Raw genomic sequence first — 90,538 nt, forward strand, 5'->3', positions numbered from 1 at the left:
ATCTTTGGTACTTATCTTTTGTTCAATGCAGGGATTACAGTTTTCCTTCAAATCTTAAAGAAAAATAAAAAATACTATTACCAACCAAATAATCTCATCTCAGTGTCCAACTTGATTTTCCGTATGAAGAAAAATGCGGTTGGACTAGCAACTATCGCAATTTTGTCAACAATGGTTTTAGTAACCATGTCAGCAGCAACAAGCATTTTCAATGCCTCAGAAAGCTTTAAAAAAGTGATGAATCCGCATGACTTTGGGATTACTGGACAAAATGTTAAAAAAGAAGACTTGGACAAACTCTTGAGCCAGTTTGCAAGTGACAAAGGTTATAGTGTTAAAGAGAAAGAAGTTCTTCGTTACAGTAACTTTGGTGTTGCAAATCAAGAAGGAACCAAGTTAACCATTTTTGAAAAAGGACAAAACCGTGTCCAACCAAAAACAGTTTTCATGGTATTTGACCAAAAAGATTATGAAAATATGACTGGTCAAAAACTTTCTCTATCAGGCAATGAGGTCGGACTCTTTGCTAAGAATGATGGACTAAAAGGACAGAAAAACCTAACTTTAAATGACCATCAATTTTCTGTAAAAGAAGAATTTACTAGAGATTTCATTGTTAACCATGTCCCAAATCAGTTTAATATTTTTACTGCTGATTACAATTATCTTGTTGTTCCAGATTTACAAGCCTTTTTGGACCAATTCTCAGATTCGGCTATCTATAATCAGCTTTACGGTGGTATGAATGTAAATATCAGTGAAGAAGAACAAATCAAGGTCGCTGAAGAATATGAAAAATACTTACAAAAGTTTAATGCTCAATTAAACACTGAAGGTAGCTATGTGTATGGTAGCAATCTAGCAGATGCTAGTGCTCAAATGAGTGCCCTCTTTGGCGGTGTCTTCTTTATTGGTATTTTCCTATCCATTATCTTTATGGTCGGAACCGTTCTGGTCATCTACTATAAACAAATTTCTGAAGGATATGAAGACCGTGAGCGATTTGTTATCCTGCAAAAAGTTGGCTTAGACCAAAAACAAATCAAGCAAACTATTAACAAGCAAGTTTTGACTGTCTTCTTCCTACCGCTAATCTTCGCCTTCCTTCACTTGGCATTTGCTTATCATATGCTGAGCCTGATCCTCAAGGTTATCGGCGTTGTCGATACAGCTATGATGTTGACCGTAACATTATCTATCTGTGGCGTCTTTGCTTTAGTCTATGTACTAATCTTTATAATTACTTCAAGAAGTTATCGTAGAATTGTTCAAATGTAAAAACAGAAACATCAAAAAAGAGAGTGAGACAGAAATCGTTAATTCGGTAGAATTCGATTTCGTCGTCCCACCTCCGCACAGTTGAGTAGGGCTGTAAAAGCTGATGAAATCAGCGTAGTAGAGCCCACTCAACCACTGCGTCTTTCTCGACAATCCAAAGACAATTGAGAGGCTAGGACTTTTGTCCCGGCCTCTTTTTTAGTAGCTAGGATTTTGTCCTAGGTTTTATCTCTTATTTCTCAACACGAGATTTGTTGGCGATATCAGCTAGGATTACCGCTACAAACTCATCATATTTAAACATTAAAACGGTATTCACTTTCAGAGGAGATATCGTTTTTCTTCTTCGGATAAGGATACAAAAATTTCTTCCTTTCTCTATCTTTTATATTAATTGATTTCTTCAGAGAAAGGCTGTAAAATTTTTGATATAATATCAAGGATGGACTGATGGATATTTAAAAGATAATGTTCAAAAGAATGACAGATGAGAATTAAGAATATGTCAGTTTGGACAGAAGTCTCTCTACCATCATCCATGCAGCAACAAGATTATATGAAATAAAAGGAGTAACCAATGTCCGGAAACTATTCAACACGTGAATTCCGCGAGAAACTATATGATGACCTTCATGTTCGATTAAGAGATACAGTGATTTTGATGTGTGCGATTTTTATTGCCTCTATAGGTCTAAATATGAATTCAACAGCTGTCATTATTGGAGCCATGCTGATTTCCCCTCTTATGACATCGATTGTTGGACTCGGATTTGGTTTAGCTATTTTTGATACGCGTTTAATCAAGCAATCTCTAGAGGTTTTATTTACTCAAGTATTGGTCAGCTTGCTTGTCTCGACTCTATATTTCTGGATTTCTCCCTTATCTTATGCAAGTAGCGAGTTGATTGCACGAACCTCTCCAACCATTTGGGATGTTCTCATTGCTATTGCGGGTGGGATAGCAGGTTTCATTGGTTCAAGGAAAAAAGAAGCAAACAATATCGTACCAGGAGTAGCCATCGCAACAGCTCTGATGCCACCTATCTGCACTGCAGGATATGGTTTAGCTAATGGAAATGTACGATTTTTATTTGGGGCTCTTTATCTTTTCTTGATCAACTGTGTCTTTATCATGCTAATCAACATTGTTGGAACAAGAATTATGATGAGAAAATCTCCCTTAAGTTCATTTAAAGAGCTAAACATTAAAATGAGAATTGGGTTGATCTCCTTGATTGTATTATTGGTTCTTCCAGCCAGCTATTCAGCAGTCACTCTGACGATGGATCAAGCACGAAAAGAAGGGATTAAACAGTTTGTAGGCAAAGAGTTCGCCAATCATACGATCATTAATCAAGTCTACAAATCAAGTAATAATGAATTGGTCTTGACAGTTGTTGGAGATCCGATTTCAGAAGAAGAATTAGAAACCATTCGTCAAAAGCAGGCCTCTTACGGTATTCAATCTGTTCAATTGAAAGTCAATCAAGTTCATAATTCGACAAAATTAGATAGTGAGACGACTAAGGAATTTTACGAAATCATTAACCAGTATATCGATCAAAAACTCTCTGAAAAAGATTCACAAAAAGACCTCGTAAAAGAAAAAGAAGCAGACAAGGACTGAGGATAGTCAACTTATCTAACTCATGGAAGCAAATCTTGGGAGGATATCCTATATCCAAAAGTTAATAGATAGAAAGGATTGTTGATGAGGATACTATTTGTGGTGGTTTGATCAATCACTACTAACTCAGGTTAAACAAAATATAAAAAAGCAACAACTATTTCAGTTGTTGCTTTTTCTTACTGAAAAATGTTTCTCAGACTGTGATCGTCTTATTTCTCAACGCGTGATTTGTTAGCAATATCAGTTAGGATAGCTTGCACAAAGTCATCAACTGAGACAGTTTGTGTTTCTTTTTGTCCATAGCGACGAACGTTGACAGTTCCGTCTTCCATTTCCTTATCCCCAACGATCAATTGGTAAGGGATCTTGCTGGTTTGAGAAGCGCGGATCTTGAATTGCATTTTTTCATTGCGCTCATCTACGTCTGCACGAACCCCACGGTCACGGAGTTTCTTCGCCACTTCCCAAGCGTAGTCAACGTGTTTCTCGTTATATACTGGGATGAGGGTTACTTGATGTGGTGCAAGCCATGTTGGGAAGGCACCCTTGTAGTTCTCAATCAAGATAGCTGTGAAGCGTTCCATAGTTGAGATAACCCCACGGTGAATCATAACTGGACGGTGTTCTTCACCATCAGCTCCGATGTATTTGAGGTCGAAGCGTTCTGGAAGCAAGAAGTCAAGTTGGATAGTCGAAAGGGTTTCTTCTTTACCAAGGGCTGTCTTAACCTGGATATCCAATTTTGGACCATAGAAGGCTGCTTCACCTTCAGCTTCAAAGTAGTCCACACCCATTTCATCAAGGGCAGCACGAAGCATGGTTTGGGCATTTTCCCACATCTCATCGTTGTCAAAGTACTTGTGAGTATCTTGAGGGTCACGAAGAGAGAGGCGGAAGCGGTATTCAGTCAAGTTGAAGTCTTCATAAACATCGATAATCAACTGAAGGGCACGTTGGAATTCTTCTTGGATTTGTTCTGGGGTAACGAAGAGGTGGCCGTCGTTGAGAGACATTTCACGTACACGTTGAAGACCTGTGAGGGCCCCTGATTTTTCGTAGCGGTGCATCATCCCGATTTCAGCGATACGGATTGGCAATTCACGGTATGAGTGAACATGGTGTTTAAAGACTTGAATGTGGTGTGGGCAGTTCATTGGACGAAGGACAAATTCTTCACCGTCTCCCATATCCATAGTAGGGAACATGTCTTCTTGGTAATGATCCCAGTGACCAGAAGTCTTGTAAAGTTCTACAGAAGCAAGCGGTGGAGTGTAAACGTGTTGGTAGCCAGAAGCCAACTCCTTGTCGACAATGTAGCGTTCTAATTCACGACGGATAGTCGCCCCATTTGGCAACCAGAATGGAAGTCCTTGTCCAACCTCTTGAGAAATCATGAAGAGATCAAGCTCTTTACCAAGTTTACGGTGGTCACGCTCTTTAGCTTCTTCACGCATTTGAAGGTAGTTCTTCAAGTCTTTCTTGTCAAACCAAGCTGTACCGTAAATACGTTGCATCATAGCATTGTCGCTATTTCCACGCCAGTAGGCACCAGCTACATGGAGAAGGTGGAAGATTTGGATACGGCCTGTTGATGGGACATGAGGACCACGGCAAAGGTCTACATACTCACCTTGACGGTAGATGGTCAAGCCACCCTCGTCTTCTGAGTGTTCTTCAATTAATTCAAGCTTGTAAGGATCATTTTTGAAGATTTCACGGGCTTCATCTTTGGTTACTTCTTCACGAATAGATGGGAAGTTTTCTTTAACGATTTTTTGCATTTCTTCTTCGATACGAGGAAGGTCTTCGTTAGAGATTTGACCAGCTGTGTTGTCAGTATCGTAGTAGAAACCATCTTCGATAGCTGGACCAACACCCAAGTGAATGTCTGGGAAAAGACGACGAGCGGCTTGTGCAAACAAGTGAGCAGCTGAGTGACGCAGGATGTCAAGAGCGTCTTCGTGATCAGGTGTCACGATTTCAATGCTTCCATCTTCAGTGATCGCTCGAGTAGTGTCGATGAGTTTGCCGTTAAATTTACCAGCAAGAGCTTTTTTAGCTAGAGAATTGCTGATGGATTGAGCAATTTCAAAAGTTGTAACGCCAGATTCGAATTCACGAACAGCGCCATCTGGGAAAGTAATTTTAATCATGGTTTTCTCCTTATATTAGTTATTCATTATTTCTAAAGCAGAAGTGTGTCCTTATTTTTTAGTCTTAAATCAAGAAAAACAAAAAGCGACATCCTAAAAAGGACGTCGCAACGTGGTTCCACCTTCATTTATGTTCCTCAAAAAAGAGGGACACCTCTGATTGGCTCTAACGTGGCCACCGTTTTATGTTTGCATAAAAGTCAGTAGAGTAGTATCAGTATAGTCTTCCTATGCGTTCTCAGCAACCACGCACTCTCTAAAAGAAAGATTCTAAGTGACTTGTCTCTATGCATTATTATAGCATGATTGCGAGATTTTTCAAGGATTTTGTGAAAGTTTTTTGTTTTTCAGTTTTTGAACTAGATTTTTAATAGCCGCACCGACAGCCATACCTACTATGGCAAAGATTTCATAGGCTAAAAAGTAAAACCAGATAAATTCCTTAAAAGTTATGACGGTAAAGCAATAGAGTAATCCAATCCCCAGTAACCACCAAAGTGAGAAACGGAAACGGTAGCTATAGAGTAGCGATACGATAAAGATTACTAAAGGTGTATAGAAGAGAATATTGTTTACATAGAGTGCCTTGAGTGTAAGGGAGTCAGAAACGACTCGAAAGACCAACTCGTAAAATGGCCAATAAAAGAAAAATATGACCAAATAGTAGGGGAGACATTGCGAGAATTTACGCATGGTAATCACCTCTCTTTTCAAGATGTCAACTTAGATATTCTTCCTATAACTATTATAGCACTTTTGTGGTAAGAATAGTAAATCAGTTGACAAAGAACTTAGTTATTGGTAGAATAAGAAATGTCGTAAAGACAAATAACTTCTTCTTGGTTACAGGCATGCCAACCTGTCACTCGGATGAAGCCAAATAAAAAGGAGAAACATCATGGCAATCTCAAAAGAGAAAAAAAATGAAATCATTGCACAATATGCACGTCACGAAGGTGATACAGGTTCAGTAGAGGTTCAAGTTGCTGTCCTTACTTGGGAAATCAACCACCTTAATGAACACATCAAACAACACAAAAAAGACCACGCTACTTACCGTGGATTGATGAAGAAAATCGGTCGCCGTCGTAACTTGCTTGCATACTTGCGTAAAAATGACGTTAACCGTTACCGTGAGTTGATCAACTCTCTTGGACTTCGTCGTTAATCTTGCGTCTAAAACGTTTCTATACTTCGTTGGCTTCGCCTCGATGTACCATCAGTACAATCTTCGGCTTGCCGCCTAGTCTACAAACGTTTTATCCAGCAAGAATCAAGCTCTCTGACTTCAGAGGGCTTTTTGTTTTTTTCAAGTGCTTAGGCCGTGTTAAATTGTGCACATCTTTAAAATAAGGCTACTATAGTTGAGTAGCTTTTTATTTTTGTCACTTTACCTCGATATACTTAAGTATTATCTTCGATTATGGTTCCTAGCACTGTAAGGTAAAATAAACCAGATCATCTCCCTTAGCGAAAATTTTTTTGTTTCACTAGGATTTTATCCCGAGTTCAAATGAACTCTCTGACTTCAGTGAGCTTTTTATTTTTGCCACCTTACCTTAATTGGTCTAAATGACAATGTTACAGTAATGGATGAAAATATGGTATAATCATAAGATAGATAGAATCGAGGAAATTATGTCATTTACACAATTTAAATTTAAAAAATATATAGAAGAAGCATTGGAGGAGTTGAAGTTTACGACTGCTACCGAGGTGCAGGAAAAGTTGATTCCGATTGTTTTAGCAGGTCGTGACTTGGTTGGTGAATCCAAAACAGGTTCAGGGAAGACTCACACTTTCCTGTTGCCGATTTTCCAACAATTGGATGAAAAAAGCGATAGTGTACAGGCAGTTATCACAGCTCCGAGTCGTGAATTGGCAACGCAGATTTACCAAGCGGCTCGTCAGATTGCTGCCCACTCAGAAGTTGAAATTCGTGTCGTTAACTACGTTGGTGGTACGGATAAGGCTCGTCAGATTGATAAGCTCGCGAGCAATCAGCCCCATATTGTTATCGGAACGCCAGGTCGGATTTATGACTTGCTCAAATCTGGTGATTTGGCTATTCACAAGGCCAAGACCTTCGTTGTCGATGAAGCCGATATGACCTTGGATATGGGATTCTTAGAAACAGTTGATAAGATAGCAGGAAGCCTTCCTAAGGACCTGCAATTCATGGTCTTTTCAGCGACTATCCCACAAAAGTTGCAACCATTCTTGAAAAAATACTTGTCCAATCCTGTCATGGAGAAAATCAAGACCAAAACGGTTATCTCAGACACCATTGATAACTGGTTGATTTCGACTAAGGGTCGTGATAAGAATGCTCAGATTTATGAGTTGACTCAAGTCATGCAGCCATATCTAGCCATGATTTTTGTCAATACTAAGACTCGTGCAGATGAATTACATACATACCTAACAGCTCAAGGCTTGAAGGTGGCTAAGATTCATGGAGATATTGCACCTCGTGAGCGTAAACGTATCATGAATCAGGTCAAAAATCTTGATTTTGAGTATATCGTAGCAACTGACCTAGCTGCGCGTGGGATTGATATTGAGGGTGTCAGCCACGTTATCAATGATGCCATTCCTCAAGACTTGTCCTTCTTTGTCCATCGTGTTGGACGAACTGGGCGTAACGGTCTACCCGGTACAGCTATTACCCTTTACCAGCCTAGTGATGACTCTGATATTCGTGAGTTAGAGAAATTAGGAATCAAGTTTGTACCTAAGGTGGTTAAAGACGGAGAATTCCAAGATACTTATGATCGTGATCGTCGTGCCAATCGTGAGAAGAAACAGGATAAGCTTGATATTGAAATGATTGGCTTGGTTAAAAAGAAAAAGAAGAAAATCAAGCCAGGCTATAAGAAGAAGATTCAATGGGCCGTTGATGAAAAACGTCGGAAGACTAAGCGAGCAGAAAGTCGTGCCCGTGGACGTGCAGAACGTAAAGCTAAACGCCAAACATTTTAAAGACAAAAATGGAGCTGAATGGCTCTTTTGCTAAATTTCAAGTTCAAGTTAGCCAGCAAGCAGTCTTTTCTGGGTGACTTGTAGTCCAAGCATTTTTTAGGATAGTTATTAATCCAATTTTCGATGAAGGCGACCTCCTTAGGAGTCGTTTTCTTAGTTCCTTTAGGTAACCATCTACGAATGAGCCTATTGTGATTCTCATTAGTTCCCCTTTCCCAAGAGGCATAGGGGTGTGCATAGTAGATATGCTCCTTAGAAAACACATCAGACAGGCGGTTGAATTCCGTTCCATTATCTGCCGTGATGGAAAGAATCCTGTGTTGTCTTAAGATGAGTTTTAGAACCCGATTGACAGACTCAGCGCTTTTATTGGGAATTAATCGAATAATTTGGTGTCTGCTCCTTCTATCCGTCAAGACCAGCAAGCAGCAGTTTTTCGCTATTGTCAGTAGGACCGTATCAATCTCATAATGCCCATTCTCCAATCGAAGATTGATAGCTTTAGGATGCTGTTCAATGGATTGACCAGCAGGTTTAAAGTTGGGGCTAGCTTGTTTCTTGACAGTTTTTCCTTTTCTAGGATAAAGGAGGTTCTGTTTGGTTAGTCCCAATTTCCCATGATGAATCCAGTAGTAGCTAGACATTGTAGGACTGTACCACGCTTGATTTCATTGTGGATGGTCTGAGGAGCTTTTCCAAGGAGAGAGGCGATTTCTCTATTTGATTTTCCTTCATTTTTCCATCGTTCGATTAAACGACGGCTATGGATTGTCAAGTGTTTAGCTTCTGTAGTATAATTGTTTTGCATCTCTGTGCCTTTCTTGTGTTTGTGGCGAACAACAAGTATAACACAGAGGTGGTTTCTTATGCCTATAACTAGATTTCATTTGACAACAGGTTCCCTTGAAGATGTTCGGTCAGCTAAACTAAGGCTAGACTTAGCCTTGGCTAGCGAGCCTAATATCTCCAAGCCTATTATCAAATGAAATCAGGAGCTAACTATAAGCTAGTTAAATCATTACATTTTTAGGAAAGTTGGGTGGCTAACTTCATTATAGAATTTTTATCCATCTTCTTTTTTTCATTTTTATCTTTTTTCTCTTGCTATCTACTAGCTTTTCTAGTATAATAGTTAATTGTGAGCAAACCTCACTTACCCCTTGCAAAGTCTTGGGGTCATTAGACCAAAAGGAGGAACATATCAATGGCTAAATACGAAATTCTTTATATCATTCGTCCAAACATTGAAGAAGAAGCGAAAAACGCTTTGGTAGCACGTTTTGACTCTATCTTGACTGACAACGGTGCAACTGTTGTTGAATCAAAATCATGGGAAAAACGTCGTCTTGCATACGAAATCCAAGATTTCCGTGAAGGACTTTACCACATCGTTAACGTTGAAGCAAACGATGACGCAGCTCTTAAAGAGTTTGATCGTCTTTCAAAAATCAACGCTGACATTCTTCGTCACATGATCGTCAAACTTGACGCGTAAGAAGGTAAACTATGATTAACAATGTTGTACTTGTAGGGCGTATGACACGTGACGCTGAGTTGCGTTATACCCCATCAAATGTAGCAGTTGCGACTTTTACTCTTGCAGTAAACCGTACATTCAAGAGTCAAAATGGCGAACGTGAGGCTGATTTCATCAATGTCGTTATGTGGCGCCAACAGGCTGAAAATCTTGCTAACTGGGCTAAAAAAGGCTCTCTTGTTGGGATTACAGGCCGTATTCAGACTCGTAGTTACGATAACCAGCAAGGACAACGTGTCTACGTAACAGAAGTCGTGGCTGACAATTTCCAAATGTTGGAAAGCCGTAGCGTGCGTGAAGGACATACAGGTGGGGCTTATTCTGCATCAACTGCTAGTTATACAGCACCTACACAATCAGTACCTGACTTTTCACGTGATGAAAATCCATTTGGAGCAACAAATCCATTGGATATTTCAGATGATGATTTACCATTCTAATGGACAATTAAAACTATAAAGGAGAAAAAACATGGCTCAACAACGTCGTGGCGGATTCAAACGCCGTAAAAAAGTTGATTACATCGCAGCAAACAAAATTGAATATGTTGATTACAAAGATACTGAGCTTCTTAGCCGTTTCGTTTCAGAACGTGGGAAAATCCTTCCACGTCGTGTAACTGGAACTTCAGCGAAGAACCAACGTAAAGTAACAACAGCTATCAAACGCGCTCGCGTAATGGCTTTGATGCCTTTCGTAAACGAAGATTAAAAAAAGGGGTCCAGCGGACCTCTTTTTCAGACCCCAACGGGTCTTTTTTCTTTCTATAAACGTGCTATAATGATAGTAGGAATTTTTAAAGGAGCATCTTATGAAGGGAAATGCTATTATTAGAAAAATGATTGAATCGGATATCCAACACCTGTCCCAAGGTTTTATCAATCAAGGTTGGCCAAGTAGAGAGGAGATTTTAACTCAATATTTTAAGGAGCAGGAAAGTGGAGAGAGAGGAATCTTAGTTGCAGAGATTGTTGGTGCTGTAGCGGGCTACATTACCATTTTACCAACTGCTAAGCAGGGTCCCTTTGCTGGAATGGCTCCAGAACTTTCAGATTTCAATGTCTTTGAATCCTTTCAAAATCAAGGTATTGGCAATCTCTTGATAGAAGAAGCAGAAAATCGAGTAAAGCTTATATTCGATAAGGTGACGCTTGGTGTTGGACTCCATTCAGGGTATGGAGCTGCCCAGAGATTGTACATCAAAAGAGGCTATATTCCAGATGGTTCAGGCGTTTGGTATCGAAACCAACCTTTGGAAATGAATGCCACTATTCAAAATAATGATGATTTAGTTCTTTACTTATCCAAGGAATTAGAATAAGAGATAGCGAATTTCTTTGAAGATAGGGGATTTCTCTACTTTATGGTATAATGGAAAGAGTGATGGAAAAGAGGTAGAGAGATGGATGCAAAATTAAAATACAAGGCAAAGAAGATTAAAATCGTCTTTTTTGATATCGATGATACCTTGCGTACGTCAAATACGGGCTTTATTCCGGCGACAATTCCCACTGTCTTTAAACAGTTGCGGGAGAAAGGGATTTTAACAGGTATTGCCTCTGGGCGCGGTATTTTCGGTGTTGTTCCAGAAATTCGAGAGCTCGAACCGGACTTTTTTGTAACCTTAAATGGTGCCTATATTGAAGATAAAAAAGGTCAAATCATTTATCAGCATCAGATTGCTAAAGAAGATGTGGAAGAATACATCGCTTGGACAAAACAAGAGGGGATTGAATATGGTTTAGTTGGCAGTCATGACGCCAAACTCTCCACTCGAACAGAACTGATCAGTGAGGCAATTGATCCGATTTATCCAAACTTGGATGTGGATCCAGATTTTCATGAAAAAGTAGAGATTTATCAGATGTGGACCTTTGAGGAAAAAGGAGATAACTTGCACTTGCCAGATTCTTTGTCGGATAAACTTCGCATGGTGCGTTGGCATGTACATTCATCTGATATCGTGCCTATTTCAGGTTCAAAAGCCACAGGTGTAGCCAAGGTGGTGGAGCATTTAGGCTTGAAACCAGAGAATGTCATGGTCTTTGGGGACGGTCTTAATGACTTGGAACTCTTTGAATATGCAGGCATTAGCATCGCTATGGGAGTTTCCCATGAAAAAATCAAAGAAAAAGCAGATTATATTACAAAAACAGTAGAAGAAGATGGCATTTTTGATGCCTTAGAAGGATTTGGTATGGTAGAAAAAGAATTGCATTTCCCACAAGTAGACATTGAAACAGTAGAAGGTCCGTTTGCGACTATTAAGACAAATCACGGAGACTTGCGTATCAAGCTTTTCCCTGAGCAGGCTCCCAAAACAGTAGCAAACTTTGTTTCGCTTTCAAAAGACGGTTACTATGATGGTGTGATTTTCCACCGAATTATCAAGGACTTTATGATCCAAGGTGGAGACCCCACTGGTACTGGTATGGGTGGTGAGTCGATTTATGGCCAAGCTTTTGAAGATGAATTTTCTGAAGAACTCTATAATATCCGTGGCGCTCTTTCTATGGCCAATGCAGGTCCAAATACCAATGGAAGTCAGTTCTTTATCGTGCAAAACCAACACTTGCCATACTCTAAGAAAGAGATTGCGCGTGGTGGTTGGCCAGAACCAATCGCTGAGATTTATGCAGAGCAAGGCGGAACACCTCACCTTGACCGTCGCCATACTGTTTTTGGGCAATTGGTAGACGCAGAATCTTTTGCGGTCTTGGATGCCATTGCAGCTGTTGAGACTGGTGCAATGGATAAGCCAGTTGAAGATGTGGTTATTAAAACGATTGAAATTGAGGACTAGGATGAAAATTGGTGATAAGCTAAAGGGGCGTATTACAGGAATCCAGCCCTATGGTGCCTTTGTCGAATTAGAGACAGGGGTGACAGGGCTGATTCACATCTCGGAAATCCGTACGGGATTTATTGAGAATATCTATGATATTTTAAAAATTGGTGATGAAGTCCAGGTACAGGTGGTCGATTTTGATGAATATACAGGGAAGGCTAGCCTTTCTATTCGTACTTTGGAAGAAGAAAAACATCAACTGCCTAGATGTAGACGTTTTTCAAATGATCGTATTAAGCATGGTTTTGCACCGCTTGGTCGCATGATGCCTGTTTGGACAAGGGAAGCCTTGGAGCATTTGAAGAAAAATAGTCAGTGATGTCCTCTAAACAGTTTATGATGTTATTATATTTTTCTATAATAGAAGTATGAAAGAAGAACAATTATTAAAATCAGGAGAGCGAATCAACCAGCTCTTTTCGACAGATATCAAAATCATTCAAAATAGAGAAGTGTTTAGCTATTCGGTGGATAGTGTTCTCTTGTCGCGCTTTCCTCGCTTTCCTAAAAATGGCTTAATAGTGGATTTTTGTGCTGGAAATGGTGCAGTGGGACTTTTTGCAAGTAGTCGTACCAAGGCAAAAATTCTCTCTGTAGAAATTCAGGAGCGCTTGGCAGATATGGCAGAGCGTTCGGTTCGGTTGAATGGATTGGAAGAGCAGATGCGGGTCATCTGCGATGATTTGAAAAATATGCCTGCCCACATTCAGGGAAGTAAGGTGGATATGATTTTGTGTAATCCGCCTTATTTCAAGGTAGATCCGCATTCCAATCTCAATGAGAGTGAGCATTATCTTTTAGCTCGGCATGAAATCACAACCAACCTTAAGGAAATCTGTCGTAGTGCTCAGAGTATTCTCAAATCAAATGGACGTTTGGCCATGGTTCATCGTCCGGATCGATTATTAGATATTCTAGATACGCTCCAACAGCATAATCTGGCTCCAAAACGCCTGCAATTTGTCTATCCTAAACGAGAAAAGGAAGCCAATATGCTTTTGATTGAGGCTATAAAGGATGGCTCTACTAGTGGCTTTAAGGTTCTACCGCCACTCATTGTTCATAATAGTGATGGCACTTATACACCAGAAATTCAAGAGATTTACTATGGATCATAAGGCTTATATGTATGTGGTAGAGTGCCGTGATGGTTCCTACTATACAGGTTATACAACAGATGTGAAGAAACGGATTTCTGTTCACAATAGCGGTAAAGGAGCCAAGTATACACGAGCTCGCTTGCCAGTAAAACTCATCTTTGCAGAAGGTTTTGACAGCAAGGAAGAGGCCATGTCTGCTGAAGCTCTTTTCAAACGCAAGACACGTATAGAAAAAGTCGGCTATCTAAATGATAATCAAGTTAAGAATTTAGCCAATATTTTCGAGATCTAGTGAGGCTGGGACAAAAGTCCTAGTCTCTCAATTGTCTTTGGATTGTCGAGCAAGACGCAGTAGTTGAGTGAACTCTACTAGGCTGATTTCATCAGCTTTTACAGCCCTACTCAACTGTGCAGAGGTGGGACGACGAAATCGAATTCCAACGAATGACCGATTTCTGTCCCACTCTCTTACTTTTGTCAAAATAGGAAAAAAGTGCTAAAATAAGATGAATAAATTAAACGAGGTATTATCATGTCTAAGATTCTAGTATTTGGTCACCAAAATCCAGACTCAGATGCCATCGGGTCATCTGTAGCCTTTGCTTATCTTGCAAAAGAAGCATACGGCTTGGATACAGAAGCAGTGGCTCTTGGGACTCCAAATGAAGAAACAGTCTATGTATTGAACTATTTTGGTGTTGAAGCACCGCGCGTGATCACTTCTGCTAAAGCAGAAGGGGCAGAACAAGTTATCTTAACAGACCATAATGAATTCCAACAATCTGTTTCAGATATCGCTGAAGTTGAAGTTTATGGTGTGGTGGATCATCACCGTGTGGCTAACTTTGAAACTGCCAGCCCACTTTACATGCGTTTGGAGCCAGTTGGATCAGCATCATCTATCGTTTACCGCATGTTCAAAGAACACGGTGTAGCTGTTCCAAAAGAAATCGCAGGTTTGATGCTATCAGGTTTGATTTCAGATACTCTTCTTTTGAAATCTCCAACCACTCACCCATCAGATAAAGTCATTGCTCTTGAATTGGCTGAATTGGCTGGTGTGAACTTGGAAGAATACGGTCTTGCCATGCTCAAGGCTGGTACAAACTTGGCAAGCAAGTCAGCAGAAGAATTGATTGATATCGATGCGAAGACATTTGAACTTAATGGAAACAATGTCCGTGTGGCTCAAGTGAATACAGTTGATATTGCTGAAGTATTGGAACGCCAAGCTGAAATCGAAGCAGCCATCCAAGCCGCAAATGCAGCTAACGGATACTCTGACTTTGTCTTGATGATTACAGACATCGTCAACTCAAACTCAGAAATTTTGGCTCTTGGATCAAATATGGACAAGGTGGAAGCAGCCTTTAATTTCAAACTGGAAAACAACCATGCTTTCCTTCCAGGTGCTGTTTCACGTAAGAAACAAGTGGTACCTCAATTAACTGAAAGCTTTAATGGATAATCATAGATGGGGAAGCCCATTGATAAAAAGGAGTTTCGGCTCCTTTTTTGCTAGGAGGAAACCATGTTAGAATCTGGCGATTTGATTTTTGTGAGTGAAAATACGGAAATGGGGCAGGCCATCCAGGCATCAACTGGGAACTATAGCCATGTGGCCATCTTTTTGAACGGGAAGGTCTATCATGCCACGGTGGAAGGTGGCGTTCTGACTCAGTCGCTTGAAGATTTCTTTGAAGCTGAAAAAGGATATGACCTTTACCGCTATGCAGAGATTGATGACAATGAAGTCAAAAAGCGAGCAGAAAACCTTTTAGGTGCTCCCTACAATGCTTCCTTTTACCCAAATGGAGATGGTTTCTATTGTTCCCAGTTCATCGCTGAACTCCTTCCTATCTTTGAGACCATTCCCATGAAGTTTGGAGATGATAATCAGGAAATTAGTGATTTCTGGAGAGACTACTATAGAGAACTAGGATTAGCTGTACCTCTAAATCAGCCGGGTACTAATCCCAGTCAATTAGCAACATCTCATCTTTTAGTTTGTAAAGAAAGGAATCTTCATGATTCAGATTTTTAATCCATCACGTTTGACACGACAAGCATTTTTTAAAAACTTGGTTGACTATCTTGACCAGCATGATGAAGTTATATTGCGAGAGATTAAGGCTCGGTTTCCAGAGGTGGCAGTAGATAAGTTTTTGGAAGAGTATATAAAGGCAGGCTTGGTATTGCGGGAAAATAAACGTTACTACCTCAATCTTCCCTTTCTTGAGTCTACAGATTCTCTTGAACTAGACCAGGAAGTTTTTGTAAGAGACGATAGCCCAAGCTATCAAGAAATTCTTGAGAAACATTTTCAGACTGAATTGCGTAATCAAACCAATGCAGCTATCTTAGAAGAGCATACGGATTTTGCAAGGGAAAAGATGACCTTGTCTAATTATTTTTACAAGGTCAAGTACCAATATCCGCTGACAAAAGAACAGCAGAGACTGTATGAAATTTTAGGGGATGTCAATCCTGAGTATGCCCTCAAGTATATGACAACTTTCTTGCTAAAATTTCTCAAAAAAGATCAGCTCATGCAGAAACGACGGGATATCTTTGTTGATAGTTTAGTTTTATTAGGCTACATCGTTCAAAATGAAGATGAGAAATATGAGTTGGCTGTAGAATTTGATAAAGAAAGATTCATCTTTAGAAAAAAATAGAAGAAGGCTAGGAATTTTCCTAGCCTTCTTTAAATATACTATAGATAACGTTCTGCGACGACGGCATCACCTGGATAGGCTTCTTTTTTACCTTGAATGATTTGGTAGCAGTCAGCACCTTTACCGGCGATAATGACAGCATCCAGTTCTTGACTTGTAACAGACATAGCAGCCTTGATGGCTTGCTCACGGTCTGCAATCTTTTCAACAGGATGGCTGATATAGCTACTGATTTCATCTGCAATCACCATAGGATCTTCATAGTTGGGGTCATCAGCTGTGAGAAAGACTTGAATCTCAGGATGTTGATTGAGGAGGAGACCAAAGTCCTTGCGACGACTCTCCCCCTTGTTTCCAGTCGAACCGAGAACCAGAGCGATTTTTCCAGTTTGATGAGTTTCAACTACATTGATGAGTTTTTTCAGACTGTCGCCATTATGGGCGTAGTCGATGAAAATTTTTGCGCCATTTTTCTGAGTGAGAACTTCCATACGACCAGGCACACGAGTTGCCGCAATTCCTTTTTTGATGTCTTCTAGACTAGCACCTAAACGAAGGCAGGCAAGTCCTGCAGCGACAGCATTTTCTTGGTTGAAGTATCCAATTAACTGGATATCATAATCTCCAGCTAATTTACCAGTAGCTGAGAAGCTAAAGGCTTTGGAGTTCTCGATCTGATTATCAGATTGGCTACCATAGAAGTCGTGTTCTTGATGCTCAACTTGTTCTTTTAAAACAGAGAAGTGGTCCATATCACTATTAATGACAACTGCTCGGCTATTTTTCATCAAGAGACGCTTGTGGTAGAAATAATCTTCAAAGGTCGGATGTTCGATAGGTCCAATGTGGTCAGGACTGATATTGAGGAACACTCCTACATCGAAAGTTAGACCGTAGACGCGCTTCACCAAATAGGCTTGACTGGAAACTTCCATAATAAGGTGGGTTCTTCCATTCTTAACAGCCTGGGCCATCATATCAAAGAGATCGATGCTTTCAGGTGTTGTTAGGGCAGACTTAAAGAAAGTCTTACCGTCCAAGGTCGTATTCATGGTTGATAACATAGCTGGACGATGTTGCTGATTTAAGATGTTGTAGGCGAAGTAAGCCGCTGTTGTTTTTCCTTTAGTACCAGTGAAAGCAAGGAGTTTCAGTTTTTCCTGTGGATTGCCATAAAATTCCATGGCAATCAAACTCATGGCCTTCTTAATATCACTAACAACGATAACGGGAATCCCTACTTCATAGTCCCGCTCCGCTACATACCAACCGAGCCCTTGTTCTATTGCTGAAAGAAGAAAGTCCTTCTTGAAAGTAGCTCCTTTAACAAAAAAGAGACTATTTTTTTGTGCTTTTCGGCTATCGTAGCAGATGCTATCGAAAATGACATCACTGAAATGATAGTGGTAATGTCCTTGGTTGATAATCTCGCGGAAGAGACCATCTTTCTTTAAAATATCTAATACGGTTTCAATCTTTATCATACTTTCTATTGTAAACCGAAAGTCTGAATTTTACAAGTAACAAGGAAAAGTTTATAATGGAAGATAAGGAACATTTCCTAGTGATTAAAATTGAATGAGGAAGTTATGTCTAACGAAAATAATCATCAGCAGGCCCAGATGTTACGAGGGACTGCTTGGCTTACAGCTAGTAACTTTATCAGTCGCCTGCTCGGGGCTATTTACATTATCCCTTGGTATATTTGGATGGGGACTTATGCCGCAACGGCTAATGGTCTCTTTACTATGGGATATAATATCTACGCCTGGTTCTTGTTGATTTCGACAGCAGGTATACCTGTTGCGGTTGCAAAGCAAGTTGCCAAGTATAATACCATGCAAGAAGAAGAGCATAGTTTTGCCCTGATTCGAAGTTTCCTAGGCTTTATGACTGGTCTCGGTCTTGTCTTTGCTTTGATCTTATACCTCTTTGCACCTTGGTTGGCAGATCTTTCAGGTGTTGGTAAGGACTTGATTCCCATTATGCAAAGTTTAGCTTGGGCTGTCTTGATTTTCCCGTCTATGAGTGTTATCCGTGGATTTTTCCAAGGAATGAATAATCTCAAACCTTATGCTATGAGTCAAATTGCTGAACAGGTTATCCGAGTCATTTGGATGCTCTTAGCGACTTTTATCATCATGAAGCTCGGTTCGAAAGATTATCTAGCAGCAGTTACCCAGTCTACCTTTGCAGCCTTTGTGGGAATGGTAGCTAGCTTTGCTGTCTTGCTTTATTTCCTCTATAAAGAAGGAATGCTGCAAAAGGTTTTTGAAACCCGAGATAAGATTGATAGTAAAGGTCTCTTGGTAGATACGATTAAGGAAGCTATTCCTTTTATCATAACAGGTTCAGCTATTCAACTCTTCCAAATCTTAGACCAGATGACCTTTATCAATAGCATGAAGTGGTTTACCAACTACAGTAATGAAGACTTAGTTGTCATGTTTTCTTATTTCTCTGCCAATCCAAATAAAATCACCATGATTCTCATATCGGTTGGAGTTTCGATTGGTAGTGTTGGTTTACCTCTCTTGACGGAGAACTATGTCAAGGGTGATTTGCCAGCAGCTTCTCGCTTGGTACAAGATAGTATCACGATGCTCTTCTTATTCCTGATACCTGTAACAGTTGGAGTGGTCATGGTAGGTGAACCTCTCTATACAGTCTTTTACGGTAAGCCAGACACCTTGGCTATGGGCTTGTTTGTCTTTGCAGTCTTGCAGTCAACAATTTTAGGTTTGTACATGGTATTGTCACCAATGCTTCAGGCGATGTTCCGTAACCGCAAGGCAGTCTTGTATTTTGTTTATGGTTCAATTGCTAAGATTGTTTTGCAATTGCCATCGATAGCGATTTTTCACAGTTATGGACCATTAATTTCAACGACCATCGGTCTCATCATACCAATTATTTTAATGTATCGTGAAATCTGTCAGATTACAGGTGCTCGTCGTAAGGTTATCTTGAAGAGAACAATTCTGGTGGCTATTTTGACACTAGTGATGTTTATCCTAGTAGGCTTCTTACAATGGATTCTTGGATTTGTCTTCCAGCCAACTGGTCGTTTCTGGAGTTTCCTCTATGTCGCCTTAATCGGTACAATCGGTGGAGGCCTCTATGGCTTCATGACTCTCTATACGCGACTTTTGGATAAGGTTATTGGACAGGAAAAAGCAAATCAGTTACGAGCACGATTAAAATTATCATAATAGTTTATAAATAAAACGAACAATTTGAACTTTTTACGTAAAAAAGTCTAAATTGTTCTTTTTTTCTTTAAAAAATACAAAAAAATATAAAAAATGTAGAAAAATATAAATTTTAGAGCATAATCACTTGACTAAAAAAAACAATAGCTGTATAATGATACAAATATTTAAATTTGGAGGTTCTGTTTATGAAAAAGTCTAAGGCAAAATATCTGACGCTAGCAGGCGTTGCCCTAAGTGCAGGTCTGCTATTGGCGGCTTGTAGCAACTCAGCTAGCTCTACAAAGACATACAACTATGTCTATTCTAGCGATCCGTCTAGTTTAAACTATCTTGCAGAAAACCGTGCAACAACCAATGACATCGTTACCAATTTGGTAGATGGGTTGATGGAAAATGACCAATACGGTAACTATGTTCCATCTTTGGCAGAGGACTGGACTGTTTCCAAGGACGGTTTGACATACACTTATAAACTTCGTAAAGATGCCAAGTGGTATACATACGAAGGTGAAGAATATGCTCCAGTAACTGCTCAAGATTTTGTAACTGGTTTGAAATATGCGGCTGATAAAAAATCCGAAGCTTTGTACCTAGTTCAAGATTCTGTAGCAGGTTTGGATGACTATATCAACGGGAAAACAACAGACTTTTCAACTGTCGGTGTTAAGGCGATTGACGACCAAACAGTTCAGTACACTTTGACTCGACCAGAACCCTACTGGAATTCAAAAACTACGTCCACTATTCTCTTCCCTGTCAATGCCGATTTCTTAAAATCAAAAGGGGATGATTTTGGTAAGGTAGATCCTTCTAACATTTTGTACAATGGTCCCTTCTTGATGAAGTCCTTTGTTTCAAAATCCGTCATCGAATACAAGAAAAATCCGAATTACTGGGATGCTAAAAATGTCTTTGTGGACGATGTGAAATTGACCTACTATGATGGAAGTGACCAAGATGCCCTAGCACGTAACTTTACAGAAGGAGTATACAGCTACGCACGTCTCTATCCAAATAGCTCAAGTTTTGAAGGGATTAAAGAGAAGAACAAGGACAATATCATCTACAGCATGCAAAATGCGACGACATTTTTCTTGAACTTTAATCTAGATAGAAAATCTTATAATTTCACTTCTAAAACGACTGACATCGAAAAGAAATCTACCCAAGAAGCAGTTCTTAACAAAAACTTCCGCCAAGCCATCAATTTTGCCTACAACCGTACGGCTTATGGGGCTCAAACTCAAGGGGAAGAGGGGGCAACGAAGATTATTCGTAACCTAGTTGTACCTCCTACATTTGTAACGATTAACGGAAAAGACTTTGGTGACGTTGTCTCATCTAAGATGGTCAACTATGGTCAAGAATGGCAAGACATCAACTTTGCTGATGCTCAGGATCCTTACTACAATCCAGAAAAGGCTAAGGCTAAATTTGCAGAAGCTAAGAAAGAACTAGAAGCCAAGGGTGTTCAGTTCCCAATTCACTTGGATAAGACTGTAGAAATGACCAATAAGTCAGAAATTCAAGCGATTAGTTCAATGAAACAATCCATCGAATCTGTTCTAGGAACTGATAATATAGTCATCGATATCCAACAATTGTCAACAGATGACTTTAGTAACTCTGGCTATCTCGCTCAAACTGCAGCTCAGAAGGACTATGACCTCTATAATGGTGGTTGGAGCCCAGATTATCAAGACCCATCAACTTATCTCGATATCTTTAGCGTGAAGAGTGGTGGAATGTTGCAAAACTTTGGTCTAGAACCAGGTGAAGTCAATGACAAGGCCAAGGCAGTTGGTCTGGATACTTACACTCAAATGTTGGAAGAAGCTAACAAGGAGCAAGATCCAGCAAAACGTTATGAGAAATATGCTGAAATTCAAGCTTGGCTCGTTGATAGCGCCCTTGCAATTCCAAACGTTTCCCTTGGTGGAACACCTAGCTTGAGAAAGACAGTTCCATTCTCAGCACCATTCTCACAAGCTGGAAATAAGGGTGTAGAGTCATACAAGTATCTCAAGTTGCAAGATAAGACGGTGACAACTGCTGAGTACGAAAAGGCTAAAGAAAAATGGCTGAAAGAAAAAGAAGAATCTAATAAAAAAGCCCAAGAAGAATTGGCAAAACACGTTAAATAACCAGTCTATTCAACAGGAAAAACGATAGTTTCTAAAGGAACTATCGTTTTTATATAGTTTGAAACTATAACTAGCTCTTGAAAACAAGAAAATGAGTTAGTGAAAATAAGTGGTACAATAGTTACTATAGATTTGGAGGTATTGTATGAGCAAAGAACTACACATCAACACAATTTTGGCCCAGGCTGGGATCAAGTCAGATGAGGCTACAGGTGCCTTGGTAACACCGCTTCATTTTTCAACCACTTATCAGCATCCAGAGTTCGGTCAGTCTACGGGATTTGACTATACTCGTACCAAAAACCCAACTCGCAGTAAGGCGGAGGAAGTCTTGGCGGCAATCGAATCAGCTGATTATGCCTTAGCGACAAGCTCAGGTATGGCTGCGATTGTACTGGCCTTTAGTGTCTTTCCAGTAGGAAGTAAGGTTTTGGCTGTCCGTGACCTTTACGGTGGTTCTTTCCGCTGGTTCAATCAAGTCGAGCAGGAAGGTCGTTTCCATTTTACCTATGCCAATACAGAAGAAGAGCTGGTTGCTGAGTTAGAGAGAGATGTGGATGTTCTCTATATTGAAACACCAACCAATCCGTTGATGTTGGAATTTGATATTAAAAAATTGTCAAAATTAGCTCATGCTAAAGGGGCGACAGTTGTCGTGGACAACACCTTCTACAGTCCGATTTACCAACGCCCAATTGAAGATGGAGCAGATATTGTTCTTCATTCAGCAACAAAATACCTTGCGGGACATAATGATGTGCTAGCTGGGGTAGTTGTGACTAATAGTTTAGAACTATATGAACAACTGTTCTACAATCTTAATACGACAGGTGCTGTCTTGTCGCCGTTTGATAGTTATCAATTGATTCGTGGTCTGAAGACCTTGTCACTGCGCATGGAGCGTTCGACTACTAATGCCCAAGAAATTGTAGCCTTTTTAGAGCAATCACCTGCTGTCAAAGAAGTTTTGTATACAGGACGCGGGGGAATGATTTCCTTTAAGGTGGCAGATGAGAAGCGTATTCCTCATATCTTAAATACTTTGAAAGTATTCTCATTTGCTGAAAGTTTAGGTGGTGTAGAAAGTCTGATTACCTATCCAACCACTCAAACCCATGCAGACATTCCTGCAGATGTTCGTCATTCTTATGGACTGACAGATGATCTTTTGCGCTTGTCTATTGGGATTGAGGATGCTAGAGATTTGATTGAAGACTTGCGTCAAGCCTTGGAAGGATAAAATTATGGGAAAATATGATTTTACGACCTTGCCCAATCGTTTTGGACATCATACCTATAAATGGAAAGAAGCAGAGACTGACCGAGACGTATTGCCAGCCTGGATTGCTGACATGGATTTTGAGGTTTTACCAGAGATTCGTCAGACAGTTCATGATTATGCAGAGCAATTAGTCTATGGCTATACCTATGCTAGTGATGGATTGATTGAAGCAGTTCAAGACTGGGAAGAAAAACACCATGGTTATCGCTTTGACAAGGATTCCCTAGTCTTTATCGAAGGAGTAGTACCAGCCATTTCAACAGCCATTCAAGCCTTTACTAAAGAAGGTGAAGCAGTGCTCATTAACACACCAGTCTATCCTCCTTTTGCTCGGAGTATTAAGCTCAACAATCGTAGATTGATCACCAATTCTCTAGTGGAAAAAGATGGACTCTTTGAGATTGACTTTGATCAATTAGAGAAAGAATTTGTCGAAGAGGATGTGAAACTTTATGTTCTTTGTAATCCTCATAATCCTGGTGGACGGGTTTGGGAGAAAGAAGTCTTGGAAAAGATTGGACAACTGTGCCAAAAACATGGCGTTTTGCTAGTATCTGATGAGATTCACCAAGATTTAGCCTTGTTTGGACATAAACACCAGTCATTCAATACGGTAAATGACGATTTTAAAGAATTTTCACTGATTTTAAGCAGTGCTACCAAAACCTTTAACATTGCCGGAACGAAAAATTCCTACGCTATCATCGAGAATCCAAAGTTGAGACTTGCTTTCCAAAAACGTCAGCTAGCCAATAATCAACATGAAATCTCAGGGTTGGGATATTTGGCAACAGAAACTGCCTATCGCTATGGAGAGGATTGGTTGACAGAACTCAAAGAACTGATTGAGAAGCATATCAATTATGTAGTGGATTTGTTTGGTAAAGAAACTAAAATAAAGGTTATGAAACCTCAAGGAACTTATCTCATTTGGCTTGATTTTTCAGACTATGATATTAACGATGACGAGTTAAAAAGGCTTTTAAGAGATGAGGCCAAGGTTATCCTGAACAGAGGTTTGGACTTTGGTGAAGAAGGAGCCCTCCACGCTCGCTTAAATGTGGCCATGCCGACATCTGTCTTGGAAGAAGTTTGCCAACGAATGCTTGCCACTTTTTCAAATAAATAAAAACTAGCCTTTTAGGAGAAAAGTCTTCCTAGAAGGCTATTTTCATAGGTAGAAATATGGTATAATTAAGAGATAAAGTAAAGGGGAAACTATGGCTAAATTGATTCCAGGGAAACTTCGAATGGAGGGAGTAGAACTCTTCGAAACTGGTAAGATTGAAATCGTTAAAGAACAAGATCATCATATCTATGCGCGTGTAGCTGAAGAAGAAATTCGCTATAGTTTGGATGATGATTTAATTTTTTGTGCATGTGATTTTTTCAAAAAAAGAGGTTACTGTGTTCATTTGGCAGCACTGGAAACTTACTTTAAAAATGACCAGCTAGGACAGAAAATCTTGCTTAACTTGGAGGCTAATCAGGAAGAGAAAGAGACTGTTGAGTCACAGGTAACTATTGGAGGGAATTTTTTAGAATCAATCCAACTTCCAAGTCAGACTGACAAATATCAGCTTTCTGCTCAAGGACAGGTGGAAGCAGGGACCAATCGCATTGTCTGGACTTTAAGGGTTGGTCTTTCTCAGCAAGAAAAGTTTTATGTGATTAGAGATATCCCTCTTTTCTTAAAAGTTATAGAGGCTAACAAACCTTACATGATAGGAAAAAGTTACGAGTCTTCTTTAAGATTTGAGCACTTTGATAAAGGCAGCCAGGAAGTCTTAAATTTCTTACTAGGTTTGGTTGAAGAGAAGGTTGAGTATACTATTTTTTTCCCAAATCAAGGACGACACCTCTATTTCCCTAAGGCTCTTTTTGAGCAAGGAGTTAGTCTCTTGATGGGCTTAGATGTGTTTCAATTTGATCATCAGATTTCAAATTATCATGAACTCCTCTTCCAAGATTTTGATGGTCAAGCAGGTCTGTTTTCTTTTAGGATTGAAGAAAAATCAAACTATTATGAGATGGAAATTTTTGAACGGGCAGGAATCAATTTCTTTTATAGAGGACAAGTACTATTTTCAAAAGGGACTTTTTATCTCTTGTCAAAAGAACAGGCCAGCTTGTTAGATACATTAAGAAAAGTGCCTTTGGACAGTAGCGGCAAAAAGATTTTACAATTTGACACCAGTGATCGAGATCTCCTAGCTTCGACTTTATCTCAATTTAAAAACGTAGGAAAGGTTGAGGCTCCTGAGTCGCTTCAAATTCAGTCTTTTCGTCCGTCTTTCTATATGGAACGAGAAGAAGATGGTTCTATTCGTTTGGATATGCAATTTCAGTATGAAACTTGCTTAGTTAAGAACCGTAATGAACTGGAGAACCTCCCTTTTGCTAGTGATATTCAACTAGAGAAACAGATTTTTCAATTGGCTCTATCAGCAGGATTTGAAGCGGAATTTCAATCATGGCGTCAAAGTCTAAAAGCAGAAGGTGTCCATGCTTTCTTTCAGGAAGTTTTACCAGCCTTTGCAGCCCTTGGAGAATTAGAGATTTCTGAGAGCCTACAAGATCTTTATCGGGTTCAAAAACCTCAAGTTCAGATATCATCCAAGGGAAGTCTCTTAGAAGTTCAATTTGATTTTCAAGATATAGATCAAGAAGAAATCAATCGAGCGATGAAAGCCTTAGTTGCAAAGCAAGATTATTATATTAGCTCTTCTAATCAGGTCTATTATTTCGATGAACAGACCAAGCGTATTCGTCAGGATTTAGAGGACTTAGGAATTGAAGAGATAGAGAGTGATTCTTTCCATGCTCGCAAATCTTTAGCTTATACTCTTTCCTATCTATTTAAGGACCAAGACCAAGTTACATTTACTGAAGAATTCCGACATTTGGCCCGTGATTTGACGCATCCAGAGGATTTTCCAAAGAAACCTCTGAATATCAAAGCAGAACTCAGAGACTATCAGAAAAAGGGAATTCAATGGTTTCAAATGCTTCACCATTATGGATTTGGTGGAATTTTAGCAGATGATATGGGGCTTGGCAAGACCTTGCAAGCCATTGCTTTTCTAAGTAGCCAGCTTCAAGACGATAGCCGTGTCTTAATTCTTGCTCCATCTGGTTTGATTTATAACTGGGCCGATGAATTTAAAAAATTTGCATCTCATTTAGATGTAGCTGTTGTACATGGATTGAAACCTTATCGTGAGACTGTTTTAGCAGAAAATCATCAGATTTATCTGACGAGTTATGCTACTTTCCGTCAGGATAGTGACGTATACAATCGGATGTCTTTCGACTTTCTATTTTTAGATGAAGCCCAAGTGATGAAAAATTCCCAAACCAAAATTGCTAAGATTTTGAGAAAATTTGTGGTTCCATCAGTTTTTGCTCTATCTGGAACACCGATTGAAAATAATTTAGGGGAATTATGGTCTATCTTTCAAATTGTCTTGCCAGGACTTCTACCAGCAAAAAAAGACTTTATGATATTACCAGCCGATAGAGTTGCTCAGTTTATTAAACCATTTGTGATGCGTCGGAAAAAAGGGGATGTCCTTACTGAACTACCTGATTTGATTGAAGTGGTTTATAAGAATGAACTAGAGGATCAGCAAAAAGCCATTTATCTAGCTCAACTGCAACAGATGCAAGAACGCTTGGGGCAAGTAACTGAGTCAGAATTTCAACGAAATCGTGTCGAAATTTTAACGGGTCTCATGCGTCTTCGTCAGATTTGTGATACTCCGGCCTTATTCATGGAGGATTATAAGGGGGATAGCGGGAAGCTTGATAGTTTACGTGGTTTACTGAGCCAAATTGCTGAAGGAAATCATCGTGTACTCATCTTCTCGCAATTTAGAGGAATGCTAGACCGAATCGAAGAGGAGTTGCCTCAACTTGGCTTAACCTCCTTTAAGATTACAGGGTCTACTCCATCACAGCAACGACAAGAAATGACCAAAGCTTTTAACCAAGGTGAGCGCGATGTATTCTTAATCTCTCTCAAGGCTGGAGGAGTTGGTCTCAATCTTACTGGTGCAGATACCGTTATTCTGGTAGACTTATGGTGGAATCCGGCAGTTGAATCACAGGCTATTGGCCGGGCCCACCGTATGGGACAAGACCAAGCTGTTGAGGTTTATCGTCTGGTAACTAGAGGCACAATCGAGGAGAAGATTCAAGAGTTGCAGGAACAGAAAAAAAATCTGGTTTCAGAAGTATTGGATGGAACAGAGTCTCGTGGAAGTCTCACACTTACTGAAATTCAAGAAATATTAGGAATTCCTGAAGCCAAGACTTGAAAAATCAAGACTTTACGCTATAATGGAGTATTGAAAGGGAATAAAAATGAAACAAGTACGATTTCCAATAGTGTCAGATGATGAGATCATGCTGACAGAGATGCCATTTATGGATTTATATGATGAGTCGGATTTGATTAGTAATATCAAGGGAGACTACCAGGACAAAAACTACTTGGAATGGTCACCAATTACAACAGAAAAAAAATCGCCGATTCAAGCATCAGATAAACGGATTGAAAAAAAGGAAAAATCCTACGCTGAACTGGCTCGTGAGGAAGCAAGAGCTGATTTGAAACGGAAACGTTCAGCAAAGTATTTGACTAAAGATGTTAGTTTTACGAAACGTTATAAACCTTCAAATAATGTTGTAAGACAGGCAAATCAACCAACAGCTCCTTTCCAAAAGGAAAATCCTGGTGAGCTTACCAAATATAGTGAAAAACTAACTCAAAGCCATTATATTTTGGCTGAAACTGCTCCTCAGATGCAACAAGCGACGAAAGAAGAGCAACTTGGACCTAAGAAAAATAATTATGATTTTTTAAAGAAAAGCCAAATTTATAACAAAAAAGAAAATCAATCAGAAAAAGAACGTAAAATTGCTCAAGAGTTAAACTTGACAAATATGACAGAGTAAAGGGGAAAAAGATGGCAAAAACCTATCATTTTATCGGAATTAAAGGATCAGGAATGAGTGCCTTGGCCTTGATGTTGCACCAAATGGGGCATAAGGTGCAAGGATCTGACGTAGAGAAATACTACTTTACACAACGAGGCTTGGAGCAAGCAGGGATTGAGATTTTGCCTTTTGATGAGAAAAATCTTCAAGGGGATATGGAAATCATTGCTGGGAACGCCTTTCGTCCAGATAACAATGTTGAAATTGCTTATGCAGACAAGAATGGACTAAGCTATAAACGTTATCATGAGTTTCTTGGTAGCTTTATGCGTGACTTTATTAGCATGGGTGTTGCTGGAGCACACGGTAAGACTTCAACAACAGGTATGCTTTCTCACGTTTTGTCACATATCACGGATACTAGCTATTTGATTGGAGATGGTACAGGACGTGGTTCTGAAAATGCCAAATATTTTGTCTTTGAATCAGATGAGTATGAGCGTCATTTTATGCCATACCATCCAGAATACTCTATCATCACAAATATTGATTTTGACCATCCTGACTATTTCACAAGTTTAGAGGATGTCTTCAACGCCTTCAATGATTATGCCAAACAAATTACCAAAGGTTTGTTTGTATACGGTGAAGATGCTGAATTGCGTAAAATTACGGCAAATGCACCAATCTACTATTATGGTTTTGAAGCTGAAGGAAATGACTTTGTAGCTAGCGATTTGCTTCGTTCAACAACTGGTTCAACCTTTACAGTTCATTTCCGTGGACAAGAGCTAGGTCAATTCCACATTCCAACCTTCGGTCGTCACAACATCATGAATGCAACAGCGGTAATTGGTTTGCTTTATACCGCTGGCTTTGACTTGAATTTGGTGCGTGAACACTTGAATACTTTTGGAGGGGTTAAACGTCGCTTTACCGAAAAGGTTGTCAATGATACTGTCATTATCGATGATTTTGCTCACCATCCAACAGAAATCATCGCTACTCTAGATGCTGCACGTCAAAAATACCCAAGCAAGGAAATCGTTGCTATTTTCCAACCGCATACCTTTACTCGTACAATTGCCTTATTGGATGATTTTGCACAAGCTTTAAATCAGGCTGATGCGGTTTACTTAGCACAGATATATGGTTCTGCTCGCGAAGTTGACCACGGTGATGTTAAGGTTGAGGATTTAGCAACCAAGATTCATAAAAAACATCAAGTCATCACTGTTGAAAATGTATCTCCTCTCCTAGACCATGACAATGCTGTTTACGTATTTATGGGAGCGGGTGATATTCAATCATATGAATACTCATTCGAACGTCTCTTGTCTAATTTGACAAGCAATGTTCAATAAGGAAGATTATGGAATTTCCAATTAAAATTCGGGAAGCTCAGCAATCAGATATTGATCTGATTTGCTTGATACAAGAAAGTAATTCAAACTTCCTAGAAAACATGAATAGAGAAGTAATAGAAGAACGTATCCGCAACCATGCGGATACGTTTCTATTAGCTTGTCTTGATGATCAGGTGGTTGCCTATATTTTAGGGACAGAGTTTGCTAATTCCTCACTAAGTAGATGGATAAAAGAGATGGCAAATGGAGAAACTATCAGTGGTAGAATTTTTGTGATTGATGGTTTATCTGTTCATCCGGAGTATCAGGGACAAGGGTTTGGAACCTTGTTGCTGGCAGCCTTGAAACAAGTTGCTCTACAACAAAATTGTCCTGGTATTTATCTTTTCTGAAAGGATGAATTGCTGTCTTATTTTGAGATGAATGACTTTATGGAACAAGGAGTAGTAGATGTGGGTGCCAGTAATGAAGTTGATTTTCTCATGTGGTGGAAGAATCCCTTTTATAAGGAGGAGCTATGATAATTCGACAAGCTAGACTGAGTGATTTAGACCGTATTTTAGAGATTGAATTAGAAAATTTTTCAATAGAAGAAGCCATTCCTCGTTCTGTTTTTGAAGCTCACTTAAAAGAGATTAAGACTAGTTTTTTAGTGGCTGAAAAAGAAGGGGAGATACTGGGTTATATTGAAGGACCAGTAGTCCCTCACCGTTATTTGCAAGATCAGTCTTTCACTGAGGAAATAAAAGACCACAGTCATAAGGAAGGTGGTTATATTTCTGTAACTTGTCTGTCTATAGCTAAAGAAGCTCAATCTCTAGGGCTAGGAAGAAAACTACTGACTGCTCTTAAAGAAGTGGCTCTTAAGCATGAACGAGAGGGAATCAATCTAACTTGCCATGACTACCTGATTGAATACTATGAGAAGCATGGTTTTGTCAATGAAGGAAAGTCTAAATCCCAATTTGCGGGCGAAGAATGGTATGATATGGTCTGGGAAAACAAGAATTAGTGAGTGGAAAGGCTTCTAAGGTTGCTTTTCTCAAGTTTTTAAGATATAATATTAAGGATTATCAACAAGGAGGTAAATACCTTTGAGCGAAAATTCAAATGAAGAAAAGTTGAGTTTTAAAGAGCAAATTTTGCGAGACTTAGAACGATTAAAGAAAGAGGAAAGTTTAATAGAACAAACAGATGACCTCTTTTCAAATTTGATGAACTCTTCTGATACAAAAACAGAAGAGCGAGTAGTAACTCCAGAAGAAGAGCTGATTGCTAATTCTGTTTCAACCGTTGAACAATTGATTGAGAATGCACCTGCTGTTCCACCTCGTCCATATCTTAAAGAGAAAGTTACAGAGGAAGTTGCAAAAGATGAATCAGTTGAGTTGCCTCAATCAATCTTAGATAAAGATGAAATGAATTCAACACCAACTAAGGTTTCAGTTTCCTACCGCACTCATGAAAAATCACTTGAAGATAAAGAAGCTGTAAGTCTAGCTACTAACCAGGAAGAATTAACAACTGGAAATGCTGTTCAGGAGAATACTGAGGCAGATGAACTTCCTAAAAGAAGTCGGAGAGAGTCTGCAAAACCAGCCAAGAAAAAGAAGAAATCCCGCTTGAAAGGATTTTTAGTCACAGTATTAGTATTACTGATTCTATTTGGTGCAGGTGGTTTCTTTGGTCTTCGCTATGCTGAATCAGCTTTGCAACCAGTGGACCCAAATTCTAAACAATATATGACTGTTCAGATCCCAGACGGGTCTAATGTTCAAGAAATTGGTTCAGCTTTGGAAAAATCAGGTGTCATTAAAAACGGTTTGGTCTTTACACTTTATGTCAAGTATAAAAACTATAATGAATTAAAATCTGGTTATTATAATCTACAAAAGAGTATGAGTGTTGAGGATATTATTAAAGAGTTGCAAAAAGGTGGGACACCTGAACCTCAAGAGGTTACACTTGCAAACTTGACTATTCCAGAGGGATATACTTTAGAGCAAATAGCTCAATCTGTTGGCCAACTTCAAGGGGACTTTAAAGAATCTTTAACAGCGGAAGCATTCTTGGCAAAAGTTCAAGATGAGACCTTTATTGCTCAAGAGGTTGCCAAATATCCAAACCTCCTTGAAAGCTTACCTACAAAAGACAGTGGTGTTCGTTATCGCTTAGAAGGATATCTTTTCCCAGCAACTTATACGATTAAAGAAAATACAACTGTTGAAAGTATAATTGATGAAATGCTAGCTGCTATGAATAAAAACCTATCTAGTCACTATGCTACAATTAAAGAAAAGAACCTAACCGTAAATGAGCTCTTGACAATTGCTTCTCTTGTTGAGAAAGAAGGAGCTAAGACAGAGGATCGTAAGCTGATTGCTGGTGTATTCTATAATCGTTTGAACCTGGGTATGCCACTTCAAAGTAATATTGCTATCCTTTATGCAGAAGGTAAACTTGGTCAAAATATCAGTCTTGCTGATGATGCAAATATTGATACATCTATTGATTCACCATACAATGATTATACAAAAGTAGGTCTAATGCCTGGACCAGTTGATAGCCCAAGCTTGGATGCGATCGAATCAAGTATCAATCAGACAAAGAGTGACTATCTCTACTTTGTGGCCAATGTTCAAGATGGTAAAGTTTACTATGCAACAACACTGGAAGAGCATGAACGTAATGTTCAAGAACATATCAATAGTAAACTAAACCAATCAAATAGCATAAACTAAAATTATGTGGTTTTCCACATAATTTTGCTTTAAAGCATATATTTATTAATTCAATCAAAAGAAAGTTGAGAAAAATGGTAGAAAAAACATATCCAATGACATTGGAAGAAAAGGAAAAACTCGAAAAAGAATTAGAAGAATTGAAGTTAGTACGTCGTCCAGAAGTTGTAGAACGTATCAAAATTGCTCGTTCATACGGTGACCTGTCAGAAAACAGTGAGTATGAAGCAGCAAAAGACGAACAAGCTTTCGTTGAGGGACAAATCTCAAGTCTGGAAACAAAAATTCGTTATGCAGAAATCGTGAACAGCGATGCAGTTGCAAAAAATGAAGTTGCCATCGGAAAAACTGTAACAATCCAAGAAGTTGGAGAAGACGAAAAGGAAGTATATATCATCGTTGGTTCAGCTGGTGCGGATGCCTTTGCGGGTAAAGTATCAAATGAAAGTCCAATTGGTCAAGCATTGATTGGTAAGAAAAAAGGAGATGTTGTTACAATCGAAACACCTGCTGGAAGCTATGATGTTAAAATCTTAAAGGTTGAAAAAACCGTTTAATAGTCTAAAAAGAAGGAGTTGATTTAGAGAAAGCGTTTCCTATCACTCCTTTTCTTAATGTTAAAAATTTAAGGAGACAAGATGAATTCAGAAGAAAAGCACAAAAAGAAGAGTAAAATGGAGCGAGGCCTAACCAATCGCCATGTTCAGGTTATGGCCATCGCCGGTACAATCGGAACAGGATTATTTCTCGGGGCAGGTCGCTCGATTAGTTTAACAGGGCCTTCGATTGTTTTAGTTTATATGATTACTGGTGGTTTTATGTATCTTATGATGCGGGCTATCGGTGAGATGTTGTACCAAGACCCAGAACAACACACCTTTATCAATTTTATTACTCGCCATCTTGGAAAAGGCTGGGGCTATTTCTCAGTTTGGTCCTATTGGTTATCAGTGGTCTTTATCGGAATGGCCGAAATTACTGCAATTGCTCACTATGTTCAATTTTGGTTTCCATCTTGGCCATCTTGGTTGATTCAGGTTGTCTTTTTAACCATTTTAGGATTGGTCAATCTGATTGCGGTTAAAATATTTGGTGAAGTGGAATTTTGGTTTGCCATGATTAAAATTGTGGCAATTCTCGCCATGATTGCAACAGGTGTCTTTCTAGTCTTGACAGGATTTGAAACACCATACGGATCAGCAAGTCTTGCTAATATCAGCGACCACTTCTCCCTTTTTCCAAATGGTGGTATGAACTTTGTCATGGCCTTCCAGATGGTTTTCTTTGCATACTTAATGATTGAGTTTATCGGTGTTACCACATCTGAAACCAAGGATCCCAGAAAAGTATTGCCCAAAGCAGTTAAGGAAATTCCCTTGCGGATTATCTTTTTCTACGGTGGGGCTCTCTTAGCTATCATGTCTATAATTCCTTGGCGTGAGCTTTCTGCAGCGGATTCACCATTTGTTACGGTATTTGAACTTGTTGGTCTTAAGTGGGCGGCAGCCTTGATTAACTTTGTTGTCTTGACTTCCGCTGCGTCAGCCTTGAATTCAACTCTTTACTCAACAGGTCGTCACTTGTACCAAATTGCCCATGATTCACCAAATCGTTTCTTGAAAGCTATTAAGGCAGATACACTTTCACGCCACAATGTTCCTCAGAATGCTATCATTGCTTCTGCGGTATTGATTGGTCTTGCTGCCTTTATCAATGTACTTCCTGGTGTATCAGATGCCTTTGCTTTGATTACGGCTTCTTCATCAGGTGTTTATATCGCCATCTACATCTTAATCATGGTGGCCCATCTTAAGTATCGTAAGTCAAAAGACTTTATGGCAAATGGCTATCTCATGCCCCAATATCGCTTGCTAAATCCTCTGACTATGCTCTTCTTTATCTTTGTATTTGGAACACTCTTTTTACAAGAATCAACCTTTGTAGGAGCAATCGGATCAGCTATCTGGATTATCGCTTTTGGTATTTATAGCCAGTGGAAATTTAGAAAATAAGTCAGAAGCTCATCAACTCAAGTTGGTGAGTTTTTCTAGTTTGACAGTCCTTGGAAATAGGACTATAATCAAGCTATAAAGTAGAGTCGAGGAGATTTAGATGCAAATTAGATTGGAAAATATAGAATCTCAGAAATCGCAAATAATAGGAGATTTGATTCGCTCCTATAATCGTTCCAAAAGAGAAACCGCTGAAAGTGAGCCGCTAAACCTTTATGCCGAAGATGATAGCGGTGAACTCATGGCTGGTTTAGTAGCAGAGACTTTTGGAAATTGGTTAGAAATAGAGTATTTGTTTGTGAAAGAAGACTTACGAGGACAAGGAATTGGCTCCCAACTATTGCAGCAAGCAGAAAGTGAAGCTAAAAAGCGAAACTGTCGCTACGTTTTTGTCAATACTTATCAGTTCCAAGCGCCAGCCTTTTATCAAAAGCAGGGCTATAAGGAAGTCTTTACCTTAAAAGATTATCCCTACACTGGACAAAGGCACTATTATCAAAAAGATTTGTAAACATAGAACTCTCTATCATATAAGTGGTAGAGAGTTTTTTGTTAAAAAAATCGCACAAAATGTAATATATATATTGCATAATGTAAAATATATGATATAATAAAGTTGAAAAAAGAAGCGCGACTTTTTAAAATTTTAGAGGAGGTAACAAGTGGCTAAGAATTTAAAATTAAAGTTAGCTCGAGTGGAGCTTGATATGACACAAGGTGATTTGGCAGAAGCTGTGGGTGTCACTAGGCAGACTATCGGCTTGATAGAAGCTGGAAAGTACAATCCTTCGCTTTCACTTTGCCAATCCATTTGCAGATGCTTGGGCAAAACTTTAGATCAATTATTTTGGGAGGAAGAAGATGAAAAATAGATTTTTTTATTATCAATTATTAGACGAAAGAGAAGAACAACTGATGAATAAAGCGGGGGCTGAAAGTTTCTATATCTCTATAGCTTTCTTGCTTTTATCTTATATGATTGCAGTATTAGCACCAAGTCTTTTTAATACGAGAATGATTCTCATCATTATCATTATTGGAACTTCTTACTTTTTCGGCCGTGCTCGAGATTTGGGTGTGAACTACTATAGTCGTTTTCATTTTACAATTTTAGGATGCCTGTTATTAACTCTAGTGATTACAGCTACCTTGATGCTACAAAACTACCAGTTTAATATCGAAATTTATCAGCACAACCCTCTACATATTAAGTACATTTATGCATGGGTATTTACTTATATCTTTTATCTTCCTTGGGTCTTTATTGGAAACTTAGGCTTGAAAAGTTATGGTGAATGGGCTCAGAAAAAGTTTGAGCAAGATATGGATGAACTTGATAGTATGGAATAGCTTGTTAACTTTTTATCCATCTTGGTAAAATGTGTTATAATAGTACTAATTTATCGGATGGTGTGAAAGTGGTAGAATACGTTCATACCTTTGTAAAGAAGGAAGAAGGAAAACAGATGTATCCAGATGATAGTTTGACATTGCACACGGACTTGTACCAGATTAACATGATGCAAGTTTACTTTGACCAAGGAATTCACAATAAAAAGGCAGTTTTTGAAGTTTATTTCCGCCAACAACCGTTTAAAAACGGCTACGCTGTTTTTGCAGGTTTGGAACGAATTGTGAACTACTTAGAAAACCTGCGCTTTTCTGATAGCGATATTGCTTATTTAGAATCACTGGGTTACCATGGAGAGTTTTTAGAATATCTGCGTAATCTCAAGCTAGAGTTGACTGTACGTTCTGCTCAAGAAGGGGACTTGGTATTTGCCAATGAACCGATTGTTCAAGTGGAAGGCCCTTTGGCGCAGTGCCAATTGGTTGAAACAGCCCTCTTAAATATCGTCAACTTTCAAACCTTGATTGCGACCAAGGCTGCTCGTATTCGTTCGGTCATTGAAGATGAGCCTTTGATGGAGTTCGGTACACGTCGTGCGCAAGAAATGGATGCGGCTATCTGGGGAACTCGTGCCGCTGTTATTGGTGGTGCTGATGGAACTAGTAATGTGCGTGCGGGTAAGCTCTTTGGCATTCCGGTTTTAGGTACTCACGCCCATGCCTTGGTTCAAGTTTATGGGAATGACTATAAGGCTTTCAAGGCGTATGCCTCAACTCACAAAAACTGTGTTTTCCTAGTGGATACCTACGATACTCTTCGTATCGGTGTTCCAGCAGCGATTCAGGTTGCGCGTGAACTTGGTGACAAGATCAATTTCCTTGGTGTCCGCATTGACTCTGGAGATATCGCCTATATTTCTAAAAAAGTTCGTCAACAACTGGATGAGGCTGGATTTACAGATGCTAAGATCTATGCATCTAATGACCTTGATGAAAATACCATTCTTAACCTCAAGATGCAAAAAGCTAAGATTGATGTCTGGGGGGTAGGGACTAAGCTCATTACAGCCTATGATCAACCAGCACTTGGAGCAGTTTACAAGGTTGTTGCCATCGAAGATGAGAGCGGTCATATGCGCAATACCATCAAACTTTCAAACAATGCTGAGAAGGTTTCGACACCAGGTAAGAAGCAAGTTTGGCGCATTACCAGTCGTGAAAAAGGGAAGTCAGAAGGTGACTACATTACCTATGATGGTGTAGATGTTGCTAGTATGACAGAAATCAAGATGTTCCATCCAACCTATACTTACATCAAGAAAACTGTCCGTAATTTTGATGCTGTTCCTCTCTTGGTGGACATCTTTAAGGACGGTAAGCTGGTCTATGATTTACCGAGTCTACCTGAGATTCAGGCCTATGCTCGTAAAGAATTTGATAAACTTTGGGACGAATACAAACGTGTTCTCAATCCTCAACATTATCCTGTAGACTTGGCTCGTGATGTATGGCAAGACAAGATGGACTTGATTGATAAGATGCGTAAGGAAGCTCTAGGCGAAGGAGAAGAAGAATGAGTTTGCAAGAGACCATTATCCAACAACTAGGCGTTAAACCAGTTATTGATGCCCAGGAAGAAATTCGTCGTTCCATTGACTTTTTGAAAAAATACCTTAAAAAACATCCTTTCCTTAAAAGTTTTGTATTAGGAATTTCTGGTGGTCAAGACTCGACTTTAGCTGGTCGCCTTGCCCAACTAGCTATGGAAGAAATGCGAGCTGAAACTGGAGATGATTCTTATAAATTTATCGCTGTTCGCCTACCTTATGGGATTCAAGCTGATGAGGATGATGCTCAAAAAGCACTTGCTTTTATTCAGCCAGATGTCAGTTTAGTAGTGAATATTAAAGAGTCTGTCGATGCAATGGCAGCGGCAGTAGAGGCTACTGGAAGTTCAATGACAGATTTTAATAAAGGAAATATCAAGGCTCGTAGCCGCATGATTGCTCAATATGCGCTTGCAGGAGCCTATAGTGGAGCTGTCATCGGAACAGACCATGCTGCCGAGAATGTCACAGGTTTCTTTACTAAGTTTGGTGACGGTGGTGCAGATATTCTCCCGCTTTATCGCCTCAATAAACGCCAAGGGAAACAACTCTTGAAGGAACTTGGAGCTGATTCATCCCTTTATGAGAAAGTACCAATTGCAGATTTGGAAGAAGAAAAACCAGGCTTGGTAGATGAAGTTGCACTTGGGGTCACTTATGCAGAGATTGATGACTACCTAGAAGGCAAAACAATAAGCCCAGAAGCTCAAGCAAGGATCGAAAACTGGTGGCATAAAGGCCAACACAAACGCCACTTACCAATCACCGTCTTTGATGACTTTTGGGAGTAAAAACCTCCAGTGGAGGTTTTTAGCCTCTCACCTTGAAATAAAAAAGTGAGAGTTAGTCCGGGGGACTTTTTTACCCCGAGTCTTGAAACAGGAGAACGAGGTAAGTCCGGTGGACCTTTTTACCCCGAGTCTTGATACGGGAAAACGAGGAAGGTCCGGTAACTCGAAGAGTTCGATTTCGTTGTCTCACCCCCGCAAGGCTGACTAGGTTTGAAAAAGCTTGATAAAGCGTATTTCAAGCCAGACAGCTACTGCGTCTAAGTCTTAATATTAGAAAAGGACGAGATTTTATATCTCGTCCTTTTTGTATTGTATTTGTATTGTATATCGTTCAGTTTAATCAAAATAAAGCAAATCTTTGCTGGTACTTGTAAAGAGATCAAAGCCATCCTTAGTGACAACACCGCAGTCTTCAATACGAACACCGACTTTACCAGGAATGTAGATACCAGGCTCAACTGAGAAGCACATGCCTTCTTCGATGACCATGTCATTTCCTTCCATGATAGATGGGAATTCATGGACATCCATACCGATACCATGACCAAGACGGTGGTTGAAGTATTCGCCGTAACCAGCTTTTTCGATCACTTCACGTGCTGCGCGGTCAACTTCATGGGCTGTGACACCAGGTTTGATGAAGTCAAGGGCAGCTTGCTGTGCCTCAAGGGTTAGATTGTAGATGTCTTTTTTGAATTGGTCAGGTTTGCCAACAGCGACCGTACGAGTCATATCTGAGGCGTAGCCATTAACCATAACACCTAGGTCAAAGAGGAGAAGGGCGTCCTTTTCAACCTTGTTAGCTGCTGGAATGCCGTGTGGATTTGCAGCGTTATCGCCAGTCAAGACCATGGTATCAAAGCTCATTTCATAGCCTTCACCTTTCATAGCAAAGTCAATTTGGGCAATGATATCTGTTTCAGTCTTATCAAGAGAAATGTTATCAAAACCAACTTTGACAGCTTTATCAGCATAGAGCCCTGCAACCATCATTTTTTGGACTTCATCAGCTGATTTGATGAGGCGCATGCGTTGGATGCGAGGAGTGAGATTTTCAAACTCAGCAGTTTCAAAAACTGTTTTCAAACCATGGTATTTGGTCAAGATGAGATTGTCAAACTCAACAGCGACACGTTTGAAATCAAGCTGGGGAAGAGCATTTTGGATTTTCTTCCATGGGTTTTCAGAGTCCACATAGCCCACAACTGGGAAGGAAACAGTGCTAGTTGCACGCTCAACCTCAAGTGCTGGAACAAAGAGTAGTGGTTCTTGGTCAGCAAGGACAAAAAGGAACATTTGGCGTTCGTGTGGATCACTGTAAAAGCCGGTGAGATAATTGATAGTGACGGGGTCAGATACGACAGCGACGTCTAGTTTTTCTGATTCAAGATATGTTAGGATTTGTTGTAATTTAGACATATGCTACCTTCTTTCTACCCCTCTATTTTTGCAAAAAATAATAGAAAATGCAAGGGAGAAGGAGAAAAGGATACAAAAAAATTCCAAGAAAGCTAGGCTCCTTGGAATTAGGTTTTTAAGTAAAGTCAGCCTTGCTCTTAACATCGCTATATTCTTCAGCGACTTCTTGGCTAAGAATGTCCTCGTAAGTTGGTAGATCGATGTCTTGACCGTATTTTTTCTTAAGAGCAGTAGTGACCAAGCGATAGGCTAGATTTGCATTGCGGGATAAAATAGGTCCGTGGAAATAAGAACCGAATACGTTTTTATAATGAACACCTTCTCCGATTTTTTCTTCGTTATTTCCATTTCCGTAAACAACATGGCCCAGTGGTTTTTGGTCATCTGAGAGGAAGGTACGGCCTTGGTGATTTTCAAAGCCATAGTAGGTTTCATCGAATTCTTCATTATGGATCTTGATGTCACCGATAAAGCGGTTATTGGTCTGGTTGAGGGTGTAGTGGCCCATGACCCCTAGCCCTTCGATACGTTTTCCTGAGGCTTCAACATAATATTGCCCCAATAGTTGGAAACCACCACAGATGGCTAGAACCACACCGTTGTTTTGGATGTAGTTGTCAATGCTCTCTTTTTTAGCAGGAAGGTCTCCAGCGATAATACTTTGTTCAAAATCTTGACCCCCACCGAAAAAGGCGATGTCGTAGTGGTTTTCATCAAAGTCATCATGGAGAGAAACGATGTCAACCGTCACATGAGCCCCCAGCTTTTCAGCCACATACTTGAGCATAAGGATGTTTCCATTGTCCCCATAGGTATTCATGAGGTTTCCATAGAGGTGTGCGATATTCAACTGGTATGGATAATTGCCGTCTTTTGAGGAAAGTGAAGTATAAACCATTAGTTCATCTCCTTTCTAACAATCTGACGATTAGCTAGTAATTCTCGGAATTCCAGCATAGCTGTATAGGTCGCAAGGATATAGGCATGCTTGCAGTCTTGGTTCTCAATGGTCTTAAGAACTTGCTCTAGATTACTTGTTTCAGTGATTTTATCAGCTGGGTAGCCAGTCACCCGTAGACGACGTGCGATTTCAGAATGACGAACACCGCCTGCGTTGATTTCAGGAATGTCCATGTCAGTGATTTGTTCAAAGTCCGCATCCCAGATCCAGCTAGTGTCAATTCCATCTGCATAGTTAGCATTGAGGAGAACAGATAGACTAAATGGATAAGGTGCTAGTTTGATCATTTCGATGGCCTGGGTAGCACCAACAGGATTTTTAATAAGAACCAGTGTACATTCCTTGTCACCAATATGGAAGGTTTCTTGGCGTCCGAAAACAGCACGACTCTTGTCAAAACCTTGCTTGATGAGTTTCGAATCAGCACCTAGGTAACGGGCGATAGCAACCGCAGCAAGGGCATTATAGATATTGTAGAGACCACCGATTTGAATACCATATTCCTGACCGTCAATGACAAAGCAAGAACGATTGTTAGTCAACTCAACCAATTCTGTCAGACGGTAATCCAAATTAGGACGCTTGCATCCACAATTTTCACAGATATAAGCTCCCAAGTTGGCATAGGTATTGAGCTCATATTTTAGAATACTTTGACATTCAGGGCAGAGAATGCCTTCAGTATTGTAGTGAGCAAGTTGCGCTGGACCTTTTTCTAGATCAAAACCAAAATACTGAACAGGATTTGAAATTGCTGGCTTGTAGAAAAGCGGACTGTCACCATTGAGGAGAACAGTAGCCGTAGGCACCTTACGAATGGCATCCAAAATCATGTTATAAGTTGTGTAAATCTCACCATAGCGGTCCATCTGGTCACGGAAAATATTAGTAATGACAAAAAGGCTAGGATGGATGTAGTCACAGATACGAGATAGACTGGCTTCGTCGATTTCTAGGACGGCAATATTTTTCCCAGTTTTAGAGGATTTGGCCGTCAAGAAGGTTGTTGTAATCCCTGTGATCATGTTGGCGCCACTAGGATTGGTCAGAACTTGACCATAAACCTCTTTTAAAATGCCGACAGTGAGGGCGGTTGTCAGGGTTTTTCCATTGGTTCCAGTCACCACGACAATCTCGTAGTTCTTAGCTAAATTTTGTAAAATATCTTTATCAAATTGAAGGGCAAGTTTTCCAGGGAGCGTACTTCCACGTCCAAGACGACTCAAAATAAAATGAGAAGAACGCCCAGCAAGAAGGCCCAAAGTAGTTTTTAATTTCATGTTTCTATTATATCATAAATGCTGAAAAAGACAGATTTGAGATTTTGGATAAAAAAACAACCCTAAGGAGGTTGTTTTTTCATAAGTGTATCTTAGGTTAAATCGCAAATAAGTCATTCAAGTTCTCAGCTAAGGTTGGGTGAGTGAAGATTTGTTTTGTGAAGTAAGTGTATGGGATTTTGTTGTCCATAGCTACAGTAATGATGTTGATGATTTCTTGAGATCCTTCTGAAAAGATAGTTGCACCGAGAATCTCTTTAGTTTCAGTGTTGACAACAGCTTTGAAGGCTCCACGAAGGTCACCATTTACATGACCACGAGGCATTGCAGCAACAGGGATTTCCTTCACAGCGTATGGAAGTTTCAAATCAGCTGCTTGGCTTTCAGTCAAACCAATTTGTGAAAGTGGTGGTGTGATAAACATAGTATTTGGTACATTGCGACGGTCTTCAAGTGTGTAGCTGCCATCTCCAGCAAGGTAGCTGTAGACGACACGGAAATCATCAAGTGAAATGTAAGTAAATTGAAGCCCACCGTTGACATCTCCGACCGCAAAGACACCGGGAACATTTGTTTGACAGTGTTTATCGACCTTGATTGCACCACGTTCAGTTAGTTCAATATCTGTATTTTCAAGTTGAAGAGGTTCCACATTTGGTTTACGTCCAGTTGCGTAGAGAAGGGCATCGAAACGGTAGGTTTCCTTTTCAGTTACGACAAGCACTTGGTCACCGTCGTTTTTGATTTCAGTAGTACGGATGTTTTGAAGCAATTCAATGCCGTCTTCTTCCATGTATTGTTTAGCAAGAGCTGCGATGGAAGGTTCTGCACGAGGTAGGAAAGTATCCAAGGCATCTAGGACTGTAACCTTGCTGCCAAGTTTGTTGTAAAGACCTGCAAATTCAAGACCAATGTTTCCACCACCAAGGACTCCAAGTTTTTCAGGCAATTTGTCCAAGTTTTGGATACCTGTTGAGTCAAAGACGTTTTTGCTTGTAGCAAGTCCAGGGATAGGTAAGACGTTAGAAACTGCCCCAGTGTTGATGACGATTGTTTCAGCAGTCAGTTCTTTCTTTTCATCGCCAGCTTGGATTTCGATGACTTTGTTTGAAAGGAAGTGAGCTTCCGCATCAAAGATATCCACGCCTGTACCAGCAACAGTAGCATAGTTTTTGCCGTTGAGGCGACTAGTGATGGTATTTTTGGTAGCAATGACTTCTTCAAAAGACAAGTCTTTCTCAGCAGCAACTAGCAAAGTCTTAGTTGGGATACAACCAATGTTGATACAAGTTCCACCGTACATAGCTTTGCTACGTTCAATCAGGGCAACTTTTTTGCCAGCTGAAGCCAATTTACCAGCTAGTGTCTTCCCAGCTTTACCAAATCCAATAACGATTAAATCATAAGTTAACATTTTTATATCCTCCTATTTGGTTTCATTCTAGCACAAGAAAAAAACTTTTGCACAATTCTGCTACGGGAAAAAATATTGGTCTAAAATAGTCTCATGAAAGCTTTTGGGAAATAAGTTTAAAAAATAGAAAAATCGTTTACATGATTTAATCAGGTGGTTAGACTATCTTTTGACCTTCTCTTGTGTTATACTAGATAAGTTGCAAAAAAGCAGTACTTTTCTTTAGTGGAAAAGAAGCAACACGGTCTTTCATAAAAGCTATGAAAGTACGTCATGACAAGAAAAGTATAAACTAAGCGCTATAGGGTGGCTTCGCACCATCTTTAGAAAGAAGAAAAACGTGAAATTTAATGAATTTAACTTGTCTGCTGATTTGCTAGCAGAGATTGAAAAAGCAGGATTTGTAGAAGCAAGTCCCATCCAAGAGCAAACTATTCCTTTAGCTCTTGAAGGGAAAGATGTTATCGGACAAGCTCAAACCGGTACAGGGAAAACTGCAGCTTTTGGCCTGCCAACCCTTGAAAAAATTCGTACAGAAGAAGCAACTATCCAAGCTTTGGTCATTGCACCAACTCGTGAACTCGCTGTTCAAAGTCAAGAAGAACTTTTCCGCTTTGGTCGTAGTAAGGGTGTGAAAGTCCGTTCAGTATACGGTGGTTCAAGTATTGAAAAACAAATCAAGGCTCTTAAATCGGGTGCCCATATCGTTGTAGGAACACCAGGTCGTCTCCTTGACTTGATCAAACGCAAGGCCTTGAAATTACATGATATTGAAACCTTGATTTTAGACGAAGCAGATGAAATGCTGAACATGGGATTCCTTGAAGATATTGAAGATATCATCTCTCGTGTACCGGAGAATCGTCAAACCTTGCTCTTTTCAGCGACTATGCCTGATGCCATCAAACGTATTGGTGTTCAGTTCATGAAAGAACCTGAGCATGTCAAGATTGCTGCTAAAGAATTAACAACAGAATTAGTAGACCAGTACTATATCCGTGTTAAAGAACAAGAAAAATTCGACACCATGACTAGACTCATGGATGTGGAGCGGCCAGAACTTGCAATTGTATTTGGTCGTACCAAACGTCGTGTGGATGAGTTGACTCGTGGTCTGAAGATCCGTGGTTTCCGAGCAGAAGGGATTCATGGAGATTTGGACCAAAACAAACGTCTTCGTGTCCTCCGTGATTTCAAAAACGGTAACCTCGATGTTCTCGTTGCAACAGACGTTGCAGCTCGAGGTTTAGATATTTCTGGTGTGACTCATGTCTACAACTATGATATTCCACAAGATCCTGAAAGTTATGTTCACCGTATTGGTCGTACAGGACGTGCAGGTAAGTCAGGTCAATCCATTACTTTCGTAGCACCAAATGAGATGGGCTATCTCCAAATCATCGAGAACTTGACTAAGAAACGCATGAAAGGTCTCAAGCCTGCGACAGCAGAAGAAGCCTTCCAAGCCAAAAAACAAATCGCTCTCAAGAAGATTGAACGTGATTTTGCTGATGAAGCCATTCGTGGAAACTTCGAGAAATTCGCAAAAGACGCTCGTAAACTTGCTGCAGAATTCAGCCCAGAAGAATTAGCTATGTATATCCTTAGCTTGACGGTTCAGGATCCAGATAGTCTTCCAGAAGTTGAAATTGCGCGTGAAAAACCACTGCCATTTAAACCATCTGGTGGTGGATTTGGTGGAAAAGGCAAGTCTGGTCGTGGTGGCCGTCGAGGGGATGACCGTCGAGATCGTGATCGCCGTGGCAATGGTCGTCATGATGATTTCAAAAAAGGCAGTCGCAAAAACGACCGCTTTGATAAAGAGAAGCGTTACCGTAAGGACAATAAAAAACCACGCAATACTTCAAGCGAGAAGAAAACAGGCTTTGTTATTCGTAACAAAGGAGATAAATAACAAAAAAAGCGGTTCACTGAGGTGGATCGCTTTTATATATAAGGAGACCGAGAGTCATATAAAGATTCATACGAGTATTTAGATTTATAAATTTGTTATCTTGTAATATTATCTTATCAAAAAATTAAAAAGCTGTCAATAAGAAAAATAAAAAAATTTGCAAAATTTTTCCAATAGTCATGAATTGCAATTCAATAAACAATTTTCAGATAATTGTTGAAGTAGTCAGAATTTTATGATATAATGAAAGCGATTATATGCGAGGTAAAAAATGGCACATTTATTAGAAAAAACAAGAAAAATCACATCAATGTTAAAACGTTCGGAGGAGCAATTACAAGATGAGCTTCCTTATAATGCCATTACACGTCAATTAGCAGATATTATTGACTGTAACGCTTGTATTGTGAATAGTAAGGGTCGTTTGTTGGGCTACTTTATGCGCTACAAAACTAATAATGACCGAGTAGAGCAATTCTTCCAATCAAAGACTTTCCCAGAAGATTATGTGCAAGGTGCGAACATGATCTACGATACGGAGGCCAATCTTCCAGTAGAGCATGATTTGACAATTTTCCCAACTGAGAGTCGTTCTGATTTCCCAGATGGTTTGACAACGATTGCTCCAATTCATGTCTCTGGTATTCGTTTGGGTTCTTTGATTATTTGGCGTAATGATAAAAAGTTTGAAGAAGATGATTTGATTCTTATTGAGATTGCCAGCACTGTAGTAGGGATTCAACTCTTGAATTTCCAACGCGAGGAAGATGAGAAAAATATTCGTCGTCGCACCGCAGTGACTATGGCAGTCAACACGCTTTCTTACTCTGAACTTAGAGCTGTATCAGCTATTTTAGCTGAATTAAATGGTAATGAGGGTCAATTAACAGCTTCAGTCATTGCAGATCGTATCGGTATCACTCGTTCTGTAATTGTGAATGCCCTTCGTAAACTCGAATCGGCAGGGATTATTGAGAGTCGTTCTCTTGGTATGAAAGGAACTTATCTCAAAGTTCTCATTCCAGATATTTTTGAAGAAGTGAAAAAGAGGGACTATTAATGGCTAAGGCTTTAATTTCTATTGACTATACAGAAGATTTTGTAGCGGATCATGGGAAACTGACTGCAGGCGCTCCAGCTCAAGCAATATCTGATGATATATATGGGGTGACCCAAAAGGCTTTTGAACGTGGAGATTATATATTTTTTACCATCGATGCACATGAAGAAAATGATGTTTTTCATCCTGAAAGTAAACTATTCCCGCCCCATAATATTATTGGGACTAGTGGCCGAAATTTATTTGGCAAGTTAGCCGAGTTCTATCAGGAACATGCTGATGATAGTCGTGTTTTCTGGATGGACAAACGTCACTATTCGGCTTTTTCTGGAACAGATTTGGATATCCGTCTTAGAGAGCGTGGTGTGGACACTGTAATCCTAACAGGAGTTCTTACTGATATCTGTGTCTTGCATACGGCGATTGATGCCTACAATCTTGGTTATCAGATTGAAGTCGTCAAACCAGCTGTAGCATCTATTTGGCCTGAAAATCATGCCTTTGCACTTGGACATTTTAAGAATACACTTGGTGCAAAATTGGTTGATGAAAATTTGCTTGAAATTACAGAATAATACATTCCAAGATGAAAAAATCTGAAAAAAGTCTTGACAATTTTTTTCAAAGTTGATATACTAGTAAAGTAATCAACGCGGGGATGGCGGAATTGGCAGACGCGCAGGACTAAGGATCCTGTGACCGCTTTAGGTCGTGAGGGTTCAAGTCCCTCTCTCCGCATAATAGTGAGCTAGCTTTGGCTAGCTTTTTATTTTTCATCAAAAAGAGCAAAAATATTTTTGCTCTTTTTTTGTGATTTCATAAACATTTCATATTTGAATATTATAATGGTTTTACAAATATGGAGGTGCTATATGAATCCCACTCAAAGAGCTTGGGCTTACGTCAGCAGAAAACGACTGAGAAGTCTCATTTTATTCTTTATTCTATTTGTCTTATTGGCTGGAATATCTGCTTGTCTGACGCTCATGAAGTCCAACAAAACAGTAGAGAATAATCTCTACCGCTCCTTGAATACATCTTTTTCTATTAGAAGAATGGAGCCGGATCAAGCTTTTCAATTGTCTCAACTAGATGACCTTAAAAAAATACAGGGGCTTGAGGAGATTTTCCCAGAGCTTGAAACAATAGCTAAGTTGACTGACAAAGAAGTAGTTACTGGAGAACAAAGTATCCAAAGGGATGATCTGACAGAAGCTGAAAAAAATCTTATCGGTTTAATTGCTTTGAAAGATTCATCCAAGGATGTTTCCTTTACAAGCTCTGCTTTTACCCTTAAAGAAGGAAGACATATCGAAAAAGGGGATAAGCAGAAAATATTGGTCCACGAGGAATTGGCTAAGAAGAATAAGCTAAAACTTGGGGATAAGATTAGTCTAAATCCTGGTCAAGTAGAAGGAAATAGTGGACAAGGTCTAGACTATGAAATCGTCGGTATATTCTCAGGTAAAAAACAAGAGAAATTTACTGGTCTTAGCTCAGACTTTAGTGAAAATACAGTCTATACAGATTATGAAAGTAGTCAAACTCTTCTTGGAAATAAGGAAGCTCAAGTCACTGCCGCTCGTTTCTATCTAGAAAATCCAAAAGAAATGGATAGCATCATTCAAGAGGTTGAAAAGTTATCTCTGCAAACGAAAGGATATCAAGTCGAAAAGGAAAATAAGGCTTTTGAACAAATCAAGGATTCAGTTTCGACCTTCCAAACCTTCTTACAAATTTTCCTCTATGGCATTATGATTGCTGGTGTAGGAGCGCTGGTCTTGGTCTTGTCCCTTTGGTTACGAGAGCGAGTTTACGAAGTTGGTATTTTATTAGCGCTAGGTAAGGGAAAAGGAGCAATCTTTAGCCAATTCTGCCTGGAAGTCGCCCTGGTTTCGTTGGCATCTATTCTGCCTGCATTTGTGGCTGGGAATGCCATTACTTCCTATCTCTTGAAGACTGTGCTAGCAAGTGGCGACCAAGCTGCACTACAAGATACTCTAGCAAAAGCAACAAATCTTTCAACAAGTCTACTATCATTTGGAGAATCTTATATCTTCCTACTGATTATTAGTTGCTTGTCAGTTGCACTTTGTTTCCTATTTTTATTTAGAAAATCACCGAAAGAAATTTTATCATCTATTAGTTAATGAAGGAGAAATCATGACTTTACTACAATTACAAGATCTTACTTATCGTTACAAAAACACTGCAGAAGCAGTATTATATAAAATCAATTACGATTTTGAACCGGGCAAGTTTTATAGTATTATCGGAGAATCAGGAGCTGGGAAGTCAACACTCTTATCTCTATTAGCAGGACTTGATAGCCCAGTCGAAGGTGCAATCCTATTCGAAGGCAAGGATATTCGTGAACAAGGTTATTCTTATCACCGAATGCACCATATCTCTTTGGTTTTCCAAAACTATAACTTGATTGATTATCTTTCTCCTTTGGAAAATATCCGCTTGGTTAATAAAAAAGCTAGCAAGGATACCCTTCTTGAACTTGGTTTAGATGAAAGTCAAATCAAGCGGAATGTTCTCCAATTATCAGGTGGGCAGCAACAACGTGTTGCCATTGCTCGTAGCCTTGTATCTGAAGCACCAGTGATTTTAGCAGATGAACCAACAGGGAACCTAGATCCTAAGACTGCGGGGGATATCATCGATTTGCTCAAATCTCTTGCTGAGAAAACTGGCAAGTGTGTCATAGTTGTGACCCACAGTAAGGAAGTGGCACAGGCGTCAGATATTACACTTGAATTGAAGGATAAGAAACTGACTGAAACAAGAACAAATCGTAACTAAAACTTTTAAACTTATTAAAAACGGAAGTAAATCTAGAAAGGAATCTTATGTTACACAACGCATTTGCCTATGTCACAAGAAAATTTTTCAAGTCTATTGTGATCTTTCTTATCATTCTCTTGATGGCTAGTTTGAGTTTAGTCGGCTTGTCTATCAAGGGAGCGACAGCTAAGGCTTCTCAAGAAACCTTTAAAAATATCACCAATAGTTTCTCTATGCAAATCAACCGTAGGGTCAATCAAGGAACTCCACGTGGTGCGGGGAATATCAAGGGTGAAGATATCAAAAAAATTACCGAGAATAAGGCCATTGAATCCTATATCAAACGGATTAATGCTATCGGTGATTTGACAGGCTATGAATTGATTGAAACGCCTGAAACCAAGAAAAATCTAACTGCAGATAGAGCTCAACGTTTTGGAAGCAGCTTGATGATAACAGGTGTCAATGACTCTTCTAAAGAAGACAAGTTTGTGTCAGGCTCTTACAAACTGGTCGAAGGAGAACATTTAACAAACGATGACAAACACCAGATTCTCATGCACAAAGACTTGGCTGCTAAACATGGTTGGAAGGTAGGGGACAAGGTCAAACTGAACTCCAATATCTACGATGCAGATAATGAAAAAGGAGCCAAGGAAACAGTAGAAGTAACGATCAAAGGACTTTTTGATGGACATAACAAATCTGCTGTAACCTACTCACAAGAACTCTATGAGAATACAGCTATCTCAGATATTCACACAGCAGCCCAACTCTATGGTTATACAGAAGATACAGCTATTTATGGAGATGCTACCTTCTTTGTAGCTGGAGATAAGAACTTAGATAGTGTCATGCAAGAATTAGGTTCTATCAATGGTATCAACTGGAAGATGTATAGCTTGATTAAGAGTTCATCTAACTATCCTGCCCTCGAACAATCTATCTCAGGCATGTACAAGATGGCTAATCTTCTCTTCTGGGGTAGCTTGAGCTTCTCAGTTCTTCTACTTGCTCTCTTGCTTACACTATGGATTAACGCCCGTCGTAAAGAAGTTGGAATTCTCCTTTCAATTGGTTTAAAACAAGCAAGTATTCTAGGACAATTTATCACAGAAGCAGTTATGATTGCAATTCCAGCACTAATTTCAGCTTACTTCTTAGCTAACTATGCTGCTCGTGCCATTGGAAATACAGTGCTTGCAAATGTCACATCAGATGTGGCTAAGCAAGCTAGTAAGGCAGCCCAAGCCTCTAATCTTGGTGGTGGTGCAGAAGTTGACGGCTTTAGCAAGACACTTTCAAGTCTGGATATATCCATTCAACCTTCTGACTTTGCCATCATCTTCGTACTTGGCTTAGTTCTAGTGGTACTAGTTATGGCACTTGCTTCGAGCAATCTCCTCTTTAAACAACCAAAAGAACTCTTGTTGGATAGTGAATAAAAAACATGCTACCTATTCTCACTCAAATGAGATATAATATAGGTAGCATTTTTGATAGAAAAGGATTTATATGAAAATTCTAATTGTAGAAGATGAAGACATGATTCGCGAGGGAATTAGTGACTATTTGACGGATTGTGGCTATGAAACCATTCAGGCAAGAGATGGAGAAGAAGCTCTAGAGCAATTTTCCAATCATCAAGTAGACTTGGTTCTCTTGGACATTCAAATGCCTAAACTCAATGGTTTAGAGGTTTTGTCAGAAATCCGTAAAAGCAGTCAAGTTCCGGTTTTGATGTTGACAGCCTTTCAGGACGAAGAATATAAGATGAGTGCCTTTGCTGCATTGGCAGATGGTTATTTGGAAAAACCTTTTTCCCTATCCTTGTTAAAGGTACGAGTGGATGCCATCTTCAAACGTCATTATGACACTGGTCGTATGTTTATCTATAGGGACACCGAGGTAGACTTTGACAGTTACAGCGCTAAAGTAGCTGGTCAAGAAGTTGCTGTCAATGCAAAAGAACTGGAAATTTTAGACTATCTGGTTAAAAATGAAGGGCGAGCCTTAACGCGGTCGCAGATTATCGATGCTGTATGGAAGATGACAGATGAGGTTCCTTTTGACAGAGTGATCGATGTCTATATCAAGGAACTACGGAAAAAATTGGATTTAGACTGTATTCTTACCGTTCGCAATGTTGGTTATAAATTGGAGAGAAAATGAGACGTTCAGGTTTATTTAAAAAAATTTTTATCTATACCTTCTCGGTATTTTCTACCTTGGTCATTTGTTTGCATTTGGCCATCTATTTTCTCTTTCCTTCGACCTATCTCAGTCATCGTCAGGAAAGTGTTGGGCAGAAGGCTACAGAAATTGCGCAATCCTTCCAAGGAAAAGATAGTAAAGCTATTCAGGAAGTACTTGAACTTTATTCTAAAAGCAGTGATATTAAGGGAGCTGTTAAGGGAGAGATGACTCAGGATAAGTTGGAAGTCAATGATAATCTTCCCATTGATAAACAAAGACAAACGGCCTCCTTGGTTATTGAGGAAAGAGAAGTTCAAACCAAGGATGGTCAGACTATGACCTTGCAGTTTTTAGCTTCTATGGATTTGCAAAAAGAAGCAGAAGAAATCAGTCTTCAATTTTTGCCTTATACTTTATTTGCGTCGTTCATCATTTCGCTCCTCATCGCCTTTATCTATGCTAGAACCATTGTTGCTCCTATTTTGGAAATCAAACGAGTGACTAGACGTATGATGGATTTGGATGCAGAAGTGAGGTTGCGCGTGGATTCTAAGGATGAAATTGGCGATCTCAAAGAACAAATTAATAGCCTTTATCAGCATCTCTTGACGGTCATTGCAGATTTGCATGAGAAGAACGAGGCCATCCTCCAGCTAGAAAAGATGAAGGTTGAGTTTTTGCGAGGTGCTTCCCACGAACTGAAAACACCTCTAGCTAGTCTAAAGATTCTTCTGGAGAATATGAAAGCCAATATTGGACGTTACAAAGATAGAGACCATTATCTGGGAGTTTCTCTAGGTATTGTGGATGATTTGAGTCACCACGTTCTGCAAATCCTATCCCTTTCTTCAGTGCAGGAATTGCGAGATAAGAAGGAAAAAATCAACCTTCTTGAAATGACAGATTTTCTCTTAAAGGATTATGATTTATTAGCCAAAGAGAGGGAAATCTCAGTAGTGAACCAACTGACTGACCAACAAACTTATCTAAATCCTTCGGTACTCAAGCTAATTCTTTCCAATCTTATCAGTAATGCGGTGAAACATTCTGTCCAAGGTGGTTTGCTAAAAATTGGTGTAAAAGATGATTGGATGTTTATAGAGAACACTTGTACACATGAGGAACAGGATAAATTCGAACAATCCTTTACATCATCTAGTCGACAAAGCAAGGGAGCTGGTTTGGGACTCTTCGTAGTCAAAAGTTTATTAGAAAACGAAGAAATTGATTATCGATTTGAAAGAAACGAAGATCACTTAGTATTTTATATGAATCTACTTCAAAATCTGGAATAAAGGGATTTAGAGAGTGTTTACATATTTTAAGATAGAAGAAATTCAATTTAAAGTATGGGAAAAACTAGCTTTTTTTGTTAAAAAGTGATAAAATGAACAATGTAAATGGGATGTCCCAAAAAATATATAGGAGGCCTGACAAATGGCAATCGTTTCAGCAGAAAAATTTGTCCAAGCAGCTCGTGACAACGGTTATGCAGTTGGTGGATTTAACACAAACAACCTTGAGTGGACTCAAGCTATCTTGCGTGCAGCAGAAGCTAAAAAAGCTCCAGTTTTGATCCAAACTTCAATGGGTGCTGCTAAATACATGGGTGGTTATAAAGTTGCTCGCAACTTGATCGCTAACCTTGTTGAGTCAATGGGTATCACTGTACCAGTAGCTATCCACCTTGACCACGGTCACTACGAAGATGCACTTGAGTGTATCGAAGTTGGTTACACTTCAATCATGTTTGACGGTTCACACCTTCCAGTTGAAGAAAACCTTAAATTGGCTAAAGACGTTGTTGAAAAAGCACACGCTAAAGGTATCTCAGTAGAAGCTGAAGTTGGTACTATCGGTGGTGAAGAAGACGGTATCATCGGTAAAGGTGAATTGGCTCCAATCGAAGACGCTAAAGCAATGGTTGCAACTGGTATCGACTTCTTGGCGGCTGGTATCGGTAACATCCACGGTCCTTACCCAGCAAACTGGGAAGGTCTTGACCTTGACCACTTGCAAAAATTGACTGAAGCTCTTCCAGGCTTCCCAATCGTATTGCACGGTGGATCAGGTATCCCTGATGACCAAATCCAAGCAGCTATCAAACTTGGTGTTGCGAAAGTTAACGTTAACACTGAATGCCAAATCGCATTCGCTAACGCAACTCGTAAATTTGCTCGTGACTACGAAGCAAACGAAGCAGAATACGACAAGAAAAAACTCTTCGACCCACGTAAATTCTTGGCTGACGGTGTAAAAGCTATCCAAGCATCAGTTGAAGAACGTATCGACGTATTCGGTTCAGAAGGTAAAGCTTAATCTAGCTGAACAATACAGAAAGAACCTGCCCATTGGGTGGGTTTTTTGGTGTCTGGATATATAGCGAATATACTGTAGAAGAACCAATCTTAAGTTGCTAAAAGGACCTATTTTTTGTACAATAATGCTATGAAAAAACTAAAACAATGTAGTCTTTGCTTTCTTAGTTTCATTCTTTTATTTTTACTCGCTACATTTATCTTTCACCGTATCAGTCTAGAAAAGGAACAAGCTTCACTAACACCTATGGGACAACAAGTTCTCGTCAATGGACATCAAATAAATATTTACGTTGAAGGGGATGGTCCTGAGACTATAGTAGTTCTCTCAGGTGCTGGTATTGCTTCTCCTATATTGGACTTTAAAGAAGTATCGGAATTCTTATCGAAACGGTATAAGGTAGTCATCGTGGAGCGAGCAGGGTATGGTTATAGTGATGATAGCAATCATTCAAGAGATGTGATGGAGATTTTGTCTGAGACTCACCAAGCTCTTTCGCAAGCAAATATCACAGGGCCGTTTATCATTCTGTCTCATTCCATGGCTAGTCTAGAGAGTCTGGCTTGGCAGGAGAAGTTTCCTGATGAAGTGAAAGCTTTGATTGGTTTAGATTGGGCACTGCCATCAAGTTATGAAGATTTAAAGGAGAATCAGACCTTGCTCACTGTGGCATATTGGAGCAGCAAGATTGGCTTATTACGCTACTTCCCTGAGTCCTTTTATATAAAAAATCAAACTCTGACCGAAAATGAACGAAAACAATATAAACTTCTAGCTTATAAGCAGTTGATGTCACAAGCCATGTTTCATGAATCCCAAACGGTAAAGGAAAATGCCAAGAAAGTTCCCTCAAACATTAATCCGAAAATTCCAGCCTTACTAATGGTTTCTAATGGTGAAGGAACTAGTTTTAGCCAATCAGAATGGCAGCATTTTACAAAGAAATTTGTAAGTGACCAGTCTAATGTTCAAGTTGTGTATGTTGATGCGCCTCATGACCTCTATCATTATCAAAGCGATGCTATTGTTTCTCGCATTAAAGAATTTTTAGAGAATAATTGAGGGCTTAGAAATCCATTGAGACTGATGATAATAATTGAAAGGTAATGACTTATGAATAATTCTTATATTTTACTTAGACATGCTCATTCAAAATTTTCAAGTGATGATTTTAATAGAACTTTGTCAGAAAAAGGATTTTCATCTCTTGACCAGTTAGAGTTTTTGAATTCTTTTAATATCGATTATTATTTTTCTAGTCCTTATAAACGAGCATTTGAAACGATTAATAGCTCGCCAATTCAATTTGATAAAATAGTTCTTGATAATCGGTTACGAGAGCGAAAATTATCTTCAACCTTTATAAAAGATTCTGAGTTTGAAGACAGTATTAAATATTTATGGCAAAATCCCAGTGAATCTCTTTTAGAAGGGGAATCAAATCAAGATGCACTAGCTAGAGTACTAAATTTCTTAATGGAATTGGAAGAGAGATACTCAGAAAAAACGATTTTACTTAGTTCACACGGGAATTTGATAGGAATACTACTTCATCACTTTGATTTCAGTTTTGATTATGAAAAATGGGAGCAGATGACCTTTCCAGATTGTTTTCTAATTGATAGAAATGGGACTGTGAAAAGAATTATGAAAGATTAGTACTTTGATTAAATAGTGAATCATATTAATCAAAATCGTTTGCTTTTTATAATTCGTAGCCTGCCCTTTTTGGCAGGTTTTTTTGATGTCTTAAGGAAACTATTAAATCAGAATTTTTGATTTAAAAGTATTATTTTAGGAGAGAAATTTCTAATTTCATAATCTACAGGCAAACGCTTGCATTCTGTTTTTTATTGGACTATAATAGGTTGGTATAAGGCCTTCTGTAGTAATAAAATGTAGAAGGCGTAGAAAGTAAGGATTTAGAATGTTTGTAGTCAAAAACACAATGTTGCTATTCCTTACGCTAGGGAGATAGATATGGCAATGATAGAAGTAGAACATCTTCAGAAAAATTTTGTAAAAACAGTGAAGGAACCAGGATTGAAAGGGGCTTTACGTTCCTTTATTCACCCTGAAAAGCAGACTTTTGAAGCGGTCAAGGATTTAACCTTTGAGGTTCCAAAAGGGCAGATTTTAGGCTTTATCGGGGCCAATGGTGCTGGGAAGTCAACAACTATCAAAATGCTGACAGGAATTTTAAAGCCGACATCTGGTTTTTGTCGTATTAACGGCAAAATTCCGCAGGATAATCGCCAAGACTATGTCAAAGATATTGGAGTGGTCTTCGGACAACGAACCCAGTTATGGTGGGATTTGGCCCTGCAAGAGACCTATACTGTCTTGAAGGAGATTTACGATGTACCAGACTCGCTTTTCCATAAGCGCATGGATTTTTTGAATGAAGTCTTGGATTTGAAGGAATTTATCAAAGATCCCGTGCGGACTCTTTCGCTGGGTCAACGAATGCGTGCGGACATTGCGGCTTCCTTGCTCCACAATCCCAAGGTTCTCTTTTTAGATGAGCCGACCATTGGTTTGGATGTTTCGGTCAAGGATAACATTCGCCGGGCCATCACCCAGATTAATCAGGAAGAAGAAACAACCATTCTCTTGACCACTCATGACTTGAGTGATATTGAGCAACTTTGTGATCGGATTTTTATGATTGACAAGGGGCAGGAGATTTTTGATGGAACGGTTAGCCAGCTCAAGGAAACATTTGGCAAGATGAAGACTCTTTCTTTTGAACTGGTGCCAGGTCAAAGTCATCTCGTCTCTTACTATGAAGGCTTGCCTGATATGACCATTGATAGACAAGGAAATAGCCTCAATATTGAATTTGATAGTTCCCGCTACCAGTCAGCTGATATTATCAAGCAAACCTTGTCTGATTTTGAGATTCGCGATTTGAAGATGATGGATACGGATATTGAGGATATTATCCGTCGCTTCTACCGAAAGGAGCTCTAAGATGGTCAAATTGTGGAGACGTTATAAACCCTTTATCAATGCGGGCATTCAGGAGTTGATTACCTATCGAGTCAACTTTATTCTCTATCGGATTGGCGATGTAATGGGGGCTTTTGTGGCCTTTTATCTCTGGAAGGCAGTCTTTGATTCGTCGCAAGAGTCTTTAATTCAGGGATTCAGTATGGCAGATATCACCCTCTACATCATCATGAGTTTTGTGACTAATCTTTTGACCAGGTCAGATAGCTCCTTTATGATCGGGGAGGAGGTCAAGGATGGATCGATCATTATGCGCTTACTGAGACCGGTGCATTTTGCGGCTTCTTACCTCTTTACCGAGCTTGGTTCTAAGTGGTTGATTTTTATCTCTGTTGGACTGCCATTTTTAAGTGTCATTGTCTTGATGAAAATCTTATCTGGGCAAGGTATTGTAGAAGTGCTGGGACTAACTACCCTTTATCTATTTAGCTTGACGCTCGCCTACCTGATTAACTTTTTCTTTAATATCTGCTTTGGATTTTCAGCCTTTGTGTTTAAAAATCTATGGGGTTCCAATCTACTCAAGACTTCCATAGTGGCCTTTATGTCTGGAAGTTTGATTCCCTTGGCTTTCTTTCCCAAGGTTGTTTCAGATATTCTGTCCTTCTTGCCTTTTTCATCCTTGATTTACACTCCGGTCATGATTATCGTTGGGAAATACGATGCTAGTCAGATTCTTCAGGCGCTTTTGCTACAGTTCTTCTGGCTCTTAGTGATGGTGGGCCTGTCTCAGCTGATTTGGAAACGGGTCCAGTCATTTATCACCATTCAAGGAGGTTAGTATGAAAAAATATCAACGCATGCATCTGATTTTTATCAGACAATACATCAAGCAAATCATGGAATACAAGGTGGATTTTGTGGTTGGTGTTTTGGGAGTGTTTCTGACCCAAGGTTTGAACCTCTTGTTTCTAAACGTACTCTTTCAACATATTCCATCCCTGGAAGGCTGGACCTTTCAAGAGATTGCTTTTATTTATGGCTTTTCCTTGATTCCCAAGGGATTGGACCATCTCTTTTTTGACAATCTCTGGGCACTGGGGCAACGCTTGGTGAGAAAGGGAGAGTTTGACAAATATCTGACTCGTCCCATCAATCCTCTCTTCCACATCCTAGTCGAGACCTTTCAGATTGATGCCTTGGGTGAACTTTTGGTCGGAGGCCTTCTGCTAGCGACAACGGTGAGCAGCATTGCTTGGACTCTTCCCAAATTCCTGCTTTTCCTAGTTTGTATTCCCTTTGCGACCTTGATTTATACTTCCTTGAAAATCGCGACAGCCAGTATCGCTTTTTGGACCAAGCAGTCAGGAGCCATGATTTACATTTTTTATATGTTTAATGACTTTGCCAAGTACCCGATTTCTATTTACAATTCGCTTCTTCGTTGGTTGATTAGCTTTATCGTGCCTTTCGCTTTTACGGCCTACTATCCTGCCAGCTATTTCTTGCAGGACAAGGATGGACTCTTTAATATTGGTGGTTTGATTCTGATTTCCCTTGTTTTCTTTGTTATTTCTTTGAAACTTTGGGACAGGGGCTTAGATGCCTACGAAAGTGCGGGTTCGTAAATAATAGAACATCAAAGCCTTGTCTTAGGACAGGCTTTTTTATTGTGATGAAAATTTCTTGACATCCCTCCTTATAGTGCTATACTATAAGGGTAAATACCGATTTAGCTCAGTTGGTAGAGCAAGGCACTCGTAAAGCCTAGGTCACAGGTTCGATCCCTGCAATTGGCATTGTGGAAGAAGTCCAATCGGACTTCTTTTTTCTTTCTATCCGTTTTCTGACCACATAGTCTTCCAAGTTTACCACATAGGCAAAACCTATTGTTTGTGTTTTTTATTTCTGTTATAGTAGTAATTGTCAAAGGGAGATAAAGCTTCCTAACAAATTAGAAAATGAGGTAGAATCATGAAAAAAGTATTAGGTATCGGATTTTTGGTAGTTGCTGCTGCAGTCTTGTATTTTGGAATTGTTGGATGGCCAAGTTTGGATGTCAACATCTGGGCACTCTTTCCCATAGGTTTATTTCTATTTTTTACCCTTGAGAATTTTGTGAAAAAAGATTACAAGGCAAGTCTTATATGCTTGATTATTGCTTTTATTATTGGAAATGCCATTCTAGACCTCTTGCCACTTTCTAGTGGTTTGGTAATCGGTGCTGGAGTTCTAGCATGTGTAGGAATTGGTTTTCTCTTTCCAGAAACTAACAAGAAAGAATCATAATACAAAAAGTCTCGAGATTTCTCGAGACTTTTTTTACTTACCTGCGTAATATTTTTGAATTCCCTTGACAATACCTGCCACCAATCTATTTTGGTAAGCATCGCTCCGAATTTGTTGGTTTTCATTGAAATTATCAATATAACCGAGCTCCAATAGAACTGCTGGTTTATCAGTTTCTCGAAGGACAGCAAAGCTACTTCGTAGACGACCTGCATCCTTAGCTCCAGTTTCAGCTAATAGTGAAGAGTGGATATCAGCAGCAAGACGATTGCTTTCGCTGATACGGTCAGGATGGTTATGCCAGTATGGATTGATTTTAGAAGGATAACTAGAATCTGCTTCATAAGAATAAGTCTGAATTCCAGCCGTATTTGAAGCAGGGCTACCACTAGCATTGAAGTGGATACTAATGAAGATGTCTGAGTTCGTATTATTCACCATTTTTGAACGTTCAGTGACAAAGTCAACATAGACATCACTATCTCTCGAAGAAAGAACGGTATAACCAAGTCCTTCGAGTTCCTTGCGAAGTTTCTTGTAAACTTGCATAGTGAGGTCTTTTTCCTGAGTGTTATAATAAACAGCACCTGGATCTTTACCACCATGTCCTGGATCTAAGAAAACAGTTTTTGTGTATTTTCCTTTTTCAAATCCACGACTGATAGGCACTTCACCAATCCATTTTCCATTACTTTGGAACTGATGTGCTTTTCCATCAATTTTACGAGTTCCTGTGACATAGATACCACTTTCTTCTAGGTAATACCAAGCATTATAGTAGTTATCAAAGATCCATTCATTCTTAGCCATGTAACCACCTGACTTAAGGTAGTAGGAGCCAATCCATTCACGTGCAGCGTATGCGCCACCTGATTTTAAATAGAACCAACTATTGTAGTTATTATCGAAAATCCATTCTCTTTCAGCCATGGCACCGCTAGCTTTTAGGTAGTAACTACCTTGCCATTGGTTACTTGCCATAGTGGCATCTTCATTAAAGTAGTACCAAGTACCACCAATTTTATCCCACTTATTTTTACTTAATTTACCAGAAGTTAGAGCATAATACCATTTACCATCTTGTTTGACCCAAGTGCTCTCAGCCATAGCTCCACTATTAGTAAAGATATAATCGTCAAAAATGGTGTTGCTGAGCATGATACCGTCTTTATCAAAATAGTACCATACACCACCAACTTTTTTCCAATCATTTTTAACAATTCTTCCAGATGGATTAGCATAATACCATTTATCTTTGATTTTACCCCAGCCGCTATCAACCATAGCACCGCTACTAGTCAGGATGTACCCATCATAGATCGTATCGCTGAGCATGATTCCATCTTTGTCGAAATAGTACCATTTTCCATGGATTTTTTTCCAATTTAGAGCAGCTTTATTAGCTTCATAGAAGCGCCAGATATTTTCTTCAAATACCCAACCCTCTTTTTTGACTTCTGGAGTTTTGGTCTCTTCTTTCTTGTCAGAACTTGTACTTGGATTTGTAGTAGTAGATGTTGTAGGAAGGCTTGAACTTGTTTCAGTAGAAGGAGCAGTTTCCTTGGTAGAAGGGGTGTTCTTTTCTGCTTTTTCTGTAGTTGTAGTTTCTTGTGTTGTTTCTACTGAAGTAGTCTCTAGGTTCGTTTCATCAGCTAAAGCTGAGTTTGTTGCGAATCCTAGAAAAGAAAGTGTGATGGCACTTGCCAAGAGCGTTTTTTTCACTTGTTTTATCTCCTATTTTTTTAATAATCTCTTTTTTTAATATCATTAGAAAAGCACCTCATGTGGAAAAACTTGTCGCCAACTATTGAGGTGCTGGCATGCTTTGTTTTTATTTCATCATAAAGATTTGAACAATCATGATGATGTAGATGAGCAATGTAAGTAGAAATCCAGCTCTCCAAAAGAATTTAAGGAATTTTGGATAATAAAAGCTACGTTTTTTGCTCAGGAAGAAAAAGGCTAGAATAATGGCCAGTAAAGATAGGGCTGCTCCCAAAATGGGAAGTTGATTATGGGTAAAAACTTTAGCACTGATTAAATAATATTCAAAAATTAGAAAAGGAAAAGCCAAATCGGCAAAGTTAATCCCCTTTTTCTTTAACTTAAAAAATCTACTAAAGATAATAGCCAAAGCCAAGGTTAATACCAAAAGCAAGATGGAAGCGAGTTTCATTAAAATCATAACAATATTGTATCATAAAATCTGAATAAAAGAAAAGCATATTCCTTGATTTATCAATGTTTTTTCCAAAAATAATTGTTTGGAAAGTGATTTTTTATACTATATCAAACTTCAATAAAATTCACTCTGTAAAATGGAGTAGTTTGAACGATTATTATAAATCTTTTTTATGGTGACAATAAAAAATATATATTAGTCAGGATAGAAGAATCGTAGTAGAATGATTAGCAAATAATACTCTTCGAAAATCTCTTCAAACCATGTCAGCTTCCATCTGCAACCTCAAAATAGTATTTTGAGCTGCCTTCGTCAGTTACATCTACAACCTCAAAACATTGTTTTGAGCAATCTGCGGCTGGCTTCCTAGTTTGCTCTTTGGTTTTCATTGAGTATAAAACAAAGGAGTATCTTATGAAATTAGTTAATTTATGGTCAAAACTCTCACTTGGCATCCAATTATTGGTGGTTTTGGTCTTAGGTGTTATCGCTGCGGTCATCTGGCCACAATTTGCAGGCTTTTATCAATTTTTAGGTCAGGCCTTTATTAAATTGATCAATATGGTTATCATTCCACTAATCTTCCCAACTATCGTTGTTGCTGTTGCTGGAGTTATTGGAAAAAAATCATTTGGGAAAATCTTGACCAAGAGTTTGGTTTACTTTTTTGCCGTAACAACTGCCATTACTCTTTTGTTTGTATTTGCTAGTTACTATTTAGGATTTGGTCAAGGAGTGAATATTGGTCAAACTGGTGGAAACCTTGATGGGATTGCCAACAATGTAAAATTTAGCGAATTTCTACTTGGTTTTATTCCATCAAATATCGTCAAGTCTCTTTCAGAAGGTGCCCTTTTACCAATTATCGTTTTTGCTATCTTTCTTGGTTATGGTATCGGGAATCTTAAGACTGATAAATCTCAGAAAATTATCGAAGGTTTCCAAATTTGGATTGAAGCCATCTATAAGATTGTAGCAGTGATTGTTAAACTATCACCAATTGGAATTTTTGGATTTATCGCAAAAGATGTTGCAACTACTGGTGTCGACAAGTTGATTGGGCTTGGTCAGTTTGTAATTGGAACTTATTTGGCTTATGCTGTTTTGGTTCTCCTTATTTTCCCTTTGATTGCTGTATTCTTTAAAGTTCCGTATTTATCAGCCTTTCGTGAAAATTGGAGTCTCTTGACTCTAGCTTTTATTACTGGTAGTTCTAGTGTCGTCTTGCCATCACTACTGAAAGATTTGAAAAAACAGGGGCATGATAAGCATACGATTGATTTAGTTGTTCCTTTAGGATATACTTTTAACTTAGAAGGAGCCGCAGTTTATTTCTCAGTTGCGACGATCTTTATCGCCCACGCCTACGGCATTCAACTATCATTATCAAGTCTCTTGTTTACTGTCTTATTGTTGACTTTGATTGGAAAAACTGCAGCAACTGTGCCATCAGGAGCTATCGTAGTTCTGCTAGCTGCAGCACCTCAATTGGGCTTGCCAGTTGAAGGAGTGGCCTTGATTTTTGCAGTTGATTTCTTTGTCAATGCCGGCCGTACCATGATCAACGTTTTGGGTCAAATCTTAACAGTTAGCGTTATCGAAAAAACAGAAGGATATATTTTAGAAGAAGAAAAGGAAAGCCAATTATCAGTCAGCTTTTCTTAAGGAGATATGAAAAATGAGTGAAGCAAAAGTTTATGTGATTCATGAGAATATAGAATGGACCCAGCATTTGGTCAAATGGTTGGAAGAATTAGAAGTCCCTTATGAACTATGGGATTTGTCTAGTGGGATTTTAGATTTGCAAAGCCCACCGCCGCAAGGTATCTTTTACAATCGCATGTCTGCATCTTCTCATACCAGAGGTCATCGCTATGCACCAGAATTTACAGAGCAGGTGATTACTTGGCTAGAAGCACACGGACGCAAAGTTGTGAATGGTACCGGTGCTATCAACCTTGAAATTAGTAAAGTCAAACAATATTTGAAGTTAAACGAATCTGGTATCGAGACCCCTGCAACAGTTGCAGTTTTGGGTCAAGAAAATATCATTGAGGCAGCAAGAAAGTTAAATATCTATCCTTTGATTACCAAGCATAATCGAGCAGGAAAAGGCTTAGGAGTTCAACTCTTCCAAAATGAAGAGGAATTGGAAGCTTATGTCAATAGTCCCCTCTTTGAACCTTCAGTGGACGGGATTACCTTGTTACAAGCCTACATCAAACCAAGTGATGGACGTATCCGTCGTTCAGAGTTTATCAATCAAAAATTCCTCTATACTGTTTCGATTGATTCTTCAGATGGTTTCCAACTCTGTCCAGCAGATGGTTGTCAAATCGGCAAGAGACCAGAACAACTGGAAACGTCTGAGAAATTCCAGATTACAGAACCTCTACCAGATTCTCGAAGAGAGGCTTATGAGAATTTCCTGAAAAATGCTCAGATTGAAGTTGCTGCTATTGAATGGGTTCAGTCAGAGACTGGTGACATTTATGTTTATGATGTAAATACTAACACCAACTACAATCCTACTGCAGAAAAGAATGCCAATATTTTTGCGCATCAACACTTGGCTCAGTATCTAAAAACAGAATTGCAAGCCCTCACTAGTGGACAATAAAGTAGGAAATTCAAAAATCCCCCAGTATTAAATGACTGGGGGATTGATTTGTTTATACTCTTCAAAAATCTCTTCAAACCATATCAGCTTCCATCTGCAACCTCAAAATAGTATTTTGAGCTGACTTCGTCAGTTCTATCCACAACCTCAAAACAATGTTTTGAGCAATCTGCGGCTGGCTTCCTAATTTGCTCTTTGGTTTTCATTGAGTATTAATCGATAAAAAATTATTGAATTGCTTTAAAGTCTGGATTCTTCAAACTTTGAACACTAGCATTGATGACGGCACCGATGATCAATATCTTGGCAATGATAATGAACCAGAACATCATCACAACAACGACAATAGAACTGAAAAAACGGACGTCAACGAGATAGTTGACATAATTGTTGAAATAGGCTGCAAAGATGTTTAATAAAGCAATAGTGGTAACTAGCACAAATAGACTTCCAGGTACGACGTATCGAATCCGACTGACTTTAACATTTGGTAGGAAATAATAGAGCATCATCACGGTAGCGAAAAGAAAGGCATAAATCAGCGGTCCTGTAAAATCCTGTAGATAAGAAAATAGAGTACTTTCGGATTTCCAGTAGTTTTTTAGTAAGTCCAATAGCATATGGCCAAACATACTTAGGAATAAGGAAAGGGCAAAGAGAATTTGAAGGCCAAAGCTGACCAAGAGGCTCATCAGCTGGTGTGAGATAATTCCCCTATTCTTTGCAATTCCATAGGCTTTATTAAAGGCTTTCTGAAGAAAATTCATGGATTTGGAGAAAGTCCAAAGTGCTGATAAGATAGCAAAACTTAGTAAACCTGTTGATGGTTGAGTCAGAACTTCTCTGGCAATTTTTGCAACCACTTCATAGATTGTATCTGGTAAAAATTCCTTGATTGTTAATAGAAAGTTGGAGATTGGAATTTGAAAGTAGGGTAAAATGTTGACCACTATCATGAGTAAGGGGAAGATTGAAATCAACCAATAGTAGGCAACTGCAACGCTGGTTAACTCACTATCAGAGGCTTGATAGTAGTGCAAAAAAGCTTTTAATAAGGGTCTATCAATCAGCTGTTTCCACAACTTTTTCATTTTACAATCCTCCAAGTTTCTTTCTTGTTTAGTATAGATTTTAGTTTCTTCGAACTAATTCCATCATATCATAAGGTAAGGTATTAGCTGATTCTTTTAAGGAATAGGTTTCTAAATTATTGACATTTTGGCGAAGCTTTTTAGCATACTGAGCTGAGATGAGTTTTTGAGCTTCGTATTCAAAGATACACTTACGCTCAAGGTAGTAACCTCTGAGCATTTCATCAATGTTATTGGGTTTGATACGATTGATAACCCGCTCCACAAAGGCTCCACTAGTAATATGACTAGTTTCACGAAGACGAGATTCCTGCATAAAGCTGATTAAAGAACTCTTATAAATCCCTTTGAGGTTTTCCAAACTTTCGATAATAATTTCAGTGTTGGCTAGGTATAGCTCTGCAATCTGATCATAGTCAATAGCCTGAAGTCTCTGTTTTTCCTTGTCTTTCCATGAACGCAATGTTTTTCCAAATGTGAGCAATTCATGAAGTAGAAAACGAAGAATGCGTATGGAAACAAGGAAGTAGTAGGTTAGTCGAGAAGCAAAGTTTCGCTTAATATTTTTTTCCATGTTTTTTAGATAGCGTTGGTAAACACGATAAGCACGATCTCCAATCTTTCCTTCTTCATAGGCTTGCTCCAAACCATCGCTTTCAATACTGAGAATCAAGAGTTTGAGAGCTTCCCAGTCTTCCTGAATTTCTTTGTTTTCTTGACTAAGAATAAGATTTTCAATACGACCATGATAGTTGTCAATAGCCGCATAGAGTGGAACCTTGTTTTTGGTGTTTTCTAAATCTTTCTCTAATTCCATGGCGACATCGTTTAAGATAGCGATGTGCATGAGCTGATCCTTAGATGGTTCTTTCTCTTCAGAAAGGTGCGGAAGTACTAGTAATCCTGTGAGGAAACTGATCAGGGTTACACCAGCTACGAGGAAGAGAAGAAGAGAGTATTCCTGCTCTAAATTAGACGGTATCAAAAGAATAGTGCAATAGATACAGTTCCCTTTACACCGGAAAACGTAAGGAGGAGCATGTCTTTGACGTACTTGTCTAAACTTTTATGAAGCTTCTTAATCCGAAAGGCGTAAAATCCATAGATCATGACAAATCGGATGGCAAATAGTAGGAAGGTTAATAGGAAGATAGTGACAAGAAGAAGCACATTGTTATAAAAAGCACTCTTCAGAATTGGTTCCGCGATCATTTCCAGTTCCATCCCAAGAATGACAAAAACTGAACCATTGAGCATAAAGGTTACAGTCTGCCAAACAGTCTCAGTAACTGTATCAACTTGCGCTTCAAGGAGATTTATTTTCTTGAAACGACTGGCTTTCAGAATCCCAGCAACAACAACGGCGATAATGCCTGAAACATGAATCTCTTCAGCAATGAAAAAAGTTAAGAGAGGTAAACTGAGTTCTAATAAGAGTTCACTTGCGATATCCGTTGCACGAACACTGAGTAGAAAGCTATGGAGGAAGCGATTGATTAAGGCTGTTATAAGGCCGACCGCAAATCCTCCAACAATGGAAATAGCTAATGAAGTTCCGGCTTGGGTAAGTGAGAATGTTCCTGTTGTCCAAGCGATGAGAGCCATCCGAAAGGCTACTAGTCCAGAAGCATCATTAAGAAGACCTTCCCCTTTTAGGATATTAGAAACCCGCTTCGGGAAGGAAAAGCGTTGAGAAAGTGAAGCGAAGGCAACTAGGTCAGTAGGGCCTAAAGCCGCACCAACTGCTACGCAGGCGGCTAATGGTAAGCTAGCCCAAAGGACATGAGCGAGTTCCCCCATGCTTAAGGCTGAGATAAAAATAACTGGAAAAATCAAAAAGAGGACAATCCGCCAGTGTTTGAGGATGGAGGTAATGTCTGCTTCTTGAGCCTCTCGGAATAGTAGTGGGCCAATGACTAAAGCTAGAAATAACTCAGTATCTAAGTGATATTGGTTGTTGGGTAAACAAAGGCCAAGTCCAATTCCCAGCAAAATCTGAATCAGAGGCATGGGTAAAAAGGGAAGTAGCTTGTTGGTTGTACTAGAAACAATGAGAACTAGTAAAAATACCAAGAGATAAAAAAGTAAATTCATTTTCCACCTCTCTATTTTTGTTTACAACAATTTTCAAAAAGTTCCTTTTGTTCTTGGATTTTTTGATCAATCTTTGAGCAGTCCTTATGCTCGATTTTTTTCTGACAACGCTCCATTTCGAGGGTTATCATTTTTTTCTTGATTTTCAGCATTTTCTTACTCATATGAGCTTCATCCAACATACCAACTGCACGTTCGTGTTGGGTTGATTCGACGAATTTGTGACGAAGAGTTTCGATTTTATCTTTTAGGTATTGTTTATCCATGTCGATACCTTTCTAATTTTTCAATCATGACTAAAAATGGTGGATGGTTGATTTGGTTGAGGGTGCGATAGATAGTAGCAGTATATTCTTGTTGCGGTAACTGACTAACATAATCCATAACTGCATCCCGTTCGATATCTCCACCTTCATGCCCGTAATAAATCATGATAGCTATCCGACCGCCCTTAACGAGCATTTGACAGAGCTTTTCAAGTGCCTCGATGGTTGTTTGAGGCTTAGTAATGATAGACTTATCAGCAGAAGGAAGGTAACCTAGATTAAAGATAGCAGCCTTTACTTCCCTTACAAACTGATCTACAGTTTCATGCCCTTGCAGGATCAATTTTACATTGGTGAAACCAGCTTCTTGTAGGCGTTGCCTTGTCTTTTCCAAAGCTTGTTCCTGTATATCAAAAGCGTAGACTTGTTTCGCTAACTTGGCAAGAAAAAGCGTATCATGGCCATTCCCCATGGTCGCATCAACGACAATATCTTCTTGGGTGATGACTTGGGCAAGAAAATCATGCGCCATTTCAAGTGGTCTTTTCATTCATAAACTCCTGTTTTACAGCCTTGCATCCTTGAACACTACCTCGACGTCTCATTTCAGCTTCAATGCTGTTTAGAACTTCCCATTTGTTGAGACTCCACATAGGACCAATCAACATATCTCTAGGTGCATCTCCTGTAATCCTATGGATGACCATATGTTTGGGAATTATTTCTAGTTGGTCACAGATGACCTTGACATAGTCATATTGGCTCATGAGTTGCAAACGTCCTTCGTGGTAATCTCTTTGCATACGCGTATTGGTCATAAGATGGAGCAAGTGCAGTTTAATCCCTTGAATATCATTATCAGTGACACAACGGCGGACATTTTCAACCATCATTTCATGGGTTTCCCCAGGCAAGCCATTGATCAGATGGGCTACAATTTCAATTTTAGGGAATTTTCTCAAGCGCTTAACTGTTTCCACGTAGAGTTCATAGGAGTGGGCACGGTTAATCAATTCAGAAGTTGCTTCATATGTGGTTTGTAAACCTAACTCTACAGTGACGTGCATCCTTTCAGACAGTTCTGCCAAATATTGGATAGTCTCATCGGGTAGACAGTCTGGTCGTGTACCGATATTAATGCCAACGACACCAGGCTCGTTGATAGCCTGTTCATAGCGTTCGTGAATCACTTCAAGTTTCTCGTGTGTATTGGTGAAATTTTGGAAATAAACCAGATATTTTCTGACATCTGGCCATTTGCGGTGCATAAAGTCAATTTCCTTGTAAAATTGTTCGCGGATTGGTGCGTCAGGAGCAACGATAGCATCTCCAGAGCCAGAAACCGTACAGAAAGTACAGCCTCCATGAGCAACAGTCCCATCGCGGTTTGGACAGTCAAAACCAGCATCAATAGGAACTTTAAAGGTTTTTTCTCCAAATAAGTTTCGATAATAATCATTCAAGGTATTATAGGATTTCATAGGTAATATTATATCAGAAAACACTAGTAAACTCAAAGTCAGTAAACGAGTGACGGATATTGAAATGATAAAACTAAAAAAATCTTTTAAAAAAGCCTTTACAAAAAAATGAAAAGTGGTATAATAGAGGTGTGAATGATGCAAACGTTTTCGTAAATCGTTTGCATTAAAATAAAAATAAGGAGATTTGGATGATGAAAGATACATTCAAAAATGTCTTGTCTTTCGAATTTTGGCAAAAATTCGGTAAGGCTCTAATGGTGGTTATCGCTGTTATGCCAGCGGCTGGATTGATGATTTCAATCGGTAAGTCGCTCGTGATGATTAACCCTAACTTTGCCCCACTGGTAATTACTGGTGGTGTACTAGAGCAAATCGGTTGGGGAGTTATCGTTAACCTTCATATCTTGTTTGCCCTCGCTATCGGAGGAAGCTGGGCTAAAGAACGCGCTGGTGGTGCTTTTGCTGCTGGTCTTGCCTTTATCTTAATCAACCGTATCACTGGTACAATCTTTGGAGTATCAGGTGACATGTTGAAAGATCCAAATGCTATGGTTTCAACACTATTGGGTGGGTCAATCAAAGTTTCTGATTACTTTATCAGTGTTATGGAAGCTCCTGCACTTAACATGGGTGTCTTCGTAGGGATTATTTCTGGTTTTATTGGGGCAACTGCCTTTAACAAATACTACAACTTCCGTAAGCTTCCTGATGCACTTTCATTCTTTAACGGAAAACGTTTTGTACCGTTTGTAGTTATTGTTCGTTCAGTAATTGCTGCAATTGTTCTTTCAATTTTCTGGCCACTTGTTCAAACAGGTATTAACAGCTTTGGTATCTGGATTGCTAACTCTCAAGAAACAGCTCCAGTATTGGCACCGTTCTTGTATGGTACTTTGGAACGCTTGCTCTTGCCATTTGGACTTCACCACATGTTGACTATCCCAATGAACTATACAGCTCTTGGTGGTACTTATGATATCATGACTGGTGCAGCAAAAGGTAGTCAAGTATTTGGTCAAGATCCACTTTGGCTTGCATGGGTAACAGACCTTGTAAACCTTAAAGGTACTGACGCTGGTCAATACCAACACTTGTTAGATACAGTACATCCAGCTCGCTTCAAGGTTGGACAAATGATTGGTTCATTTGGTATCTTGATGGGTGTGATCGTAGCTATCTACCGCAACGTTGATGCTGATAAGAAACACCAATACAAGGGTATGATGATTGCGACAGCCCTTGCAACATTCTTGACAGGGGTTACTGAACCAATCGAGTATATGTTCATGTTCATCGCAACACCTCTTTACCTTGTATACTCACTAGTTCAAGGTGCTGCCTTTGCCATGGCTGACGTAGTAAACCTACGTATGCACTCATTCGGTTCTATCGAATTCTTGACTCGTACTCCTCTAGCTATCAATGCTGGCCTTGGTATGGATATCATTAACTTTATCTGGGTGACAGTACTCTTTGCAACTATCATGTACTTCATCGCTAACTTCATGATTCAAAAATTCAACTACGCAACTCCAGGACGTAACGGTAACTATGAAAATGCCGAAGGTTCATCAGAATCTGAAGCTGCTGGTGAGTCAAAAGTTGCAGAAGCTTCTCAAGCTGTTAACATCATCAACCTTCTTGGTGGACGTGCTAACATCGTCGATGTGGATGCATGTATGACTCGTCTTCGTGTTACTGTAAAAGACGCAGATCGTGTTGGTACTGAAGAACAATGGAAATCAGAAGGAGCTATGGGACTTGTCATGAAAGGACAAGGTGTCCAAGCTATCTACGGACCTAAAGCTGACGTTTTGAAATCAGATATCCAAGATATTCTTGACTCAGGTGAAGTAATTCCTGAAACTCTTCCAAGTCAAATGGTAGCAGCTCAAAAAGATGCTGTTGTATACAAAGGAGTGACTGAAGAAGTTTACTCAGTTGCTGATGGTAAAGTTATCGAATTGGAACAAGTTAAGGATCCTGTCTTCGCACAAAAAATGATGGGTGATGGATTTGCAGTGGAACCATCAAATGGAAACATTGTATCTCCAGTTTCAGGTACGGTATCAAGTATCTTCCCAACTAAACATGCTCTTGGTCTTGTAACTGAAGCAGGCCTTGAAGTACTTGTTCACATCGGTTTGGACACAGTAAGTCTTGAAGGAAAACCATTTACAGTTCGTGTTACTGAAGGACAACAGGTTGCTGCGGGTGATCTTCTTGTCACAGCTGACTTGGGTGCTATCCGTGACGCTGGTCGTGAAACTACAACTGTGGTTGTCTTCACAAATGGTGATGCGATTAAATCAGTTAAATTAGAACAAACCGGTTCTCTTGCAGCTAACACAGCAGTTGCGAAAGTAGAATTGTAATCGATTAGGGGTTGGAATCTATTTCCAACCTCTTGTTTATAGGAGAAAAGTATGAAGTTTTTAACACTCAATACTCATAGTTGGATGGAAAAGAATACCGAAGAAAAATTTCAGCTCTTGTTACAAGATATACTTGAAAATAGTTATGATTTGATTTGTTTTCAAGAAATCAATCAAGAAATTACTTCAGCGCAAGTAGAAGCGGGCCCGCTATATCATCCGTTACCTTCAGCAGAACCCATTCACCAAGACCATTATGTGCGTCTTTTGGTAGAGAAACTAGCTGAAAAAGGTCACAAATATTATTGGACTTGGGCTTATAATCATATCGGTTATGACCGTTATCATGAGGGTGTGGCCATTCTATCTAAAACACCAATTGAGGCGCGTGAAATTTTGGTTTCAGATGTAGCTGATCCAACTGATTATCACACTCGTCGAGTTGCATTAGCAGAAACAGTAGTGGAAGGAAAAGAGCTTGCAGTTGCGAGTGTGCATCTTTCTTGGTGGGATAAAGGTTTCCAAGAGGAGTGGGCACGCTTTGAAGCAGTTCTGAAAAAATTGAACAAGCCTCTCTTGCTAGCTGGTGATTTCAATAATCCTGCAGGTCAAGAGGGTTATCAAGCTATCCTAGCTAGTCCACTAGACTTACAAGATGCATTTGAAGTTGCTAAAGAGAGAAGCGGTAGCTATACAGTTCCACCTGAAATTGATGGTTGGAAGGGCAACAGTGAGCCTCTAAGGATAGATTATGTCTTTACGACAAAGGATATAGAGGTAGAAAACTTACATGTAGTTTTTGATGGCAAGCAAAGTCCACAAGTTAGTGATCACTATGGTCTTCAAGCAAAACTTTCTTGGAAGAACTAAGAAAGAATTTTACTAAAATAAAACAAGCCCCCCTTTTGATAACGAAGGGGGGTTACTGATTCAAGGGGTTAATATAGTTAAAGTTTTTAGTTGAATAACTTGTAAAATAGAATAAAATCCTTTAAAATAAAAAGAGTTGGAGGAATTTATGAATGTAAATCAAATTGTGCGTATGATCCCGACGCTAAAGGTAAATAATAGAAGATTAAATGAATTGTTTTATATCGAAACCTTGGGTATGAAACCCCTGCTTGAGGAGTCTGCTTTTCTATCTCTAGGAGACCAGTCAGGCATTGAAAAAATGGTTTTAGAAGAATCACCGAGTATGAGAAGCCGTAAGGTTGAAGGGACAAAAAAATTAGCTAGATTGATTGTAAAAGTAGAGAATCCATCTGAGATTGAAGCACTACTTGCTAGAATGGATAAAATCCCTCAATTATACAAAGGAACCAAAGGGTATGCTTTTGAAGTCCTTTCACCAGAAGGGGACCTAGTCCTTATCCATGCAGAAGATGATACCAAAGAGTTGAAAAAGGTTGAGGAAACAGTCACTTTTTCAAAAGATGAGAAACTGCAATATTTGACAGTATTTGATATTTCAGTGGAAATTAACTTGCCTGAAGAGACGACAAGCCTCCTTGAAAAAGAGGAAATCGAAAATGGGCTAGCTTTTAAACAAGCCCAAGGTAGTGATTTGCTGGTTGAAAATAATGTAACTTGGGACTTGTCTATGTTGAAATTCCAAGTACAAACACTTGACTTAGCTAATCTTCGTCAACGTTTTGAAACTGTAGGCTACTTTGCTCCAAAGTCTGAAAAGTTTTTCCTAACCAAGGATACCAACAATATTGAGTTGTGGTTTGAAGAAGTATGAAGCAAGAAATCATTCAAAAAATAGAGCAACAAATTGAGGCAGGGATTTATCCTGGTGCCTCTTTTGCGTATTATCAGGATGGTGTTTGGTCTGACTGGTACTTGGGAGTAGCCAATCCAGAAACAGCTGAAAAAACTCGTGAGGGTTTGGTCTATGATTTGGCTAGTGTGAGTAAGGTTGTTGGTGTTGGAACCGTCTTAACCTTCTTGTGGAAGCAAGGCAAGATTGAGCTCGATCAATCCATAAAGACCTATCTTCCAGAGGCGGATTATCCAGACATCACCATTCGACAATTGCTAACGCATGCGACGGATTTGGATCCTTATATCCCTAACAGAGATCAGCTCTCAGCGGAACAGCTAAGAGAAGCTATGTTTCATTTGAATCGCCGAGAGAAGAGAGCTTTTCTATACTCAGATGTACACTTTCTCTTACTCGGTTTTCTCCTAGAAACCCATTTTGAAAAGGATTTGGATCAGATCATACAAGAGCAAGTGTTGAATCCATGGAAGATGAAGGAAACCCAGTTTGGCCCAGTTAGCAGTGCTGTTCCAACTGTTCGTGGACAGAAAGCAGGCTTGGTGCATGATCCCAAAGCTCGTTTACTAGGCATACATGCTGGGAGTGCTGGCTTATTTTCAACTGTTAAAGATTTAAAAATCTTCCTAAAGCATTATTTGCAGGATGATTTTGCTGCAGGATTAAGCCAGAATTTTTCAGACTTGAGTGACAAAGAACGCTCATTAGCATGGAATCTTGAAGGCGATTGGCTGGATCATACAGGTTATACGGGTACTTTTATCATGTGGAATCGCAAGAAGCGGGAAGCAGCTATTTTCTTGTCCAATAGAACCTACGAAAAAGACCAGCGTGCCCAATGGATTATAGACCGTAATCAGATCATGGATTTGATTCGTGAAGCAGACTAGGGAGGAAGTATGTCAAAGGCTGTTAAAGGAACTCTTTTTACCGTGATTGCAGGTATAGCTTGGGGATTATCTGGAACCAGTGGTCAGTACTTGATGGCTCATGGGATATCAGCTCTAGTTCTGACGAATATCCGTTTAATAATCGCAGGTTTGCTCTTAGTTCTTTTATCGTATATTAAGTCCAAAGAGCAATTTCTAGCTTTTCTAAAGGATCAATCAAGTCTGTTTTCTCTCTTGTTGTTTTCTTTATTTGGTCTCTTTCTTAATCAATTGGCTTATTTATCAGCTATTCAGGAGACAAATGCTGGTACAGCGACGGTTCTTCAATATGTCTGTCCCGTTGGAATTTTGGCTTACACATGTATAAAGGATAAGGTAGCACCTACCATAGCTGAAATTATTTCTATGATTTTGGCTATAGGAGGAACCTTTCTCATTGCGACTCACGGTCAATTGGATCAGCTCTCTATGACACCAGCAGGCCTCTTTTGGGGCTTGTTCTCTGCTTTAACTTATGCTCTTTATATCATTTTACCGATTAAACTGATTCAAAAATGGGGGAGCATTCTGGTTATTGGTGTCGGAATGACCATCTCTGGGTTTGTAGCAGTGCCATTTACTGGGACTATTGGTGCTCGTTTACCTATGTCTTTTGATATTCTTCTAGCTTTTTCGGGAATCATTCTTATTGGAACTGTATTTGCTTACACAGCCTTTCTTAAGGGATCCAGTATGATCGGACCAGTAAAATCTAGTCTCTTGGCCTCTATTGAGCCAATCTCTGCTGTCTTCTTTGCTTTCATGATAATGGGAGATATTTTCTATCCTATCGATTTTGTTGGAATGGCAATGATTTTATTAGCGGTAACTATTATTTCATTGAAAGATTTAATCCTAGAAAAGAGAAAGAAATCAGCGTAGATGTTATGTTACCTTATCAAAAAGTTAGTATTGAATATAAAAAATCCACTCAAGAGAGTGGATTTTATTTTTTTACATTAGTCTTTATTTTCGTATGGCAAGATCAAGTTCAAAATGATGCCTGTCATTGCTGATAGGGCAGTACCTGAAAGGGTAACTGGACCAAATTTAAGGATTGCTCCGCCAAGTCCAAGTACCAACATGGCACTTGCTATGATAAGGTTACGCATTTGTCCAAAGTCAACGCGCTCCTTAATCAAAACTTTTAAACCGTTGCTTGCGATAACCCCGTAAAGAAGGATGGACATACCACCAAGTACGGCGCTAGGGATTGTAGAAATCAAGGCTGTGAATTTTCCAAGGAAGCTTAGGGCAATTGCGATAAAGGCTGCGTTACGGATAACTGAGACAGAAGCGATACGAGTCATACCGATAACCCCTGTATTTTCACCGTAAGTGGTATTAGCTGGTCCACCGAGGAAGGCAGATACAGATGTTGCGATACCGTCACCAAGAAGGGTACGGTGAAGACCTGGATCTTTCAAGAATTGACGGCCACAGATTTGACTCAAGACCGTGTGGTCTCCGATATGTTCTGAGATTGTAACGATTGCGATTGGTAAGATTGCGATTGTTTCTGGACCGAAATATAGGTTGTATTCTTTGAAGGCACCACCTGTGTTAAATGGTAGGTAGAAACCAGGAACTTCAAACCAGTTAGCTTGAAGAACAGGTGTGAAGTCTACTAGACCAAGAAAGACTGCAAAGATATATCCACCGATAATAGCAAATAGGAAAGGAATAATTTTGAAGAATCCTTTTCCTTTGGTGTTGATGAAGGCAGCGATGAGGAAGGTAACTACTGCTACAAGAGCATTTTTCCAGTTACCATCAGCAACAAGACCAGCATTTGTTACAGCTGAACCTGCAAGACCAAGACCGATAACGATAATCATAGGTCCGATAACGATTGGAGGCAAGAGTGTATCAATCCATTTTGTACCAGCAAAGCGGATGCTAGTTGAAACAAGAACGTAGATTAAACCAGTCAAGATAACCCCTGTTTGTGCAGCAGAAACATCGCCACCCAATTCCTTCATAGCAAGAGACATTGCAGTGATGAAGGCAAAAGAAGAACCAAGATAGACTGGAACTTTAAAGCCGGTGGAAATCATGTAAATTAGTGTTCCGACACCTGATGCAAAGAGGGCAACAGATACAGGCATTCCCAAAATCAGTGGCACCAAGATGGTCGCACCAAACATGGCGAAAACGTGCTGGAAACTGAGTAGAATTCCCTTACCAAAAGAAGGACGTTGGTCAACGTCGAGTAACAAATCAACAGTTGATTCTTGTTTCATAAATACCTCACTTTTGGGGCATCAAAAAAGAGCCCTTTATTTTACAGCAATAGGCTCTCAGAGTAAGACATCTTTAAAAAGAGGATTATCTCATTCCTAAAGAATTTCATATATTTCTACGTCTTCGTCACCTCACAGGATGACATTAAAAACCTTTGCTTGTGATAGTATAGCAGAAAAAAATGATTTTGTAAATCATTTTTTCCCGAGCCTTGAAATGAGAAAGCGAGGTATGATTTTGTACATTATTTTTAAAGTGGGCGTTTATTGGGCATGCCAGCCTTACGGGGATATTTGTTTGGAGTTTCCTTTTTCTTTTCAACGATGGTGATGTAGCGAGGGTCTCCATTAGGAAGTGTGTAGCTGATGTTGTCTTCGACCTTGCTAAAAAGAAGGTTGAGAGCATTTTTGGCTTCTGTCAATTCCTCGGGAGCATTACTAGCCTTAAGGGCCAAAAGTTTCCCTCCTACCTTTAGATAAGGAATCGTTAATTCAGACAAGACCTGCATGCGAGCAACTGCACGAGCTGTAACAATATCGAATTGGGCACGGAAATCCTTGTCTTGAGCAAAGTCTTCAGCACGACCATGGTAGAAGTGAACCACTTCTAATCCTAGCTCTTCAGCTAGAAGCTGAAGGAAGTTGATACGCTTGTTTAGAGAATCAATGATGGTCACATCTAGCTGAGGGTAGAGAATCTTCATTGGGAGACTTGGGAAGCCTGCTCCAGCACCGATGTCTAAGAGTTTAATGGGCTGGTTTTCAATCAATCCCTGTAAAATAGGAGCGATGGAATCATAGAAGTGTTTGAGATAGACTTCTTCCTTTTCAGTAATAGCAGTAAGATTGATTTTTTCATTCCACTCGACTAAGAGTTGGAAATAACGCTCAAATTGTGCTTTTTGCTGGTCAGTGAGAATAATATTTTGTTCAGCGAGTAATGTGTAAAATTTTTCAGGTTTCATATTCTTTTCCTTCTGTAGTATCTACCTATTTTACCACAATTTTAACGAAATTTGATATACTGGTAGTAATCTTAAGTGAGAAAGGAATCCTACTATGTCTTGGATTATTCTTGGAATTTCTACTCTTATTGTTCTCTTTGTGATTGTTAGTTATAACAGCCTAGTCAGAGGCCGAATGCAAACCAAGGAAGCTTGGAGTCAGATTGATGTTCAGTTGAAGCGTCGAAATGATCTTTTGCCTAACTTGATTGAAACGGTTAAAGGTTATGCGAAATATGAAAGTTCTACACTTGAAAAAGTGACTCAACTTCGAACACAAGTAGCGGCAGCAACTACACCTGCAGAAGCCATGAAAGCTAGTGATGCCCTTACTCGTCAAGTATCAGGTATCTTTGCGGTGGCTGAGAATTACCCCGACTTGAAAGCTAGTAGCAATTTTTTGCAATTACAAGAAGAATTGACTAACACAGAAAATAAAATTTCTTATGCACGACAGCTCTATAATAGTGTTGTTAGCAACTACAATCTTAAATTAGAAACTTTCCCTAGTAATCTGATTGCGGCTATATTTGGCTTTAAAGCAGCTGATTTCCTTCAAACTCCAGAAGAAGAAAAGGTTGTTCCTAAAGTTGATTTTAGTGGTTTAGGTGATTAAGATGCTGTACAAACAAATCGCTAGTAATAAACGTAAAACTTGGCTTCTATTAATTGTTTTCTTTCTTCTCTTGGCCCTAGTTGGGTATGCGGTTGGATTTCTTTTCATGAACTCAGGATTTGGAGGCGTGACGATAGCCATGATTATTGGCTTTATCTATGCCTTGACGATGATTTTTCAATCTACAGAGATTGTCATGAGCATGAATGGTGCGCGTGAAGTTGACAGGAATGAAGAACCAGTCCTTTATCATGTTGTGGAGGATATGGCTATGGTAGCCCAAATTCCTATGCCACGTGTTTATGTGATTGATGACCCAGGCTTGAATGCATTCGCAACAGGTTCGAATCCTCAAAATGCTGCTGTAGCAGCAACTTCAGGACTATTAGATATCATGAATCGCGAGGAGTTAGAAGCTGTAATGGGACATGAAGTGAGTCACATACGTAACTTGGATATTCGTATTTCTACCATTGCTGTTGCTCTTGCCAGTGCCATTACACTTTTATCGAGTATGGCTGGTCGTATGATGTGGTGGGGAGGGGCATCACGTAGTAGAAGAAATAGTGACCGTGACAGTGGAGGACTTGAAGTGATACTGTTAGTCATTTCTCTCTTAGCCATTGTTTTGGCACCTCTTGCAGCAACTTTGGTACAGTTAGCCATTTCTCGCCAACGAGAATTTTTGGCGGATGCTTCAAGTGTGGAATTGACTCGTAATCCGCAAGGGATGATCAATGCTTTACAAAAATTAGACAATAGTCAACCCATGAGTCATCATGTGGATGATGCTAGTAGTGCCCTTTATATCAACGATCCTCAAAAAAGAGGTTTTCTTAAAAAACTATTCTACACTCATCCACCTATTTCAGAACGAATTGAGCGTTTGAAACATATGTAAAAAACATCCAGAGGTTTTCCTTTGGATGTTTTATTTCTAAAAGTTAAAGATCTTGCAAATCGACTACTTCCAAACCATGTTCTGTCAGTCGATAGATACTCGTACAGACTTCTTTTAAGAAACGCCGATCATGCGAAACAGTGATGAGACCACCAGGGTAATTGGCAAAGAGTTTTCGGATTTCTGGTTGAGATGTTGGAGAAAAGTTTCGTGTGGGTTCATCCAGAAGGAGAAAGTTTGGTTTTCGCAGAACTAAATTCAAAAGAAGGAGTTTTCCTTGTTGACCTCCAGATAAGGAGTGAATCTGGTGGTGCATCTCTGGATAGCTGAAATTGAGACTGGCTAAGTGAGATTGGATTTTCTGTAATTCCTCTTTGTGTCCAGTTTGGCTGAGAAATTCTACTGGCGATAGATCCAATTGCAATGTTTTTTTGTAATCTTGTGGCATAAATCCAAGCGAGATCTCTCTTTTACCGCTTAGTAGTTGATGTAACTTTGCTAACAGAGTCGATTTGCCAACGCCATTAGGACCGATAATGCCGATTTTTTCTTGACCACGGACAGTTAATTGTAGCCCTTGAGCCAAAATTCGTTCGCCAATGGATAAAGTCTCATTTTCCAGTCGAACTATGATTTTTGAAGCCGCTAATGGCTCTATATCTGAAAAGAAGAGTTGGATTTGTTCCTCTTCAAGGGGCTTTTGAGTCATGGTCTGAGCTACTTTTTCGTAGCGTTTTTCTTGAGAGAGTATATTTTTCATCTTTTTAGCCAGTAGACGCCCAGCAACATCATTTGTAGTGTTTCGCAAAGCAGTTTCGACATTTTGCTTGACTCGGCGATGCTTTTCCATGGTTTTATCATAGGAACGTTGGTCATTGGCAGCTTGCTGACATTGTCTGGCAAAATGAGCCTTTCTCTGTTCACTATAGCAATCATAATCTAAATGTTCGACTAGGGTTTCAGCTTTCTTTCGATGCTTGACTAGTCGTAGGTGGATAATGGTGTCTGCCGTTTGAGAGAGAAAGTCTTCATCATGGGAAATGAAAATAACGATTTGTTTGCTTTGCTGTATCTGCTTTTTTAGCCAACTAACCGTTTCAAGGTCCAGGTCATTTGAAGGCTCATCTAAAAATAGAACTTCAAAAGGTTTGGACAATTCATGAATGAGTTGAACTTTTAAGGCTTCGCCACCCGAGAGGCTCCCGATCTTTTGGTCACTAGCGAAGCGATCACTATCAAAATGCAACTCCTCAGCCAAACGATAGAGGAGACTGTAGTCTAAATCAGCGGGATCTAAAAAGAAGTAGTCGTGTAGAGTTCTATTTTTCAGGTTCTCAGTTAACTTTTGAGGAATGTAGGCCAGGGACTGAAGGTCAGACTGGATCTCGCCCTTGATCGTGAAATCAGCTAATCTTTCTCCCATTAAAGTTCGAAGTAAGGTTGATTTTCCATTTCCTTCTTCACCAATAATAGCGACCTTTTCTCCATCTTGGATGGTAATGTTTAAATCGGAAACAAGGTCTCGTAAATCTTTGTTTTGTGTGATGGTCAGATGGTTAATTTTTATCATATTGTTGCCCTTTCTAGAATGTCCATACAGCATAACAAAAAGCTCTACTTTACCTAGTAGAGCCAATTGTCTATGTCAAAAAATCCTCTTTTAAAAGGGCTGAAAATCCAGCAAAAAAAAGAGCGCACAAAAAGAGACAGAAACAAGATCTACTAAATAAAGGTTCTTTATTTGATAGACTTAGTTGTTCATGTCTCCCTTACCTCCGAGTATTGTTAGAATCATCATACTCTTTTTGAAAAAATTTGTCAAGATTTAGACAGAAAATCCTCTATTTTTAAAGACCAAAAACAGGTCCATAAAGCGTCAGCGTATGCTTAACGTGATCGTAGTGGAATTTATCATAATTTCGCCAAGATGTGCGAGCCTGGTCGTTTAGTTTTAGGCTACCAAGTCCAATCAAAAGACTAGTACGTTGGTAAAAGGCTTCCAGTTCAATTAAGATAGCGTTGTCTACTTTCTCAGCTTTTTTGAGTGCTCTGAGAATTTCGTCTATATTTTGTTGTAAGCGTAGGTCATCAGGTAATCCTTGTTTACAGCTTTGTATAGTTTGATTTAATTCTGAGACTAATTGATAGGCTTCTGTTAAAAGAGCTTTGTCTTCCATATGAGCGTCCTCCTTTGCTCATGTATTGATGCCTATAGTATAGCACAAAAAATAAAATTGTCATAATAAATATATCAAAAAATACAGAACGATCTTTTAAAAGTTTAGAGGCCTTGCTTGACCGCTTTTCATGGTATAATCAAGTGAGTAAATCTTAATGGAGGAAGTATGAAATTAAATATTCAAGAAATCCGTAAGCAGCCTGAAGGTTTGCATTTTGAGCAAACTCTGGACTTGGCAACTGACTTACGTGACCGAAATCAAGAAATTTTAGATGTCAAAGATATTGTCGCAGTAGGAAAAGTTCAGTACGAAGACCGTATGTATTTCTTAGATTATCAACTATCTTACACCATCGTTCTTGCTTCTAGCCGTAGTATGGACCCTGTAGAATTGAAAGAGTCTTATCCAGTGACAGAAGTCTTTATGGAAGGTGCTACTAATCAACTGGATCAAGAAGTTTTGGATGATGACTTAGTTTTGCCTATAGAAAATGGGGAAATCGACCTGTCCGAAAGTGTTTCGGATAATATCTTGCTCAATATTCCAATCAAGGTCTTAACGGCAGAAGAAGAAGCAGGTCAGGGATTTATTTCTGGAAATGACTGGCAAATCATGACTGAGGAAGAGTATCAAGCTCAACAAGCAGTCAAGAAAGAAGAAAGTAGTCCTTTTGCAGGTTTACAAGGACTGTTTGATGGAGACGAATAGATGGTTTTATCCAAGAAACGTGCCCGTTATGTCATTGAGGAAATCATAGCTCTTTTTCCAGATGCAAAACCTAGTCTAGATTTTCGCAATCATTTTGAACTCTTAGTTGCAGTTATGTTGTCTGCTCAGACGACAGATGCTGCAGTAAATAAAGCAACTCCAGCTCTTTTTGAAGCCTTCCCTACACCGCAAGCCATGGCGGACGCAAGTGAGAATGAGATTGCTAAACATATTTCTCGACTAGGCCTTTATCGAAACAAAGCCAAGTTCCTCAAGAAATGTGCCCAGCAACTATTAGAAGATTTTGACGGTCAAGTTCCTCAGACTAGAGAAGAATTAGAAAGCTTGGCAGGAGTTGGTCGTAAAACGGCTAATGTAGTCATGAGTGTGGGCTTTGGAATTCCAGCTTTTGCGGTAGATACCCATGTGGAGCGCATTTGCAAACACCATGATATTGTTAAAAAATCAGCTACCCCATTAGAAGTTGAAAAACGTGTCATGGATGTCTTACCACCAGAAAAGTGGTTGGCGGCGCATCAGGCCATGATCTACTTTGGTCGTGCTATCTGTCATCCGAAAAATCCAGAATGCGAACACTATCCACAATTGTATGATTTTAGTTCATTATAAGGTCAAACATTGAATGTTTTTACTTGCTTTGAACTGGGCTTTGTGTTATAGTAAGAACAATAAAATATTCCTTTAAAACCTGTCCCGTGAGGCAGGCAAGGAGCTCGATAAAGTAGAAGGGCAAGTCTATGCTGTTTCCAGTATGGCTCGCTTAATGATACATTCTCAAGTCTCCTTGTCTAAGGAGACTTTTCTTTTTGGAGGTTTGTCATGAAGACAAAAGAAGTTGTAGACGAATTAACCGTCAAGCGAGCAATTACGCGTATCACTTATGAAATTATCGAACGCAACAAAGATTTGAACAAAATCATTTTAGCGGGAATTAAAACACGAGGTGTCTTTATCGCTCACCGCATCCAAGAGCGCTTGGAACAATTGGAAAACATCTCTGTTCCCGTTGTAGAATTAGATACTAAACCTTACCGTGACGATGTCAAAAGTGGTGAAGATACTTCCTTGATTTCTGTTGATGTGACAGACCGCGAAGTTATCTTGGTGGATGATGTTCTCTACACGGGTCGTACAATTCGTGCGGCTATCGATAATATTGTCGGACATGGTCGTCCTGCTCGTGTGAGTCTAGCAGTACTAGTGGACCGTGGTCACAGAGAATTGCCAATTCGTCCAGATTACGTTGGAAAAAATATTCCAACAAGTCGCTCTGAAGAAATCATCGTTGAGATGACAGAACTGGATGGTCAAGATAGAGTTTTGATTACTGAAGAAGCTTAAAAGCTAAAGGAGTAGCCATGTCAGAAAATCAACAAGCACTGGAACATGTGGTGTCCATGGAAGATCTCACTGTAGATCAGGTTATAAAATTGATTAAACGAGGGATCGAGTTTAAAAATGGAGCCCAGTTACCCTACGAAGATCATCCTATTGTTGCCAACCTTTTCTTTGAAAATTCGACAAGAACGCATAAATCTTTCGAAGTTGCAGAGATTAAGCTTGGAATGGAACGACTTGACTTTGATGTAAAGACAAGTTCAGTCAACAAGGGTGAGACACTCTATGATACAATCCTGACCTTGTCTGCGCTTGGTGTAGATATCTGTGTTATTCGACACCCAGAGGTTGATTACTACAGGGAATTGATTGCAAGCCCAACCATTACGACATCGATTATCAATGGGGGTGATGGCTCAGGGCAACATCCTAGTCAGAGCCTGCTTGATTTGATGACAATTTACGAAGAATTTGGCCGTTTTGAAGGGCTCAAGGTTGCCATTGCTGGTGACTTGGACCATTCACGTGTTGCCAAGTCCAATATGCAAATTTTAAAACGTTTAGGTGCAGAATTGTATTTTGCAGGCCCTGAAGAATGGCGAAGCCAAGAATTTGCAGACTATGGTCAGTTTGTAAGTATTGACGAGATTGTTGACCAGGTGGATGTTCTGATGTTGCTTCGAGTTCAACATGAACGCCACGAAAGTGGAGCAGTCTTCTCAAAAGAAGAGTATCACGCTCAACATGGCTTGAACCAAGAGCGCTACAATCGCTTAAAAGAAGAAGCGATCATTATGCATCCGGCTCCAGTGAATCGGGATGTGGAAATCGCTGACCACTTGGTTGAGGCTCCAAAATCACGCATTGTCCAACAAATGACCAATGGAGTCTTTGTTCGAATGGCAATCTTAGAATCTGTATTGGCAAGTAGAAAAGCCAAATAAGACACAAAACGTTAAAAGACGCCAGTGAGCGTCCACGAGAGGTGAAAATATGACAAAACGACTTCTAGTTTTAGAAGATGGCACAGTTTTTGAAGGTAAGGCCTTCGGTGCAGATATTGATGTAACAGGGGAAATCGTCTTTAACACAGGGATGACAGGATATCAAGAATCCATTACAGACCAGTCTTATAATGGACAGATCTTGACCTTCACGTATCCACTAGTAGGAAATTATGGGATTAACCGTGACGACTACGAGTCTATTAGTCCTACTTGTAAGGGAGTTGTAGTTTTCGAAGAGGCACGTAGAGCCAGCAACTGGCGTAACCAAATGACGCTGGACGAATTCTTGAAGGCCAAGAAAATTCCTGGAATTTCAGGTATTGACACTCGAGCTCTTACAAAGATTATCCGTAAACATGGTACCATGAGAGCCACTCTAACCCATGCTGGCGATAGTATGGATCACATTGCAGATCAACTTCAAGCAACTGTCTTACCGACTGATAATATCAGACAAGTTTCTACCAAGACTTCTTATCCAGCTCCAGGAGTTGGCTTGAGTGTTGTCCTTGTTGACTTTGGACTTAAGCACTCTATTTTACGAGAGCTATCTAAACGTGATTGCAATGTGACTGTAGTTCCATATACAACTACAGCTGAGGAAATCTTGCATTTAAACCCAGACGGAGTTATGTTGTCAAATGGTCCTGGAAATCCAGAAGATGTACCAGAAGCTCTTGATATGATTCGTGGGATCCTCGGGAAAATTCCAATCTTTGGGATCTGTATGGGGCACCAACTCTTTGCCATGGCAAATGGTGCTAAGACCTATAAAATGAAGTTTGGTCACCGTGGCTTTAACCACGCTGTACGTGAAATTGCAACTGGGCGCGTGGACTTCACTAGTCAAAACCACGGTTATGCAGTTAGCCGTGAGGATTTACCAGAGCACTTAATCATCACCCATGAAGAAATCAATGACAAGTCAGTTGAAGGCGTACGTCACAGATACCAACCAGGTTTCTCCGTACAATTTCACCCAGACGCAGCTCCTGGACCACACGACGCAAGCTACCTATTTGACGAGTTTATCGAGATGATGGAAGCTTTCAAACAATCAAACTAAGAACGAGTAGAAGCTCGTCGGAGAATTTATTTAATGGCAACCTGAGAGTTGCCAAATAGAAAGGCAGGTCGTTTCTTTTAGTCGCTATCAGGCGAACTAAAAACTCCCTGCACTAGATTTTTTACCGAAAATGATCGTTTCGCTAAAAAATCGTCGGAGAATTTATTTAATGGCAATCAGAGAGTTGCCGAATAGAAAGGAGAAGATACATTGTTCGCGGAAGTGAACACGCCCTAAGAACTGTGTGAAAAAGATAAACATTGATTTGACGCTGAAGGCGTCTGCACCAAGTTTCCTATTTTCACTGTGTTCTTGACGGGCTTTGTATCATAAACTATGCCTAAACGTACTGATATTCAAAAAATTATGGTGATTGGTTCTGGTCCGATTATTATTGGTCAGGCTGCTGAGTTTGACTATGCGGGGACCCAGGCCTGCTTGTCTTTGAAAGAGGAAGGTTATGAAGTTGTCTTGGTGAACTCAAACCCTGCCACCATCATGACGGACAAGGAGATTGCGGACAAGGTCTACATCGAGCCAATCACACTTGAGTTTGTAACTCGTATTCTCCGTAAGGAACGTCCGGATGCTTTGCTTCCAACTCTTGGAGGTCAGACAGGGCTCAATATGGCCATGGAATTGTCTAAAAATGGTATCCTAGATGAGCTTGGAGTAGAACTTCTCGGTACTAAATTGTCTGCCATCGACCAAGCAGAGGATCGTGATCTCTTTAAACAATTGATGGAAGAGCTTGAGCAGCCAATTCCAGAATCTGAAATTGTCAACACAGTGGAAGAAGCTGTTGCCTTTGCGGCATCAATCGGCTACCCTGTTATCGTTCGTCCAGCCTTTACTCTAGGTGGTACTGGTGGTGGTATGTGTGCCAACGAGGAAGAATTGCGTGAAATCGCTGAAAATGGTCTGAAGTTGTCGCCTGTTACCCAGTGTTTGATTGAGAGATCTATTGCTGGTTTCAAGGAAATCGAGTACGAAGTGATGCGTGACTCAGCTGACAATGCCCTAGTTGTATGTAACATGGAAAACTTTGACCCAGTTGGAATCCACACAGGGGACTCTATCGTATTTGCCCCTGCGCAAACCATGTCTGACTATGAAAACCAAATGCTTCGTGATGCCAGCTTGAGTATCATCCGCGCTCTCAAGATTGAAGGTGGATGTAATGTTCAGTTGGCTTTGGACCCACACAGCTTTAAGTACTATGTTATCGAAGTAAATCCTCGTGTATCTCGTTCGTCAGCCCTTGCTTCTAAAGCAACAGGGTACCCAATCGCCAAATTGGCTGCCAAGATTGCGGTAGGGTTGACCTTGGATGAAGTTATTAACCCAGTTACAGGTTCAACCTATGCCATGTTTGAACCGGCCCTTGACTATGTGGTGGCTAAGATTCCACGTTTCCCATTTGACAAGTTTGAAAAGGGTGAGCGTCGTCTTGGAACTCAGATGAAAGCAACTGGAGAAGTCATGGCGATCGGTCGAAACATCGAGGAGTCACTTCTCAAGGCTTGTCGTTCCCTTGAAATTGGTGTCCACCACAATGAAATGCCTGAGCTTGCAGATGTTTCAGATGATGCCTTAATTGAAAAAGTTGTCAAGGCTCAAGATGACCGTCTCTTCTACGTATCAGAAGCTATTCGTCGTGGTTATACACCAGAAGAGATTGCTGACTTGACTAAGATTGATATCTTCTACCTTGATAAACTCTTGCATATCTTTGAGATTGAACAAGAATTGGGCGCTCATCCACATGATTTAGACGTCTTAAAAACTGCAAAACTCAATGGTTTCTCAGATCGTAAGATTGCTGAACTCTGGAAAACAACAGCCGACCAAGTTCGCCAATTACGTTTGGAAAACAAAATTGTTCCAGTCTACAAGATGGTCGATACCTGTGCTGCAGAGTTCGATTCAGAAACTCCATACTTCTACTCAACCTATGGTTGGGAAAATGAATCTATCAAATCTGATAAGGAATCTGTACTTGTCCTAGGTTCTGGTCCAATCCGTATCGGTCAAGGGGTTGAGTTTGACTACGCAACTGTACACTCTGTTAAGGCTATCCAAGCTGCTGGTTATGAAGCCATTATCATGAACTCAAATCCAGAAACAGTTTCAACAGACTTCTCTGTATCAGATAAACTTTACTTTGAGCCCTTGACTTTTGAAGATGTGATGAATGTCATCGATTTGGAGCAACCAAAGGGTGTGATTGTTCAGTTTGGTGGTCAAACAGCCATCAACCTTGCTGAGCCATTGGCAAAAGCTGGTGTGACTATCCTTGGTACTCAAGTTGCTGACTTGGATCGTGCAGAGGACCGTGATCTCTTCGAACAAGCCCTCAAAGACTTGGATATTCCACAACCGCCTGGACAGACTGCAACCAATGAAGAAGAAGCAGTGCTTGCTGCTCGTAAGATTGGTTTCCCAGTTCTAGTTCGCCCTTCATATGTCTTGGGTGGACGTGCCATGGAAATCGTTGAGAATGAGGATGATCTTCGTTCTTACATGCGTACTGCGGTTAAGGCAAGTCCTGACCACCCTGTTCTTGTTGACTCTTATATCGTCGGACAAGAGTGTGAAGTCGATGCCATTTCAGACGGACAAAATGTCCTCATCCCTGGTATCATGGAGCATATCGAACGCGCTGGTGTCCACTCAGGTGACTCCATGGCGGTTTATCCTCCTCAAACCTTGTCGCAAAAGGTACAAGAAACTATCGCAGACTACACCAAACGTCTTGCAATTGGCCTCAACTGTCTTGGCATGATGAATATTCAGTTTGTTATCAAGGATGAGAAAGTCTATGTTATTGAAGTGAACCCTCGTGCCAGTCGTACCGTACCGTTCCTTTCAAAAGTAACCAATATCCCAATGGCTCAGGTAGCGACTAAGTTGATTCTCGATCAAAGTCTCGAAGAGCTTGGTTACCAAGATGGACTTTACCCTGAAAGTACTCGCGTTCATATCAAGGCACCAGTCTTCTCCTTTACCAAGTTAGCTAAGGTAGACAGCCTTCTTGGCCCTGAAATGAAGTCAACAGGAGAAGTCATGGGTTCTGATACCACTCTTGAAAAAGCTCTCTACAAGGCCTTTGAAGCTTCTTATCTACACTTGCCAACCTTTGGGAATGTTGTCTTTACTATCGCAGACGATGCTAAAGAAGAAGCCTTGGATTTAGCTCGTCGTTTCCAAAATATTGGCTACGGAATCCTTGCAACTGAAGGAACAGCAGATTTCTTTGCAAGTCATGGATTGAAGGCTCAACGTGTCGGTAAAATAGGCCATGATGAACACGATATTCCAAGCTACGTCCGAAAAGGAAAAATTCAAGCTATCATTAACACTGTTGGTACCAAACGGACAGCTGATGAAGATGGTGAACAAATCAGACGTTCAGCAATTGAACATGGAGTTCCTCTATTTACAGCTTTGGATACAGCAGATGCGATGTTAAAAGTATTAGAAAGCAGAAGTTTCGTCACAGAAGCTATTTAATGGAAAAGGTTCTCTTTTGAGAACCTTTTTATTTCAACAATATAAATTTAGTTATAAAAATCACATTCTCAAGTAAAAAAAGGATTACAAATATAAATTAGAAATACAAATATAATATAATTTGTTTTTTCAACGAAAAATAGATCCATTAAAATTAGCAGTTTACACTTAAAACCATATAAAAAGATATTATAAAAATAAAAATTAATAGAAAAGCAAAAAGTAAACGTTTTAAAGAGCACATAATTCTTTGAGCTATTTAAATTCTTATGATAAGATGAAGATTCTAAATAAGTTAGAAGAAATTTGTATTTTAAAACCAAAAAAATAAAACATCAAATTGTTTCTGACGAATAGTAAGAATATAAAAAAGCAGAACTTATCAAGATGATAAGAAAAGAACAACAACGCTTCTCTTTGCGTAAATATAAGGTTGGTGTTGCATCAGTCTTTTTAGGAACAACTCTTAGCTTCATGATGGCTAATGGGGGTACAGCATTGGCTTCTGAGCTTCCAGCTCAGCCCGTTACCGAAGCGAAAACAGAGTTGGTAAATACGCGTGATTCTAGTGGGGAATCATCAAATAAGGATGTGGAAACTACTGATATCTATCACGTAGAAGAAGTACAAGGTACAGAAGCTGGAGTCGAGTATGACAAGATGGTTGCTACTGTTGGAGTTACTGTGACGAAGGAAGGTAAAGTATTAACTCTTACTTCATAAATGCCGGAAGATACTGAGTTTAACAATAAAGTAACACCACCAACACCACCGACACAACCAGTAACACCACCAACTCCTGAAAAACCTAAAGGTCGTGAGTTGCCAAATACTGGTGAGCAAACTACAGCTGGAGTAGTTGCTCTAGGTGTGGCACTTGGTCTAGTAGGACTTGGTTTAGTTGCAAAACAAAAAAGACGTGAAGACTAAGATTGCGAAGACATCAATATTTTGGTGTTGAACTTACAATTTTAGTTCTAATATAAAGAGGTTTTGCTAGAAAGAGCAAGGCCTTTTTACTCAACATCATCCTATAAAATTTAAAATATTAAACCGTTTTCACTTGACAAAAATTGGTCTATACCATATAATAAAATATAGAAATATGGAGGAACAATTATGAAAGTTATTCAAGTGAAAAATCCTGAAGAAGGTGGAAAAGTAGCTTTTGAAATTTTAAAAGAAAAGTTAGCAAACGGTGCTCAAACATTAGGGCTTGCGACCGGCAGCAGTCCACTTGAATTTTATGGGGAAATCGTTAAGAGTGATCTTGACTTTTCAAATCTTTTTAGTGTGAACTTGGATGAATACGTTGGATTAGATGGAGATAATCCACAGTCTTACCGTTACTTCATGCAAGAAAATCTTTTCAACAAAAAACCATTTAAAGAAAGTTTCTTGCCTCGTGGTGATAAAGACCATGCAGAAGAAGAGGTGGATCGTTACAATCAAATTCTTGCAGACCATCCTGTAGATTTGCAGATATTGGGAATTGGCCGCAATGGGCATATTGGATTTAATGAACCAGGTACACCGTTTGATAGCCAGACACATTTGGTTGATTTAGATCAGTCTACAATTGAAGCAAATGCTCGATTCTTTGATAAGATCGAAGATGTACCTACCCAAGCTATTTCAATGGGAATCAAAAATATCCTGGATGCCAAGTCTATTCTCCTCTTTGCCTACGGTGAGTCAAAAGCAGAAGCTATTGCTGGAACTGTCGAAGGTCCCGTTACTGAAAGCCTTCCAGCAAGTAGCCTTCAGAATCATGATGATGTCATTATTATTGCGGATGCTGAAGCACTTAGCTTATTGAAAAAATAAAAAAATTATTGACTATAATTATTGACTATATGACTATATAATTTATAATGGAAAGCTATTCAAAAATTTTTTGAATAGCTTTTTAAATTATAATATTATAAATTTGATTTATCAAACTTTTTTCATTTGGCATAATTTTATAAAAAATGTACGCTATAAAAGGAAAAAATCTAAAAACTTTAAAAAGTTAAAATTATAGCAAAAATACATTAAATTAGAGGCTTTTTGCCTTCGATTTCATTGACTTTTAAATTGAAATATAGTACTATTGTCTTGGATTATTTAATAATTCAATATATTTTAAAAAATAGGGAAAGAAGGAAATATTTAATGGTGAAAAAGTTAAAGAAAAAGCCGTTTTTAATATTTTTTGTATCAGTTCTGACCTTCTTGAGCGCATTGTTCTTATCGACCAATGTCGCTTATGCAGATGGGAAAGAATTAACGGGTGTAGTAACTGATATAAGTGTCCTCAACATGTCGGATTCCAAATTGGAACCGAATGCAGATGGTACTTATCAGATTATTACCAATCGTTCAAATCAGTTCTTTGTTCGATTTGACCTCAAGCAATATGATGGAAAATTGACCAATGGCGATTACTTTGATGTAGATATTCCTACACCAGTAACTGTCTTTAAAGGAACAACTGAATTGTACGATAAGGAAACAAAAGTAAATATCGGTACAGTAGTTGTTACTGCCAATGGTGATAACCAAGGTGGTAAGGCACGTGTTACTTTGAAGAACCTTGATGAGTTCCAAGCTAAAACGGGTGGGGATATCGTTAAGGGCGTAAAAGGAAACTACGCTATTGAGTTCTTATTCAAGAGTGACCAAACAGCAACACCAATCACTTTCGAAAACAAAGGTGTTGGGAAGACAATTACACATACCTTTACTTCTAAAACAGTTGACAGCAAGCAAGAAGGTTTCGAAAACTATGCTAAGAATGGTAACGATGTAGTTAGCAAAGCATGGGAATCACAAAAACTTGCAGCTATCGGTTCAGTAGGTAAAGGAGACATTTATTCTC

Annotated in this window: 79 protein-coding genes, 2 tRNA genes and 5 pseudogenes (1 of these 86 running past the window's edge); 67 read left to right on the top strand and 19 right to left on the bottom strand. The window is 39.5% G+C overall.

Going from position 1 to position 90,538, the window contains the following annotated elements; genetic code table 11:
• Together NGI26_RS07015 and NGI26_RS07020 are read left to right on the top strand one after the other, a co-directional pair.
• Positions 1–1,278, top strand: the 3' portion of a protein-coding gene (locus NGI26_RS07015) for an ABC transporter permease (protein WP_251938148.1). 711 nt of this gene lie to the left of the window's left edge; 1,278 of the gene's 1,989 nt are visible here — the last part of the coding sequence; its start codon lies beyond the left edge, outside the window; its stop codon occupies positions 1,276–1,278.
• Positions 1,279–1,855: 577 nt separating this feature from the next.
• Complete coding sequence (locus NGI26_RS07020; protein ID WP_251938150.1) at positions 1,856–2,905, top strand: DUF389 domain-containing protein; 1,050 nt, start codon at positions 1,856–1,858, stop codon at positions 2,903–2,905.
• 212 nt (positions 2,906–3,117) lie between these two features.
• On the opposite strand, the gene thrS is transcribed toward NGI26_RS07020, so the two are convergent.
• Both thrS and NGI26_RS07030 read right to left on the bottom strand, forming a co-directional pair.
• Complete coding sequence (thrS, locus tag NGI26_RS07025) at positions 3,118–5,061, bottom strand: threonine--tRNA ligase (RefSeq protein ID WP_251938153.1); 1,944 nt, start codon at positions 5,059–5,061, stop codon at positions 3,118–3,120.
• Between the two features lie 318 nt (positions 5,062–5,379).
• Positions 5,380–5,754, bottom strand: coding sequence for a hypothetical protein (locus NGI26_RS07030; RefSeq protein ID WP_251938154.1), 375 nt, complete (start codon positions 5,752–5,754; stop codon positions 5,380–5,382).
• A 205-nt stretch (positions 5,755–5,959) separates the two neighbouring features.
• Here NGI26_RS07030 and rpsO point away from each other — a divergent pair, with 205 nt between their 5' ends.
• Together rpsO and NGI26_RS07040 are read left to right on the top strand one after the other, a co-directional pair.
• Positions 5,960–6,229, top strand: a complete 270-nt coding sequence (gene rpsO, locus NGI26_RS07035) for a 30S ribosomal protein S15 (RefSeq protein ID WP_001018251.1) — start codon at positions 5,960–5,962, stop codon at positions 6,227–6,229.
• Positions 6,230–6,699: 470 nt separating this feature from the next.
• On the top strand, positions 6,700–8,043 hold the full coding sequence (locus NGI26_RS07040) for a DEAD/DEAH box helicase (protein WP_251938156.1): 1,344 nt from the start codon (positions 6,700–6,702) through the stop codon (positions 8,041–8,043).
• On the opposite strand, the pseudogene NGI26_RS07045 reads toward NGI26_RS07040, so the two are convergent.
• A pseudogene (locus tag NGI26_RS07045) lies at positions 8,040–8,851 on the bottom strand (IS30 family transposase). The gene NGI26_RS07040 and the pseudogene NGI26_RS07045 overlap by 4 nt on opposite strands.
• Before the next feature lie 396 nt (positions 8,852–9,247).
• Between NGI26_RS07045 and rpsF the strand changes: the two are divergent.
• From rpsF to NGI26_RS07100, 11 genes are all read left to right on the top strand, one after another.
• Positions 9,248–9,538, top strand: coding sequence for a 30S ribosomal protein S6 (gene rpsF / locus NGI26_RS07050; RefSeq protein ID WP_001151782.1), 291 nt, complete (start codon positions 9,248–9,250; stop codon positions 9,536–9,538).
• A gap of 11 nt (positions 9,539–9,549) precedes the next feature.
• The gene (gene ssbA / locus NGI26_RS07055; protein WP_251938158.1) at positions 9,550–10,020 is read left to right on the top strand and encodes a single-stranded DNA-binding protein SsbA; all 471 of its coding nucleotides are present in this window, start codon (positions 9,550–9,552) and stop codon (positions 10,018–10,020) included.
• Between the two features lie 31 nt (positions 10,021–10,051).
• Positions 10,052–10,291, top strand: coding sequence for a 30S ribosomal protein S18 (rpsR, locus tag NGI26_RS07060; RefSeq protein WP_000068664.1), 240 nt, complete (start codon positions 10,052–10,054; stop codon positions 10,289–10,291).
• A gap of 100 nt (positions 10,292–10,391) precedes the next feature.
• Complete coding sequence (locus NGI26_RS07065) at positions 10,392–10,901, top strand: GNAT family N-acetyltransferase (RefSeq protein WP_251938160.1); 510 nt, start codon at positions 10,392–10,394, stop codon at positions 10,899–10,901.
• Between the two features lie 81 nt (positions 10,902–10,982).
• Positions 10,983–12,383: a bifunctional Cof-type HAD-IIB family hydrolase/peptidylprolyl isomerase gene (locus NGI26_RS07070; protein WP_251938170.1), complete on the top strand. Its 1,401-nt coding sequence runs from the start codon at positions 10,983–10,985 to the stop codon at positions 12,381–12,383.
• Between the two features lies 1 nt (position 12,384).
• Positions 12,385–12,747, top strand: a complete 363-nt coding sequence (locus tag NGI26_RS07075; protein ID WP_251938172.1) for a S1 RNA-binding domain-containing protein — start codon at positions 12,385–12,387, stop codon at positions 12,745–12,747.
• Between the two features lie 49 nt (positions 12,748–12,796).
• Positions 12,797–13,546 carry a tRNA1(Val) (adenine(37)-N6)-methyltransferase gene (locus tag NGI26_RS07080; protein ID WP_251938174.1) on the top strand — a complete coding sequence of 250 codons (750 nt, stop codon included), beginning with the start codon at positions 12,797–12,799 and terminating at the stop codon, positions 13,544–13,546.
• The gene (locus NGI26_RS07085; protein WP_251938176.1) at positions 13,536–13,820 is read left to right on the top strand and encodes a GIY-YIG nuclease family protein; all 285 of its coding nucleotides are present in this window, start codon (positions 13,536–13,538) and stop codon (positions 13,818–13,820) included. Before NGI26_RS07080 ends, NGI26_RS07085 begins: the two co-directional genes overlap by 11 nt.
• Positions 13,821–14,060: 240 nt before the next feature.
• Complete coding sequence (locus NGI26_RS07090; RefSeq protein ID WP_251938178.1) at positions 14,061–14,996, top strand: manganese-dependent inorganic pyrophosphatase; 936 nt, start codon at positions 14,061–14,063, stop codon at positions 14,994–14,996.
• A 63-nt stretch (positions 14,997–15,059) separates the two neighbouring features.
• Entirely contained in the window at positions 15,060–15,572 is a 513-nt protein-coding gene (locus NGI26_RS07095; RefSeq protein ID WP_251938179.1) for a YiiX/YebB-like N1pC/P60 family cysteine hydrolase, read from the top strand.
• Positions 15,556–16,206, top strand: a complete 651-nt coding sequence (locus NGI26_RS07100; RefSeq protein ID WP_251938181.1) for a DUF1803 domain-containing protein — start codon at positions 15,556–15,558, stop codon at positions 16,204–16,206. The genes NGI26_RS07095 and NGI26_RS07100 overlap by 17 nt, the downstream gene beginning before the upstream one ends.
• Positions 16,207–16,244: 38 nt before the next feature.
• On the opposite strand, the gene NGI26_RS07105 is transcribed toward NGI26_RS07100, so the two are convergent.
• Complete coding sequence (locus tag NGI26_RS07105) at positions 16,245–17,690, bottom strand: UDP-N-acetylmuramoyl-L-alanyl-D-glutamate--L-lysine ligase (RefSeq protein WP_251938190.1); 1,446 nt, start codon at positions 17,688–17,690, stop codon at positions 16,245–16,247.
• 105 nt (positions 17,691–17,795) lie between these two features.
• Between NGI26_RS07105 and NGI26_RS07110 the strand changes: the two genes are divergently transcribed.
• From NGI26_RS07110 to nadE, 17 genes and pseudogenes are all read left to right on the top strand, one after another.
• Positions 17,796–19,418: a putative polysaccharide biosynthesis protein gene (locus NGI26_RS07110; protein WP_251938192.1), complete on the top strand. Its 1,623-nt coding sequence runs from the start codon at positions 17,796–17,798 to the stop codon at positions 19,416–19,418.
• Between the two features lie 188 nt (positions 19,419–19,606).
• The gene (locus NGI26_RS07115) at positions 19,607–21,565 is read left to right on the top strand and encodes a peptide ABC transporter substrate-binding protein (protein ID WP_251938194.1); all 1,959 of its coding nucleotides are present in this window, start codon (positions 19,607–19,609) and stop codon (positions 21,563–21,565) included.
• A gap of 145 nt (positions 21,566–21,710) precedes the next feature.
• Complete coding sequence (locus NGI26_RS07120; RefSeq protein WP_251938196.1) at positions 21,711–22,805, top strand: cystathionine gamma-synthase; 1,095 nt, start codon at positions 21,711–21,713, stop codon at positions 22,803–22,805.
• Between the two features lie 4 nt (positions 22,806–22,809).
• A complete protein-coding gene (locus NGI26_RS07125; protein WP_251938198.1) occupies positions 22,810–23,976 on the top strand; it encodes a MalY/PatB family protein in 1,167 nt (388 codons plus the stop codon).
• 91 nt (positions 23,977–24,067) lie between these two features.
• Positions 24,068–27,166, top strand: a complete 3,099-nt coding sequence (locus NGI26_RS07130) for a pilus expression-regulating Snf2 family helicase (protein WP_251938200.1) — start codon at positions 24,068–24,070, stop codon at positions 27,164–27,166.
• A gap of 46 nt (positions 27,167–27,212) precedes the next feature.
• Entirely contained in the window at positions 27,213–27,806 is a 594-nt protein-coding gene (zapJ, locus tag NGI26_RS07135; RefSeq protein WP_251938202.1) for a divisome accessory protein ZapJ, read from the top strand.
• A gap of 11 nt (positions 27,807–27,817) precedes the next feature.
• Positions 27,818–29,152, top strand: coding sequence for a UDP-N-acetylmuramate--L-alanine ligase (murC, locus tag NGI26_RS07140; protein WP_251938204.1), 1,335 nt, complete (start codon positions 27,818–27,820; stop codon positions 29,150–29,152).
• Between the two features lie 8 nt (positions 29,153–29,160).
• Positions 29,161–29,676 (top strand): annotated as a pseudogene (locus NGI26_RS07145) (GNAT family N-acetyltransferase).
• Positions 29,673–30,167 (top strand): GNAT family N-acetyltransferase, encoded by a 495-nt coding sequence (locus NGI26_RS07150; protein ID WP_251938208.1) that lies wholly within the window; start codon positions 29,673–29,675, stop codon positions 30,165–30,167. The pseudogene NGI26_RS07145 and the gene NGI26_RS07150 overlap by 4 nt, the downstream one beginning before the upstream one ends.
• Positions 30,168–30,249: 82 nt before the next feature.
• On the top strand, positions 30,250–31,896 hold the full coding sequence (gene mltG, locus NGI26_RS07155; RefSeq protein ID WP_251938218.1) for an endolytic transglycosylase MltG: 1,647 nt from the start codon (positions 30,250–30,252) through the stop codon (positions 31,894–31,896).
• A gap of 74 nt (positions 31,897–31,970) precedes the next feature.
• On the top strand, positions 31,971–32,453 hold the full coding sequence (gene greA, locus NGI26_RS07160) for a transcription elongation factor GreA (protein WP_006154262.1): 483 nt from the start codon (positions 31,971–31,973) through the stop codon (positions 32,451–32,453).
• Positions 32,454–32,534: 81 nt separating this feature from the next.
• Entirely contained in the window at positions 32,535–33,908 is a 1,374-nt protein-coding gene (locus NGI26_RS07165; protein WP_251938220.1) for an amino acid permease, read from the top strand.
• A 100-nt stretch (positions 33,909–34,008) separates the two neighbouring features.
• Positions 34,009–34,419: a GNAT family N-acetyltransferase gene (locus NGI26_RS07170; protein WP_251938222.1), complete on the top strand. Its 411-nt coding sequence runs from the start codon at positions 34,009–34,011 to the stop codon at positions 34,417–34,419.
• A 151-nt stretch (positions 34,420–34,570) separates the two neighbouring features.
• Entirely contained in the window at positions 34,571–34,780 is a 210-nt protein-coding gene (locus NGI26_RS07175) for a helix-turn-helix transcriptional regulator (protein WP_001107501.1), read from the top strand.
• A complete protein-coding gene (locus tag NGI26_RS07180; protein WP_251938224.1) occupies positions 34,770–35,258 on the top strand; it encodes a DUF6773 family protein in 489 nt (162 codons plus the stop codon). The genes NGI26_RS07175 and NGI26_RS07180 overlap by 11 nt, the downstream gene beginning before the upstream one ends.
• Positions 35,259–35,374: 116 nt before the next feature.
• On the top strand, positions 35,375–36,835 hold the full coding sequence (locus NGI26_RS07185; RefSeq protein ID WP_251938342.1) for a nicotinate phosphoribosyltransferase: 1,461 nt from the start codon (positions 35,375–35,377) through the stop codon (positions 36,833–36,835).
• Complete coding sequence (gene nadE / locus NGI26_RS07190; protein WP_251938237.1) at positions 36,832–37,656, top strand: NAD(+) synthase; 825 nt, start codon at positions 36,832–36,834, stop codon at positions 37,654–37,656. The genes NGI26_RS07185 and nadE overlap by 4 nt, the downstream gene beginning before the upstream one ends.
• A 336-nt stretch (positions 37,657–37,992) precedes the next feature.
• On the opposite strand, the gene NGI26_RS07195 is transcribed toward nadE, so the two are convergent.
• From NGI26_RS07195 to NGI26_RS07210, 4 genes are all read right to left on the bottom strand, one after another.
• Positions 37,993–39,075, bottom strand: coding sequence for a M24 family metallopeptidase (locus NGI26_RS07195; protein ID WP_251938239.1), 1,083 nt, complete (start codon positions 39,073–39,075; stop codon positions 37,993–37,995).
• A 115-nt stretch (positions 39,076–39,190) separates the two neighbouring features.
• The gene (gene gatD / locus NGI26_RS07200) at positions 39,191–39,973 is read right to left on the bottom strand and encodes a lipid II isoglutaminyl synthase subunit GatD (protein WP_251938241.1); all 783 of its coding nucleotides are present in this window, start codon (positions 39,971–39,973) and stop codon (positions 39,191–39,193) included.
• Positions 39,973–41,316 (bottom strand): lipid II isoglutaminyl synthase subunit MurT, encoded by a 1,344-nt coding sequence (gene murT / locus NGI26_RS07205; protein WP_251938243.1) that lies wholly within the window; start codon positions 41,314–41,316, stop codon positions 39,973–39,975. The genes gatD and murT overlap by 1 nt, the downstream gene beginning before the upstream one ends.
• A gap of 97 nt (positions 41,317–41,413) precedes the next feature.
• A complete protein-coding gene (locus NGI26_RS07210; protein ID WP_251938245.1) occupies positions 41,414–42,730 on the bottom strand; it encodes an FAD-containing oxidoreductase in 1,317 nt (438 codons plus the stop codon).
• A gap of 340 nt (positions 42,731–43,070) precedes the next feature.
• Here NGI26_RS07210 and cshA point away from each other — a divergent pair, with 340 nt between their 5' ends.
• The 17 genes from cshA to NGI26_RS07295 all read left to right on the top strand — a co-directional run bounded on the left by cshA (position 43,071) and on the right by NGI26_RS07295 (position 58,254).
• Entirely contained in the window at positions 43,071–44,645 is a 1,575-nt protein-coding gene (gene cshA / locus NGI26_RS07215) for a degradosome RNA helicase CshA (RefSeq protein ID WP_251938247.1), read from the top strand.
• A 271-nt stretch (positions 44,646–44,916) separates the two neighbouring features.
• Entirely contained in the window at positions 44,917–45,705 is a 789-nt protein-coding gene (gene codY, locus NGI26_RS07220) for a GTP-sensing pleiotropic transcriptional regulator CodY (RefSeq protein WP_251938249.1), read from the top strand.
• Complete coding sequence (locus tag NGI26_RS07225) at positions 45,705–46,280, top strand: cysteine hydrolase family protein (RefSeq protein WP_251938252.1); 576 nt, start codon at positions 45,705–45,707, stop codon at positions 46,278–46,280. Before codY ends, NGI26_RS07225 begins: the two co-directional genes overlap by 1 nt.
• A gap of 77 nt (positions 46,281–46,357) precedes the next feature.
• Positions 46,358–46,443 (top strand) — tRNA-Leu (locus tag NGI26_RS07230).
• 134 nt (positions 46,444–46,577) lie between these two features.
• Positions 46,578–47,855: an ABC transporter permease gene (locus tag NGI26_RS07235; RefSeq protein ID WP_251938254.1), complete on the top strand. Its 1,278-nt coding sequence runs from the start codon at positions 46,578–46,580 to the stop codon at positions 47,853–47,855.
• Between the two features lie 13 nt (positions 47,856–47,868).
• Complete coding sequence (vex2, locus tag NGI26_RS07240) at positions 47,869–48,516, top strand: ABC transporter ATP-binding subunit Vex2 (RefSeq protein WP_251938256.1); 648 nt, start codon at positions 47,869–47,871, stop codon at positions 48,514–48,516.
• A 47-nt stretch (positions 48,517–48,563) separates the two neighbouring features.
• The gene (gene vex3 / locus NGI26_RS07245; protein ID WP_251938258.1) at positions 48,564–49,943 is read left to right on the top strand and encodes an ABC transporter permease subunit Vex3; all 1,380 of its coding nucleotides are present in this window, start codon (positions 48,564–48,566) and stop codon (positions 49,941–49,943) included.
• Between the two features lie 70 nt (positions 49,944–50,013).
• The gene (locus NGI26_RS07250; protein WP_251938260.1) at positions 50,014–50,670 is read left to right on the top strand and encodes a response regulator transcription factor; all 657 of its coding nucleotides are present in this window, start codon (positions 50,014–50,016) and stop codon (positions 50,668–50,670) included.
• Complete coding sequence (gene vncS, locus NGI26_RS07255; RefSeq protein ID WP_251938262.1) at positions 50,667–51,989, top strand: sensor histidine kinase VncS; 1,323 nt, start codon at positions 50,667–50,669, stop codon at positions 51,987–51,989. Before NGI26_RS07250 ends, vncS begins: the two co-directional genes overlap by 4 nt.
• A gap of 142 nt (positions 51,990–52,131) precedes the next feature.
• Positions 52,132–53,013, top strand: coding sequence for a class II fructose-bisphosphate aldolase (locus tag NGI26_RS07260; protein ID WP_016466093.1), 882 nt, complete (start codon positions 52,132–52,134; stop codon positions 53,011–53,013).
• A 129-nt stretch (positions 53,014–53,142) separates the two neighbouring features.
• Positions 53,143–54,075 carry an alpha/beta fold hydrolase gene (locus NGI26_RS07265; RefSeq protein ID WP_251938264.1) on the top strand — a complete coding sequence of 311 codons (933 nt, stop codon included), beginning with the start codon at positions 53,143–53,145 and terminating at the stop codon, positions 54,073–54,075.
• A 51-nt stretch (positions 54,076–54,126) separates the two neighbouring features.
• Positions 54,127–54,672, top strand: a complete 546-nt coding sequence (locus NGI26_RS07270; protein WP_251938266.1) for a histidine phosphatase family protein — start codon at positions 54,127–54,129, stop codon at positions 54,670–54,672.
• 321 nt (positions 54,673–54,993) lie between these two features.
• Positions 54,994–55,986, top strand: coding sequence for an ABC transporter ATP-binding protein (locus NGI26_RS07275; RefSeq protein WP_251938268.1), 993 nt, complete (start codon positions 54,994–54,996; stop codon positions 55,984–55,986).
• 1 nt (position 55,987) lies between these two features.
• A complete protein-coding gene (locus NGI26_RS07280) occupies positions 55,988–56,806 on the top strand; it encodes an ABC transporter permease (protein WP_000240149.1) in 819 nt (272 codons plus the stop codon).
• A gap of 1 nt (position 56,807) precedes the next feature.
• Positions 56,808–57,593 carry an ABC transporter permease gene (locus NGI26_RS07285; protein ID WP_251938269.1) on the top strand — a complete coding sequence of 262 codons (786 nt, stop codon included), beginning with the start codon at positions 56,808–56,810 and terminating at the stop codon, positions 57,591–57,593.
• 99 nt (positions 57,594–57,692) lie between these two features.
• A tRNA-Thr gene (locus NGI26_RS07290) sits at positions 57,693–57,764 on the top strand.
• 175 nt (positions 57,765–57,939) lie between these two features.
• Positions 57,940–58,254 carry a hypothetical protein gene (locus NGI26_RS07295; RefSeq protein ID WP_251938271.1) on the top strand — a complete coding sequence of 105 codons (315 nt, stop codon included), beginning with the start codon at positions 57,940–57,942 and terminating at the stop codon, positions 58,252–58,254.
• A 33-nt stretch (positions 58,255–58,287) separates the two neighbouring features.
• On the opposite strand, the gene NGI26_RS07300 is transcribed toward NGI26_RS07295, so the two are convergent.
• Together NGI26_RS07300 and NGI26_RS07305 are read right to left on the bottom strand one after the other, a co-directional pair.
• Complete coding sequence (locus NGI26_RS07300) at positions 58,288–59,976, bottom strand: N-acetylmuramoyl-L-alanine amidase (protein WP_251938273.1); 1,689 nt, start codon at positions 59,974–59,976, stop codon at positions 58,288–58,290.
• 109 nt (positions 59,977–60,085) lie between these two features.
• Entirely contained in the window at positions 60,086–60,445 is a 360-nt protein-coding gene (locus NGI26_RS07305) for a DUF3397 domain-containing protein (RefSeq protein ID WP_251938344.1), read from the bottom strand.
• Positions 60,446–60,850: 405 nt separating this feature from the next.
• Here NGI26_RS07305 and NGI26_RS07310 point away from each other — a divergent pair, with 405 nt between their 5' ends.
• A complete protein-coding gene (locus NGI26_RS07310) occupies positions 60,851–62,101 on the top strand; it encodes a dicarboxylate/amino acid:cation symporter (RefSeq protein ID WP_251938275.1) in 1,251 nt (416 codons plus the stop codon).
• Between the two features lie 13 nt (positions 62,102–62,114).
• Entirely contained in the window at positions 62,115–63,056 is a 942-nt protein-coding gene (locus tag NGI26_RS07315) for an ATP-grasp domain-containing protein (protein WP_251938277.1), read from the top strand.
• 227 nt (positions 63,057–63,283) lie between these two features.
• Here NGI26_RS07315 and NGI26_RS07320 read toward each other — a convergent pair whose 3' ends face one another.
• The 5 genes and pseudogenes from NGI26_RS07320 to mnmL form a co-directional block, all read right to left on the bottom strand.
• Positions 63,284–64,147 (bottom strand): YihY/virulence factor BrkB family protein, encoded by an 864-nt coding sequence (locus tag NGI26_RS07320; RefSeq protein ID WP_251938279.1) that lies wholly within the window; start codon positions 64,145–64,147, stop codon positions 63,284–63,286.
• Between the two features lie 40 nt (positions 64,148–64,187).
• Positions 64,188–66,241, bottom strand: a pseudogene (locus NGI26_RS07325) (cation:proton antiporter).
• An 11-nt stretch (positions 66,242–66,252) separates the two neighbouring features.
• Positions 66,253–66,507, bottom strand: coding sequence for a hypothetical protein (locus NGI26_RS07330; protein WP_251938281.1), 255 nt, complete (start codon positions 66,505–66,507; stop codon positions 66,253–66,255).
• Positions 66,500–67,057, bottom strand: a complete 558-nt coding sequence (gene mnmM / locus NGI26_RS07335) for a tRNA 5-(aminomethyl)-2-thiouridylate-methyltransferase MnmM (protein ID WP_251938283.1) — start codon at positions 67,055–67,057, stop codon at positions 66,500–66,502. Before mnmM ends, NGI26_RS07330 begins: the two co-directional genes overlap by 8 nt.
• Positions 67,041–67,988: a tRNA modification radical SAM protein MnmL/YtqA gene (gene mnmL / locus NGI26_RS07340; RefSeq protein ID WP_286009851.1), complete on the bottom strand. Its 948-nt coding sequence runs from the start codon at positions 67,986–67,988 to the stop codon at positions 67,041–67,043. The genes mnmM and mnmL overlap by 17 nt, the downstream gene beginning before the upstream one ends.
• A gap of 191 nt (positions 67,989–68,179) precedes the next feature.
• Between mnmL and NGI26_RS07345 the strand changes: the two genes are divergently transcribed.
• The 5 genes from NGI26_RS07345 (at position 68,180) to NGI26_RS07365 (ending at position 73,960) form a co-directional block, all read left to right on the top strand.
• Complete coding sequence (locus NGI26_RS07345) at positions 68,180–70,366, top strand: PTS transporter subunit IIBC (protein ID WP_251938284.1); 2,187 nt, start codon at positions 68,180–68,182, stop codon at positions 70,364–70,366.
• Between the two features lie 51 nt (positions 70,367–70,417).
• Positions 70,418–71,236, top strand: a complete 819-nt coding sequence (locus NGI26_RS07350; RefSeq protein WP_251938287.1) for an endonuclease/exonuclease/phosphatase family protein — start codon at positions 70,418–70,420, stop codon at positions 71,234–71,236.
• Positions 71,237–71,384: 148 nt separating this feature from the next.
• Positions 71,385–72,110 (top strand): CppA N-terminal domain-containing protein, encoded by a 726-nt coding sequence (locus NGI26_RS07355; RefSeq protein ID WP_251938289.1) that lies wholly within the window; start codon positions 71,385–71,387, stop codon positions 72,108–72,110.
• Entirely contained in the window at positions 72,107–73,039 is a 933-nt protein-coding gene (locus tag NGI26_RS07360) for a serine hydrolase domain-containing protein (RefSeq protein WP_251938291.1), read from the top strand. Before NGI26_RS07355 ends, NGI26_RS07360 begins: the two co-directional genes overlap by 4 nt.
• 9 nt (positions 73,040–73,048) lie before the next feature.
• A complete protein-coding gene (locus NGI26_RS07365) occupies positions 73,049–73,960 on the top strand; it encodes a DMT family transporter (protein ID WP_251938293.1) in 912 nt (303 codons plus the stop codon).
• Positions 73,961–74,037: 77 nt separating this feature from the next.
• Here the strand turns inward: NGI26_RS07365 and NGI26_RS07370 are convergent, their stop codons facing one another.
• Positions 74,038–75,321: a uracil-xanthine permease family protein gene (locus NGI26_RS07370; protein ID WP_251938295.1), complete on the bottom strand. Its 1,284-nt coding sequence runs from the start codon at positions 75,319–75,321 to the stop codon at positions 74,038–74,040.
• A gap of 251 nt (positions 75,322–75,572) precedes the next feature.
• A complete protein-coding gene (gene rsmG / locus NGI26_RS07375; protein WP_251938298.1) occupies positions 75,573–76,286 on the bottom strand; it encodes a 16S rRNA (guanine(527)-N(7))-methyltransferase RsmG in 714 nt (237 codons plus the stop codon).
• Positions 76,287–76,380: 94 nt separating this feature from the next.
• Between rsmG and NGI26_RS07380 the strand changes: the two genes are divergently transcribed.
• A complete protein-coding gene (locus NGI26_RS07380) occupies positions 76,381–76,941 on the top strand; it encodes a LemA family protein (RefSeq protein ID WP_251938300.1) in 561 nt (186 codons plus the stop codon).
• Between the two features lies 1 nt (position 76,942).
• Positions 76,943–77,842 (top strand): zinc metalloprotease HtpX, encoded by a 900-nt coding sequence (gene htpX, locus NGI26_RS07385; RefSeq protein ID WP_251938301.1) that lies wholly within the window; start codon positions 76,943–76,945, stop codon positions 77,840–77,842.
• A 43-nt stretch (positions 77,843–77,885) separates the two neighbouring features.
• On the opposite strand, the gene NGI26_RS07390 is transcribed toward htpX, so the two are convergent.
• Complete coding sequence (locus tag NGI26_RS07390) at positions 77,886–79,445, bottom strand: ATP-binding cassette domain-containing protein (protein WP_251938303.1); 1,560 nt, start codon at positions 79,443–79,445, stop codon at positions 77,886–77,888.
• Between the two features lie 244 nt (positions 79,446–79,689).
• Positions 79,690–80,019 (bottom strand): helicase BlpT, encoded by a 330-nt coding sequence (locus NGI26_RS07395; RefSeq protein ID WP_251938306.1) that lies wholly within the window; start codon positions 80,017–80,019, stop codon positions 79,690–79,692.
• A gap of 168 nt (positions 80,020–80,187) precedes the next feature.
• Here NGI26_RS07395 and NGI26_RS07400 point away from each other — a divergent pair, with 168 nt between their 5' ends.
• The 9 genes and pseudogenes from NGI26_RS07400 to NGI26_RS07445 all read left to right on the top strand — a co-directional run.
• On the top strand, positions 80,188–80,730 hold the full coding sequence (locus NGI26_RS07400; RefSeq protein ID WP_251938308.1) for a YceD family protein: 543 nt from the start codon (positions 80,188–80,190) through the stop codon (positions 80,728–80,730).
• Positions 80,731–81,360 carry an endonuclease III gene (gene nth, locus NGI26_RS07405; RefSeq protein ID WP_251938310.1) on the top strand — a complete coding sequence of 210 codons (630 nt, stop codon included), beginning with the start codon at positions 80,731–80,733 and terminating at the stop codon, positions 81,358–81,360. It abuts the gene before it with no gap.
• Positions 81,361–81,570: 210 nt separating this feature from the next.
• Positions 81,571–82,092, top strand: a complete 522-nt coding sequence (gene pyrR / locus NGI26_RS07410; protein WP_004252509.1) for a bifunctional pyr operon transcriptional regulator/uracil phosphoribosyltransferase PyrR — start codon at positions 81,571–81,573, stop codon at positions 82,090–82,092.
• 17 nt (positions 82,093–82,109) lie between these two features.
• Complete coding sequence (locus NGI26_RS07415; protein ID WP_251938312.1) at positions 82,110–83,033, top strand: aspartate carbamoyltransferase catalytic subunit; 924 nt, start codon at positions 82,110–82,112, stop codon at positions 83,031–83,033.
• A gap of 49 nt (positions 83,034–83,082) precedes the next feature.
• Positions 83,083–84,162, top strand: a complete 1,080-nt coding sequence (locus NGI26_RS07420) for a carbamoyl phosphate synthase small subunit (RefSeq protein ID WP_251938314.1) — start codon at positions 83,083–83,085, stop codon at positions 84,160–84,162.
• Between the two features lie 336 nt (positions 84,163–84,498).
• Positions 84,499–87,675, top strand: coding sequence for a carbamoyl-phosphate synthase large subunit (gene carB, locus NGI26_RS07425; RefSeq protein ID WP_251938324.1), 3,177 nt, complete (start codon positions 84,499–84,501; stop codon positions 87,673–87,675).
• Positions 87,676–88,062: 387 nt separating this feature from the next.
• Positions 88,063–88,605: pseudogene (locus tag NGI26_RS09325) on the top strand (YSIRK-type signal peptide-containing protein).
• A gap of 189 nt (positions 88,606–88,794) precedes the next feature.
• Positions 88,795–89,502, top strand: coding sequence for a glucosamine-6-phosphate deaminase (locus NGI26_RS07440; protein ID WP_251938334.1), 708 nt, complete (start codon positions 88,795–88,797; stop codon positions 89,500–89,502).
• 330 nt (positions 89,503–89,832) lie between these two features.
• Positions 89,833–90,538: pseudogene (locus tag NGI26_RS07445) on the top strand (Ig-like domain-containing protein); the annotation flags it as partial.

Origin of the sequence: Streptococcus sp. Marseille-Q0941 (assembly GCF_943736975.1) — a bacterium.
Taxonomy (GTDB): Bacteria; Bacillota; Bacilli; order Lactobacillales; family Streptococcaceae; genus Streptococcus.

What these genes read in the sequence shown, in the direction of transcription:
- NGI26_RS07320 (WP_251938279.1), bottom strand. Translation starts at nt 64,147, where the DNA reads ATGAAAAAGTTGTGGAAACAGCTGATTGATAGACCCTTATTAAAAGCT.
- murC (WP_251938204.1), top strand. Translation starts at nt 27,818, where the DNA reads ATGGCAAAAACCTATCATTTTATCGGAATTAAAGGATCAGGAATGAGT.
- NGI26_RS07225 (WP_251938252.1), top strand. Translation starts at nt 45,705, where the DNA reads ATGGCTAAGGCTTTAATTTCTATTGACTATACAGAAGATTTTGTAGCG.
- NGI26_RS07105 (WP_251938190.1), bottom strand. Translation starts at nt 17,690, where the DNA reads ATGATAAAGATTGAAACCGTATTAGATATTTTAAAGAAAGATGGTCTC.
- NGI26_RS07085 (WP_251938176.1), top strand. Translation starts at nt 13,536, where the DNA reads ATGGATCATAAGGCTTATATGTATGTGGTAGAGTGCCGTGATGGTTCC.
- mnmM (WP_251938283.1), bottom strand. Translation starts at nt 67,057, where the DNA reads ATGAAAAGACCACTTGAAATGGCGCATGATTTTCTTGCCCAAGTCATC.
- NGI26_RS07030 (WP_251938154.1), bottom strand. Translation starts at nt 5,754, where the DNA reads ATGCGTAAATTCTCGCAATGTCTCCCCTACTATTTGGTCATATTTTTC.
- NGI26_RS07250 (WP_251938260.1), top strand. Translation starts at nt 50,014, where the DNA reads ATGAAAATTCTAATTGTAGAAGATGAAGACATGATTCGCGAGGGAATT.
- NGI26_RS07065 (WP_251938160.1), top strand. Translation starts at nt 10,392, where the DNA reads ATGAAGGGAAATGCTATTATTAGAAAAATGATTGAATCGGATATCCAA.
- vex3 (WP_251938258.1), top strand. Translation starts at nt 48,564, where the DNA reads ATGTTACACAACGCATTTGCCTATGTCACAAGAAAATTTTTCAAGTCT.
- NGI26_RS07400 (WP_251938308.1), top strand. Translation starts at nt 80,188, where the DNA reads ATGAAATTAAATATTCAAGAAATCCGTAAGCAGCCTGAAGGTTTGCAT.
- NGI26_RS07365 (WP_251938293.1), top strand. Translation starts at nt 73,049, where the DNA reads ATGTCAAAGGCTGTTAAAGGAACTCTTTTTACCGTGATTGCAGGTATA.
- NGI26_RS07370 (WP_251938295.1), bottom strand. Translation starts at nt 75,321, where the DNA reads ATGAAACAAGAATCAACTGTTGATTTGTTACTCGACGTTGACCAACGT.
- rpsF (WP_001151782.1), top strand. Translation starts at nt 9,248, where the DNA reads ATGGCTAAATACGAAATTCTTTATATCATTCGTCCAAACATTGAAGAA.
- rpsR (WP_000068664.1), top strand. Translation starts at nt 10,052, where the DNA reads ATGGCTCAACAACGTCGTGGCGGATTCAAACGCCGTAAAAAAGTTGAT.
- NGI26_RS07280 (WP_000240149.1), top strand. Translation starts at nt 55,988, where the DNA reads ATGGTCAAATTGTGGAGACGTTATAAACCCTTTATCAATGCGGGCATT.
- NGI26_RS07310 (WP_251938275.1), top strand. Translation starts at nt 60,851, where the DNA reads ATGAAATTAGTTAATTTATGGTCAAAACTCTCACTTGGCATCCAATTA.
- codY (WP_251938249.1), top strand. Translation starts at nt 44,917, where the DNA reads ATGGCACATTTATTAGAAAAAACAAGAAAAATCACATCAATGTTAAAA.
- rpsO (WP_001018251.1), top strand. Translation starts at nt 5,960, where the DNA reads ATGGCAATCTCAAAAGAGAAAAAAAATGAAATCATTGCACAATATGCA.
- NGI26_RS07130 (WP_251938200.1), top strand. Translation starts at nt 24,068, where the DNA reads ATGGCTAAATTGATTCCAGGGAAACTTCGAATGGAGGGAGTAGAACTC.
- NGI26_RS07260 (WP_016466093.1), top strand. Translation starts at nt 52,132, where the DNA reads ATGGCAATCGTTTCAGCAGAAAAATTTGTCCAAGCAGCTCGTGACAAC.
- NGI26_RS07180 (WP_251938224.1), top strand. Translation starts at nt 34,770, where the DNA reads ATGAAAAATAGATTTTTTTATTATCAATTATTAGACGAAAGAGAAGAA.
- NGI26_RS07285 (WP_251938269.1), top strand. Translation starts at nt 56,808, where the DNA reads ATGAAAAAATATCAACGCATGCATCTGATTTTTATCAGACAATACATC.
- NGI26_RS07345 (WP_251938284.1), top strand. Translation starts at nt 68,180, where the DNA reads ATGATGAAAGATACATTCAAAAATGTCTTGTCTTTCGAATTTTGGCAA.
- mnmL (WP_286009851.1), bottom strand. Translation starts at nt 67,988, where the DNA reads ATGAAATCCTATAATACCTTGAATGATTATTATCGAAACTTATTTGGA.
- nadE (WP_251938237.1), top strand. Translation starts at nt 36,832, where the DNA reads ATGAGTTTGCAAGAGACCATTATCCAACAACTAGGCGTTAAACCAGTT.
- NGI26_RS07235 (WP_251938254.1), top strand. Translation starts at nt 46,578, where the DNA reads ATGAATCCCACTCAAAGAGCTTGGGCTTACGTCAGCAGAAAACGACTG.
- thrS (WP_251938153.1), bottom strand. Translation starts at nt 5,061, where the DNA reads ATGATTAAAATTACTTTCCCAGATGGCGCTGTTCGTGAATTCGAATCT.
- NGI26_RS07080 (WP_251938174.1), top strand. Translation starts at nt 12,797, where the DNA reads ATGAAAGAAGAACAATTATTAAAATCAGGAGAGCGAATCAACCAGCTC.
- NGI26_RS07270 (WP_251938266.1), top strand. Translation starts at nt 54,127, where the DNA reads ATGAATAATTCTTATATTTTACTTAGACATGCTCATTCAAAATTTTCA.
- NGI26_RS07315 (WP_251938277.1), top strand. Translation starts at nt 62,115, where the DNA reads ATGAGTGAAGCAAAAGTTTATGTGATTCATGAGAATATAGAATGGACC.
- NGI26_RS07120 (WP_251938196.1), top strand. Translation starts at nt 21,711, where the DNA reads ATGAGCAAAGAACTACACATCAACACAATTTTGGCCCAGGCTGGGATC.
- NGI26_RS07390 (WP_251938303.1), bottom strand. Translation starts at nt 79,445, where the DNA reads ATGCTGTATGGACATTCTAGAAAGGGCAACAATATGATAAAAATTAAC.
- NGI26_RS07040 (WP_251938156.1), top strand. Translation starts at nt 6,700, where the DNA reads ATGTCATTTACACAATTTAAATTTAAAAAATATATAGAAGAAGCATTG.
- zapJ (WP_251938202.1), top strand. Translation starts at nt 27,213, where the DNA reads ATGAAACAAGTACGATTTCCAATAGTGTCAGATGATGAGATCATGCTG.
- greA (WP_006154262.1), top strand. Translation starts at nt 31,971, where the DNA reads ATGGTAGAAAAAACATATCCAATGACATTGGAAGAAAAGGAAAAACTC.
- NGI26_RS07210 (WP_251938245.1), bottom strand. Translation starts at nt 42,730, where the DNA reads ATGTTAACTTATGATTTAATCGTTATTGGATTTGGTAAAGCTGGGAAG.
- NGI26_RS07330 (WP_251938281.1), bottom strand. Translation starts at nt 66,507, where the DNA reads ATGGATAAACAATACCTAAAAGATAAAATCGAAACTCTTCGTCACAAA.
- NGI26_RS07185 (WP_251938342.1), top strand. Translation starts at nt 35,375, where the DNA reads ATGTATCCAGATGATAGTTTGACATTGCACACGGACTTGTACCAGATT.
- NGI26_RS07100 (WP_251938181.1), top strand. Translation starts at nt 15,556, where the DNA reads ATGATTCAGATTTTTAATCCATCACGTTTGACACGACAAGCATTTTTT.
- NGI26_RS07090 (WP_251938178.1), top strand. Translation starts at nt 14,061, where the DNA reads ATGTCTAAGATTCTAGTATTTGGTCACCAAAATCCAGACTCAGATGCC.
- NGI26_RS07170 (WP_251938222.1), top strand. Translation starts at nt 34,009, where the DNA reads ATGCAAATTAGATTGGAAAATATAGAATCTCAGAAATCGCAAATAATA.
- murT (WP_251938243.1), bottom strand. Translation starts at nt 41,316, where the DNA reads ATGAAATTAAAAACTACTTTGGGCCTTCTTGCTGGGCGTTCTTCTCAT.
- vncS (WP_251938262.1), top strand. Translation starts at nt 50,667, where the DNA reads ATGAGACGTTCAGGTTTATTTAAAAAAATTTTTATCTATACCTTCTCG.
- NGI26_RS07415 (WP_251938312.1), top strand. Translation starts at nt 82,110, where the DNA reads ATGTCAGAAAATCAACAAGCACTGGAACATGTGGTGTCCATGGAAGAT.
- htpX (WP_251938301.1), top strand. Translation starts at nt 76,943, where the DNA reads ATGCTGTACAAACAAATCGCTAGTAATAAACGTAAAACTTGGCTTCTA.
- NGI26_RS07020 (WP_251938150.1), top strand. Translation starts at nt 1,856, where the DNA reads ATGTCCGGAAACTATTCAACACGTGAATTCCGCGAGAAACTATATGAT.
- pyrR (WP_004252509.1), top strand. Translation starts at nt 81,571, where the DNA reads ATGAAGACAAAAGAAGTTGTAGACGAATTAACCGTCAAGCGAGCAATT.
- NGI26_RS07440 (WP_251938334.1), top strand. Translation starts at nt 88,795, where the DNA reads ATGAAAGTTATTCAAGTGAAAAATCCTGAAGAAGGTGGAAAAGTAGCT.
- NGI26_RS07355 (WP_251938289.1), top strand. Translation starts at nt 71,385, where the DNA reads ATGAATGTAAATCAAATTGTGCGTATGATCCCGACGCTAAAGGTAAAT.
- NGI26_RS07350 (WP_251938287.1), top strand. Translation starts at nt 70,418, where the DNA reads ATGAAGTTTTTAACACTCAATACTCATAGTTGGATGGAAAAGAATACC.
- NGI26_RS07115 (WP_251938194.1), top strand. Translation starts at nt 19,607, where the DNA reads ATGAAAAAGTCTAAGGCAAAATATCTGACGCTAGCAGGCGTTGCCCTA.
- NGI26_RS07195 (WP_251938239.1), bottom strand. Translation starts at nt 39,075, where the DNA reads ATGTCTAAATTACAACAAATCCTAACATATCTTGAATCAGAAAAACTA.
- carB (WP_251938324.1), top strand. Translation starts at nt 84,499, where the DNA reads ATGCCTAAACGTACTGATATTCAAAAAATTATGGTGATTGGTTCTGGT.
- NGI26_RS07360 (WP_251938291.1), top strand. Translation starts at nt 72,107, where the DNA reads ATGAAGCAAGAAATCATTCAAAAAATAGAGCAACAAATTGAGGCAGGG.
- NGI26_RS07265 (WP_251938264.1), top strand. Translation starts at nt 53,143, where the DNA reads ATGAAAAAACTAAAACAATGTAGTCTTTGCTTTCTTAGTTTCATTCTT.
- NGI26_RS07150 (WP_251938208.1), top strand. Translation starts at nt 29,673, where the DNA reads ATGATAATTCGACAAGCTAGACTGAGTGATTTAGACCGTATTTTAGAG.
- NGI26_RS07395 (WP_251938306.1), bottom strand. Translation starts at nt 80,019, where the DNA reads ATGGAAGACAAAGCTCTTTTAACAGAAGCCTATCAATTAGTCTCAGAA.
- ssbA (WP_251938158.1), top strand. Translation starts at nt 9,550, where the DNA reads ATGATTAACAATGTTGTACTTGTAGGGCGTATGACACGTGACGCTGAG.
- NGI26_RS07380 (WP_251938300.1), top strand. Translation starts at nt 76,381, where the DNA reads ATGTCTTGGATTATTCTTGGAATTTCTACTCTTATTGTTCTCTTTGTG.
- NGI26_RS07075 (WP_251938172.1), top strand. Translation starts at nt 12,385, where the DNA reads ATGAAAATTGGTGATAAGCTAAAGGGGCGTATTACAGGAATCCAGCCC.
- NGI26_RS07125 (WP_251938198.1), top strand. Translation starts at nt 22,810, where the DNA reads ATGGGAAAATATGATTTTACGACCTTGCCCAATCGTTTTGGACATCAT.
- vex2 (WP_251938256.1), top strand. Translation starts at nt 47,869, where the DNA reads ATGACTTTACTACAATTACAAGATCTTACTTATCGTTACAAAAACACT.
- NGI26_RS07420 (WP_251938314.1), top strand. Translation starts at nt 83,083, where the DNA reads ATGACAAAACGACTTCTAGTTTTAGAAGATGGCACAGTTTTTGAAGGT.
- NGI26_RS07110 (WP_251938192.1), top strand. Translation starts at nt 17,796, where the DNA reads ATGTCTAACGAAAATAATCATCAGCAGGCCCAGATGTTACGAGGGACT.
- NGI26_RS07095 (WP_251938179.1), top strand. Translation starts at nt 15,060, where the DNA reads ATGTTAGAATCTGGCGATTTGATTTTTGTGAGTGAAAATACGGAAATG.
- NGI26_RS07070 (WP_251938170.1), top strand. Translation starts at nt 10,983, where the DNA reads ATGGATGCAAAATTAAAATACAAGGCAAAGAAGATTAAAATCGTCTTT.
- rsmG (WP_251938298.1), bottom strand. Translation starts at nt 76,286, where the DNA reads ATGAAACCTGAAAAATTTTACACATTACTCGCTGAACAAAATATTATT.
- nth (WP_251938310.1), top strand. Translation starts at nt 80,731, where the DNA reads ATGGTTTTATCCAAGAAACGTGCCCGTTATGTCATTGAGGAAATCATA.
- NGI26_RS07165 (WP_251938220.1), top strand. Translation starts at nt 32,535, where the DNA reads ATGAATTCAGAAGAAAAGCACAAAAAGAAGAGTAAAATGGAGCGAGGC.
- gatD (WP_251938241.1), bottom strand. Translation starts at nt 39,973, where the DNA reads ATGGTTTATACTTCACTTTCCTCAAAAGACGGCAATTATCCATACCAG.
- NGI26_RS07275 (WP_251938268.1), top strand. Translation starts at nt 54,994, where the DNA reads ATGGCAATGATAGAAGTAGAACATCTTCAGAAAAATTTTGTAAAAACA.
- NGI26_RS07295 (WP_251938271.1), top strand. Translation starts at nt 57,940, where the DNA reads ATGAAAAAAGTATTAGGTATCGGATTTTTGGTAGTTGCTGCTGCAGTC.